The 113,457-nt window shown below is 62.8% G+C and carries 105 protein-coding genes, 4 tRNA genes and 3 pseudogenes (2 of these 112 running past the window's edge); 57 read left to right on the top strand and 55 right to left on the bottom strand.

Annotation, left to right across the window (positions count from 1 at the left end; translation table 11 throughout):
- From guaD to EUB48_RS17090, 9 genes and pseudogenes are all read left to right on the top strand, one after another.
- Positions 1-1,028 carry the 3' portion of a guanine deaminase gene (guaD, locus tag EUB48_RS17130; RefSeq protein ID WP_142820246.1) on the top strand. The gene continues 280 nt to the left of window position 1, outside the view, so only the last 1,028 of its 1,308 coding nucleotides appear in the window; its start codon lies beyond the left edge, outside the window; the stop codon is at positions 1,026-1,028.
- A 218-nt stretch (positions 1,029-1,246) separates the two neighbouring features.
- Entirely contained in the window at positions 1,247-1,813 is a 567-nt protein-coding gene (gene dcd, locus EUB48_RS17125; protein ID WP_142820245.1) for a dCTP deaminase, read from the top strand.
- 35 nt (positions 1,814-1,848) lie between these two features.
- On the top strand, positions 1,849-2,952 hold the full coding sequence (locus EUB48_RS17120) for an isoaspartyl peptidase/L-asparaginase family protein (protein WP_142820244.1): 1,104 nt from the start codon (positions 1,849-1,851) through the stop codon (positions 2,950-2,952).
- Positions 2,949-4,829 carry a dipeptide ABC transporter ATP-binding protein gene (locus tag EUB48_RS17115; RefSeq protein WP_142820243.1) on the top strand — a complete coding sequence of 627 codons (1,881 nt, stop codon included), beginning with the start codon at positions 2,949-2,951 and terminating at the stop codon, positions 4,827-4,829. Before EUB48_RS17120 ends, EUB48_RS17115 begins: the two co-directional genes overlap by 4 nt.
- A 58-nt stretch (positions 4,830-4,887) precedes the next feature.
- The gene (gene gsiB / locus EUB48_RS17110; protein WP_142820242.1) at positions 4,888-6,453 is read left to right on the top strand and encodes a glutathione ABC transporter substrate-binding protein GsiB; all 1,566 of its coding nucleotides are present in this window, start codon (positions 4,888-4,890) and stop codon (positions 6,451-6,453) included.
- A 169-nt stretch (positions 6,454-6,622) separates the two neighbouring features.
- On the top strand, positions 6,623-7,546 hold the full coding sequence (gsiC, locus tag EUB48_RS17105) for a glutathione ABC transporter permease GsiC (protein WP_142820241.1): 924 nt from the start codon (positions 6,623-6,625) through the stop codon (positions 7,544-7,546).
- Positions 7,509-8,456, top strand: a complete 948-nt coding sequence (gene gsiD, locus EUB48_RS17100; protein ID WP_142820240.1) for a glutathione ABC transporter permease GsiD — start codon at positions 7,509-7,511, stop codon at positions 8,454-8,456. The genes gsiC and gsiD overlap by 38 nt, the downstream gene beginning before the upstream one ends.
- A 7-nt stretch (positions 8,457-8,463) precedes the next feature.
- A pseudogene (locus tag EUB48_RS17095) lies at positions 8,464-9,290 on the top strand (M55 family metallopeptidase).
- A gap of 93 nt (positions 9,291-9,383) precedes the next feature.
- Complete coding sequence (locus EUB48_RS17090; protein ID WP_142820239.1) at positions 9,384-9,686, top strand: hypothetical protein; 303 nt, start codon at positions 9,384-9,386, stop codon at positions 9,684-9,686.
- Here the strand turns inward: EUB48_RS17090 and EUB48_RS17085 are convergent.
- Positions 9,683-10,615 carry a delta(1)-pyrroline-2-carboxylate reductase family protein gene (locus tag EUB48_RS17085; RefSeq protein WP_142820238.1) on the bottom strand — a complete coding sequence of 311 codons (933 nt, stop codon included), beginning with the start codon at positions 10,613-10,615 and terminating at the stop codon, positions 9,683-9,685. The two genes, EUB48_RS17090 and EUB48_RS17085, sit on opposite strands and share 4 nt — an antisense overlap.
- Positions 10,615-11,274, bottom strand: a complete 660-nt coding sequence (pcp, locus tag EUB48_RS17080; protein WP_142820237.1) for a pyroglutamyl-peptidase I — start codon at positions 11,272-11,274, stop codon at positions 10,615-10,617. Before pcp ends, EUB48_RS17085 begins: the two co-directional genes overlap by 1 nt.
- Positions 11,275-11,325: 51 nt before the next feature.
- On the opposite strand from pcp, the gene ypfJ reads away from it, so the two are divergent.
- From ypfJ to EUB48_RS17065, 3 genes are all read left to right on the top strand, one after another.
- Complete coding sequence (gene ypfJ, locus EUB48_RS17075) at positions 11,326-12,201, top strand: KPN_02809 family neutral zinc metallopeptidase (protein ID WP_142820236.1); 876 nt, start codon at positions 11,326-11,328, stop codon at positions 12,199-12,201.
- Positions 12,202-12,261: 60 nt separating this feature from the next.
- The gene (locus EUB48_RS17070) at positions 12,262-13,698 is read left to right on the top strand and encodes a DEAD/DEAH box helicase (protein ID WP_142820235.1); all 1,437 of its coding nucleotides are present in this window, start codon (positions 12,262-12,264) and stop codon (positions 13,696-13,698) included.
- 243 nt (positions 13,699-13,941) lie between these two features.
- Complete coding sequence (locus EUB48_RS17065; protein WP_142820234.1) at positions 13,942-14,229, top strand: GIY-YIG nuclease family protein; 288 nt, start codon at positions 13,942-13,944, stop codon at positions 14,227-14,229.
- Positions 14,230-14,438: 209 nt separating this feature from the next.
- Here EUB48_RS17065 and EUB48_RS17060 read toward each other — a convergent pair whose 3' ends face one another.
- Positions 14,439-15,296 carry a symmetrical bis(5'-nucleosyl)-tetraphosphatase gene (locus EUB48_RS17060; protein ID WP_142820233.1) on the bottom strand — a complete coding sequence of 286 codons (858 nt, stop codon included), beginning with the start codon at positions 15,294-15,296 and terminating at the stop codon, positions 14,439-14,441.
- Positions 15,297-15,320: 24 nt separating this feature from the next.
- On the opposite strand from EUB48_RS17060, the gene EUB48_RS17055 reads away from it, so the two are divergent.
- From EUB48_RS17055 to EUB48_RS17045, 3 genes are all read left to right on the top strand, one after another.
- Positions 15,321-16,619: a hemolysin family protein gene (locus EUB48_RS17055; RefSeq protein ID WP_142820232.1), complete on the top strand. Its 1,299-nt coding sequence runs from the start codon at positions 15,321-15,323 to the stop codon at positions 16,617-16,619.
- 236 nt (positions 16,620-16,855) lie between these two features.
- The gene (locus EUB48_RS17050) at positions 16,856-17,146 is read left to right on the top strand and encodes an H-NS histone family protein (RefSeq protein ID WP_142820231.1); all 291 of its coding nucleotides are present in this window, start codon (positions 16,856-16,858) and stop codon (positions 17,144-17,146) included.
- A gap of 219 nt (positions 17,147-17,365) precedes the next feature.
- Complete coding sequence (locus tag EUB48_RS17045) at positions 17,366-18,172, top strand: YdcF family protein (RefSeq protein WP_142820230.1); 807 nt, start codon at positions 17,366-17,368, stop codon at positions 18,170-18,172.
- Between the two features lie 44 nt (positions 18,173-18,216).
- Here EUB48_RS17045 and EUB48_RS17040 read toward each other — a convergent pair whose 3' ends face one another.
- Positions 18,217-19,446: a multidrug effflux MFS transporter gene (locus EUB48_RS17040; RefSeq protein WP_142820229.1), complete on the bottom strand. Its 1,230-nt coding sequence runs from the start codon at positions 19,444-19,446 to the stop codon at positions 18,217-18,219.
- A 278-nt stretch (positions 19,447-19,724) separates the two neighbouring features.
- Here EUB48_RS17040 and EUB48_RS17035 point away from each other — a divergent pair, with 278 nt between their 5' ends.
- On the top strand, positions 19,725-20,921 hold the full coding sequence (locus tag EUB48_RS17035; protein WP_142820228.1) for a tyrosine-type recombinase/integrase: 1,197 nt from the start codon (positions 19,725-19,727) through the stop codon (positions 20,919-20,921).
- A gap of 139 nt (positions 20,922-21,060) precedes the next feature.
- Here EUB48_RS17035 and EUB48_RS17030 read toward each other — a convergent pair whose 3' ends face one another.
- The 9 genes from EUB48_RS17030 to EUB48_RS16990 all read right to left on the bottom strand — a co-directional run bounded on the left by EUB48_RS17030 (position 21,061) and on the right by EUB48_RS16990 (position 29,022).
- On the bottom strand, positions 21,061-21,759 hold the full coding sequence (locus EUB48_RS17030; protein WP_142820227.1) for a class I SAM-dependent methyltransferase: 699 nt from the start codon (positions 21,757-21,759) through the stop codon (positions 21,061-21,063).
- Complete coding sequence (locus EUB48_RS17025) at positions 21,756-22,562, bottom strand: HpcH/HpaI aldolase/citrate lyase family protein (protein ID WP_338052402.1); 807 nt, start codon at positions 22,560-22,562, stop codon at positions 21,756-21,758. The genes EUB48_RS17030 and EUB48_RS17025 overlap by 4 nt, the downstream gene beginning before the upstream one ends.
- Complete coding sequence (locus EUB48_RS17020) at positions 22,562-23,785, bottom strand: MFS transporter (protein WP_142821386.1); 1,224 nt, start codon at positions 23,783-23,785, stop codon at positions 22,562-22,564. Before EUB48_RS17020 ends, EUB48_RS17025 begins: the two co-directional genes overlap by 1 nt.
- On the bottom strand, positions 23,778-24,044 hold the full coding sequence (locus EUB48_RS17015; RefSeq protein ID WP_142820225.1) for a UTRA domain-containing protein: 267 nt from the start codon (positions 24,042-24,044) through the stop codon (positions 23,778-23,780). The genes EUB48_RS17020 and EUB48_RS17015 overlap by 8 nt, the downstream gene beginning before the upstream one ends.
- Positions 24,041-24,541 carry a GntR family transcriptional regulator gene (locus tag EUB48_RS17010; RefSeq protein ID WP_168226780.1) on the bottom strand — a complete coding sequence of 167 codons (501 nt, stop codon included), beginning with the start codon at positions 24,539-24,541 and terminating at the stop codon, positions 24,041-24,043. The genes EUB48_RS17015 and EUB48_RS17010 overlap by 4 nt, the downstream gene beginning before the upstream one ends.
- A 2-nt stretch (positions 24,542-24,543) precedes the next feature.
- Positions 24,544-25,734: a CaiB/BaiF CoA transferase family protein gene (locus tag EUB48_RS17005; protein WP_142820223.1), complete on the bottom strand. Its 1,191-nt coding sequence runs from the start codon at positions 25,732-25,734 to the stop codon at positions 24,544-24,546.
- Complete coding sequence (locus EUB48_RS17000) at positions 25,731-26,885, bottom strand: acyl-CoA dehydrogenase family protein (protein WP_244618252.1); 1,155 nt, start codon at positions 26,883-26,885, stop codon at positions 25,731-25,733. Before EUB48_RS17000 ends, EUB48_RS17005 begins: the two co-directional genes overlap by 4 nt.
- Positions 26,886-26,923: 38 nt before the next feature.
- The gene (locus tag EUB48_RS16995; protein WP_244618251.1) at positions 26,924-28,363 is read right to left on the bottom strand and encodes an MmgE/PrpD family protein; all 1,440 of its coding nucleotides are present in this window, start codon (positions 28,361-28,363) and stop codon (positions 26,924-26,926) included.
- A 155-nt stretch (positions 28,364-28,518) separates the two neighbouring features.
- Positions 28,519-29,022 (bottom strand): MaoC family dehydratase, encoded by a 504-nt coding sequence (locus EUB48_RS16990; protein WP_142820221.1) that lies wholly within the window; start codon positions 29,020-29,022, stop codon positions 28,519-28,521.
- A gap of 1,441 nt (positions 29,023-30,463) precedes the next feature.
- On the opposite strand from EUB48_RS16990, the gene EUB48_RS16985 reads away from it, so the two are divergent.
- From EUB48_RS16985 to EUB48_RS16940, 10 genes and pseudogenes are all read left to right on the top strand, one after another.
- Positions 30,464-31,804: an amino acid ABC transporter substrate-binding protein gene (locus EUB48_RS16985; protein WP_142820220.1), complete on the top strand. Its 1,341-nt coding sequence runs from the start codon at positions 30,464-30,466 to the stop codon at positions 31,802-31,804.
- Between the two features lie 52 nt (positions 31,805-31,856).
- Entirely contained in the window at positions 31,857-32,738 is an 882-nt protein-coding gene (locus EUB48_RS16980; protein WP_142820219.1) for a branched-chain amino acid ABC transporter permease, read from the top strand.
- Positions 32,735-33,820 (top strand): branched-chain amino acid ABC transporter permease, encoded by a 1,086-nt coding sequence (locus tag EUB48_RS16975; RefSeq protein WP_142820218.1) that lies wholly within the window; start codon positions 32,735-32,737, stop codon positions 33,818-33,820. Before EUB48_RS16980 ends, EUB48_RS16975 begins: the two co-directional genes overlap by 4 nt.
- Positions 33,813-34,598 carry an ABC transporter ATP-binding protein gene (locus EUB48_RS16970; protein ID WP_142821382.1) on the top strand — a complete coding sequence of 262 codons (786 nt, stop codon included), beginning with the start codon at positions 33,813-33,815 and terminating at the stop codon, positions 34,596-34,598. Before EUB48_RS16975 ends, EUB48_RS16970 begins: the two co-directional genes overlap by 8 nt.
- Positions 34,579-35,349, top strand: coding sequence for an ABC transporter ATP-binding protein (locus EUB48_RS16965; RefSeq protein WP_210411652.1), 771 nt, complete (start codon positions 34,579-34,581; stop codon positions 35,347-35,349). The genes EUB48_RS16970 and EUB48_RS16965 overlap by 20 nt, the downstream gene beginning before the upstream one ends.
- A 252-nt stretch (positions 35,350-35,601) precedes the next feature.
- On the top strand, positions 35,602-35,832 hold the full coding sequence (locus EUB48_RS16960; protein WP_142820217.1) for a hypothetical protein: 231 nt from the start codon (positions 35,602-35,604) through the stop codon (positions 35,830-35,832).
- On the top strand, positions 35,822-37,249 hold the full coding sequence (locus EUB48_RS16955) for an amidase (protein WP_142820216.1): 1,428 nt from the start codon (positions 35,822-35,824) through the stop codon (positions 37,247-37,249). The genes EUB48_RS16960 and EUB48_RS16955 overlap by 11 nt, the downstream gene beginning before the upstream one ends.
- A 66-nt stretch (positions 37,250-37,315) precedes the next feature.
- Positions 37,316-37,627, top strand: a pseudogene (locus tag EUB48_RS16950) (UvrD-helicase domain-containing protein); the annotation flags it as partial.
- Positions 37,628-37,678: 51 nt separating this feature from the next.
- Positions 37,679-38,005, top strand: a pseudogene (locus EUB48_RS16945) (tyrosine-type recombinase/integrase); the annotation flags it as partial.
- 112 nt (positions 38,006-38,117) lie between these two features.
- Entirely contained in the window at positions 38,118-38,810 is a 693-nt protein-coding gene (locus EUB48_RS16940; RefSeq protein ID WP_142820215.1) for an AbiV family abortive infection protein, read from the top strand.
- Between the two features lie 153 nt (positions 38,811-38,963).
- Here EUB48_RS16940 and EUB48_RS16935 read toward each other — a convergent pair.
- The 5 genes from EUB48_RS16935 to EUB48_RS16915 all read right to left on the bottom strand — a co-directional run bounded on the left by EUB48_RS16935 (position 38,964) and on the right by EUB48_RS16915 (position 44,934).
- A tRNA-Thr gene (locus EUB48_RS16935) sits at positions 38,964-39,039 on the bottom strand.
- Positions 39,040-39,056: 17 nt separating this feature from the next.
- Positions 39,057-40,064, bottom strand: coding sequence for a class 1 fructose-bisphosphatase (locus tag EUB48_RS16930; protein WP_142820214.1), 1,008 nt, complete (start codon positions 40,062-40,064; stop codon positions 39,057-39,059).
- 23 nt (positions 40,065-40,087) lie between these two features.
- Positions 40,088-42,793 (bottom strand): aminopeptidase N, encoded by a 2,706-nt coding sequence (pepN, locus tag EUB48_RS16925; RefSeq protein WP_142820213.1) that lies wholly within the window; start codon positions 42,791-42,793, stop codon positions 40,088-40,090.
- 57 nt (positions 42,794-42,850) lie between these two features.
- Positions 42,851-43,955, bottom strand: a protein-coding gene (gene prfB, locus EUB48_RS16920; RefSeq protein WP_142820212.1) for a peptide chain release factor 2 whose coding sequence is annotated in 2 segments (ribosomal slippage) — positions 42,851-43,873 and positions 43,875-43,955 — 1,104 coding nt in all. Because the reading frame shifts where the segments join, the coding sequence is not laid out codon by codon here.
- Positions 43,956-43,992: 37 nt separating this feature from the next.
- Positions 43,993-44,934, bottom strand: coding sequence for an alpha/beta fold hydrolase (locus tag EUB48_RS16915; protein ID WP_142820211.1), 942 nt, complete (start codon positions 44,932-44,934; stop codon positions 43,993-43,995).
- Between the two features lie 115 nt (positions 44,935-45,049).
- Here EUB48_RS16915 and EUB48_RS16910 point away from each other — a divergent pair, with 115 nt between their 5' ends.
- Positions 45,050-46,858, top strand: a complete 1,809-nt coding sequence (locus tag EUB48_RS16910; RefSeq protein WP_142821377.1) for an acetate--CoA ligase — start codon at positions 45,050-45,052, stop codon at positions 46,856-46,858.
- Between the two features lie 39 nt (positions 46,859-46,897).
- Here the strand turns inward: EUB48_RS16910 and EUB48_RS16905 are convergent, their stop codons facing one another.
- Entirely contained in the window at positions 46,898-47,563 is a 666-nt protein-coding gene (locus EUB48_RS16905) for a YiaD family glycine zipper/OmpA-like lipoprotein (RefSeq protein ID WP_142820210.1), read from the bottom strand.
- 265 nt (positions 47,564-47,828) lie between these two features.
- Between EUB48_RS16905 and EUB48_RS16900 the strand changes: the two genes are divergently transcribed.
- On the top strand, positions 47,829-48,320 hold the full coding sequence (locus EUB48_RS16900; RefSeq protein ID WP_142820209.1) for an aminoacyl-tRNA deacylase: 492 nt from the start codon (positions 47,829-47,831) through the stop codon (positions 48,318-48,320).
- A gap of 30 nt (positions 48,321-48,350) precedes the next feature.
- Positions 48,351-48,971: a glycerol-3-phosphate 1-O-acyltransferase PlsY gene (plsY, locus tag EUB48_RS16895; protein WP_142821375.1), complete on the top strand. Its 621-nt coding sequence runs from the start codon at positions 48,351-48,353 to the stop codon at positions 48,969-48,971.
- 1 nt (position 48,972) lies between these two features.
- Here the strand turns inward: plsY and EUB48_RS16890 are convergent, their stop codons facing one another.
- Together EUB48_RS16890 and EUB48_RS16885 are read right to left on the bottom strand one after the other, a co-directional pair.
- Positions 48,973-49,644, bottom strand: a complete 672-nt coding sequence (locus EUB48_RS16890) for a retropepsin-like aspartic protease family protein (protein WP_168226779.1) — start codon at positions 49,642-49,644, stop codon at positions 48,973-48,975.
- 5 nt (positions 49,645-49,649) lie between these two features.
- The gene (locus tag EUB48_RS16885; protein WP_142820208.1) at positions 49,650-50,135 is read right to left on the bottom strand and encodes a YajQ family cyclic di-GMP-binding protein; all 486 of its coding nucleotides are present in this window, start codon (positions 50,133-50,135) and stop codon (positions 49,650-49,652) included.
- Positions 50,136-50,204: 69 nt separating this feature from the next.
- On the opposite strand from EUB48_RS16885, the gene murB reads away from it, so the two are divergent.
- A complete protein-coding gene (murB, locus tag EUB48_RS16880; protein ID WP_142820207.1) occupies positions 50,205-51,272 on the top strand; it encodes a UDP-N-acetylmuramate dehydrogenase in 1,068 nt (355 codons plus the stop codon).
- 699 nt (positions 51,273-51,971) lie between these two features.
- Here the strand turns inward: murB and argG are convergent.
- Positions 51,972-53,309, bottom strand: a complete 1,338-nt coding sequence (argG, locus tag EUB48_RS16875) for an argininosuccinate synthase (protein WP_142820206.1) — start codon at positions 53,307-53,309, stop codon at positions 51,972-51,974.
- Positions 53,310-53,327: 18 nt separating this feature from the next.
- Positions 53,328-53,654, bottom strand: a complete 327-nt coding sequence (ppnP, locus tag EUB48_RS16870) for a pyrimidine/purine nucleoside phosphorylase (RefSeq protein ID WP_142820205.1) — start codon at positions 53,652-53,654, stop codon at positions 53,328-53,330.
- A 193-nt stretch (positions 53,655-53,847) separates the two neighbouring features.
- Here ppnP and EUB48_RS16865 point away from each other — a divergent pair, with 193 nt between their 5' ends.
- Positions 53,848-54,405 (top strand): sigma-70 family RNA polymerase sigma factor, encoded by a 558-nt coding sequence (locus EUB48_RS16865; protein WP_420821458.1) that lies wholly within the window; start codon positions 53,848-53,850, stop codon positions 54,403-54,405.
- A 9-nt stretch (positions 54,406-54,414) separates the two neighbouring features.
- Positions 54,415-55,239 carry an anti-sigma factor gene (locus tag EUB48_RS16860; RefSeq protein WP_142820203.1) on the top strand — a complete coding sequence of 275 codons (825 nt, stop codon included), beginning with the start codon at positions 54,415-54,417 and terminating at the stop codon, positions 55,237-55,239.
- A 59-nt stretch (positions 55,240-55,298) separates the two neighbouring features.
- Here the strand turns inward: EUB48_RS16860 and EUB48_RS16855 are convergent, their stop codons facing one another.
- Positions 55,299-55,979 (bottom strand): glycine zipper 2TM domain-containing protein, encoded by a 681-nt coding sequence (locus tag EUB48_RS16855; RefSeq protein WP_142820202.1) that lies wholly within the window; start codon positions 55,977-55,979, stop codon positions 55,299-55,301.
- A 155-nt stretch (positions 55,980-56,134) separates the two neighbouring features.
- Entirely contained in the window at positions 56,135-56,482 is a 348-nt protein-coding gene (locus EUB48_RS16850; RefSeq protein WP_142820201.1) for an ArsC family reductase, read from the bottom strand.
- 170 nt (positions 56,483-56,652) lie between these two features.
- Between EUB48_RS16850 and folC the strand changes: the two genes are divergently transcribed.
- From folC to EUB48_RS16755, 19 genes are all read left to right on the top strand, one after another.
- Positions 56,653-57,942: a bifunctional tetrahydrofolate synthase/dihydrofolate synthase gene (folC, locus tag EUB48_RS16845; RefSeq protein ID WP_420821419.1), complete on the top strand. Its 1,290-nt coding sequence runs from the start codon at positions 56,653-56,655 to the stop codon at positions 57,940-57,942.
- Between the two features lie 11 nt (positions 57,943-57,953).
- Positions 57,954-58,760 carry an SPOR domain-containing protein gene (locus tag EUB48_RS16840; RefSeq protein ID WP_142820200.1) on the top strand — a complete coding sequence of 269 codons (807 nt, stop codon included), beginning with the start codon at positions 57,954-57,956 and terminating at the stop codon, positions 58,758-58,760.
- Positions 58,761-58,774: 14 nt separating this feature from the next.
- Positions 58,775-59,263, top strand: a complete 489-nt coding sequence (locus EUB48_RS16835) for a CvpA family protein (protein WP_142820199.1) — start codon at positions 58,775-58,777, stop codon at positions 59,261-59,263.
- 10 nt (positions 59,264-59,273) lie between these two features.
- Positions 59,274-60,776, top strand: coding sequence for an amidophosphoribosyltransferase (purF, locus tag EUB48_RS16830; RefSeq protein WP_142820198.1), 1,503 nt, complete (start codon positions 59,274-59,276; stop codon positions 60,774-60,776).
- Between the two features lie 39 nt (positions 60,777-60,815).
- Positions 60,816-62,003 carry an O-succinylhomoserine sulfhydrylase gene (locus tag EUB48_RS16825; RefSeq protein WP_142820197.1) on the top strand — a complete coding sequence of 396 codons (1,188 nt, stop codon included), beginning with the start codon at positions 60,816-60,818 and terminating at the stop codon, positions 62,001-62,003.
- Positions 62,000-63,388 carry a glutamate--tRNA ligase gene (gene gltX, locus EUB48_RS16820; RefSeq protein WP_142820196.1) on the top strand — a complete coding sequence of 463 codons (1,389 nt, stop codon included), beginning with the start codon at positions 62,000-62,002 and terminating at the stop codon, positions 63,386-63,388. Before EUB48_RS16825 ends, gltX begins: the two co-directional genes overlap by 4 nt.
- Positions 63,389-63,464: 76 nt before the next feature.
- Positions 63,465-63,540: transfer RNA gene (locus tag EUB48_RS16815), tRNA-Ala, on the top strand.
- A gap of 87 nt (positions 63,541-63,627) precedes the next feature.
- Positions 63,628-63,703 (top strand) — tRNA-Glu (locus EUB48_RS16810).
- A gap of 91 nt (positions 63,704-63,794) precedes the next feature.
- Positions 63,795-63,871, top strand: a tRNA-Asp gene (locus EUB48_RS16805).
- 267 nt (positions 63,872-64,138) lie between these two features.
- Entirely contained in the window at positions 64,139-64,834 is a 696-nt protein-coding gene (locus tag EUB48_RS16800) for a helix-turn-helix transcriptional regulator (RefSeq protein WP_142820195.1), read from the top strand.
- Between the two features lie 304 nt (positions 64,835-65,138).
- Positions 65,139-66,236 (top strand): hypothetical protein, encoded by a 1,098-nt coding sequence (locus EUB48_RS16795; protein WP_244618250.1) that lies wholly within the window; start codon positions 65,139-65,141, stop codon positions 66,234-66,236.
- The gene (locus EUB48_RS16790; protein WP_142820193.1) at positions 66,236-67,132 is read left to right on the top strand and encodes a nucleotidyl transferase AbiEii/AbiGii toxin family protein; all 897 of its coding nucleotides are present in this window, start codon (positions 66,236-66,238) and stop codon (positions 67,130-67,132) included. Before EUB48_RS16795 ends, EUB48_RS16790 begins: the two co-directional genes overlap by 1 nt.
- Positions 67,132-68,064: a restriction endonuclease gene (locus EUB48_RS16785; RefSeq protein WP_210411651.1), complete on the top strand. Its 933-nt coding sequence runs from the start codon at positions 67,132-67,134 to the stop codon at positions 68,062-68,064. Before EUB48_RS16790 ends, EUB48_RS16785 begins: the two co-directional genes overlap by 1 nt.
- A 23-nt stretch (positions 68,065-68,087) precedes the next feature.
- A complete protein-coding gene (locus EUB48_RS16780) occupies positions 68,088-69,929 on the top strand; it encodes an ATP-dependent nuclease (RefSeq protein ID WP_142820192.1) in 1,842 nt (613 codons plus the stop codon).
- The gene (locus EUB48_RS16775; RefSeq protein ID WP_142820191.1) at positions 69,926-71,689 is read left to right on the top strand and encodes an ATP-dependent helicase; all 1,764 of its coding nucleotides are present in this window, start codon (positions 69,926-69,928) and stop codon (positions 71,687-71,689) included. The genes EUB48_RS16780 and EUB48_RS16775 overlap by 4 nt, the downstream gene beginning before the upstream one ends.
- Before the next feature lie 103 nt (positions 71,690-71,792).
- Positions 71,793-72,701 (top strand): AbiJ-NTD4 domain-containing protein, encoded by a 909-nt coding sequence (locus EUB48_RS16770; protein WP_142820190.1) that lies wholly within the window; start codon positions 71,793-71,795, stop codon positions 72,699-72,701.
- A gap of 2 nt (positions 72,702-72,703) precedes the next feature.
- A complete protein-coding gene (locus EUB48_RS16765) occupies positions 72,704-73,336 on the top strand; it encodes a hypothetical protein (RefSeq protein ID WP_142820189.1) in 633 nt (210 codons plus the stop codon).
- A 10-nt stretch (positions 73,337-73,346) separates the two neighbouring features.
- The gene (locus EUB48_RS16760) at positions 73,347-75,302 is read left to right on the top strand and encodes a coiled-coil domain-containing protein (RefSeq protein WP_142820188.1); all 1,956 of its coding nucleotides are present in this window, start codon (positions 73,347-73,349) and stop codon (positions 75,300-75,302) included.
- On the top strand, positions 75,299-77,338 hold the full coding sequence (locus tag EUB48_RS16755) for a hypothetical protein (protein WP_142820187.1): 2,040 nt from the start codon (positions 75,299-75,301) through the stop codon (positions 77,336-77,338). Before EUB48_RS16760 ends, EUB48_RS16755 begins: the two co-directional genes overlap by 4 nt.
- A 53-nt stretch (positions 77,339-77,391) precedes the next feature.
- Here the strand turns inward: EUB48_RS16755 and EUB48_RS16750 are convergent, their stop codons facing one another.
- The 5 genes from EUB48_RS16750 to EUB48_RS16730 form a co-directional block, all read right to left on the bottom strand.
- The gene (locus tag EUB48_RS16750) at positions 77,392-77,874 is read right to left on the bottom strand and encodes a hypothetical protein (RefSeq protein WP_210411650.1); all 483 of its coding nucleotides are present in this window, start codon (positions 77,872-77,874) and stop codon (positions 77,392-77,394) included.
- A 3-nt stretch (positions 77,875-77,877) separates the two neighbouring features.
- Positions 77,878-78,381, bottom strand: coding sequence for a GIY-YIG nuclease family protein (locus tag EUB48_RS16745; protein ID WP_142820186.1), 504 nt, complete (start codon positions 78,379-78,381; stop codon positions 77,878-77,880).
- A gap of 18 nt (positions 78,382-78,399) precedes the next feature.
- On the bottom strand, positions 78,400-78,681 hold the full coding sequence (locus EUB48_RS16740; protein ID WP_142820185.1) for a hypothetical protein: 282 nt from the start codon (positions 78,679-78,681) through the stop codon (positions 78,400-78,402).
- 51 nt (positions 78,682-78,732) lie between these two features.
- Complete coding sequence (locus EUB48_RS16735) at positions 78,733-79,659, bottom strand: hypothetical protein (protein WP_142820184.1); 927 nt, start codon at positions 79,657-79,659, stop codon at positions 78,733-78,735.
- 244 nt (positions 79,660-79,903) lie between these two features.
- Positions 79,904-80,713: a WYL domain-containing protein gene (locus EUB48_RS16730; protein ID WP_142820183.1), complete on the bottom strand. Its 810-nt coding sequence runs from the start codon at positions 80,711-80,713 to the stop codon at positions 79,904-79,906.
- Between the two features lie 83 nt (positions 80,714-80,796).
- Here EUB48_RS16730 and EUB48_RS16725 point away from each other — a divergent pair, with 83 nt between their 5' ends.
- The 6 genes from EUB48_RS16725 (at position 80,797) to EUB48_RS16700 (ending at position 88,530) form a co-directional block, all read left to right on the top strand.
- A complete protein-coding gene (locus tag EUB48_RS16725) occupies positions 80,797-82,224 on the top strand; it encodes a Wadjet anti-phage system protein JetA family protein (protein WP_142820182.1) in 1,428 nt (475 codons plus the stop codon).
- On the top strand, positions 82,214-82,849 hold the full coding sequence (locus EUB48_RS16720) for a DUF4194 domain-containing protein (protein ID WP_142820181.1): 636 nt from the start codon (positions 82,214-82,216) through the stop codon (positions 82,847-82,849). Before EUB48_RS16725 ends, EUB48_RS16720 begins: the two co-directional genes overlap by 11 nt.
- Positions 82,846-86,253 carry an SbcC/MukB-like Walker B domain-containing protein gene (locus EUB48_RS16715; protein WP_142820180.1) on the top strand — a complete coding sequence of 1,136 codons (3,408 nt, stop codon included), beginning with the start codon at positions 82,846-82,848 and terminating at the stop codon, positions 86,251-86,253. Before EUB48_RS16720 ends, EUB48_RS16715 begins: the two co-directional genes overlap by 4 nt.
- Positions 86,240-87,481, top strand: coding sequence for a Wadjet anti-phage system protein JetD domain-containing protein (locus EUB48_RS16710; protein ID WP_142820179.1), 1,242 nt, complete (start codon positions 86,240-86,242; stop codon positions 87,479-87,481). Before EUB48_RS16715 ends, EUB48_RS16710 begins: the two co-directional genes overlap by 14 nt.
- Positions 87,482-87,755: 274 nt before the next feature.
- Positions 87,756-88,016 carry a hypothetical protein gene (locus tag EUB48_RS16705; protein WP_142820178.1) on the top strand — a complete coding sequence of 87 codons (261 nt, stop codon included), beginning with the start codon at positions 87,756-87,758 and terminating at the stop codon, positions 88,014-88,016.
- 199 nt (positions 88,017-88,215) lie between these two features.
- Positions 88,216-88,530, top strand: coding sequence for a hypothetical protein (locus EUB48_RS16700; protein WP_168226778.1), 315 nt, complete (start codon positions 88,216-88,218; stop codon positions 88,528-88,530).
- On the opposite strand, the gene EUB48_RS16695 is transcribed toward EUB48_RS16700, so the two are convergent.
- The 25 genes from EUB48_RS16695 to mobH all read right to left on the bottom strand — a co-directional run.
- Entirely contained in the window at positions 88,531-91,308 is a 2,778-nt protein-coding gene (locus EUB48_RS16695) for a conjugal transfer protein TraG N-terminal domain-containing protein (protein WP_142820176.1), read from the bottom strand.
- 20 nt (positions 91,309-91,328) lie between these two features.
- Complete coding sequence (locus EUB48_RS16690) at positions 91,329-92,780, bottom strand: conjugal transfer protein TraH (protein WP_244618249.1); 1,452 nt, start codon at positions 92,778-92,780, stop codon at positions 91,329-91,331.
- 9 nt (positions 92,781-92,789) lie between these two features.
- Entirely contained in the window at positions 92,790-93,668 is an 879-nt protein-coding gene (traF, locus tag EUB48_RS16685; RefSeq protein WP_142820175.1) for a conjugal transfer protein TraF, read from the bottom strand.
- Between the two features lie 10 nt (positions 93,669-93,678).
- Positions 93,679-94,080, bottom strand: a complete 402-nt coding sequence (locus tag EUB48_RS16680) for a hypothetical protein (protein WP_142820174.1) — start codon at positions 94,078-94,080, stop codon at positions 93,679-93,681.
- Positions 94,077-96,488 carry a type-F conjugative transfer system mating-pair stabilization protein TraN gene (gene traN / locus EUB48_RS16675; RefSeq protein WP_142820173.1) on the bottom strand — a complete coding sequence of 804 codons (2,412 nt, stop codon included), beginning with the start codon at positions 96,486-96,488 and terminating at the stop codon, positions 94,077-94,079. Before traN ends, EUB48_RS16680 begins: the two co-directional genes overlap by 4 nt.
- A 1-nt stretch (position 96,489) precedes the next feature.
- On the bottom strand, positions 96,490-97,191 hold the full coding sequence (gene trbC / locus EUB48_RS16670; RefSeq protein WP_142820172.1) for a type-F conjugative transfer system pilin assembly protein TrbC: 702 nt from the start codon (positions 97,189-97,191) through the stop codon (positions 96,490-96,492).
- A 70-nt stretch (positions 97,192-97,261) separates the two neighbouring features.
- Complete coding sequence (locus EUB48_RS16665) at positions 97,262-98,296, bottom strand: TraU family protein (RefSeq protein ID WP_142820171.1); 1,035 nt, start codon at positions 98,294-98,296, stop codon at positions 97,262-97,264.
- Entirely contained in the window at positions 98,293-98,934 is a 642-nt protein-coding gene (gene traW, locus EUB48_RS16660; RefSeq protein ID WP_142820170.1) for a type-F conjugative transfer system protein TraW, read from the bottom strand. The genes EUB48_RS16665 and traW overlap by 4 nt, the downstream gene beginning before the upstream one ends.
- Positions 98,931-99,311, bottom strand: coding sequence for a hypothetical protein (locus EUB48_RS16655; protein ID WP_142820169.1), 381 nt, complete (start codon positions 99,309-99,311; stop codon positions 98,931-98,933). Before EUB48_RS16655 ends, traW begins: the two co-directional genes overlap by 4 nt.
- 10 nt (positions 99,312-99,321) lie before the next feature.
- The gene (gene traF / locus EUB48_RS16650) at positions 99,322-99,912 is read right to left on the bottom strand and encodes a conjugative transfer signal peptidase TraF (RefSeq protein ID WP_244618248.1); all 591 of its coding nucleotides are present in this window, start codon (positions 99,910-99,912) and stop codon (positions 99,322-99,324) included.
- Positions 99,909-100,277 (bottom strand): hypothetical protein, encoded by a 369-nt coding sequence (locus EUB48_RS16645; protein WP_142820168.1) that lies wholly within the window; start codon positions 100,275-100,277, stop codon positions 99,909-99,911. Before EUB48_RS16645 ends, traF (EUB48_RS16650) begins: the two co-directional genes overlap by 4 nt.
- Positions 100,274-102,838, bottom strand: coding sequence for a type IV secretion system protein TraC (gene traC / locus EUB48_RS16640; RefSeq protein ID WP_210411649.1), 2,565 nt, complete (start codon positions 102,836-102,838; stop codon positions 100,274-100,276). Before traC ends, EUB48_RS16645 begins: the two co-directional genes overlap by 4 nt.
- An 8-nt stretch (positions 102,839-102,846) precedes the next feature.
- Entirely contained in the window at positions 102,847-103,509 is a 663-nt protein-coding gene (traV, locus tag EUB48_RS16635) for a type IV conjugative transfer system lipoprotein TraV (protein WP_244618247.1), read from the bottom strand.
- The gene (locus EUB48_RS16630; protein ID WP_142820167.1) at positions 103,506-104,312 is read right to left on the bottom strand and encodes a DsbC family protein; all 807 of its coding nucleotides are present in this window, start codon (positions 104,310-104,312) and stop codon (positions 103,506-103,508) included. The genes traV and EUB48_RS16630 overlap by 4 nt, the downstream gene beginning before the upstream one ends.
- Positions 104,299-104,895, bottom strand: a complete 597-nt coding sequence (locus tag EUB48_RS21765; RefSeq protein WP_244618246.1) for a TraB/VirB10 family protein — start codon at positions 104,893-104,895, stop codon at positions 104,299-104,301. The genes EUB48_RS16630 and EUB48_RS21765 overlap by 14 nt, the downstream gene beginning before the upstream one ends.
- An 804-nt stretch (positions 104,896-105,699) precedes the next feature.
- A complete protein-coding gene (locus tag EUB48_RS16620; RefSeq protein WP_142820166.1) occupies positions 105,700-106,590 on the bottom strand; it encodes a type-F conjugative transfer system secretin TraK in 891 nt (296 codons plus the stop codon).
- Entirely contained in the window at positions 106,577-107,143 is a 567-nt protein-coding gene (traE, locus tag EUB48_RS16615) for a type IV conjugative transfer system protein TraE (protein WP_142820165.1), read from the bottom strand. The genes EUB48_RS16620 and traE overlap by 14 nt, the downstream gene beginning before the upstream one ends.
- Positions 107,144-107,160: 17 nt before the next feature.
- Positions 107,161-107,460, bottom strand: a complete 300-nt coding sequence (traL, locus tag EUB48_RS16610) for a type IV conjugative transfer system protein TraL (RefSeq protein WP_142820164.1) — start codon at positions 107,458-107,460, stop codon at positions 107,161-107,163.
- A gap of 25 nt (positions 107,461-107,485) precedes the next feature.
- On the bottom strand, positions 107,486-107,845 hold the full coding sequence (locus tag EUB48_RS16605) for a hypothetical protein (protein ID WP_142820163.1): 360 nt from the start codon (positions 107,843-107,845) through the stop codon (positions 107,486-107,488).
- 148 nt (positions 107,846-107,993) lie between these two features.
- On the bottom strand, positions 107,994-108,722 hold the full coding sequence (locus tag EUB48_RS16600) for an OmpA family protein (RefSeq protein WP_142820162.1): 729 nt from the start codon (positions 108,720-108,722) through the stop codon (positions 107,994-107,996).
- Entirely contained in the window at positions 108,719-109,273 is a 555-nt protein-coding gene (locus EUB48_RS16595) for a lytic transglycosylase domain-containing protein (protein WP_142820161.1), read from the bottom strand. The genes EUB48_RS16600 and EUB48_RS16595 overlap by 4 nt, the downstream gene beginning before the upstream one ends.
- Before the next feature lie 187 nt (positions 109,274-109,460).
- A complete protein-coding gene (locus EUB48_RS16590; RefSeq protein WP_210411648.1) occupies positions 109,461-109,964 on the bottom strand; it encodes a hypothetical protein in 504 nt (167 codons plus the stop codon).
- A gap of 270 nt (positions 109,965-110,234) precedes the next feature.
- A complete protein-coding gene (locus tag EUB48_RS16585; RefSeq protein ID WP_142820160.1) occupies positions 110,235-110,858 on the bottom strand; it encodes an IncC plasmid conjugative DNA transfer DtrJ family protein in 624 nt (207 codons plus the stop codon).
- The gene (gene traD, locus EUB48_RS16580) at positions 110,855-112,741 is read right to left on the bottom strand and encodes a conjugative transfer system coupling protein TraD (protein WP_244618447.1); all 1,887 of its coding nucleotides are present in this window, start codon (positions 112,739-112,741) and stop codon (positions 110,855-110,857) included. Before traD ends, EUB48_RS16585 begins: the two co-directional genes overlap by 4 nt.
- Positions 112,742-112,763: 22 nt before the next feature.
- Positions 112,764-113,457: the final stretch of a MobH family relaxase gene (mobH, locus tag EUB48_RS16575; RefSeq protein WP_142820158.1), read on the bottom strand. The gene runs 971 nt beyond the window's last position; the window shows 694 of its 1,665 coding nt (coding positions 972-1,665); the start codon falls outside the window, past its right edge; its stop codon occupies positions 112,764-112,766.

Raw genomic sequence — 113,457 nt, 5'->3', positions numbered from 1 at the left:
GGCTCGAGAACTACACGTTTCCTGAAGAAAAACGCTTTGCAGCCCTTGACCACAGTTCGCAGGCAGCTACGTTTTTCATAGCGGAGCTGCTGCGCAACGGCGTCACGACGGCGCTGACCTTTGCCACCTCGCACCCGGCGTCGGTAAACGCCTTGTTTGGCGAGGCGCAAAAACACAAGCTGCGCCTGATCACCGGCAAGGTGCTGCAGGACCGCCACTCGCCCGACGGCGTGCGCGATGACACAGAGCAATCCCTGACCGACACCGAGGCGCTGATCCGGCAATGGCACGGCAAGGACCGGCTGGGCTATGCCATCACGCCGCGCTTTGCGCCCAGTTGCTCCGAGGCGCAGCTGCGCGGCGCGGGTGAGCTGGCCGCCCGCTACCCCGACGTCTGGATCCAGTCGCATGTGGCCGAGAACCGGGACGAGGTCGCCTGGGTGCGCCAGCTGTTTCCCGCCGCGCGAAGCTACCTGTCGGTCTACGACGATTTCGGCCTGATGCGCGAACGCGCGGTCTACGCGCACTGCATCCACTTCGACGACGCCGACCGGGCCCTGATGCGCGATACCGGTACGGCAGCGGCCGTCAGCCCGACCAGCAACCTGTTCCTGGGCAGCGGCTTCTTCGACTACGCCGGCGCCGACCGTGCGGGCTTCCGCTACGGCCTGGCCAGCGACGTGGGCGGCGGCACCAGCTTCAGCCCGTTTCACACCATGCTGGCCGCCTACTACGTGGGCCGCGCCTCGGTGGAGCAGGGCGGGCAGCTCCGGCCCGGTTTGAGCCTGAATCCCCAGCATCTGTGGTGGCAGCACACCGCCGGCGCGGCGCAGGCGCTCGGGTTGGCGGGCGTGGTGGGGAACCTGCAGCCGGGCTGCGAAGCCGACTTCATCGTTCTCAATCCGCAGGCCACGCCCTTGCTGGCCCGCAGAACGGCGCGCGCCAACAGTCTGGACGAGCTGCTGTTCGCCATGATCGTTCTGGGTGACGACCGGCTGGTCGAAAAAACCGTGATTGCCGCTTCCTGATTGCGATTTCTGTCCCTTGACAGTCATTCCCGCCTTTTGATGTCATTCCCGCGCAGGCGGGAATCCAGACGACGTCGGTGCGCTACCGTGGATTCCCGCCTGCGCGGGAATGACGAAGGGTTTGCGGGAATGACGAAGCGGGCGGATGAGTGGCGAAACCGGCCGATGAATAAAGCGCCCGGGCGTGCCTACAATCATCGCCACAGCAGGAACTCCCTATGAGCATCAAAAGCGACAAATGGATCCGCCGCATGGCCGAGCAGACCGGCATGATCGAGCCGTTCGAGCCCGGCCAGATCCGCGAGCACGACGGCCACAAGATCATCAGCTACGGCACCAGCAGCTACGGCTACGACATCCGCTGCGCGCCCGAGTTCAAGGTCTTCACCAACATCCACAGCACCGTGGTGGACCCGAAGAACTTCGATGAAAAAAGCTTTGTCGATTTTCATGACGACGTCTGCATCATCCCGCCCAACAGCTTCGCGCTGGCCCGCACGCTGGAGTACTTCCGCATCCCGCGCAACGTGCTGACCATCTGCCTGGGCAAAAGCACCTATGCGCGCTGCGGCATCATCGTCAACGTCACGCCGTTCGAGCCCGAGTGGGAAGGCTATGTGACGCTGGAGTTCTCCAATACCACGCCGCTTCCCGCCAAGATCTACGCGGGCGAGGGCTGCGCCCAGGTGCTGTTCTTCGAGAGCGACGAGGTCTGCGAGACCAGCTACAAGGACCGCGGCGGCAAATACCAGGGCCAGCGCGGCGTGACCTTGCCGCGGGCCTGAACCGGCCGGCTCCGGATGGCGGGCATGAAGACATCATGAGCATCACCCCTGTCATTGCGATCCACGGCGGTGCCGGCACCATCCTGCGCGCCAGCATGAACCCAAAGCTCGAGGCCGACTACCGCCGTGCCCTGCAGGACGTGCTGCGCGCGGGTGTGGCGCTGCTGGCCGGCGGCGCCAGTGCGCTCGATGCCGTGACCGAGGCCGTGCGCCGGCTCGAGGAATGCCCGCTGTTCAATGCCGGCAAGGGCGCCGTCTACACCGACGCCGGCACCCACGAGATGGACGCCTGCGTGATGGACGGCGCGACGCTGGCCGCCGGCGCGGTCGCGGGCGTCACGCGCGTGCGCAATCCGGTGCTGGCGGCGCGCGCCGTGATGGCGCACAGCGGCCATGTGCTGATGATCGGGCCGGCCGCGCAGGAATTTGCGGCCCGCCATGGCGTGGAACTGGTTGCGCCCGACTGGTTCGCCACCCCCGAGCGCTACGCCCAGTGGCTGCGCGCGCGCCAGCAGGCGGGCGCCGGCAGCGGCGCGGTGCTGCTCGACCACGACGCCGCCAGCCTGGCAGCGCAGGAGGGCAGCGAAGGGCCGCCCCGCGCAAGCTCGGCCCCCTCGGGGGGCAGTGCAGCACACGCAGTGGCAAAACTGGGGGCCGGTGCGGCCGCGCCCCTGGACCCGGACAGCAAGTTCGGCACCGTCGGCGCGGTGGCGCTGGATGCGCACGGCCACCTCGCCGCGGCCACCTCCACGGGCGGCGTGACCAACAAGCGCGTGGGCCGGGTCGGCGATTCACCCATCGTGGGCGCGGGCTGCTATGCCAACCACCTCGCGGCGGTGTCCACGACTGGCACGGGCGAGATGTTCATGCGCGCCGTGACGGCCCATGACGTCGCCGCGCTCATGGAATACGCCGGCCTGTCGCTGCAGGCGGCAACACAGCGCGTGATCATGGACAAGCTGCCGCGCATCGACGGCCGCGGCGGCCTGATCGCGGTGGACGCGCAGGGCCAGGTCGCGCTGCCGTTCAATACCGAAGGCATGTACCGCGGCTACGCCCGCGTCGGCGGCGAGCCGGTCTGCGCGATTTACGGGGCCGACGACAGCGGGCCGACTGCCGCGCCGCAGGAGCCGTCGTGAGCGACCCCACAAAAGTCGCTGCTGCCGGTGCGTCGCACGTGCTGGACGTGCGGGACTTGAGCGTGCGCTTCGAGACGCGCGAGCGCAGCGTGGATGCGGTGCGCGGTTTGTCGTTCCATGTCGATGCCGGCGAGACCCTGGCCATCGTGGGCGAATCGGGCTCGGGCAAGTCGGTCTCTTCGCTGGCGATCATGCGGCTGGTGGAGCACGGCGGTGGGCGCATCGTCGCCGGCCGGCTGAACTTCGCGCGCCGCGGCGGCGCCACGCTTGATCTGGCGCAGGCCAGCCAGGCAAGCATGCGGCAGGTGCGCGGGGCCGAGATTGCGATGATTTTCCAGGAGCCGATGACCTCGCTGAACCCGGTATTCCCGGTCGGCGAGCAGATCGCCGAGTCGATCCGCCTGCACCAGCGCGCCAGCCGTTCTGCCGCACGCGCCGAGGCCCTGCGCATGCTGGACCTGGTGCGCATCCCGGAGGCGCGCAACGTGCTGGACCGCTATCCGCACCAGCTCTCGGGCGGCATGCGCCAGCGCGTGATGATCGCCATGGCGCTGTCGTGCAAGCCCTCGCTCTTGATTGCGGACGAGCCGACCACGGCGCTGGACGTCACCATCCAGGCGCAGATCCTGAGCCTGATCGGCGCCCTGCAGGACGAGATGCATATGGGCGTGATCTTCATCACGCACGACATGGGCGTGGTCGCCGAGGTGGCCGATCGCGTGCTGGTGATGTACCAGGGCGAAAAAGTGGAGGAGGGCGACTGCCAGCCGCTGTTCACCGCGCCGCAGCATCCCTACACCCGCGCCCTGCTGGCGGCCGTGCCGCGCCTCGGTGCCATGCAGGGCACCGACCGACCGGCCCGCTTTCCCTTGCTGGCCGTGGCGGGCGGCGGCAGCGCCCCGTCGCCGCCGGTGTCCGAACCGGACTCGGTGCGCATGGATCAGGCCCCGGTGCTGCGCGTGCACAAGCTGGTCACGCGCTTTTCCCTGCGCAGCGGCGTGCTGGGCCGCGTCACGCGGCGCGTGCATGCGGTCGAGCAGGTCAGTTTCGATCTGTATGCGGGCGAGACGCTGGCGCTGGTGGGCGAGTCGGGCTGCGGCAAGTCGACCACCGGGCGCTCGCTCTCGCGGCTGGTGGACATCAGCAGGGGCTCGGTCGAGGTGGCCGGGCGCGACATTGCGCCTTTGCGGGGCAGCGCCCTGCAAAGCCTGCGGCGCGATATCCAGTTCGTGTTCCAGGACCCGTTCGCCTCGCTCGATCCGCGCCTGACGGTCGGCTTCTCGATCATGGAGCCGCTGCTGATCCATGGCGTGGCGTGCGGCAAACAGGCCGAAGAACGAGTCAACGGGCTGCTGGGGCGCGTGGGCCTGCCGGCCGACGTCGCTCAGCGCTACCCGCACGAGTTCTCGGGTGGCCAGCGCCAGCGCATCGCGATTGCGCGCGCGCTGGCGCTCAACCCCAAGATCGTCATTGCCGACGAGTCGGTGTCGGCGCTCGATGTCTCGATCCGCGCGCAAATCGTCAACCTGCTGCTGGACCTGCAGCGCGAGTTCGGCATCGCCTTCCTGTTCATCTCGCACGACATGGCGGTGGTCGAGCGCGTCAGCCACCGCGTCGCGGTGATGTACTTGGGGCAGATCGTCGAGATCGGCCCGCGCCGCGCCATTTTCGAGAACCCGCAGCACGCCTACACGCGGCGCCTGATGGCGGCCGTGCCGGTGGCCGATCCGGCGCGCCGGCGTGGCCGCAGCGCGCTGCTGTCCGAAGAAATACCGAGCCCGATCCGCGCGCTGGACGATGAGCCCGTGGTCGCCCCGCTGGTGCAGGTCGGCTCGGGCCACTTCGTCGCGCGGCATGCCGTTGGCGGCCTTTACTGAAACCGTGAAACCCTTGTTGCAACCCCATCGCGTCTGCGATTATTTTGGAGAACGACCCATGAAACCAAGACTCAATCCTCCCCGCAAGACCCACCCATTGCTGGCCTGGGGCGCGGTGGCGCTGGCGGTGCAGTTTGCGGCGCCGGCCTACGCCGCCAAGGACGTGGTGATCGCGGTGCAGTCCAACTTCACCACCACCGATCCCTACGACGCCAACGACACGCTGTCGCAGGCCGTCGCCAAATCGTTCTACCAGGGCCTGTTCGGTTTCGACAAGGACATGAAGCTGGTCAATGTGCTGGCCGAGAGCTACCAGGCCGCCAAGGACGGCCTGAGCTACACCATCAAGCTGCGCAAAGGCGTCAAGTTCCAGGATGGCACCGACTTCAATGCCGAGGCGGTGAAGGTCAATTTCGACCGTGTCACCAATCCCGAGAACAAGCTCAAGCGCTACAGCCTGTACAAGAACATCGCCAGGACCGAGGTGCTCGATCCGTACACGGTGCGCATCACGCTGGCCGAGCCGTTTTCCGCCTTCATCAACACGCTGGCCCATCCCTCGGCCGTGATGATCTCGCCCGCCGCGCTGCAAAAATACGGCAGCAAGGGCATCGCGCTGGCGCCCGTGGGCACCGGCCCGTTCAAGTTCGTCGAGTGGAAGCAGACCGACTACATGAAGGTCGAAAAGTTCGACGGCTACTGGAAGAAGGGCTATCCCAAGGTCGACACCATCACCTGGAAGCCGGTGGTCGACAACAACACCCGCAGCGCCATGATGCAGACCGGCGAGGCGGCCTTTGCCTTTCCGCTGCCATATGAGCAGGCGGACCTGCTCAAGGGCAAGTCCACGGTCGAGGTGGTTGCCGCGCCCTCGATCATCCAGCGCTACATCTCGATGAACACGCAGCAAAAGCCGTTCAACGACGCCCGGGTGCGCCGGGCCATCAACTACGCGATCAACAAGCAGGCGCTGGTCAAGGTGGCCTTCTCCGGGTACGCCATTCCGGCCGAGGGCGTGGTGCCCAAGGGCGTGGAGTACGCGGTCAAGCTGGGCCCCTGGCCCTACGACCCCGCCAAGGCGCGCGAACTGCTCAAGGAAGCGGGCTATCCCAACGGCTTTGAGACCACCCTGTGGTCGGCCTACAACTACACCACGGCGCAGAAGGTGATCCAGTTCGTGCAGCAGCAGCTGGCGCAGGTCGGCATCAAGGCTCAGGTGCTGGCGCTGGAAGCAGGTCAGCGCGTCGAGCGCGTGGAAAGCGCGCAGGACCCGGCCACGGCGCCGGTGCGCATGTACTACGTTGGCTGGTCGTCCTCGACGGGCGAGGCCGACTGGGCCCTGCGCCCGCTGCTGGCGTCCGAGTCCTTCCCGCCCAGGATGTTCAACACGGCCTACTACAAGAACCCCACGGTCGATGCCGACCTCGCCAAAGCGCTGGCCATCACCGATGTGACCGAGAAAGCCAGGCTCTACAAGGACGCGCAGCAACACATCTGGAACGACGCGCCCTGGGCCTTTCTGGCGACCGAGCAACTGCTGTCGGCCCACAACAAGAACCTGACCGGTGTCTACGTGATGCCCGACGGCTCGTTCAACTTTGATGAGATCGACCTGAAGAAGTAATTTCATCTTCATGTCAAAAATAAGAGCTTGTCATTCCCGCGAAGGCGGGAATCCAGAACGTCAGCCCGGGGTGGGGACAACAGTGGATTCCCGCCTTCGCGGGAATGACGTCACCGGTCAGGGAATGACATCACGGGTCAGGGAATGACACCGCGGATCAACGGCTCCAATGCTCAACTACATCGTTAAACGCCTGCTGGGGTTGATCCCGACGCTGTTGATCGTCGCGGTGCTGGTGTTCCTGTTCGTGCACCTGCTGCCCGGCGACCCCGCGCGGCTGGCCGCCGGCCCCGAGGCAGACCAGCAGACCGTTGAGCTGGTGCGCGCCGACCTGGGGCTGGACAAACCGCTGTACCAGCAGTTCGTCCGGTTCTTCGTGAATGCGGCGCAGGCCGACTTCGGGCGCTCGCTGCGCAGCAAGCGCCCGGTCTCGACCGAGATTGCCGAGCGCTTTATGCCCACGCTGTGGCTCACCCTGGCGGCGATGGTCTGGTCGGTGCTGTTCGGCATGGTGATCGGCATCGTCTCTGCGGTCTGGCGCAACGAATGGCCGGACCGGCTGGGCATGACCCTGGCGGTGTCCGGCATCTCGTTTCCCGCGTTTGCGCTGGGCATGGTGCTGATGGAAATCTTCTCGGTGCAGCTCGGCTGGCTGCCGACCGTGGGCGCCGACGGCTGGCGCCACTATATCCTGCCCTCGATCACGCTCGGTGCTGGTGTGGCCGCGGTGATGGCGCGCTTCACGCGCTCCTCGTTCATCGACATCCTCAAGGAAGACTACGTGCGCACGGCGCGCGCCAAGGGTCTGCGCGAGACCGTGGTCGTCGTCAAGCACTGCCTGCGCAACGCGCTGATTCCGGTCGTCACCATGATGGGCCTGCAGTTTGGCTTTCTGCTGGGCGGCTCGATCGTGGTGGAGGTGGTCTTCAACTGGCCCGGCATGGGGCGCCTGCTGATCGATGCGGTGGAAATGCGCGACTACCCGGTGATCCAGGCCGAGGTGCTGCTGTTCTCGCTCGAATTCATCCTGATCAACCTGGTGGTGGACGTGCTGTATGCCGTCATCAACCCCACCATCCGGTACAACAAGTGAGGCCGCCGTGAACACGTCCGTCGCTTCACCTGCTCAGGCAACTCCTCTGCCCGGCCAGGGCATCCGCACGCCCTGGAGCGAGTTCTGGCGCAAGTTCAAGGACCAGCATGTGGCGCTGGCCGCCGGCGTTTTTGTGCTGCTGCTGGTGCTGCTGGCGATTGCTGCGCCCTTTATCGTGCCCTACGACGCGGAAAATTACTTTGATTACGATGCGCTGAACGCTGCACCCTCGTGGGCGCACTGGTTCGGTGTGGACTCGCTGGGGCGCGACATCTTCAGCCGCATCCTGATGGGCACGCGCATCTCGCTGGCGGCCGGCTTCATTTCGGTCGCGGTCGGCGCGCTCATCGGCACCACCCTGGGCCTGCTCGCCGGTTACTACGAGGGCTGGTGGGACCGCATCGTGATGCGCATCTCCGACGTGCTGTTTGCGTTCCCGGGCATCCTGCTGGCGATCGGCATTGTCGCGATCCTGGGCAGCGGCATGGTCAACGTGATCCTTGCCGTGGCGGTGTTCAGCATTCCCGCGTTCGCGCGCCTGGTGCGCGGCAACACGCTGTCGCTCAAGCACCAGACCTATATCGAGGCCGTGCGCTCGCTCGGCGCCTCCGACTGGACGTTGATCACGCGCCACATTTTCCCGGGCACGATCTCGTCGGTGGTGGTGTACTTCACCATGCGCATCGGCACTTCCATCATCACGGCCGCCAGCCTGTCCTTTCTCGGGCTGGGCGCGCAGCCGCCATCGCCCGAATGGGGCGCCATGCTGAACGCGGCGCGGGCCGACATGATGACTTCGCCGCATATCGCGATCTTTCCGAGCATGGCCATCTTCCTGACCGTGCTGGCCTTCAACCTGCTGGGCGACGGTCTGCGCGATGCGCTCGACCCCAAGATCGACCCGAGATGATGCTGTCATGAAAATCCTGATCTCCGTCGATATCGAAGGCGTGGCCGGCGTGTTCCACCCCGAGCAGACCCGCGCCGGCAACCCCGAATACGAGCGCGCGCGCCGGCTTATGACGGCCGAGGCGAATGCCGCGATCCGCGGTGCCTTCGTCGGTGGCGCGTCCGAGGTGCTGGTCAACGACTCGCACGGCGGCTTTCGCAACCTGCTGCCCGACGAGCTGGACCCGCGCGCCCGGGCGGTGCTGGGCAAGCCGCGCGTGCTCGGCATGATGGCCGGCGTGGAGCAGGGCTGCCAGGGCGTGTTCATGATCGGCTACCACGCGCGCTCGCAAAGCCGCGGCATCCTGGCGCACACCGTCAACAGCTTTGCCTTTGCGCGCATCTGGTTCGGCGGGGCGGAACTGGGCGAGGCCGGCATTTATGGCGCGCTGGCGGGCGAGTTCGGCGTGCCGGTGCTGCTGGCCAGCGGCGACGACGTGTTCGCCGCCGAGACGCGCCCAACGCTGCCGCAGGCCCGCTTTGTCGTCACCAAAACGGCGCAGGGCCATGCCAGCGGCATCTCGCTGTCCCCGTACAACGCCTGCGGCGCCATCGAGGCGGCGGCGCGCGAAGTCATGCGGGCGTGCGGCGCTGCGAGCCCCGCAGCACCAGTGCCGATGGCGCTGCCCGTTCAGTGCCGCTGCAGGCCCAGACCAGCGCGCTGGCCGACCTGTTCGCCATCCTGCCCGGCGTTGAGCGTATCGATGCGGTGACGATCAGCTTCACGAGCGCCACGGTGCAGGACACGGTGCGCACCCTGAACAGCCTGTCGGCCATGTCGGCGCTGCTGCGCTAGCGGGGGCCGACTATTTGGCAACGCGGTTTTGTCTTACACGCGGTTACGGCGTGCGCCGTCACGGCGCGCAGGGGACTGCTCTAACATCAGCGCATGAGCACATATAAAGAGACCAAGCCCATGCGGCCCTGGCCGGCTGTCTTCGGCCCCGTTCGACCGCGCCAGCTGCTGTTTCTCGGTGTCGCGATCGTGGTCATCGCCTTACAGTTGCTGGCCATGGATTGGGTGGTTTCGGCCCAGGTTGACCACGCCCAGGCACGCGAGGCGGAACTCGCTGCGCAGGCCGCCGCCGGATCGCAGCGTACGGGGTCGGTGGCGACCGCCGCCAGCGCCTCGTCCGAGGGAGTGCAAAGCCCGCAGGGTGTCAGCACCGTGTCGTACTCGCCCAAACCCTAGCGCAAGGCCAACCGCGCGGCGGCCAGATCCCAACCGGCCCAGCCACAACTTTTGAACAGCACCGGAGTGCGTGCACCATCCAGCCTGTCCGGCGCACGCCGCAGCACGTCGCGCAGCGTGGCGAAGGCCGCCACGTCCAGCCCGGCCTGCAACAAGTCACCCGCTTCATGCGCGGCGTCTGCCGTGTCCACCACGATGGTGCCTTGTGCCGCAAAGCGGCGGCACAGCGCAGCATCCAGCTCCACCATCGTCGGCGTGAAGGCGCCCACCGCGGCCACAAAAGCATCGTCGCGCGGCGGCGCCTGCAACACGGCGCCGCTGGCTGGCGTGCAGGTTACCGCCAGCGGGCAGTCGGCCAGTGCGGCGTTCGGGTCTGGCGTGATGCCGGCTTTCAGCCCGAGCGACTTTGCATGGTCTGCCAGTGCGCGGGCGCTCGCGGTGCTGCGCGAGGCGATCACGAATTCGGTGACGCCCAGCCCCGCGGCAAACGCCTCCAGGTGCGCGCGGCCCTGCACGCCCGCCCCCACGATCAGCAGCGGGCCGCGCGGGTTGGGCGCCAGCCGCCGCGCGGCCAGCAGCGACACCGCCGCGGTGCGCCGCGCCGTCACGGTCGGGCCATCGAGCAGCAGGCGGCGCTCGCCCGTGGCCACATCGAACACCACCACATCGCCCTGGATCGTGGCGCGGGGCGTGCCTGCGTTCGCCGGCGTGAAAGTGATCAGCTTGGTGATGGCCACCCGGCTGTCCAGCGCTGGCATCACGAACAGGGTGCCGCCGCCGGGCAGCGCCTGCACCAGACGCGCCGGCACCTGCACGGTGTCGTCCAGCAGCAGGCGGTGCAGCTCCCGGGCCAGCTCGGGGTAGGGCAGCAGCGCCGCGGTGTGCGCGGCGTCCAGAACAGGTGGGCCGGTGGGCTCAGGGTAGTTCATCAGCTCACCGCACCCGCGCCCTGCACGATATCGCGTTGCGTCGTCAGCGCGCAGCGCAGCGCCAGCCGCAGGCCGTGCACCATGTCGTCCAGCGTCATGGCGGGCGCGCCCTGCTCGGGCAAATAGGGCACATGAATGAAGCCACCGCGCGTGCGCTTGCAGCCGCGCTGCGTGGCCAGCAGGTGCATCAGGCCGTAGAACACATGGTTGCAGACAAAGGTGCCCGCGGTTTGCGACACTTCCACCGCCACGCCGGCCTGCCGCAGTGCCGCCAGCATGGCCTTGATCGGCAGGGTGGTGAAATACGCGGCCGGCCCGTCCGCAATGACCGGCGTATCCACCGGTTGCGCCGCGGCATTGTCGGCAATGCGCGCATCGTTGACGTTGATGGCCACGCGCTCCAGCGACAGGGCGCTGCGCCCGCCGGCCTGGCCCACGCAGATCACGAGCGCGGGCCGGTACTGTTTGAGCAGACCGCGCAGCACGTGCAGCGACTCGTCAAACACGGTCGGCAACCGGGCCGCGATGACGCGGTGCCCGGTCACCTGGTGCCCGTGCAGCGCCTGCACGGCCAGCCAGCTCGGGTTGAGGCGCTCGCCGCCAAAGGCGTCGAACCCTGTCAGCAGCACGGTGGGTGGCGGGCGTTGGGCGGTTACCATGCTGGCACTGTAGCGCAGGATACGCTGCGCATCACATCACAGGAGCCAGGCATGAAGTGGGAAGGCAACCGCGAATCGGACAACGTGGAAGACCGCCGGGATGACGGTGGCGGCGGTGGCGGCGGCCTGGGCGGTCGGCACATCGGCATTGGCTCCATCGTGATCGCGCTGGTCGCGTCGTACTTCTTCGGCATCAGCCCGATGACGGTGCTGAGCCTGCTCAGTGGTGGCGGCGCTCCCGTGACGCAAACCCAGCAGGCGCCCGCCCACGCGCCACCGGCCGACGACCGCATGGCGAAGTTCGTCTCCACCGTGCTGGCCGATACCGAAGACGTCTGGACCGACATTTTTGCCAAGGCCGGCGGCACCTACACCGACCCCAAACTCGTGCTGTTTCGTGGCGCGACGCCCACCGCCTGCGGCCAGGGCGAATCGGCCATGGGCCCGTTTTACTGCCCCGTGGATCGCAAGGTGTATATCGACCTGGACTTCTACCAGACCTTGAAAAACCAGCTCGGCGCGCCCGGCGAATTCGCGCAGGCGTATGTGATCGCGCACGAGGTCGGCCACCACGTGCAGAACCTGCTGGGCATCAGCGCCAAGGTGGACGAGCTGCGCAGCCACGCGAGCCAGGCCCGGTCGAATGCGCTAAGCGTACGGCTGGAGCTGCAGGCCGACTGCTTTGCCGGCGTCTGGGCCAACCACGCGCAGACCTCGCGGCAGATCCTGGAAAACGGCGACATCGAATCCGCCATGAACGCCGCGGCCAGGATCGGCGACGATGCCCTGCAAAAAGCAGCCACCGGCCATGTGGTGCCCGAGAGCTTCACCCACGGCACCAGCGCGCAGCGCACGCACTGGTTCAATGCCGGGCTGCAAGGCGGCAGCGTGAAAGACTGCGATACGTTCAGCGCGCGCAGCCTGTAACGGGCGGCGTCGGCGGGGAATCGGCTCTTTTTATCGCCAAATGCGATAATGAAGAGCTAAATGACTCATTCCTTTTCAAATCTATCGCTGGCTGAACCGCTGGCACGCGCCGTAGCCGAACTGGGCTACGAGTCCATGACCCCCATCCAGGAACAGGCCATTCCGGTCGTCCTGCAAGGCAAAGACGTGATGGGTGCGGCCCAGACCGGCACCGGCAAGACGGCCGCTTTCGCCTTGCCGCTGCTGCAGCGCATGCTCAAGCACGAAAACAGCTCGACCTCGCCGGCGCGCCACCCTGTGCGTGCGCTGGTGCTGCTGCCCACGCGCGAGCTGGCCGACCAGGTGGCGCAGGCCATCAAGGCCTATGCCAAGTACACCAACCTGCGCGCCGCCGTGGTGTTCGGCGGCATGGACATGAAGCCGCAGACGCTGGAACTCAAAAAGGGCGTCGAGGTGCTGGTGGCCACGCCGGGGCGCCTGCTGGACCATATTGAAGCCAAGAACGCGGTGCTGAACCAGGTCGAATACGTGGTGCTCGACGAGGCCGACCGCATGCTCGACATCGGCTTCCTGCCCGACCTGCAGCGCATCCTCTCGTACCTGCCCAAGCAGCGCATCACGCTGCTGTTCTCGGCCACGTTCTCGCCCGAAATCAAGCGCCTGGCCAACAGTTACCTGCAAGACCCGGTGACGATCGAGGTGGCGCGCTCCAATGCCACTGCCTCCACCGTCGAGCAGCATTTCTACAGCGTGAACCCCGACGACAAGCGCCGCGCCCTGCACCAGGTGCTGCGCCAGCGCGGCATCAAGCAGGCCTTTGTGTTCGTGAACAGCAAGCTCGGCTGTGCCCGGCTGGCGCGCTCGCTGGAGCGCGAGGGCCTCAAGACCACGGCCCTGCACGGCGACAAGAGCCAGGACGAGCGCCTGAAGGCGCTGGAGTCGTTCAAGAGCGGCGAGGTCGATCTGCTGGTGTGCACCGACGTCGCCGCGCGCGGCCTGGACATCAAGGACGTGCCGGCGGTGTTCAATTTCGACGTGCCGTTCAACGCCGAAGACTACGTGCACCGCATCGGCCGTACCGGCCGCGCGGGCGCCTCCGGCCTGGCCGTGAGCTTTGCCGGCGGCGGCAACGACGTGCGCCTGGTGGCCGACATCGAAAAGCTGATCAAGACCAAGATCGAGCTCGAACCCCTCGAGTTCGAGGAAGACACCCCCAAAATCCGGGACCAGGGCCGCATCAACGATGGCCGGCGCGCCTGGCGCGACGCCGGGGAGACCGGCGACCCGCGCGACGTGCTCGATGCGCCGCCGGCCCGCGCGCCGCGCCCGCAGCGTACCAGCCATGCCCCGCGCGACCCGTTCTTCGACCAGCCCTACCAGGCCCCCGCCAACGACGCGGCCCCCGCCTGGGAAGCCGCCGCCCGCTCACCCGGCTCGCGCAGCATCTCGGCCAACATCAAGCCCAAACGCAAGGTCGCGGCGCTGTTCAAGTCGTAATAAGAGTGCGGGCTACGTGGCCCGCACCGTTTGTTATTCCTGCCGGCCGGTCCCGCCTGTGCGTCATTCCCGCACCCCATTTGTGTCCTTCCCGGATCCTATTTGTGCCCTTCCCGGACCCTATTTGTGTCATTCCCGCGCAGGCGGGAATCCACCGCCGCAGAGCACTACGGTGGATTCCCGGTCAAGCCGGGAATGACAGGGACGGAGTCGGGAATCCATGGCAGTTGTCTACAACACCTGATGTCGTACTACACCTACCTGCTGGCCAGCCAACCCCACGGCACGCTGTACGTCGGCGTGACCAACGACCTGATTCGCCGCGTGCATGAGCACAAGAACGACCTGGCCGAAGGGTTCACCAAGCGCTACGGCGTTCACACCCTGGTCTGGTGGGAGTCGTCCGAATCCATCGAATCGGCGATTCGGCGGGAAAAGCAGATCAAAAAATGGAAGCGAGCCTGGAAAATCTCGCTGATTGAAAAAGACAACCCGCGCTGGGCTGACCTTTATCCGGGTTTGCTGGGTTAAGTGGCCGTGGATTCCCGCCTGCGCGGGAATGACATCGAAGGGGTGTTTCTAGGGTGTTTCAATAACCATTTTTGTCATTCCCGCGCCCCATTTGTCATTCCCGCGCAGGCGGGAATCCACCCTCGCGGATCACCACGGTGGATTCCCGGTCGAGCCGGGAATGACAAAGAAAGGGCCGGGAGGACAAGCGGAGACCACCCCCGCGACTCTCACCCCGGCGCCTGCGCCTGTGCGCACTTGATCTGAATCAGCTCGCCCCTGACGCGCTGACCTGGCGCGGTGCCCGTATCCAACCGCAGCGCACTCAGGCACCCACCCCACACGCAGCCCGTGTCCAGCGACAGCACATCGCGCCGCGCCAGCACGCCCAGCGTGGACCAGTGGCCGAAGGCGACCGTCACATCGGCCGTCTGCCGGCCCGGCACATCGAACCAGGGTAGGTAACCCGCGGGCGCGGCCCCGGCGCCTTCCTTGGTGGCGAACTCCATGGCGCCCTCGGGCGTGCAAAAGCGCAGGCGCGTAAGCACATTGACGATCACGCGCAGCCGAGCCGCGCCGGCGAGGGCATCGCTCCACTGCGCGGGCTCGTTGCCATACATCTGCGGCAAAAACTCGCCCAGCCCATCCCCGCGCAACACCGCTTCCACCTCCGCCGCCAACGCTATTGTTTCAGTAGCATTCCATGCAGGAAGGACGCCGGCGTGGACCATTAAAAGGGGTTGACCGGCTACCGTTTCCAGCATCGCCAGGCGCTGCTGGCGCAGCCAGTCGAGCAGGGCAGCGCGATCGGGCGCATCCAGCACGCCGCCCAGCGTGTCATTGCGGTGCGGCTTGTGCACACCATGGGCCACGGCCAGCAGGTGCAGGTCATGGTTGCCCAGCAGGCAGCGCGCCGCGTCGCCGAAGCGCACCATGCGACGCAGCACGCCCAGCGAGTCGGGGCCGCGATTCACCAGGTCGCCCAGCTGGTACAGGGTGTCGCGGCTCGGCGAGAAATCAATTTTGTCCAACAGCCGCTGCAGCGCACGGTCGCAGCCCTGCACATCGCCAATCAAGTAAAGTGCCATGGTGTCGATTCTCTCCCCTGATTCATGGATTTCCTGCTGATCGCGCTGTTGACCCTGCTCAACGGCGTGTTTGCCATGTCCGAGCTGGCGCTGGCGTCCAGCCGCAAGGCACGGCTCGGTGTCATGGCCGAGGGCGGCGACAAGGGCGCCCAGGCCGCGCTGGCCCTGCTGGACAACCCGACGCAGTTTTTGTCGTCGGTGCAGGTCGGCATCACCTCGATCGGCATGCTCAACGGCATTATTGGCGAGGCGGCGTTCAGCGCGGGCGTCTCGGTCTGGATCCAGACCTTTGGCGTCTCCGTGCGCGTGGCCGACATCAGCGCCACAGCCCTGGTGGTCGCCATCATCACCTATGTCACCATCGTGTTCGGCGAGCTCGTGCCCAAGCGTATCGGCCAGCTCTATCCCGAAGCGGTGGCGCGCTGGGTCTCGCGCCCCATGACCTGGGTGGCCTCGGCGGGCAAGCCGTTTGTGCGGCTGCTGTCCGTCAGCACGCAAACCGTGCTCAAGCTGCTGCGCGTGGACAACGCCGCAGCCCGGTCCGTGACCGAGGAAGAAATCGCGGCCAGCCTGGAGGAAGGCCTGGACGCCGGCGTGATCGAGGAGCACGAGCACCAGATGGTGCAAAACGTGTTCCGCCTGGACGATCGCCCCCTGACCTCGCTGATGGTGCCGCGCACTGATGTGGAGTGGCTTGATGCTACAAATACCGTAGTACAAAGCCTAAGACTGGTGGGGTCTGGAGGCGAAAAAGGCTCGCATTCCTGGTATCCCGTGTGCCGCGGTTCGCTGGACCATGTGGTGGGCATCATCAGCGTGGGGCGGCTGCTCGAACTCGGCCCCGACGCGCCGGGCACCATTGAATCGCACGCCCAGCCGGCTGCCTTTCTGCCCGAAACCCTGAGCGGCATGGAGCTGCTGGAGCAGTTTCGCGCCAAGTCGGGCCGCATGATCTTCGTGGTCGACGAATACGGCGTGGTGCAGGGGCTGATGACCCCGCGCGACCTGCTCGAGGCCATCACCGGCGAGCTGCAGCCCGGTGCCCAGGCCGACGCCTGGGCCACACTGCGCGAAGACGGCTCCTGGCTGCTCGATGGCCTGATGCCGGTGGGCGAGCTGAAAATCCGGCTCGACATCCGCGAACTGCCCGAAGAAGACCGCGGCCGCTACAACACCGTCGCCGGGCTGCTGATGTCGGTCTCGGGCCGTCTGCCCGAGACCGGCGAGCGCATCGAATGCGCCGGCTGGGTGTTTGAAGTGGTGGATCTGGATGGCAAGCGGATTGATAAAGTGCTGGCCACGGAAATACCTGCCGAGCATTGATTTTCTTCTGTCATTCCCGCGTTCGATTTGTCATTCCCGCGCAGGCAGGAATCCACCGCCGCAGACCCACTATGGTGGATTCCCGGTCAAGCCGGGAATGACGACTTGGGGGCCGGGAATGGCAAATCAAGATAATCCCCATTCTCCGAAAACCCCAAAACCCACTTCATTTTCAGATAATATCGAACGCCGATTTAATCAAACCGAAACTTCACTTTTATTGGAAAAGATAATCCATGTCCACCTACAAAGAACTCCTGAAACAGCGCGAAGTCCTGGAACAGCAAATCAAGGATGCCCGCCAGCGTGAAATTGCCCAGGCCGTGGCGCAGGTCCGTGGCCTGGTTGCCGAATTCGGCTTGACCGCACAAGATGTTTTCCCTTCGGGCAAGACGCGCACCAGTTCTGTGCATGTCAAAGTGGCCGCCAAGTACCGCAACCCCACCACCGGCGACACCTGGACCGGGCGCGGCAAGCCGCCCAAGTGGATTCAGGGCCAGGATCGGGCGAAGTTTGTGATTGGGTGATTCTGCATTGATTCCATGAAGGTGGAGTTAGCTTTGGATCGAGTTCCAATTGGCTTCACCGAATCGGCGCTACAGGCGGGCCCCATAATTCTTGAATGCTGAATCAAGCCCGGTTTGATCTCGTGATTTTGTGAATCAAGGCCGAGAATTGCCGGTTAAGCCAGAAATGGTGAATCAACCGCTGGGGATTCGAAGCAGAATCTGCAATAACGGCTTTTCATGTCCGTGCTGAATCCCTCGATGTTCTACATCTCCAAATTCCTGTCTTTCGCCACGCAGCCGCTGGCTTGGGTTGCAGCGCTATTTGCTGTAGCCCTTTTGTGCATTCCGCGCAAACGTGTCCTGGGCTTGGCGCTGGGTTGGACGTCGCTCGCTCTGCTGGTATTGCTTGGCTGGCGGCCGTTGCCCGATGCCTTGCTGCGCGGCCTGGAGGCGCAGTGCCCGCCGCCGGCTTGGACTGCTGTGCCATCAGCGCCTGAATGGCAACACTACGCCGGCATCGTGGTGCTGGGCGGTGCGCTGGAGCCGGCCTGGGTACGCGCAGGCAACGGCCAGGTGGCGCTGAACGATGCTGCCGAACGCATGACCGCGTCGGTGGTGCTGATGCGCCAGCACCCGCAATTGCGCCTGCTGTTCACGGGCGGGGAGGGCGAATTCCACACCACCGGCGAGCCCGAGGCGGTGCAGGCCCGTGAGTTTTTTGAAAACCTGGGCGTGCCCACGCAACGCATGCAGTTCGAGGCCGCCTCGCGCACCACCTATGAAAATGCCGTGCTGAGCGCAGTCCTGCCGGACGTCGACAAGACCCGGCCTTGGCTGCTGGTCACCTCCGCCTGGCACATGCCGCGCGCGCTGGCCACGTTCCATGCCGCCGGCTGGAACGTGACACCCTACCCCGTGGACTATCGCACCGGGACCCGCACGCCGTGGACCGAATATTCAATGGCCAAGAGTCTGTGGCGCTGGCAGTTGGCGCTGCATGAGTGGGCTGGATGGTTGGCTTATCGGGCAGCGGGGCACGCCTGAAGAAATGGCTGCCACTTGCGGGAGGGTGACAAACGGGCAGATCATCAATTTGCCGCGGTCCTGCCAATCTCGGGCCAGCGGTGGTGCAGATAGATCCACGCCACCAGCCCGACGCACATCATCAAGAGTGACGCGGCCGCCAGCGCCACGGTGGAGTGCATCACGAGCGGCGCGATCACGCCGGCCACGATGCCGTTGGCGGTGGAGCCGACAAAGGCCTGCAGCGACGACGCCATGCCGCGCCGTTCGGGGTACAGGTCGAGCACCAGCAGGGTCACCACCGGCACCATCAGGGCCCAGCCGAACGCAAACACGGCAATCGGAAAAATGGCCCAGGACGCGTTGGCCTTGAACAGCATGTTGGCCGCGAGGTTGACCACGGCGATCACCAGCATGATCACGAAGCCGTGACGGATTTGCTGCTTGGGCGCGATCTTGCCGGCCAGGCGCCCGCTGAGCCAGGCCCCCAGCATGATGCCGCCGATGTTGAGCACAAAGAACCAGAAGAACTCGGTCGGCGCCAGCGCCAGATGCGTGCCCAGGAAGACCGGCGCCGCCAGCACGTACAAAAACATGCCGTTGAACGGCACGCCGCTGGCCAGCGCCAACAGCAAAAAGCTCGGGCTGCTGCCGAGCTGCCAGTAGCCGCGCATCAGGTGCCGGACGTTGAACGGTTGGCGCTGGGTGACGTGCAGTGTCTCGGGCAGCAGCTTGAAATTGGCGATCCACAGCATGACGCCCACCGCGACGAGGAACCAGAAGATGCTGTGCCAGCCGGTGTGCACGAACAGCCAGCCGCCCACGATGGGGGCAATTGCCGGCGCCACGCCGAAGTAGATGGTGACCTGGCTCATGACCTGCTGGGCCTGCGCGGGCGGGAACATGTCGCGAATCACCGCGCGCGAGACCACGATGCCGGCCCCGGTGGACAGGCCCTGCACGGCCCGGAAAAAAACCAGATGGCCGATGCTTTGCGACAGCGCGCAACCGACCGAGGCGAGCGTGAACGCGGCCAGGCCCCACAGCACCACGGGGCGGCGGCCAAAGCTGTCGGCCAGCGCCCCGTGAAACAGGTTCATGAAGGCATAGCCGAACAGATAGGCCGACAGCGTCTGCTGCATCTCGACCGGCGTCGCGCCTAGTGATTGTGCGATGCCGGAGAACGCAGGGATGTAGGTGTCGATGGAGAACGGTCCCAGCATGCCCAGCACGGCCAGCAAAATCGCCAAAGCCCAGCGCGGTGCGCGCCAGAGTTGCTGGGCATCAGGATTCATGAGGGATGATTTTCATGCGATTTGACAAGGCAGGCAGAAAAGACAAAGGGTTAGCAGGTTTGATTCTGCTAACCCTTGTCAATGTCTGGTGCCGGAGAGATGAATCGAACACCCGACCTTCTCATTACGAATTAGGATTGTCATTCTTCAACAAGGGGTCGCTGCGTTTTAATAAGGTTTTCTTTTCGTTTATTTTAGTAGAAAATAGCGGCTAGAAGTTAGAAGGGGACCCTACCTGATCCTAAGTAGGACCCTTTCTATTATCTTATTAGGATGCGATGGCTAAAACCAGCATACCAGTGAAGCTGACCAAGACTGCCGTGGACAACGCGCAGCCACTAGTCATCGACGGCGTGCCACGCCAGCGCCTGTACCTGGACACTGAACTCAAGGGCTTTGGCTTGTGTGTCGGCGCAAGGACTAAGACCTTCTTCACACAGCGCGACATGAACGGCAAGACCGTCCGTGTGACGATTGGCCGGTATGGTGTGTATATAGTCGCGCAGGCGCGGGAGGAGGCCCGGGAGCTTCTGATCCGAATGACCAAGGGCATCAACCCCAACCGCGAGAAAGAACAGCGTCGAACCGCGTCCATGACTTTTGGCGAGGCGTTGACGATGCATCTCGACTCTAACAAGCGCAGGTCTGAGCGCACGATTCATGACTATCGCTACTTGGCTGAGCAGTACTTGTCCGACTGGCTGGGGCGCCCACTGATCGAATTCACCCGCAAGGATTGTCGCGATCGGCACCAGAAAATCGGCATCGATCATGGCCCGTATGCCGCCAACACCGCCTTTCGGGTTTTCCGGGCGGCCTACAACTCCGCTTTGAAGGTGCATGAAGAGCTTGGGGTCAACCCGACCATCGCGGTTGATTGGTTCCCGGAGGAGCGCCGTAAGGCCGCGATCCCGAGTGTTGATCTTGCCGCATGGTTCCGTGAGGTTCTGGCGCTGCCAAACCCTGTCCGGCGTGACTACCTGCTGTTTGTGATGCTCACGGGCCTGCGCCGCCAAAACGCCGCCAGCGTGCGATGGAGCGATGTGGACTGGGCCAACCGGGCGTTGCTTGTACCGTCCCCCAAAAGCGGCCGGCCCTTCCAGTTGCCTCTGTCAGACTTGCTACTGGATCTGCTCAAAGGGCGGCAAGGTTGCGAGCAGACGAAAACCGTGTTTGCTGACTCGCCCTGGATATTTCCCGCCGACGGCAAGACGGGGCACATATCGGAGCCACGAGAGGACTTTGGGGTTTCGTTCACCATTCATGGCCTGCGCAACACGTTCATCACAGTGGCGGAGTCCTTGGACATCTCGCCCTATGCCATCAAAATGCTGGTGAATCACAGCACGCCTGACAAGCAGGATGTGACTGCCGGCTACATCACCCCGGAGCTGGAGCGCTTGCGCAAGCCCATGCAGCAGATTACGGACCGGCTGAGGGCGCTGTGCCAGGGCAGCTTGGTAACTCGTGTGTAGTCGTTGCCTGACCGATTGTCCTCGTCAGAAAATTGAAACTACCCTCATTCAAGCGTAACGCAGGGGGGCTAATTTTGTGTACGGTGTCTGTTTTGTCTCACCGGCTCAGATTCGCGGAGCTATTCCTTATTGCCTTTGATCACTTCCGCAACAAATTTACGCGCATCTCTCGCACGAAACGAGCGCCTTCCGGCGTTAAGAAGCGATCAAAGCGGCGGCGGACCTCGACAAGTGTTGCACCCTCGAGGGTGAGAGTGGAGTGCGTCGGGTGAACAATCCTGTCAACAAAATCGTCGAAGTCACGGAATGCTAGCGGCGTATTGAACACCGTTTCCTCAACATGGGTGAGCAATCCTGCGGCGGCGGCGCGTCGCAGCGCGTCGTAGGCTGCCGCACGGACGCTGCCTTCATCGTGGAAAAGGCGCACGATCTCGTTGAAATCCCCTGCGTATACGGGCTCGGAGACGTACAGATAACCGCCAGGAACCAGCACGCGTCGAATTTCCCCAAACGCCGCGTCCAGCCTTGATATGGGCACGTGGTGTAGCGACTTCAGCATGATCACGACATCGCAGGAAGCGTCTGGCAAAGGAATATCTTCGGCCCCGCCCACCATGAAGTGAAGGCCACCTAGATGCGGATCAGTCAAGTTTCGCGAGTGCTGTACCTCGTCGACTTCAAACGCCATCACCGAGGTGACAAGCTGTTGCTCCAGCAGACGCCGCGCGAGGGCCGCGTTGCCACATCCGAGCTCCACCACGCGGGCACCGGCAAGTGGCACTAGCCGTCGCAGCAGCTCAATCTCATCGACGATGACTTCCTTCGGCAGAGTGGTCATGATCGCGGCCCCTCGGCATCGGCGAGGATTGCACGCGCCCGATCTATGATCGGCCGGTCGATAAGCTTGCCGTCCAGGCGAACCGCGTTATCGGCCGCTGCATCTGCCGCCTCGAGAACGCGACGCGCCCACGCGACGTCCGCGTCGGGGGCACGAAAGCCTGCGTTCACGGCCGCCACCTGCTTCGGGTGAATGCAGAGCTTGCCCCCGAAACCAAGGCGTCGCGCGCGCTCCACATCCTCGCGCAGTTCGGCCTCGTCGTCTAGGGCGACGGTCACGCCATCTACCGGTGCGAGGCGACCCGCCACCCGCGAGACGAGCACGAGCTGGGAGCGGGCAAAGAGAAGTTCCTCCCGCTCACCGGCAATTCCGGTGTCCAGCTGGAAGTCGAAGGACCCAAAGGCGAGGCGCTCGACGCCTTCTGCGCAAACGATAGCTTCAGCCCGCCACAGGCCTAGCGCCGACTCGATGAGTGGAATGATGCGCGCGCCCGCGCCCAGGCGCCCTCGGATTTCAGCGATGGCCGCCGTGTCCTCAGCCTTTGGAAGCATCACGCCCTTCACACCAGCGAGAGCCAAAATGTCGAGGTCGCTGGTGAACCATTCGCTTTCGGGGCCGTTAATGCGCAGCCACACCGGCTTTTCCGCCGTGAGCCAGGCTCGCGCCGCGGCCCGCGCGGTGGCCTTGTCGGCCGGGCCAACCGCATCCTCCAAGTCCACTATCACCGCGTGCGCTCCGGCACCATACGCCTTGTCGAATCGCTCCGGCCGGTTGCCCGGCACGAACAAGTAAGACCGCTCCATCATCTATTCTCCAGTTTGCCGGGCGCACCGCGCTCGGGCTCGTTTTGATTCCCGTCTCGCCAAAACAGCCACAGCCCGCAGGCAACCGCCGGCACGGCGAGCACCACGAACGCCGACGCAAAGCTTATGCCCCCTCCGATGAGAAACGTGAATGCCGGCGGCCCGAACAGGACGCCTGCGTAAGTAAATACCAGGGCTCCGCCGGTGGCGTCACCAGCCTTGCCAGGAGGGGCGAGCCGTGCCACCTGCGCAAGGTAGACGCCGTTCCAGCCGATTGCGGTGGCACCGAAGGCCGCGCACACCAAGGCAACTGAAACGGCCGGCCACTGCGGCGTGAAACGCCCCGTCGCAACGGCAGCCGCTCCCATGGCAATGGCAAGGAGACCGAGTAGACGCACGGGCCGGCCCCAGTGATCTGCGATCATGCCCCACCCGATGCGCCCGACCGCGCCGCCGGCTTGCGCGGAAGCGAGCATGAGTCCTGCAGCAACCAGCGAGATGCCGACGTTCAGCGTGAGGTACGTCACGAGGAAGGTGATGAGGCACAGTTGCAGCGCCGCGAAGAAGAACGAACAGAAGGCCAAGCGTCGCAGCACCGGGTCGCGCAATGTGTAGCGCAGTGGCCCCGCGAGGCTGGCAATCACTAACGGCCGATCAGGGTCGCGGTCGGTGTCGAGCGCCTCTCGCAGGGGCTGGGCGGAGATGGAGGTGGCCAGACAAGCCCCGGCCACCGCGAGCGCGGCTGCGCGCCAGCCGCCCCACAACACCAGCGCCGGCACCAGCGCACCGGCCAGCGCACCACCAATCGGCACGCCGGTCTGCTTGAGCGAAAAAATAAACGACATTCTCTCCCGCGGCGTACTCTTGGCGAGGATATGCGAACTAGCCGGGGTGACCGGGCCATAGCCCATGCCAAGAAAGATGGCGCCAACAACGAACAGGGTGGGCACCGCCGTCGCCACACAGGCCAGCCCGACCGCGCAGACCACTAGGCAGGCCTGGCTCAGGCGGATGGCTCCGAAACGCTGTACGAGCGGGCCGGACACGAGGCTCGCAACCATGCTGGCGCCGTACACCATTGCAATGAAGATACCAACGTGGCTGGCTGAAGCGCCGGTCTCAGCTGCCACGGCCGGTGCAAGCACGGGCACCGTCACTACCGCCATCGACACAAGAACCTGCACCGCGAGCGTCACGGCCAGCGGAAACAGCGAACTACGCATCGGCATCGGCCGGCATCTGGAGGCGCATCGACATCGAGTAAGAAAAACGGTCGGCCGGGTGCAGGTTTACGGCCACCTCAATGGTGCGGTCATTGTCACTAAGGTACCGACGCGTGACAACGAGGCCTGCCGAGTCAGGCTTGACGCTCAGGCGTATGGCATCGGCGTGGCCAATGATGGTGGCGCTGATCTCCTGCTGCACCTCAACGATGGTCAAGCTGTACTGCCTCTCGATCAGCGTGTAGACAGGCACCTTCATCGTGCCGATGAGTTTACGGATCCCCCGTAGGCCGCGTTGATGTAGATATCGGTGAGCGCCATTGGAAGTTTGCCCTTGTTGACATGGCGAAAACCCGTCACCTTCATCCAGCGCTGCCCGGGCGGGCACTTCAACAGCTCAGCGAGCACCTCATCCGCGATCACCTCCTCGGCCTGCGTGGTGACAAGTAGTGTGTCTTCGACGTAGCGCGGCAGGTCCGCGATCTTCGCGGTGGTCTGAACATAGCGGGTCTCCACCCGGTTTGCTTTCACGGTCGTGCCGATCCCGCGCTGACGAGTGACCAATCCCCGATCCAGCAGTCGGCGGATCGCCTCACGTACCGTATGGCGGCTCACACCGAACTGCGTGCATAAATCAAACTCGGTGGGCAGGAGGCTCCCTACAGGATAGCGGCCACTGGTGACATCTTCGATGAGGCGTTGCGCAACCAAGACATACTGAGGTTGATGCGCGAGCAGGGGAGAGCGGGATTGCACGTTCAGAGGGCTCCGGATTCGGCTAGATGATTGATTCGATCTTCATCGTAACCTAGCCCGCGCAGAAGCTCCCTCGTGTGTTCTCCGAGCGTCGGCGCTATGCCGATCTTCGCCGTCTCGCCGGGGCAGTGGATCGGCGCGGCGAGTGTCCGTATCATCCCGCGCGCGGGGTGCGGGGCTTCCATGATGCAGCCCTGCTCGCGTACAAACGGACTGTCAAGGGCCTGGGCCACGTCGTAGACTGGGGCCACCGGCACAATGCCAGACAGCCGCTCTAGCCATTGGACGGTGGTTGCCGTGCCCAGAACCGCGTCAAGCTCGCGCGTGAGCTGTTCGCGGTTGGTTAAGCGCGCCTTGTAGTTCGCATAGTCGGGGTGCGTCGCCCACTCGGGTTTGCCAATCGCCTTTGTGAGCAGGGGCCAGAACTTCTCTTTGTTACACATTACGAAAAGCCAGCCGTCCTGCGTTCGGTAAAGTTGACTGGGTGTAAGGGAAGGGTGCGCCGAGCGCGGCTCGCGCTTGACCTGCACACCGTCGTTGAGGTACCAGGCCGCCACGTAGTTCAGGTTGGTGAGCGCAACGTCAAATAGGCTCACGTCAATGTCGCGCCCTTTGCCATTGGCCCGCGCGTCGATGATGCCAGCTAGCAGCCCCGTCACCGCCGTGACGCCGGTCATCAAGTCGACGATGGACAGCCCGAAACGTGCGGGCGGGCCGTCGGGTTCACCAGTGACGGAAAGGTAACCAGCCTCGGCCTGCATGAGGTAGTCGTAACCAGGCCATGCGGCGCGCGGGCCGGTTCGCCCGTAGGCCGAGAGATGCCCACAGACGATGCGCGGATTGTGCACGCCAAGATCTGCGTAGGTCAGGCCTAGCTTGCCCGCGAGGTCGCCGCGCAGATTATCAAAGGTGGCGTCGGCGCTTTTCACTAGGTCGATGAACACGGCCCGGCTCTCGGGGTGCTTGAGATTGAGCGTCAGGCTCTTCTTGTTGCGATTAAAGGCCTCGAAGAAGTGACTATCGCCTGGACCAAAGTAGTGCGGACCGACCAGTCGACCCACGTCCCCACCCTCGGCCGGATTCTCGATCTTGATGATTTCAGCGCCCATGTCCGCGAGGTGTTGCGTGCCGAATGGGCCCGCACCGTACTGCTCGACAGCAATGATGCGAACGCCGGTAAGTGGCAGGCTCATGATGGATTCCGTTCGATCAGTTGCTTGGCGATGATGATCCGCTGCATCTCATTGGTGCCTTCGCCGATGAGTAACAGGGGCGCGTCGCGGAAGTAACGCTCGACGTTGTATTCTTTCGAGTAGCCATAGCCGCCGTGGATGCGCATGCACTCAAGCGCGTTTTCCATCGCCGATTCGGTGGCGAAATACTTGGCCATGCCAGCCTCCATGTCGCAACGATCGCCACGGTCATAAGCGCTAGCGGCCGACTCCACCAGTAGTCGCGAGGCTTCCACCCGGGTAGCCATTTCGCCGAGCTTGAGCTGGATGGCCTGATGCTCGCAAATGGGCTTTCCGAAAGTCTTCCTCGTCTGTGAATATGCGACAGCGTCCTGCAGCGCCGCACGTGCCACGCCCACGCCACGCGCTGCTACGTTGATGCGTCCAAGTTCGAGGCCGCTGAGCACCTGCTGCAAGCCTTTGCCCTCGACGCCGCCGATCAGTCGGTCAGCGGGGATTCGATAGTCCTCGAACACAAGCTCGCAGGTGTCGATGCCTCGGTAGCCCAGCTTCTCCAGCTTCCTCGCAACCTTGAAACCCGGCCCCTTTTCGGCAATGAACAGGCTCATACCCTTGTGGCGCGGTTGCGCGTGCGGGTCAGTTTTCACTAGCAGCGCGATGGTGTTGCCATACATGCTGTTGGTGATCCACGTCTTCGCGCCGTTTACAACATAGTGGTCTCCATCGCGCACGGCCACGGTGCGGATTGCCTGAAGATCGGTGCCCGCGTCAGGCTCGGTCAGGCCCACGCCGCCGCGCAACTCGCCGGTGGCGAATTTTGGCAGGTAGTGCCGTTTTTGTGCATCCGTCCCGTGTCGTTGCACAGCTGTTGCCATGATAAGGTGCGAGTTCAGGATGCCTGAGACGCTCATCCACACCGCTGCCATGCGCTCTATGATCTTCGCGTAAGTCGTGGTGCTCAGGCCGAAACCGCCGTACTCGGGGTCGATAATGCAGCCGAACAGGCCCAACTCCTTCATCCTGTCCACAATTTCTTGCGGGTACTGGTCTGCGGCCTCAAGCCGGTGCGCATGCGGGCGAACCTCGGCCTCAAGAAATCTGTCGACCGAGTCGAGGATCATCTGTTCGTTTTCTAGTTGTTCCGGCGTCATGGGCATTTCCTCTATTGCGTTATATGGGGCGGAGGGGTTCAGCGGCGGGCAGCCAGGCCCTCGGCGAGGTCACGGGCATGCAGGCACTGGTCCATGTTGAGGACGAGGTCGCGCACCTGCTCGGCGCGGCTCCTAGAGCCGGCGAGCAGCATGTTGTCCATAAACTTCTTCTCGATGTCAGGGCCGGACAGCGGGCGGTCGGCGGCACCGCGGTTGATCTCCTCGCGATGACGCAGTTCGCGCCCGTCGTGCGTGGTGACGATGACCTCACCGGAGTAGTACTTAGGGAACGGGGAGTCTGGGTCGACCTCGGACTCTACTCGCTGCGCGAGGGCCAGCACTTCGGCATCGCCGAGCGCCGCGCTCTCGAGGTGGGCGAGGCCAAAGCTACCGCGGGCGAGCGCCGTAGCGACGATGTAGGGAATGCTGAACTGCGCGTCGTAGCTGTTCTGGGGGCGTTTCTTGGTGGCCACGGGCTCGCACACAGTCTTCACGACTTCCTTTGGCACAAGCGCGCGCACTGAGCGAATGTCCGCGGCAGTCAGGCCATACTTGTCGCGCAGGATGACGGCTGCGTCGGCGCAGGCGTGCGTGAAATGGCACGCGGGGATTGGCTTCACCGCGACCTTGGCGGTCTCCCAGACCTCGCCTAACCCTGCGGTCGCGAGCGAAAGGTCAATGTCTTTGGCGTACTGGCCCAGATGGCTCGCGAAGAGCCCGAAGCGGCCCTCGTAGACTTGCGTAGGGCCGACAAAACCGTGGCGCGCCAGGGTTGCGGCGGTGAAGCCGACACCCGCAGCCCAACCAGGGTGCATGCGCTTGGTCCATGCGCCATCGTTGAGGAACTCAAGGCTGCCCGCGCCGGTGCTTAGAGCGATCCCCTGCGCCATGGACAGTTGCTGGGCGTTGAGGCCGAACAGACGACCTGCGACGAGCGTGGCCGAGAAGGCGCCCACGAGGCCCGTAGGATGGAATCCGATCTGGTGGAAGCCGCCCTTGGCTACTGAGGCAAGGCGCGTTCCCGCCTCCATGCCCACCACGTAGGCTGTGAGAAGGTCTCTCCCACTGAGCTGGGCATGTGCCGCCACTCCTAGCGCGGTGGGGAAGCAGGCGGCGGTCGAGTGTATGACCCCTTGAACGTGCGTGTCGTCGTAGTCGAGGCCGTGCACAAGGATGCCGTTTATAAGCATTGCGTCGCGCAACTGCAGTCGGGCGGACAGTCCAATCACCGGCGTGTCGCCGGCGCCGGCGGACAGCTCGGTGACCGCAGAGAGTGAGCGGTGCGCGAACTCGTAGCGGGTGGACGCATGCGCGATGCCGACGGCGTCGAGAATAAGGTACTTCGCGCGGTCGACCACGGAAGTGGGAATCGTCTCGGGGCGCAGGCCCTCGGCAAAGGCTGCGAGCGTGGCGGCGATGGTCGCGCTTTGCGCCGCCGCTTCCGATGCTGTATCGGCGTGGATTGACATTTGGGTCATAGCGAGTCCTTTCCGGTTCCTATAGGGGCATGAGTGAGATGACGGGGATATTGGCGATGAGCGTGAGTGGCGTAGGGGGTACGGTTTGGTTGTCTATGACCGGTGTGGTGCGATCGCAGCCCGGCATCGCCCGTTCGTCCCCGGAGTGGATCGGTTCAGGCTATGTCCTGCACTCCGTGGCCGCGCTTGGGAATAAGAACGGAGCGTACGAAGGACATGAAAACGACGCCATCGGACTTTTTACCAATGGTGCGGACAGTGACAATGCCCTGCGTCGGACGCGACTTCGATTCGCGTTTCTCGAGTACCTCGGATTCCGCGTAAATGGTGTCGCCAGGATGCACGGGAGCGGTGAGCTTAATGTCGGTCCAGCCCAAGTTGGCGATGGCCTTACCACTCACGTCCGCGACGGTCATGCCGAGAACGATCGCAAGCGTGAGTCCGCTGTTCACAAGCGGCTTGCCGAACTCGCTCTTGGCGGCGAAAGCGTGGTCGCAGTGCATCGGGTGGTTGTTCATGGTCAGTAGGGAGAACTGAATGTTGTCCGTGTCGGTAATCGTCCTGCCGGGGAAATGCTCGTAGACATCGTCGACGATGAAGTCTTCAAAGTAGCGTCCGAGGCTTGAACGGTGGCGTGCGGGGGCGGTCGTTGAGTCCATGGTGTTTTCTTGGAATGGGGGTTGATACATTCGAATGTCCGGACATTATCTATTTGTCAAATGGCCCTGTCAAGGCTTCGTTTCGTTCGACGAGGTGTGAGTGTGAATAGTGGCTTTCGGTCGATCGTTTTTCGCATGGTGATCGACATGGAAGAGGCCCATCTGCAAACGGTTGTCCGACTCCAGGCCTTCGGGGCTGGTACGTTGGAGGCGTACTTTGGCGTGCCTGACCTAGGGCCAGCGGGGGGCGATACGTGGCAAACGAGCTCGCGAAGTGGCGCCTTCAACGGTCCGTCGCGCTCACAAGCGTGCTAGAGCATGGTCCACCCTCCAAATCAATGAACCCGCCCATCCATTTAGGACAAAGTAACGCTAGCGAAGTCGGATCTGATACTTGACGCTTCGCCGTCGCACCAATTGCCGCGCACGAGCGCAATGATTTGCTGGAGTCCTTGGCTGGCGGGGTAGGCAGTCGCTCCACCCTTATCGCCAGCCAGTCAGCTGTATCGGCCTAACCTGCGTGGTTGGACGGCATCACTGTCCGTCATCAGTGGGATGCGTACCAACGAAATGTTGGCAAAGGTTTTCCGGGTCAAAAGCAGCGTTGGCTTCCGCCATGAAACAACTAGAGAACCGCGTGGCACTCCAAGCTAGGGGAAATCCCCGACTCTGCCGCGGAGGCGGTAGAAGTATCGTGGTTCATGGTTCGCCACCCGAGGGGATCGGCAAGCGTGCGCCCTCAAGCCCACGGAAGGGAAAACACCAAGCAAGTTAAAAAGCGCAATGTAAGTATTGACATGGCATTTGGGGAACCACATAATGTCCGGACATTCGAATATCTTTACATCAATTGCATGAGAACAACATGGCGGAAACGACCACCCTCGACCGAATCTGCTCGATCTGCGTCTCCTCGCTTGCTAACCTGGCCTTTCACCGGTCCTTCGAACATGTCAAAGCTACGGACCATCCAAAAACATTTCTCGTCCTCAACATGTCTATTCAGTCTCGCCATTGAGATTCTCCTGAGTCATGAAATCACCACAGCGTAGTCGGCAGCCATCGAGCAGCGATGATCGAGAGGCGTTTCTCCGCGCTTTTGGTTTTGGTGCGTGCCGTCGTGGGCAGTTGGCTCACGTAGTCGGAGTAGTCGTTGACCCGCGCATGTTGATTGAGCGACGCTCACAGGCCCACCGCGGGATTCAGGTCCGACGCGTACGAAGGCAGAAATGCGATCCGGGCACGGCTCTCGGAGCGTCGCTGCCACAGTCATCGAGCAATACCTTCCATGTGACCGCGATTTGCCGTGCCACACCCACCGACAGAACAGCCGCGGCGCAGCCGTTACCCCTTACAGGATCCGGGCAGCACGCGGTCGCTCCGCACGACGGGTCTTGCACCAAGGCCGAATTCTCCAGCAAGGTTCCTGGAGACGTAAGGCATGACCGCCGGATGGGTTGTCGTGCTTTTAGGAAAGATCAATAGTTTCAATGCGTCTCCTTCAGTTTCCCTCAGTCTTCCTCGGAAAGGCCACATCATGATTCGACTTTTGAGTATCGCTACCACTGCCGTCCTTGCCGGCTCGCTTCTTGTTGGCGGCTATGGAAAGGCCGCGAACGCCGCCGAAAGCGGCCCCATCAAAATTGGGGCTGCCGTATCGGACACTGGTAAGTTCGCAATCGAGGGCCTATCAACCAAACGCGGCTATGAGATGTGGGTCGACGAGGTCAATGCGCGGGGTGGCATCAACGTGGCAGGCACCAAGCGCAAGGTGCAAGTTATATATTATGACGACCAGTCAGAGCCCGAGACCGCGATCAAACTCATTCAGCGTTTGATCAGTGAGGACAAGGTCGATTTTCTCTTTGGTCCGTATTCTTCCGGCCTCACAATCGCAACGTCCGCCATCGCTGCGAAGTACAAAAAAATCATGTTTGCCGGGGCGGCAGCAGCCAATAGCGTGTTCGATCACAAGAATCAGTACGTTTTCAGTCCCCTAAGTTTGACGAGCAGTTACACCACGAGCGGCCTCGAAGCACTCAAGGCGAAGGGTGTGAAGACCATAGCCGTGATGCATTCAGATGATGCTCCCATGACCGACATCAAGAAAGCCACGGTCCAGCAAGCTGAGGCCATGGGTCTAAAAGTCGTGTCTATCCAGACTGTGCCCGCGGATGCAACCGATATTACTGGCGCGATGCGGCAGATGCAGGCGCAACATCCGGACGTATTCGTCGAAGCAGGGACGACCCTCATGGGCTTGCTTGCGACGCGGACTATGCGCGACATCGGCTGGGCACCGACATATGTTCTGATGATTCAGGCTCCCACAGAAGTCACCTTCGTTAAGCAACTAGGCGCGGCCACCGCGCAGGGGATAATGGCCCCGACTCAGTGGGTCCCCACCGCGAATCTCAAGGACGAGTACTTTGGAACTGCCAAGGACTACTTCAATGCCTACGTCAAGAAGTACGGTTCGAACCCCTCCTATCTTCCAGCGGGTGCCTCTGCGGCAGGGCTGTCACTTCAGATGGCAATTGAGAAGGCTGGTAGCGTCGATACGGAGAAAGTGCGTCAGGCACTGATCGATATGAAGGTGAACACGTTCTACGGGCCGATCGCCTACACAGGCCTAGGGGACCCAAGTGGCCTTGCCGGTGCAAACGTCCACCGAAAGATGCTGACAATCCAACTTGATGAGAACGGCAACCAGGTCGTGGTCGCGCCTCTGGACATCGCAGAGGCCCCAATCCGACCGCTAAAGGCGTGGAACGCCCGCTGAGGCAATTTGATCACTAAATTGCGACAAACCGCAGCGCGGCCGGAGACAAGCTTTGCATATATTCATCCAAGTTGTTATTGACGGTGTCATCCTCGGGGGGTTCTACGCCTTGATGGCCCAGGGACTGTCGATGATCTTCGGGATCATGCGCGTCATCAATCTTGCGCATGGAGAATTCCTCGTTATAGGTGCATATCTAGCATGGATGGCCCAACGATATCTAGGTATTGATGTTCTCATGGCGTTGCCCATCCTGATCGTCGTGGGATTCGCAGTCGGCTGGGTTGTGTCGCGCTTGCTCATCATCCCCGTGCTCGAAAGGCCGGAGCTGATGCCGCTGTTGATCACATTTGGACTGGCCGCCTTGATCCAAGGCGTCTTGACACTGGTGTTCACTACTACTCCCCGGATCACTACTGCCTCCTATTCGGACTCGGTGCTCGCGCTTTTCGGTTACCGAGTCTCTGTGGCCAAGGTTGTCATGCTGATCGCCGCCATTGTCCTGCTCGGTCTGCTTGCACTATTCCTCAATCGCACCAAGGCTGGCAAGGCAATGCGAGCGACCGCGGAAAATCGCGAGGCTGCGCGCATTGTTGGAATTGACGTCACACGAATCTATTGTGCCGCGTTTGGTGTGGGCACTGCTACTGCAGTCGCTGCTGGAGCCCTGTTTAGCGTTACCCAGGGTTTTTACCCGTTCTCGGGCCCCTTGTTTACCCTGAAGGCCTTTGTGATCGTGATCCTTGGTGGCCGCGGCCGGATCGCTGGAACCCTGGCTGCCGCAATGTTTGTCGGTCTCATCGAGTCGGCACTCAGTGGTTATGTGCCTAATGTCGGAACTGGCCTTGGGACGGCTGCTGCTTTCATTCTTGTCGTCGTCGTTTTGGCTGCCCGTCCGAAAGGTATTTTCCAGTTGCGTGGGGTGACCGCATGATCGATCCAGTCACCACTTTGAGCTCGACCGATATCGAACGCGTAGAGCGCAGTGCTAGGGGCTTCAGCCGCTATCGGTTGTTGGCTCTAGCGCTTGCGGGCGTTGTGGGACTGAGTGTGGTTCCGTTCCTTGGTGTCAATGACAGCGTGCTCCTTACAATGAGCACCATCTTCATGTGGATCATCCTGTCGTCTAGCTGGAACTTCATTTCGGGTTTCACGGGCTATGTCGACTTCGGACACGGAGTATTCTTTGGAGTAGGCGGTTACGTAACGGGAATTCTTGTAGCAAAACTCGGACTTCCATTTGCACCGACCGTACCGATTGCAGCCGTCTTCTCGGCAGCTTTGGCGCTTCTCGTAGGCTACCCTTTGTTGCGACTACGTGGTGTGTATTTCTCAATCGCTATGCTTGGCCTGTTCTTGGCCGCTCGAGAACTAGTCCTGATTGCCAAGCCCCTGACCGCCGGAGCTCAAGGACTTATCCTGCCATCGGAAGTAGATCGGGTGTTCTTCTATTACCTCTTCTTTGTCGGGGCAGTCCTGGTAGTGTCGTTCGCATGGTGGCTTCGACGCTCCCAATTCGGCCTCTCTCTATTGGCGATCAAGGATGACGAATACGGCGCAGAAGCGAGAGGTGTCAACACCACGGTACTCAAATTGACTGTCTTTTGCCTCTCGGCTGCCATTACAGGGTCAGTCGGAGCTTGCTGGGCGTACGAGGTGACATTCATTGATCCCGGGATCATGTTTCGGGACAGTTTTCTCATAAATGTCGCGATCATGGCTACGCTTGGCGGCTTGGGAACGGTCTGGGGGCCGGTCATAGGTTCCGTTGTATTCCTCCTCGTGCGAGACACACTTTGGGCTAACCAGGGTAGTTCTTTTCTGGTGGTGTTCGGCGTGTTCTTGATCGTGCTTGTGCTGTTCATGCCCGAGGGCATTGTCGGCACCATCCAGCGTGGGGACCGGACGGTATTGGGGCGGCTAATCAGGCGTCTGCGCCACAGGGGCTCGTCGCATGTCGACATATCTCATCCGGCCGGCGCCTCTGCCTCCGTCAGGATCGTAACCAATGATTAACCGGGCCTTATCTAGCGAGGCGGCGCCTAAAGGCAACCAACCGTCCTTGCTCTCCGCACAGGGCATCACAAAGAGCTTCGGCGGGATCCGCGCCGTTCAAGGCGTGAACTTTGACGTTGCCGTCGGCGAGATCGTTGGCCTAGTCGGCCCCAATGGCTCAGGTAAGTCCACCCTTCTTGGCTGTCTATCTCGAGACATCTTATTGGACGCGGGGAGAATCGTCTTCGATGGAACCGATGTGACGCGGCTGCGGGCCATGCAAGTCGCACGAAACGGCATAGGACGGACCTTTCAGAACGTCAGGATATTCCCGGAACTCTCCGTATGGGAAAACGCCTTGATGGGGCGGCAGTGGAAGGGGGTCGGTCTGCGCGACATGCTGCGCCCTGCAGATATTGCTACTCGTCAGCGCGCGGCGGACCTCATCGAACTTATGGGCTTCCCTCAGCTGATCCATGAGTATGCCGGCAACCTCTCTGGGGGGCAGATGCGGCTTCTCGAGCTCGTAATGGCCATGATGTCCAGGCCGCGTCTTGTCATGCTGGACGAGGCCACCTCCGGGGTGAACCCCACCCTGATCGAGTCCTTAAAACATTACGTCAAGGTCCTGAACCAGGAAGAACGAGTTGCTTTCATCGTTGTTGAACACAATATCGGCTTCATCTTCTCGATCGCGGATCGAATCGTGGTGCTCAACGATGGACGACTCCTAGCCGACGGGTCGCCAGAACAGATCCAACACAATGAGGAGGTCATCGTTGCTTACCTCGGCGCTTGAAGTGAATCCTTCCGACACCTCCACAATGCTTGCGGGCGAAGTCATGCTAGCCCTCAAGGGCGTCGTCGCTGGCTACGGAGGTTTCGACATCTTGCACGGAGTCGACCTGGAGGTCCGCCGCGGCGAGATTGTCGCTATCGTGGGGCCAAACGGCTCTGGCAAGTCGACGGTATTTAAGGCGATTTACGGCTTGATCAAGGTTCGCCTCGGCGAAGTGTCGTTTGAGCACCAGAACGTCACATCGATGCAGCCGCAAGACTTGTTGCGAGCCGGAATCGCGATGGTTCCCCAGCTTTCGACGATTTTCCCATCAATGAGTGTTTACGAGAACCTTGAACTCGGAATGTATCTCGTTCGGGACAAAGCACGAGTGAAGAGACGGATCAACGAGATATTGGACCTGTTCCCGCGGCTGGCGGAACGGCGGGGTCAGTACGCGGGGACCCTTTCCGGCGGTGAACGACGAGCGCTTGAGGTCGGTCGCTCGCTCATGCTCAATCCACGCATGATTCTTATGGATGAGCCTTCCGTCGGCTTGTCCCCGATCTTGACGAAGAATATGTTCGAGAAGTTGCGCGAGCTCCGAACGGTAGCCGGCATCACCTTCCTGCTAATCGAGCAGAATGCCCGTTCGGCATTGGAACTAGCCGACCGGGGCTACGTGATCCAGCGAGGGGTGGTTAGCCACACCGGTACGGGGTTGGCACTTCTGGGAGATGACGAGGTGCGCCGTTCTTTCCTGGGAGGATGATATCTAGGGTACGCGGTCTAGCAGCCGTTCCTGCCCGCAAAGCGCCCGAGTGAATCGCGTTGGCTGTCGTGGATGCCCGGTAACGACAGCGATGATGGCCGGGTAAAGGTCGACGCCGGGCGAATCTGATAGGCGAGGCTCTCGTTGACTATTGGGCCTAAATCGAACGTCGACGCCATGGGTGGCGCGTTGTTTGCCAAGGGAAAGGCACGGTGACGATGACATGGGGATGCTTTCTAACAGGAGAATCTGATGGATGCAGTGAATCAACATGGCGACAGCTCTGACTTGGTGGATGCCGCACAGCGTTGGGTGGCGAGTTTCGGCGCTGCGCCGCTGGCGCCGGATGATGCCTCCGACCTCGTTGCAGGTGCTTTGAAAGTCACCCAGGCCGTATCGCAAGCGGCACGCGAGCTTACGTGGCAAGCGCCGGACGCCTTCCTAAGTGCAATGCGCCGCATGGAGCAAGCCGATGGGCGCTGACATCACAGCATCGCTGCCGAGTGCGGTATCGCTCTGCGAGGCGGCGGAGATGCTCAGCCGGAATGTATCGGCGCACGCGCTTGCGAGCGCCTGTTTGGCCCAGGTCGAAGGGGCTGTGACCGGCTTCAGTGGGTTCGTTCGCACGAGGCGTGAGCAGGCCTTAGGACAGGCGGCCAAACTCGATAAGGAAAGACATGAGGGCGCTCAGTGTGGCCCTCTGCATGGCGTGCCGCTGGCCCACAAGGACATGTTCTTCCAGGAGGGCGAGCTAGCGGAATGTGGCAGCCGGATCCTCAGCGGATTTCGGCCGGACCATACAGCCACAGTCATTCAACGACTGGCGAACGCAGGGGCTGTGGACCTCGGCGCTTTGCACATGGCAGAGTTCGCCATGAGTCCAACTGGATTCAATGCGCACCTGGGTCATGGACGAAATCCGTGGTCTCAGGAGCATGTGACTGGCGGTTCTTCCAGCGGTAGCGGTGCTGCGGTGGCCGCGCGTCTTGTGTTTGGCGCGTTGGGATCGGATACCGGCGGTTCGGTGCGACTTCCAGCAGCGGCGTGCGGTGTCACGGGCATCAAGCCCACTCAATATGCAGTATCGACGTACGGCGTGATGCCGTTGTCCCCAAGTCTGGATTGCGTTGGCTTTCTTGCACAGACTGCACGTGACTGCGCCCGCCTGCTGAGTGTAGTGTCTGGCCCAGATGCGCAAGACGCGGCTTGCGTGGCGACTCGGTGGCACGATTACGAAGTAGGACTGGATCGACCTCTAACTCGAGCCGACGTGGTTGTGGTGCCGCAGTTTCCGGCCGATGCGCCGCTGACCGATGAGGTGCGCGCTTTGGTGGAGCAAGTGGCGAACGACCTCGCCAGCGCTGGTGTGACCCTGCGGCGTGTTGCCCTACCCAATATTGCCGAAGCTGCGGCTCTTGCATCGCTCGTGCTCGGAGTCGAAGTGGCATCGATCCATGGCAAATGGCTGACCGGCTGTCCCGAAGCTTACGGCACCCAAGTTCGACGCCGCATCCAGCGCGGCTTGTTGTACCCGGCGACCCGTTATGTGGATGCCTTACGCCTGCGCGCTCAGTATCAGGCGCGCTTTTTAGCCGAGCATCTGGCGGGCGCGGACGCCCTTCTATTGCCGACGTTGCCGTGTGCTGTGCCCACCATCGAAGAAACGACTACCGGCAGCGAAAGAGACATCGAAGCGCGTTTCGGTAATTTCTCCTACTGGACACGCGGCATCAACTATCTCGGATTGCCCGCACTGGCATTGCCCGCCGGATTCACCGCGAACGGGCTACCAAATGGCATTCAGCTCGTCGGTCGGCCGTTCGGAGAGAGCACACTGCTGCGCCTCGGGCACCAGTTTCAACAGCAGACTCACTGGCATCACCAACATCCTGCCCTGTGACCACCGCGAACTGCTGAGTAAAAGGGCGTCGGCTGGCGGTAGGATCGGGCTTCCGTCCCAAGTTTAGTGCGTGAACGCCCAAGTGCGCTTCGGCTACAGGAAGAAGCAACAGGCAAGTTCCGATTCGGGCATGAGATCTTCTTGTCGCTGTTTGTCGCCATCCGGCAAGCCTGGGAGCAAAAGCTGACCGCAGAGGGCGTCATTGACTTCGAGGACATGCTGAATTTGGCGACGGACCACTTGGAGGCGGGTCGCTGGAGCAGCCCCTTTGAGTTGGTGATGGTCGATGAATTTCAGGACGCAAGCCGCGCCCGCGCCAGGATGGCCCGTGCCCTTGTGAACAGACCTGGACGATACCTTTTTGCGGTGGGCGACGATTGGCAAAGCATCACCAGCGCGTGGACGCGCGTCGAGGTCGAATGGCGTGCCCACCCAACCCATGTTTTTACCTACGAGGGCAAGCCTGTGGTGCAGGTCAATACCAAGGCGTGGCGCAACGCGCTGCAACGTGCCGGCATATTCGATTTCCGCTGGCATGACTTGCGGCATACCTTTGCAACCTGGCATAGGGAGGCAGGCACGCCGACGCATGAACTACAGCGCCGCTTGGGCGGCTGGAAGACGCAATCCATGGTAGAGCGGTATGCTCATGTTGCGCCGGAAGGGCTGCAATTTGCGGCGAGTCGGCTCGATACCCTGATGCAGGGCTGCGGAGTTGTTCAGGCAATTTATCAAGCTGGGCGGGATGCGAAATGATCATAAAATCGTTACGTGACAATGCGCTGGCGCGAAGGATCGACGCCACGTTATTCACCAAGTCCCGAGTTATGGAGCAGTATTTGCTCTATACATCGCGTTAGACCTCTCCATGTTTTCAAAGAAGCTGAACGCGTATCGAGGGCCGCTATCCGCCGCTGCGATCGCCGCCGGAATGAACGTCGCCAACGCAAACGCCTTCCGTCTGGTGGAAGACGCTCAGGCTCTACTTGCCGCTGGCCGTTGTCCGACTGCAGCTTCCCTTGCAGCTCTATCAATTGAAGAGTCTGGCAAGGTGTCTATCCTGCGTCAACTCGCGACTGCCACCTGCAAGGAAGAAGTCGCTGACGCCTGGAAGAGCTATCGATCCCACACTCGCAAGAACGCTCAGTGGCAACTCCCTGCTCTTGCAATGAATGGTGCCCGGAAGCTCGAGGATCTGCGCCCTCTCTTTGAAGACGATGCCGAGCATCCCTTTGTTCTTGACCAAGTCAAACAGCTCGGGTTCTACACGGATTGTCTTGGAAATGGTCATTGGTCAGTTCCCATCGATGTGGTCGACGAAAAACTTGCTCGCGGTCTTGTCCAGATCGCCAAGCTTCTCGTTGGCAAGCGCGAGACTACAGTCGAAGAAATCGAGCTTTGGATACGGCATGTCGGCGCTGCGCCCAAGGACGACCTGGCTGCAATGAAGAGGGCTTTGGCAAGCTGGTACTCCGCAATGCAAGGCGTTGGCCTTCGTCCAGGCGGAATCAACGAAATGGAGCGCTTCATCAATGAAGGCGTGCCATTCCCAGAGGTCTAACCCTTCCTTCAAGCGGACCTGCCTTCGGCAGGCCGCTTAAGTCGAACGTTAATTGCTTGAGTAAGTAGGACGCTCCGGATACGATTACAGCTAGGGGTACGCGTTGGTTACATGAAAAAGCCCCTGACCATGACAGCCAGGGGCTTTTAAGAGTGGTGCCGGAGAGATGAATCGAACACCCGACCTTCTCATTACGAATGAGCTGCTCTACCAACTGAGCTACACCGGCGTTTTTTTAACCCACGATTATAGCGTGGCGTGGTAGCTGGTCACGCGCTGCACTTCGTTTCTGGAGCCCAGCATCACGCTGACGCGCTCGTGCAGCTTGGTGGGCGTGATGTCCAGGATGCGCTGGCGGCCGTTGGTGGCGGCGCCGCCGGCCTGCTCGACCAGCCAGCTCATGGGGTTGGCCTCGTACATCAGGCGCAGCTTGCCGGGCTTGTTCGGTTCGCGCTGGTCCCATGGGTACATGAAAATGCCGCCGCGCGTGAGGATGCGGTGCACGTCGGCCACCATGCTGGCAATCCAGCGCATGTTGAAGTCCTTGCCGCGCGGGCCCGTGACGCCTTGCAGGCACTCGTCGATGTAGCGCTTCACGGGCGCGTCCCAGTGCCGCATGTTGCTCATGTTGATGGCGAACTCCTGCGTGTCCTGGGGAATGCGCACGTTCTCCTGCGTGAGCACGAACGAGCCCTGCTCGCGGTCCAGCGTGAACATGGCCACGCCGTCGCCCACGGTCAGCACCAGCGTGGTTTGCGGGCCGTAGACGCAGTAGCCGGCCGCAACCTGCCGGGCACCGGGCTGCAGAAAGTCGGCTTCCGTCACGCCCGCCAGGCCTTCGGGTTTTTTGAGCACGCTGAAAATCGTGCCGATGCTAACGTTCACGTCGATGTTGCTGGAGCCGTCGAGCGGGTCGAACAGCAGCAGGTATTCGCCCTGCGGATAACGGTTGGGCACCACGTAGATGGTGTCCATTTCTTCCGAGGCCATGGCCGCCAGGTGGCCGCCCCATTCATTGGCCTCGATCAGCACCTCGTTGGCGATGATGTCGAGCTTTTTCTGCACCTCGCCCTGCACGTTCTCGGTGCCCGCCGTGCCGAGCACGCCGCCGAGCGCGCCCTTGTTGACGGCCTGGCTGATGCCCTTGCAGGCGCGCGCCACGACCTCGAGCAGCAGGCGCAGCTGCGAGGGGATGAGTCCGTCGACCCGTTGCTGTTCAACGAGGTAGCGGGTCAGGGAGATTTTGGTGGACATGTGAACTCCTTGGGCTGCCAATATCAATCGGCCAGCGCACGCGAAACGACTTCGCGCACATCGTTACTCAGATCGGGCTTGGCGGCAACCCGCACAATCGCCTCCCGGGCCGCGCTGCGGTAGGGTTCGGCCAGCTTGGTCCAGCGGTCCAGCGCGCGCGCCAGCCGTGCGGCCACCTGCGGGTTGAAGCCGTCGAGCTCCATCACGCGCTCGCTCCAGAACACGTAGCCAGCCGCGTCCGCGCGGTGAAAGCCGCCCGGGTTGGCGCTGCAGTAGCTGAAGATCAGGCTGCGCGCGCGGTTCGGGTTGCGCAGGGTGAAGTCGGGGTGCTTCATGAGCTGGCGCACGGCCGGCAGCACGTTGCCGTCGCGGTCTGGCGCGCCGGCCTGCAGCGCAAACCATTTGTCGAGCACCAGCGCGTCGTCCTTGAACAGGGCGTGGAAGCGCGGCAGGGCCTGCGCGGCCAGCGCATGGCCGCTGGAGACCAGGGCGCTGAGCGCATTGAGGCGGTCGGTCATGTTGCCGGCATCCTTGAAGCGCTGGTAGGCCTTGCCGGGCCAGACCGAAGCCTGTCCTGAGCTTGCCGAAGGGCCGCTGCCTTGCGCCACCAGGCACAGATTCGCCAGCGCCATGCCGGCCAGGGCACGCCGGCCGGACGACACCGGATCGGGCCGGTAGGCGCCGCTGTCGCGATGCGTCTCGTAGGCCCACTGCCAGTCGTCGGCCAGCGCGTGTGCCAGCTGCGCGCGCATGGCCTCGCGCACCGCGTGAATGCGCTGCGGATCCACCACGTCGAGCTGCTCGGCGATGTAGGTCTCGGAGGGCAGGGTCAGCACCAGTTCCTTGAACGCGGCGTCAAGCAGGGGATGGCGCAGCACGCTGCGCATGGCTTCAATATAAGCATCATCCAGTGCCGTAGCCCCCGCCGGATAAGCGGTAGCAGCTATTGACTTGATAGCGCGGCGCAGCGCCAGCCGCTGGCCCGCCTCCCAGCGGTTGAACGGATCACTGTCGTGCGCCAACAGTGTGAGCAGCTGCGCGTCGCTGTAGTCAAACTCCAGCACCACCGGTGCCGTGAAGCCGCGCAGGATGGACGGCACGGGCTCGGCATCGACGCCCACAAACGTCAGCGTCTCGGTGGCCTGCGTGATGACCAGCGTGCGCTGGCCGGGCACCGGGGCGGCTTCGCCGGCCAGTTGCAGCGGCAGTTCCTGGCCGTCCTGGCCCAGCAGGCCGACACCCATGGGAATCACGAAGGGTTCCTTGGGCGGCTGGCCCGGTGTCGGCGGGCAGCTTTGCGAGACGGCCAGCGTGTAGGTGCGGGCCTGCGCGTCGTACGTGCCGCTGGCGTGCAGGCGCGGCGTGCCGGCCTGGCTGTACCAGCGCTTGAACTGGGGCAGCAGCGTGGCCAGTGCCGAGCCGGGATTCGCGTCGGCAATGGCCTGCGCGAAGTCGTCGCAGGTCACGGCGTGGCCGTCGTGGCGCTCGAAGTACAGCGTCAGGCCCCTGGCAAAGCCCGCGCGGCCCACCAGGGTCTGCATCATGCGTACGACCTCGGCGCCCTTTTCGTAGACCGTGACGGTGTAGAAGTTGTTGATCTCGATGTAGCTGTCGGGCCGCACTGGGTGCGCCATCGGGCCCGCGTCCTCGGGGAACTGCGCGGTGCGCAGCAGGCGCACGTCCTCGATGCGCTTGACGGCGCGCGCGGAAGCCTCGCCAGCCAGGTCCTGGCTGAACTCCTGGTCGCGGAACACCGTGAGGCCTTCCTTCAGGCTGAGCTGGAACCAGTCGCGGCAGGTCACGCGGTCGCCGGTCCAGTTGTGGAAGTACTCATGGCCGACCACCGATTCGATGTTCGAATAATCGGTGTCGGTCGCGGTGGCCTGGTTCGCCAGCACGTACTTGGTGTTGAAGATGTTCAGGCCCTTGTTCTCCATCGCGCCCATGTTGAAGTCGCTGGTGGCGACGATCATGAAGCGCTCCAGGTCCAGCGCCAAGCCAAAGCGCGCCTCGTCCCAGGCCACGGCGTGCATCAGCGAATTCATCGCGTGCTCGGTCTTGTCGAGGTCGCCGGCCCGCACGTAGACCTGCAGCAGATGCTCCTTGCCGGCGCGGGACAGGATGCGCTGCTCGCGTGCCACCAGCTGGCCCGCGACCAGCGCGAACAGGTAGCAGGGCTTGCGGTGCGGATCGACCCACTTCGCGAAATGCCGGCCGTCTTCGAGCGGGCCGTGCGCGACCAGGTTGCCGTTGGACAGCAGCACCGGATACTTTGCCTTGTCGGCGCGCAAGGTCACGCTGTAGCTGGCCATCACGTCAGGGCGGTCCAGAAAGTAGGTGATGCGGCGAAAGCCCTCGGCCTCGCACTGCGTGAAGAACGAGTCGTTGCTGACGTACAGGCCCATCAGCTTGGTGTTCTTCGCCGGGCAGCAGGTGGTGAAAATTTCCAGCTCGAAAGCATCGGGCAGGTTGTCCAGCACCAGTTGCGTGCCCTCGATCTTGAACGACGTGCCTTGTCCGTTCACCAGCACGCGCGCCAGGTTGAGCTCGTCGCCGTCGAGTTTGAGCGGCTGCGCCGGCACCTCGGGGTTGCGGCGCAAGAACATCCTGTTTAGCACACGCGTCTTGGCCGGGTCCAGGTCAAAACACAGATCGACGGTGTCGATCCAGTAGGCGGGTGCGCTGTAGTCGGCACGCTGGATGGCGGTGGCCTGTCCTTCACGATACATGGAGAGTTCCTAAAAAGTTCGGGTCAAATCGTTCGGTACCGGTGCACACGGTCGTCATTACACGCCCTGTTTCAGGGAGGCCTCGATGAACACGTCCAGATCGCCGTCCAGCACCTTCTGCGTGGCCGAGACTTCGACGTTGGTGCGCAGGTCCTTGATGCGGCTGTTGTCCAGCACGTAGGAGCGGATCTGGTGGCCCCAGCCGACGTCGGTCTTGGTGTCTTCCAGCTTTTGCTGCGCTTCCTGCTGCTTGCGCAGCTCGAAGTCGTACAGGCGCGAGCGCAGCCGCTTCCAGGCCACGTCGCGGTTGCTGTGCTGGCTGCGACCGTCCTGGCACTGCACCACGATGCCGGTCGGGATGTGCGTCAGGCGCACGGCCGAGTCAGTCTTGTTGATGTGCTGGCCGCCGGCGCCGCTGGCGCGGAAGGTGTCCACCCGTACGTCGGACGGGTTGATGTCGATCTCGATCGAGTCGTCCACCTCCGGGTAGACGAACACGCTGGCAAAGCTAGTATGGCGCCCGCCCGAGGAGTCGAACGGCGACTTGCGCACCAGGCGGTGCACGCCGGTCTCGGTGCGCAACAGGCCAAACGCGTACTCGCCTTCGATCTTGATCGTGGCGCCCTTGATGCCGGCCGTGTCGCCGGGCGTCTCGTCCTCGATCTGAGTCTTGAAACCCTTGCGTTCGGCGTACTTCAGGTATTGGCGCAGCAGCATGCTGGCCCAGTCGCAGGCCTCGGTGCCGCCGGCGCCGGCCTGGATGTCCAGGAAGGCGTTCAGCGGATCCGCCGGGTTATTGAACATGCGGCGGAATTCAAGCTGCTCGATGTCTGTCGCCAGCTTGGAGGTCTCTGTTGCGATGGTCTGCAGGCCGGCTTCGTCGCCTTCTTCCTTGCTCATCTCGAACAGCTCGGCGTTGTCGGCCAGTTCGCGCGTGAGGTTGGTGATGGTCAGCACCACCGAGTCGAGCGCCTTCTTTTCGCGGCCCAGCTCCTGGGCGCGCTTGGGGTCGTTCCAGACGGTGGGGTCTTCGAGCGAGGCGTTGACGGTTCTCAGGCGTTCGGATTTGGCATCGAAGTCAAAGATACCTCCGTAAATCCTCGGTCCGGGCGGACAGGTCGGTGAGTTGGGCGTCGATTTGATTGATGCGTTCTGCTTCCATGGGGTGTGTCCTGGTCGATGGCTAACTGGCTATTTTCTCACGCGACGAAATCCTCGATCAATCGGGCCAGTTGCTCGGGCTGGTCGTGGTGCAGCATGTGGCCGGCATCCTGGATCACGCCGGTCGTCAGGTGCGGCACGGCCTTCAGCCGTTCGTGGAATTCGGCCAGCGTGAACTTGCCGCCCCACCACCCGCTCAGGGAGTCGTCAGAGGCTTCGATGGCCAGGGTCGGTGCCGTGATGCGCGCGTACAGCGCCAGCACTTCGTCCACCCGATTGAGCTGGGCGTTGGGGATCTTGTGGGCCGCATCGCCGAGGATCTCCCACTGCCCCTGCGCGTTGGGGACGGCCCAGTGCTGCGCCAGCCAGTCGGCCTTGTCCTGGCCCAGGCGCGGGTTGGTTTTCATGAGGCGGCGTGCCACGCCGCCGGCCTCGGGATAGGCCTTGAGCGCCATCTCGCCCCGGTGCAGGCGTTTGAGCTCGTCCATCCACTTGGCGTAACGCCCGGGCGCTTGCGAGGGCCGGGTGGCGGGCACGCCGAAGCCTTCGAGGTTGATCAGGCGGCGAATGCGCTCGGGCCGCACGCCCGCGTAGTGCATCACCACGTTGCCGCCCAGGCTGTGGCCGAGCAGGTCGACGGCTTGACCGGGCGCGTAGTGGTCCAGCAAAAAATCGAGGTCGGCCAGGTAGTCGGCAAACCAGTAGTTGTCGGGCGCGCCGGCGCCGCTTTGCCCGTCCGGCGATTGCCAGCGCGTCAGGCCGAAACCGCGCCAGTCGGGCGCGATGATGCAGCGGCCCTGCGCAAACGCTTCGGAAAACGCATCCACCACGAACTGGTAGGACGCCGCCACGTCCATCCAGCCGTGCACCAGCACCAGCGGCGCCACGCCGGGCGTGGGCTCGCCCCACAGGCGCACGTGGTAGCTCAGGTTGCGGATCGGGACAAACTCGCTGCGCGAGATTCTTTTGACTTGGTACATTCGGGCAATCATAAGGAGACACACCGTGAGCGTCAGTCAACACAGGGACAAACGGTCCCGCCAACCACTGCACAAGCCCGGCTCCGGCCCGGTGGGCGCGGACCACTACGAGGCCATGCACAGCCAGTTCCGCTGGCAGGTACCGCAGCACTTCAATATCGCCGAGGCCTGTTGCGCGCGCTGGGCGGCGCTTGATCAGGGCAAGCCAGGCGCTACAAGAAGAGTAGCTATCCGTGCAGAGGGGACGGGGGCTGCGGCCACTTTTCATACCTATTTTGAGCTGCAGCAGGCGGCCAACCGCCTGTCCAACGTGCTGGCAGCACTGGGCGTGGCGCGTGGCGACCGCGTCGCCATCGTGATGCCGCAGCGCTTCGAGACCGCGGTGGCCTATATGGCCGTGTTGCAGCTCGGCGCGGTGGCGATGCCGCTGTCCATGCTGTTCGGTCCCGAGGCGCTCGAATACCGCCTGCACGACAGCGAGGCCGTGGCCGCGATTTGCGACGCCGGCGCCAGCGCCGCGCTCGCCTCGGTGCGCGCGAGCTGCCTGCTGCTGCGCACGATCATCGGTGTCGGGGAGGGCGCCGTGGCGGCCGACGTGGACTATGCCAGCGCGCTGGCGCAGCAGTGCGCCGAATATGTGCCGGTGGCCACACTGGCCGACGACCCCGCCGTGCTGATCTACACCAGCGGCACCACCGGCCAGCCCAAGGGCGCGCTGATCGCGCATCGCGGGCTGATCGGCAACCTCAGCGGCTTTGTCTGCAGCCAGAACTGGTTTGGTTTCGACCCGCAGGCCGCAGCAAAATCTCCCTCCCCCGTGCGGGGGAGGACTGGGGTGGGGGCGAGCACAAAAGGGGCAAAGCCCAGTCTGCCGGAGCCAAAAACGCAAAGCGTTTTTTGGTCTCCGGCAGACTGGGCGTGGACCGGCGGCCTGATGGATGCGCTGCTGCCCACGCTGTACTTCGGCCGCGAGATCGTCGCCTACAACGGCCGCTTCAGTCCCGAGACGGCCTTCACGCTGATGCAGAAATACGGCGTGACGCACACCTTTTTGTTCCCGACCGCGCTGAAAGCCATGATGAAGGCCTACCCGCGGCCGCAGGCACAGTTCAAGCTCAAGCTACAGGCCATCATGAGCGCCGGCGAGGCCGTGGGCGATGCGGTGTTCGACTACTGCCGCCGCCAGCTCGGCGTGACGGTGAACGAAATGTTCGGCCAGACCGAGATCAACTACATCGTCGGCAACTGTGCCATGAACGGCTATCCGTCGAACGGAGTCGGTTGGCCGGCCAAGCCTGGCAGCATGGGCAAGGGCTATCCGGGCCACCGCGTGGCGGTGATCGACGAGGAAGGCAACGAATGCCCGGTCGGCGTGCCGGGCGACGTGGCCTTGAACCGCTTCGACGTGCATGGCGACCCGGACCCGATTTTCTTTTTGGGTTACTGGAAGAACCCGCAGGCCACGCGCGCCAAGTTCAGCGGCGACTGGTGCCGCACTGGCGACCTTGCGACCCGCGACGCGGATGGCTACCTCTGGTACGAGGGCAGGGCCGACGACGTGTTCAAGGCCGCGGGCTACCGTATCGGGCCCGGCGAGATCGAGAACTGCCTGGTCAAGCACCCGGCCGTGGCAAATGCCGCCGCCGTTCCCAAGCCGGACCGCGATCGCGGCGCGCTGGTCAAGGCCTATGTTGTGCTCGCTCCCGATTTTGTAGCTGCACGAGCACGTTTCGTCGGGGCTGCGGGCGACTTTGATGCCAAACTCGTGGCCGAACTGCAGGCCCACGTCAAAGGCAAGCTGGCGCCCTACGAATACCCCAAGGAGATCGAGTTCATCGACGCGCTGCCGATGACCACCACCGGCAAGGTGCAGCGCCGCGTGCTGCGCCTGCAGGAAGAAGAGCGCTTCAAGGCGGCGAGCTGACCGCCAGGCGGCGGCCAGACTCTCGCGGTTCGCGGATGACTACTTGGAGGCCTGTGCCGGCTCCGCAACAAAGATTTCCACACGCCGGTTCGCGGCGCGGCCGGCCGCGGTGCTGTTGTCGGCGACCGGGTCGCGCGAGCCGCGGCCATCGGTGATGAAGCGGGTGCGCGCCACGCCGCGGCCGACCAGGTAGTCGCGCGTGCTGTCGGCGCGGTCGACCGACAGCGGGTTGTTGATGGCGTCCGAGCCGGTGCTGTCGGTGTAGCCGACGATGGTGATGGTCGTCACCGGGTTCTGGTTCAGACTGGTGGCGAACTGGTTCAGCACCGTTGCAAAGTTGCTCTTGATGGCCGAGCGGCCCACGTCGAACGAGACATCGCTGGGAATGGCCAGCTTGAGCCGGTTGTCGGCCGTCTGGCTGACCGCGATGCCGGTGCCGGCCGTGGCTTTTTCCATGGCCTGCTTTTGATCCTGCATTTTCTTGGACCACAGATAGCCGCCGCCGGCGCCCGCCGCGCCGCCAATCGCCGCGCCGGCGATCGCCCCTCTTTCTCCATTGACGGCAGCGCCCAGCACTGCGCCGGCCAGCGCGCCGATGCCGGCGCCCTGCGCCGTGCCTTTCTGGGTGGCGCTCATGTCGGCGCAGCCGGAGAGTCCGCCCAGCACCAGGGCAGCGCAGGCGAGAGATGTGAGGACTGATTTCATGGGGAATCTCCTTGAAAAAGAAAAAGGGAAGAGTTATTCAAACCAAAATAAGCATAGCGTATGGAGCTGTGTCGATGTGTAAGACGGCGCCGCGAATTTCGCTGCCGCTGCGTCGGGCGCGGGCGCAGGGAGCAGCCTTTAGACTGGCGAGGGCATGCCGCCATGCGATCGCCGGCCCCTGGGTCCGGCGGACTTCTACCGAGCTTTTCATGAACAAGATTCAACCGGGATCGAGCGAGCCGCCGGGAAACCCCGGATTCGCCCAATGAGCCGCAGGGGACACGTCAGCGAGACCCCTGCGACTGCCCTACTGCGCGCCAGCAAGGTGGCGTTCACCGAGCATCCGTACGAGTACCTAGAGCACGGCGGTGCGCTGCACAGCGCCGAGGTGCTGGGCCTGGACCCCTATAGCGTGGTCAAGACGCTGATCATGCAGGACCAGGACGCCAGGCCGCTGGTGGTGCTGATGCACGGCAACCGCAAGGTCTCGACCAAGAACCTGGCGCGCCAGATCGGTGCCAAGTCGGTCGAGCCGTGCAAGCCCGAGGTAGCGAACCGGCACAGCGGCTACCTGGTCGGCGGCACCTCGCCGTTCGGCACGCGCCGGCAGATGCCGGTGTACATCGAAGAGAGCATCCTGGCGCTGCCGGTGATCGCGATCAACGGCGGGCGCCGCGGCTACCTGGTGCAACTGGCGCCGCAGGTCTGCGTGCAGTTGCTGGGCGCGCAGCCCGTGCATTGCGCACTGGCAGAATAGCGGGCTGTCTGGAGGAGACTTCTCTTGGAAATGATTTACCCCCTGCTCGCCGCCGTGGCCGCCTACCTGATCGGCTCGCTCAGCTTTGCCGTGATCGTCAGCCGCGTCATGGGTTTGAAAGACCCGCGCAGCTACGGTAGCAAGAACCCGGGTGCTACCAATGTGCTGCGCTCCGGCAGCAAGGCGGCCGCCGTGGCCACGCTGGTGCTCGACGCCGTCAAGGGCTGGCTGCCGGTGATGCTGGTGCGCTGGTTCGGCCAGCCTTATGGGTTGGGGGACGGCACAGTCGCGCTGGTGGGGCTGGCCGCCTTCGCGGGGCATCTGTGGCCGGTGTTCTTTAAGTTCGAGGGCGGCAAGGGCGTGGCCACGGCGCTGGGCGTGCTGCTCGGCATCAACTGGATTCTGGGTCTGGCCACGGTCGCCACCTGGCTGATCATTGCGTTTTTCTTTCGCTACTCGTCGCTGGCCTCACTGATCGCGGCGGCGTTTGCGCCGGTGTATTACCTGCTGGCCAACGGGGTGGCCTGGTACACCGACCCGGCTATTTCGATGGCCATTTTTGTCATGGCCATGCTGCTGGCGTGGCGGCACCGCGAAAACATCGCTCGGCTGATCCAGGGCAAGGAATCGCGGCTCGGCGCCAAGAAATAGCTCAGTAACGGCGCTGCAGTGTCATCATGTCGTTGTCGCGCTGCATCTGAAAGCGCGTCAAAAAGCTATTGCCCAGCAGCACGTAAGTCATGGGCTGGGGCATGACGACGGCGTCCACGCCGGAGACTTCCACATCGCCCACGCGCACGGAATCGAGCCGCACGCGCCAGCCTTGCGTGACCCCGTTGGCGGTGCCCATGCGCACCGGCTGGCCAGCCTTGTAGTTCAGGCCGACCCGCTCGGCCTCCGACACGCTCATGCCGATCACGCTGGCACCGGTGTCCACCAGGAACTGCACGGCTCGGCCGTTGATGCTGCCCGGCGCCGTGAAATGACCGTCGCTGCCGGCCGCAATCGTGATCTTGCCGCCACTGGCCGGGCTGCCGCCATCGCCGGCGAAGCGGGCCGGCGCGTCGCCGACGCGCAGGGTACGGCGCTGGCCGTCAATCTCGACCACGGCCTGATCGCCCGCCGTCGAGATCACCTTGACCCCCTGGTAGGTGTCGCCCGGCGCCACGCTGTGCGGTGCGCTGTTGCCCACCATCAGCAAAGCCTTGTGGCCGAGCATGCCCGACAGCGCCACCGATTGAGCCTGGGCCGCACCCGCGAGGAGCGACAGCGCGAGCCCTAGAGCGAGCTGCAGGGTCGCCGCAAGAGCCACCCGCGGCCTCATCTTTTTCAGTCCCGGAAATTGTTGAAGGTCATGGGCACGTCGGTCACGTCCTTCTTGATCAGCGCCATCGCGGCCTGCAGGTCGTCGCGCTTGGCACCGCTGACGCGCACGGCGTCGCCCTGGATCGCGGCCTGCACCTTGAGCTTGCTGTCCTTGATCAGGCGCGTGATCTTCTTGGCCTGCTCGGTCTCGATGCCGCTGCGCACCTTGATGACCTGCTTGACCTTGTCGCCGCCGATTTTCTGCACATCGCCCTTGTCCAGGTAGCGCACATCCACATTGCGCTTGGTCAGCTTGTTGCGCAGGATGTCTTCCACCTGCTGCAGCTGGAACTCGGCGTCGCCCAGCAGGGTGATGTCCTTGTCCTTGAGCTCGATGGCGGCCGAGGTGCCCTTGAAGTCGAAGCGCGTGACGATTTCCTTGGCGGTGTTCTCCACCGCATTCTTGACCTCGACCAGGTTGGGTTCGCAAACAGTGTCAAAAGAAGGCATGGGTTGATTCCTGAGTGGTGTGGGCCTGGCGCCCCGGATCAGGGCAAAGGCCGATGCGACAATCTCTTGATGTTAGTCGAGAAAAATGTCGCGCTCCAGCCCTACAACACCTTTGGCATTGTGGCCAGGGCGCATACCCTGGTGCGCGTGGGGCGGGAGGCCGACGTGCAGGCGGTGCTGGCCGACCCCGCGCTCGGCCACCAGCCGAAGTTTGTGCTCGGCGGCGGCAGCAATATCGTGTTGACGGGCGACGTCAAACCGGTAGTTCTGAAGGTCGAAATCATGGGCAAGCGCCTCGCTGGCGAGACCGCGAAGGCCTGGATCATCGAGGCCGGCGCGGGCGAGAACTGGCACGACCTGGTCACCTGGACCTTGCAGCAGGGCTACCCCGGCCTGGAAAACCTGGCGCTGATTCCCGGCAGCGTGGGCGCCTCGCCGGTACAGAACATCGGTGCCTATGGTGTCGAGCTGCAGGACCGTTTCGACTCGCTCGATGCCATCGACCTCACGACCGGAAAGGCTTTCACGCTCAATGCGGCGCAATGCGCCTTCGGCTACCGCGATTCGGTCTTCAAGCACGCCAGCAAGCCGGGCGAAGCCGCGGGCGCACAGGCCCTGGGCCTGGCGGACAAGGCGCTGATCACCCGGGTGCGCTTTGCGCTGCCGAAAGCCTGGAAACCCGTGCTGGGCTACGCCGATATTGACAAAAAGATGCTCCAGTCCAATATCCACGGGCCTGATGCGCTACAAATTTATGAGTGGATCTGTGAGATCCGGCGCGCCAAGCTGCCCGACCCGCAAGTCATCGGCAACGCCGGCAGCTTCTTCAAGAACCCGACCGTTTCCTTTGAACAGTGCGCGGACATCATCCAGCGCGAACCCAAAATCGTTCACTATCGCCTGGCCGATGGTTCCGTGAAGCTGGCGGCGGGCTGGCTGATCGACGCCTGCGGCTGGAAGGGCAAATCGGTCGGCAACGCTGGTGTTTACGAGAAACAGGCACTCGTGCTGGTGAACCGGGGCGGCAGCGCCAACCCGGTGACCGGCGGTGAAGTCATGACGCTGGCCAGGGCGATACAGACCAGCGTTTATGAGCGCTTTGGTTTGCGGCTGGAGCCTGAGCCTGTGGTGGTTTGAAGGGTGGGGTCGCTGCGACGGGTGGGAGTCGGGATGTGCGCCCGACGGCGCAGTAACTTTTCTTTGAGTGCCCAAAGAAAAGTCACCAAAAGAAAGGGCAGCCGCAGACACGGCCCCTGCGGGGTGCCTTGCGCTGCTCGGTGCAGATGGAGTCTGGCTAAACTCGCCCTGCGGGCTCAGACAACGCCAGCCCTGATCCATCTGCCCCTGCGCTGCTCAGCCGTGCCAGGACGGCGGGAGACCGAAGACCAATACCAAGACAAATTCAATACCAAACGTAGGTCCCCACAAGGACGCGCCATGGCGCGTCCTTGTCGTATTGGTATTGGCTGTTTTGGCCGTCCTCACGCCGTCATGAGGAGGCGAGTAGCGCAGACTTGAGCCGATCAGGGGCGCGCGTGTTTGAGGCGAAGCCGAGTTTGCGCGCACCCGGCTCAAGTCGAGCAACGCAGCGTGCCCGCAGGGCCGACGAATCCGGCTCGCCTTTCTTTTGCTTACTTTGCTTTGGCGAAGCAAAGAAAAGTGAGGCGCCCGCCGGGGCGCCACCCGGCCAGCAGCCCCTGCAAAGGTCAACGCTTCACTACTGTGGATTCCCGGTCAAGCCGGGAATGACAGCAACCGAGCCGGGAATGACAAATGATTTACTATGAATTCAGTAGCTAACGGTGCACACCCGGAAAGGGCTACAGGCCTAAATCATCACTTACTCTTGTCCCCCGACAACTTCAGCAAATCCCCACCCGTACCGAGCGACAGCACGCCGGTCTTGGCATAAATGCCCAGCTTGGCGCGGGTGTCGGTGATGTCCAGGTTGCGCATGGTGAGCTGGCCGATGCGGTCCAGCGGGGTGAACGCGCCTTCGACTTTTTCCATGCTCAGGCGCTCGGGCTGGTAGGTCAGATTGGGCGAGTCGGTGTTGAGGATGGAGTAGTCGTTGCCGCGGCGCAGCTCGATCGTCACCTCGCCGGTGATGGCGCTGGCGACCCAGCGCTGGGCGGTTTCGCGCAGCATGATGGCCTGCGAGTCGAACCAGCGGCCCTGGTACAAGAGGCGGCCGAGGCGGCGGCCGCTGTCGCGGTACTGCTCGATGGTGTCTTCGTTGTGGATGCCGGTGACCAGGCGCTCGTAGGCGATGAAGAGCAGCGCCAGGCCCGGGGCTTCGTAGATGCCGCGGCTTTTCGCCTCGATGATGCGGTTCTCGATCTGGTCGCTCATGCCCAGGCCGTGGCGGCCGCCGATGCGGTTGGCTTCCAGGATCAGCGCGACCAGGTCGGGGTACTCGACGCCGTTCAGGGCAACGGGACGGCCTTCCTTGAAGCGGACCGTGACTTCCTCGCGCCTGACTTCGACTTCGTCTTTCCAGAAGGCCACGCCCATGATGGGGTTGACGATCTTCATGCCGCTGGAAAGCAGTTCCAGGTCTTTCGCTTCGTGCGTTGCGCCCAGCATGTTGGAGTCGGTCGAGTAGGCCTTCTCGGCCGACATCTTGTAGCCGAAGCCGGCCTGGGTCATGAAGGCCGACATCTCGGCGCGCCCGCCCAGCTCGTCGATGAACAGCTGGTCGAGCCAGGGCTTGTAGATCTTCAAAGAGGGGTTGGTCAACAGGCCGTAGCGGTAGAAGCGCTCGATGTCGTTGCCCTTGTAGGTGCTGCCGTCGCCCCAGATGTTGACGTCGTCTTCCTTCATGGCGGCGACCAGCATGGTGCCGGTCACGGCGCGGCCCAGCGGCGTGGTGTTGAAGTAGGTCACGCCCGCGGTGGTGATGTGGAAGGCGCCGGCCTGCAGCGCCGCGATGCCCTCATGGGCGAGCTGCAGGCGGCAGTCGATCAGGCGTGCCTTTTCGGCGCCGTACTGCATCGCCTTGCGCGGGATCTCGTCGTAGTCGGGCTCGTCGGGCTGGCCCAGGTTGGCGGTGTAGGCGTAGGGAATCGCGCCCTTGAGCTTCATCCAGTGCAGCGCGGCGCTGGTGTCCAAGCCGCCGGAGAAGGCGATGCCGACTTTCTGGCCGGCGGGCAGGTTTTGAAGAATGGTGGCCATGGTGCAGGCTCCTTCGGCTCAACCGAAATGGCAGATGTAGTGGTAAGCCTCGGCACCCGCGGCCACGCGGATGTCGAACTTCGCGTTGCCGGGCACGCTGAATGTCTCGCCGGGGCCGGATTTGACCCAGACGTCGCTGCTGGCCAGCCTGTACTCGCAGGCGCCGGCCACGCATTCCATGGTCTCGGGCGCGCCGGTGCTGAAGGTCAGCGTGGCGGGCAGAATCACGCCCACCGATTTCTTCGTGCCATCGGGGAAGGTGATGCCGTGGCTGACGCACTTGCCGTCGAAATAGACGCTGGCCTGGGTCGTGACGGACACGCCGTCGATTTTTTCGGTAGTCATGATGGATGTGGCTGCTTTCCTGGCTGCGCCCGGACGCTCGATCTGGCGCGGCGCTGTAGGGATAAACCGTCAATTTTAGGGTACCCGGGCGCTTCGGGCGGCGCACCAAGCCTGAATCCAGTGCGCGGGGGCTTGCGTAAGGTAGGACAGGCCCGACAATCCAGCCATGGCCCAAGACACCCAAGACCTCCAGATGATCGCCCTGATCGACCGCCTTCCCGCCCATGGTGCCGATGCCCAGGCCGCCCTGCGCGAGCTGTATGACCTGACCTCCGCCAAGCTGTACGGCGTGGCCCTGCGCGTGGTGGGCAACCGCAGCTGGGCCGAAGATGTGCTGCAGGAGGCCTACCTGAACATCTGGCGCATCGCGGGCGACTACCGCGCCTCCCTGAGCCCGCCGATGGCCTGGATGGGCGTGGTGGTGCGCAGCCGCGCGCTCGATTTTCTGCGCCGGCGCGCCAGCCAGCGGGCCGACCAGGGCCAGGCGCTGGACGAATCTGTGAGCGACACCGTGGCGGGTGACGGCGCCAATCCGATGGACACCACGCAGGCGAGCGAGCAGGCCTGGGCCCTGCACGAGTGCCTGCGCAAACTGGAAGCGCGGCAGCGCGAAGTGGTCAGCCTGGCGTATCTGCGCGACCTGAGCCACAGCGAGCTGGCCGCACAGCTCAAGCTGCCGCTGGGCACGGTCAAGACCTGGATCCGGCGCGGGCTGGACCAGCTGCGCGGCTGCATGGCCCGTTTTGCCTGATGCGCCGACATGAACATTCTTGACAACCCCCAATTGGTAGACCAACTCGCGGCCAGCTACGCGCTCGGCACGCTGCGCGGCGGCGCGCGCCGGCGTTTCGAGACGCTGGCGCGCAGCAGCCCTACCGTGCGCGCCAGCGCCCTGATCTGGCAGGAGCGCTTTGCCTCCATAACCGAGCTGCAGGCCGTCGATGCCCCCAGCCCCAATGTTTGGAAGCGCATCGAGAACCTGGTGGCTGCGCAGCCGCAGGCGCGTGCGGCACCGGTCGCGCCGCAGGAGAACCCCCTCTTCGACAAGCTTCGCCGGGCCCTGGGTCTGTGGCGCGGCGCCGCCTTTGCGGGCGTGCTGGCCAGCGTGGCCGCCGTGCTGGTGGGCGTGAACCTGAACCGTCAGGTGGACCGCCAGAGCGTCCAGCTCGCGCAGGTGACCCGGGAGGGCACCGAGGTGGCGCAGCAAAACGCCAAACTCGCGGCCCAGCTCAAGGCCACGCCCCAGATCCAGTACGTGGCCGTGCTGGCCGACGACAAGGCGGCGCCCTCGATGCTGGCGACGTTCGATCCGAAAAACCAGACGCTCACGCTCAAGCGCGTGGGTGCCTACCAGGAGGCGTCCGACAAGTCGCTGCAGCTATGGGCCTTGCCGCCCGGCGGCGCGCCGAAATCGCTCGGGGTGCTGGGCGAGGGCAGGGTGATCCGGCTGGCGGCCAGCGAAGGCGAGGTGCAGGGCGTGCCGGCGCTGGCGATCAGCCTGGAGCCCAAGGGCGGCGTGCCCAGCGCGGGCGGCCCGACCGGACCGGTGCTGTTCAAGGGGGCGCTGCTGCAGACAACGCTATAAATTCAGTAGCTGGCTGCCAACGCACATCAAGGGCGACAGGCCTTTTTTTCCTCAAAGGTTCAACGCCAGCGGCGGCCGCCAAAGTGGCCACCGTAGTGGCCGCCAAAACCGAAGTTGAGCGCAACGCCCACCGGCGCATAGTAGGGGTAGGGCGGGTAGTAATACCCGGGGTAGTACCCGGGGTATGCCACAGGCGCCGCCACATAAGTGGGCGCCGTCACGACCTGTGATCCATCCATTGGCGGCGCGCCGTAGTTGTTCGCCACGGGAGGCGTCGCGCCGACGGGCGAGATCTGCAGCGGCACGTTCGGCCCCGGGTCACTGGCCATTTGCACCGAATACTGTTTGCCCGCGTACTCGTACACCACGTTGTAGCCGACGGGCTGAGTCTCGTACGAGAACTGTGTGCCGCATTGCTGCACGTTCTGCACCTGCGTCTGGCCCGCGGCCTCGACGCTGTTGCCGACCACCGCGCCGCCAATGGCGCCAATCGCGGTGGCCGCCGCCCGCCCTGCGCCGGCGCCGATCGCATTGCCCACGACGCCGCCGGCAATCGCGCCCACGAGGGCGCCGGCGCCAGTGGTGGGCGCCTGGCTGACCACCTGGCCGGTGCCGCACACCTGGTGCGGCACCGCGACTTGCTGCATCATGGGAGTGCTGGAAATCACGCGGCCCATTTCTTGCGCCGAGCACAAACCCGCTGCGGCCAGCAAGGCGGGCAACACAAGCAGCTTTTTCATGATCATCTCCTGTAGCAAAACCGTCCCGAAACTGGACGCCCTGGCGCCGCGGCAGGCGGGAACAACACCCGCTGGCCCAAGTCAAGTCTAGGCTTGTCAGAGCCGCTATTCGAGGCGCAGTTCGGTAAACCTTGGGTAAAAGTTGATGCTGCGGATCAAGGCAGCAGCGTGGCCCAGACGCCAGCGTCGAAACCCACGGTGGTCTGTGCGCCCCATTCGACGACCGGCCGCTTGATCACGCTGACATTCGCGTGCATCAGCGCGCTGGCGCTGGCCGCGTCCCGCACGGCGGATTGCGTGGCCGCATCGAGTTTGCGCCACGTCGTGCCCTGGCGATTCACCAGCTTTTCCCAGCCCACGGCCCGGATCCACGCTTGCACCCGGGGCGCGGGCACGCCCTGTTTCTTGAAGTCGTGAAACTGGTAGTCGACGTTTTGAGCGCTGAGCCAGCTGCGGGCTTTTTTGACGGTGTCGCAGTTGGGAATGCCGTACAGGGTGATCATGGGTGGCTGAGAATGGTGGGTGGCAAATTGTGATTCCGGCGTATTTTCGCGCCATCTCTCCTGACGATGGTTTTCACTCAATGAAGCGGCTTTGACGAACGCGGCGTTTGCGGGGTTTTTGCGGCGGCCCGAGCCGCCCCGGCGGTTTCGCGCGGACAATACCCTCCCGTATGAACACACTACAAGACTGGCTGGCGCATTGCGAGCGCCTGCACCCCAAAAGCATCGACCTCGGTCTGGAGCGCGTGCGGCAGGTGGCCGAGCGCATGGCCATCCACTTCGACTGCCCGGTGATCACCGTGGCCGGCACCAATGGCAAGGGCTCGACCTGCGCCATGTTGGAAGCCATCGCGCTGCAGGCGGGCTACCGCACCGGCGTCTATACCTCGCCGCATCTGGTGCACTTCGAGGAGCGGCTGCGGCTTCATGGCGAGATCTCGAAAGCTACTGATTTGATAGCGGGATTCGAACGTGTGGAGCAGGCCAGGGGTGATATTTCCTTGACGTATTTCGAATTTTCAACGCTCGCGATCCTCGATGTGATGGCGCGCTCGAATCCCGACGTGGCGATCCTGGAGGTGGGCCTGGGCGGGCGCCTCGACGCGGTCAACATCATCGACCCCGACTGTGCGGTGATCACCAGCATCGCCCTCGACCACATGGAGCTCCTAGGGCCGGACCGCGAGAGCATCGGCTTGGAGAAGGCCGGCATCATGCGCGCCGGGCGTCCCGTCATCGTGAGCGACCCGGTGCCGCCGCAAAGCGTGCTCGATCGCGCGCAGGCGCTGGGCGCCGACCTGTGGCGCTTCGGCACCGACTTCAATTATTCGGGCGACAAGCTGCAATGGGGCTGGGCCGGGCGCGGGCGGCGCTACAGCGGTCTGGCGTATCCGGCGCTGCGCGGGGCCAACCAGCTGATGAATGCCTCGGGTGTGCTGGCTGCGCTCACGGCGCTGCGCGAACGGCTGCCGGTCACGGCCCAGGCCGTGCGCAATGGCCTGGCCATGGTCGAGTTGCCCGGGCGCTTCCAGATCGTTCCAGGTCAGCCCACACTGGTGTTCGACGTGGCGCACAACCCGCACGCGGTGGCGGCACTGGCTGCGAATCTCGATGCCATGGGCTTCTTCCACGCCACGCATGCCGTTTTCGGCGTCATGGCCGACAAGGACCTGATGCCCATGCTGGCGCGCATGGGACCCCTTGTGGATCGCTGGTATTTCACGGATCTGCCCACGCCGCGGGCACAGACGGCGGCCGGGTTGATGGCCGCGTGGGAATCGCGTGAAACCGGCAAAAACGTGCTCGCCAGCACCTGGCCGGACCCGACCAGGGCCATGCAGGCGGCGCTCGCCGCGGCAGGGCCCGCTGATAGAATTGTGGTCTTTGGATCGTTCTACACCGTGGGTGGCGTCCTGAGAGACGGGATTCCCCGTCTTCACGCCAAACACCTGAACGCCTGAGTCTTCACTTCATGGCTTTTTTCAAGTTTCCGCTGCCCGGCCGCAAGCGGGGCGACGACAAGGCACCCGCCGCTGTCAAGTCCGAAAGCATCGAGGCGATGCGCCAGCGCGCCAAGCACCGCCTGATTGGCGCGGCGGTGCTGGTGGCGATCGGTGTGGTGGGTTTCCCGCTGGTGTTCGATACCCAACCGCGGCCGATCCCGGTCGATATCCCGATCGAGATTCCCGACAAGAACCAGGTCAAACCACTGGTGATTCCGGCGCCTCCACCGGCGGCTGCGCCCACGGCCGGCGCGGCTGCCGTGAATCCGCCCACCCCGGCGACGGCAAGTGGGCCGGCAGCGCAAGTGCCGGCACCCGCCAGTCTGGGGGCCAAGGAAGAGGTCGTGACCGATACGCCCGCGCCCCGGCCTGAACCCAAGGTCGACAAGGCAGCTGCCGCACCGGTGGCGAAAGCCCAGATCAAGACAGAGCCCAAACCGGCCCCCAAGCCCGAAGCCAAGGCCGCCGCGCGGGCCGGTGATGGCGCCAAGGCCGAAGCCCTGCTGGACGGCAAGACCGCGGCGGCGACCCCTGCCGCCAGCGAAGCGGGCCGCTTCGTGGTGCAGGTTGGTGCCTTTGCCGACGCGGGCAAGGCCCATGAGGCGCGCCAGAAGGTTGAAAAAACCGGATTGAAGACCTATACGCAGGTGGTGGAGACCAAGGACGGCAAGCGCATCCGTGTGCGCGTGGGCCCGTTTGGCAGCCGGGCCGAGGCGGACAAGGCGGCCGGAAAAATCAAGGGGCTGGAATTGCCCGCTGCCATCCTCACCTTGTAGGGTGAGGGTGCCCGATGGCCACGCTGGACTGGATTTTGCTGGCGGTGCTGCTGGCGTCGCTGCTGCTCGGCGCCTTGCGCGGGCTGGTCTACGAGGCGATGTCGCTGCTGGCCTGGGTGGCCGCCTTCTGGCTGGCGCAGTGGTATGCGCCAGCCGCGGCGCAGATGATGCCGCTGGACAACGTTTCGGAGCCGATGCGCCATGTGGCAGGGTTTGTGGTGGTGTTTGTGGCGGCCGTGTTTGCGGGCGGTTTGCTGGCCTGGCTGACCAAGAAGCTGGTCGAGGCGCTGGGTCTGCGTCCGGTGGACCGCACGCTGGGCGCCGCGTTTGGCCTGCTGCGCGGCGCGATCTTGCTGCTGGCGATGGCAGTCGTGGTGAATTTGACGGCGCTCAAGACCGGCCAGTGGTGGCAGGCATCGCAGGGTGCCACCGTGCTGACGTCGGCACTCAGGGAGTTGAAACCGGTGTTGCCGGAAAAGTTTGGAAGGTATCTTCCTTCATGAGGATCACGTAATGTGCGGAATCGTCGGCGTTGTCAGCAACGCCCCAGTGAACCAGTTGATCTACGACGCCTTGCTGCTGCTGCAGCACCGGGGCCAGGACGCGGCCGGCATCGCGACGCAGCAGGAACGCAAGTTCTTCATGCACAAGGCCAAGGGCATGGTGCGCGACGTGTTTCGCACGCGCAACATGCGCGCGCTGCCCGGCAACTGCGGCCTGGGCCAGGTGCGCTACCCGACCGCCGGCAATGCCTACAGCGAAGAGGAAGCGCAGCCGTTTTATGTCAACGCGCCGTTCGGCATCGTGCTGGTGCACAACGGCAACCTGACCAACGCGCAGGCCTTGAAGGCGGAGGTCTTCCTGACCGACCACCGCCACATCAACACCGAGAGCGACTCCGAGGTGCTGCTCAACGTGCTCGCGCACGAGCTGGACAAGGCAACGCGCGGGCTGCCGCTCAAGCCCGAAGATGTGTTTGCCGCGGTGCGCCAGGTGCACCGGCGCGTGCGCGGCTCCTATGCCGTGATCGCCATGATCGCGGGGCATGGCCTGCTGGCGTTTCGCGATCCGTTCGGCATTCGCCCGCTATGCATGGGAACCAGCCCCGGCACGGTGATGCTGGCCAGCGAGTCGGTCGCGCTGGAAGGCACGGCGCACAAGCTCGAGCGCAACGTGGAGCCGGGCGAGGCGATTTTTGTCGATTTGCAGGGCACGGTACACGCACAGCAATGCGCGGACTCATCCAAAAAATTCCCCTGCATTTTTGAGTTCGTGTACCTGGCCCGGCCCGACTCCGTGCTGGACGGCATTTCGGTTTACCAGGCCAGGCTGAATCTGGGCGAGTCGCTGGCCAAGCGCGTGGTCTCCACGGTGCCGCCCAATGAGATCGACGTGGTCATTCCGATCCCCGAATCGAGCCGGCCCAGCGCCACCCGGCTGGCGCATCTGCTGGGCATTCCGTACCGCGAAGGCTTTGTCAAAAACCGCTATGTGGGGCGCACCTTCATCATGCCGGGGCAGGCGGCGCGCGAGAAGTCGGTGCGCCAGAAGCTCAACGCCATCGGTAGCGAGTTCAAGGGCCGCAACGTGTTGCTGGTTGACGACTCCATCGTGCGCGGCACGACCAGTCGCGAGATCGTGCAGATGGCGCGCGATGCGGGGGCCAACAAGGTCTATCTGGCCAGTGCGGCGCCGCCGGTGCGCTATCCCAATGTGTACGGTATCGACATGCCGACCAAGGACGAGCTGGTGGCGCACGACCGCAGCGTGGAACAGATCCGCGAGATCATCGGCTGCGACGCCCTGATCTACCAGGATGTGGATGCGATGAAAAAGGCCATCGGCTCGCTCAATCCCCAACTCGCGGGTTTTGACGCCTCGTGCTTCGACGGCGTGTATGTGACCGGCGACATCACCTCCGACGACATCGCTCGAATGAATCAACAACGCGTTGGCGCGCAGGAGGGCGAGGAAGACACCTCGCGCCTGGCGCTGCCGAACGCCCAGGAAGTTTAAAAAGGTTTGAATCGTGACTGAAAGAGCGCTACCCCCAATTTGCACCGCGACACGCTGGCCGTGCGTGTGGCCGTGGACAAGAGCCAATACGGCGAAAACTCCGAGGCGCTGTACCTCACCAGCAGCTTCATCCAGTCCGATGCCGAGACCGCGGTGCGCCGTTTTGCCGGCGAGGAAGAAGGATTTACCTACTCGCGTTTCACCAACCCGACGGTGACCAGCATGGAGCAGCGGCTGGCGGCACTCGAGGGCACCGAGGCCTGCGTCGGCACAGCCAGCGGCATGGCGGCGATTTTGCTGCTGTGCATGGGTTTGCTCAAGGCGGGCGATCATGTGATCTGCTCGCAGTCGGTGTTCGGCTCGACCATCAAGCTGATCGGCGGCGAGTTCGGCAAGTTCGGCGTGCAGACCACCTTCGTGTCGCAGACCGATGTGGCGCAATGGCGGGCCGCGGTCCAGCCCAACACGCGGCTGCTGTTTGCCGAGACGCCGACCAACCCGCTGACCGACGTGTGCGACATCCAGGCGCTGGCCGATGTGGCGCACGCGGCCGGAGCGCTGCTCGCCGTGGACAACTGCTTTTGCTCGCCGGCCCTGCAGCAGCCGGTGAAGTTTGGCGCCGACCTGATCATTCACTCGGGCACCAAGTACCTCGACGGCCAGGGGCGCGTGATGGCCGGCGCGGTTTGCGGATCGAAGCAGCTGATCGAAGAAAAGCTCGTGCTCGTGCTGCGCAGTGCCGGCATGACGCTGTCGGCCTTCAACGCCTGGATCGTGCTCAAGGGCATGGAAACGCTCTCCATCCGCATGCAGGCGCAAAGCGCCAGCGCGCTGGCGCTGGCCACGTGGCTCGAAGCGCAACCCGCCATCGCGCGCGTGCACTATTCGGGCCTGAAGTCGCATCCGCAGCATGCGCTGGCGATGCGCCAGCAGTCGGGGCTGGGCGGCGCCGTGGTGTCGTTCGACGTCAAGGGCGCGAGCCCCGAGGCGGCGCGCCAAAACGCCTTCCACCTGATCGACAGCACCCGCGTGTGCAGCATCACCGCCAATCTGGGCGACACCAAGACCACCATCACGCACCCGGCCAGCACCTCGCACGGTCGCCTCACTGAGGAGCAGCGCCAGGCCGCCGGCATCGGCCAGGGCCTGATCCGCGTGGCCGTGGGGCTGGAGCATATCGACGACCTGAAGGCCGACCTCGCGCGCGGGCTGGATACCTTGTCATGATGCAGAAAACCCGCACGCGCTTTGCGCCGTCGCCGACCGGCTTCATCCACCTGGGCAACATCCGCTCGGCGCTGTACCCGTGGGCGTTCGCGCGTGCCACGGGCGGCGACTTCATCCTGCGCATCGAGGACACGGACCTGGAGCGCTCGACCCAGGCCGCGGTCGACGTCATCATCGAAGGCATGCGCTGGCTCGGACTCGACTATGACGAAGGCCCGTTCTACCAGATGCAGCGCATGGACCGCTACAAGGCCGTGCTGGCCGATCTGCACGCCGCGGGGCACGTATACCCCTGCTACATGAGCGTGGCCGAACTCGATGCACTGCGTGAGCGCCAGATGGCCGCGAAAGAAAAGCCGCGCTACGACGGCACCTGGCGCCCCGCGCCGGGCAAGACGCTGCCACCCGTGCCGGCGGGCGTGCAGCCCGTGCTGCGCTTCAAGAATCCGCAGGGCGGCTCGGTGGTCTGGGATGACAAGGTCAAGGGGCGCATCGAAATCAGCAACGACGAGCTCGACGACCTTGTGATTGCACGACCCGATGGCACGCCGACCTACAACTTCTGTGTGGTGGTGGACGACATGGATATGGCCATCACGCATGTGATCCGCGGCGACGACCACGTGAACAACACGCCGCGCCAGATCAACATCTTCCGTGCCCTGGGCAAGGAGCCGCCGGTGTACGCGCATCTGCCCACCGTGCTCAACGAGCAGGGCGAAAAGATGAGCAAGCGCAATGGCGCCAAGCCCGTCACCCAGTACGCCGAGGAGGGCTACCTGCCTGATGCGATGGTGAACTACCTGGCGCGGCTGGGCTGGTCGCATGGTGACGATGAAATCTTCAGCCGCGCGCAGTTCCTGCAATGGTTCAACCTGGATCACCTGGGCAAGAGCGCGGCGCAGTTCGACGAGGCCAAGCTGCGCTGGGTCAATGCCCAGCATCTGAAGGCGATGGCCGACGATGCGCTGGCACCTTTGGTGGCCGCTGTGCTGCGCAAGCGCGGGATCACGGCCGACGACCGCCTGCCGCTGATTTGCGCGCTGTTCAAGGATCGCTGCGACACCACTGTGGCACTGGCCGATTGGGCTGCCGCTTTTTATGCCAATATCACGCCCAAACCCGAAGAAAAGGCGCAGCACGTCACCGAGGCCATCAAGCCGGCCCTGGCCTTGCTTGCTGAAAAGCTCGGAGCATGCGCGTGGGACAAGGTCTCCATCGCCGCGGCCATCAAGGAAGTGCTGGCCGCACAGGGCTTGAGAATGCCGCAACTGGCGATGCCGGTGCGGGTGCTGGTCATGGGCACGGCCCAGACGCCGTCGCTGGATGCGGTGCTGGCGTTGTGTACGCGTGAAGTTGTGATCTCCCGCCTGAACGCAATTTGATGTTGGCGCCAAATTTCAAGCTATAATTCAAGGCTCAGAAATTGACGGCGCAGGTATTGCCAGTGCCGGAAGTTCGGGGGGTATAGCTCAGCTGGGAGAGCGCTTGCATGGCATGCAAGAGGTCATCGGTTCGATCCCGTTTACCTCCACCACCAATTTTTGAGTTATGGAAATCGCGAGATTTTCGAGTTAGAGAGCGAAGTTGTTAATTCAGGTTTGCAGCGAAGTTCCCAGGTTTTGACCCTATCGTCTAGAGGCCTAGGACACTACCCTTTCACGGTAGGTACCGGGGTTCGAATCCCCGTAGGGTCGCCAAATTCATCGATTGATGAGCAAGGCACAAGTCGGTAACGGTTTGCCCGCAAGGGCAGGCGACTTGACTCGCAAGAGTGAACGTTATCTACCAGGAGTGGTAGTTCAGTTGGTTAGAATACCGGCCTGTCACGCCGGGGGTCGCGGGTTCGAGTCCCGTCCACTCCGCCAAAAAGCAAGCAAACACGGGCCCTAGCGGCCCGTGTTTCGTTTCAACCCCCGTCTGGATACCCGGCTGTGACAAGGATATCGTGAGCCGTTGTGGGCTCCTCTGGGACAACATTCCTTGCGCAGATTTTGTACGTTGGGCGGGAAAGCCGACTCGGTCAGTCGTCCGCCATGTGGGATGTCGGATCATTGTCGTGTTGCTGTCGTGTTGCCATTTCGGGTGCCTGTCGATACTAGCGGCATCGAAACGCCATCTATGGAGGAGCGCCTATGACGACCGAAGAGAAAACACAGCAATCCCGGGTTCTGACACCCGCTGAGCTGGCAGTTTTGACGCGAGTGTTCCGCGAAATGCGGCACTGGTCGCAGGAGCAGTTGGCCGACCTGTCGGGTCTGAATGTGCGAACGATCCAGCGCGTCGAGCAGGCAATGCCTGCCAGCCTGGACACGCGACGCGCCATCGCCCGGGCCTTCGAGTTTGAGGACATCGACGTATTCAGCAAGCCGTTCTCGATTCCTTCGGACGAGACCATCAAGGCGGCAAAGGAAAAATTCGATAGGGAGAACGCCACCTTGGCGGCGCAGCCACTGACGAGCGGCCGCCAGTTGGCCAAGCTGGCGGAGGCGAGCACCATGGACCTTTCAGAGCCGGCGTTCGAGATGGGGCGGGAGGCTGAGCAGGCTTTTGCGGAGCTGGTGGACTACTTCCGGGAATACCGAGATTGCGCGGACATGTACAGCGAGTCCGGCAAATTCGAGATCTACGATGCCCTGCAGGCGCACATCGATGATCTGCTCCGGCTTCAGGTGTCGTTGTGCCATGCAGAGCGCAAAGTGCAGCTCAAGTTCGACGGTGATGCGGAGGCCAAGCCGATGCCAGCCACGATTCTGTATGTGGTCGCGTTTCCGCTCGGTCAGGAACCATCTGAGTTCGCGACGCCGCGCACAGGCGGGCTCAAGCTCTGATGCAGCGGGCGGCTGATGCGTCGTAACACGCGCAGGGCGGCGGGCAAACCCGGTTAGGCGCTGGGGCTGGACCTGATCAAGCGCAGCGGCTTCCTGGGGTGCACAGCCCGGCCCAGCGGCGTAGGTGTCAGTGATCCGATCCGGATAGCCTGGACACCCGGGCCTACTGAGGTCAACGCTTTGACGCCACAGTGGCAACCATCTAAACGTTACGCCTTATTCGCTGTGCAGTAAATATTGCAAAAATCAAGAATATTCGCTAACATAGCATTATTTACTGTGCAGTAAACAACCCTTATCACCCATGATGCTTGAGTCTTCCCTGACCGAACGGCAGTTGATCGCGCGGTTCCTTGATGCTCTCCGGGAGCTGCCGAAGGTGCATGCCGACCTAGATCACTGGGAGCCTGTGGGCTCGACCGGCGATCGCGGGCATGACGCCCAGATCGACCTTCAGGTAGCGGGTAAGTCCTTCATCCTGCTGGTTGAGGCCAAGAAGGCCGTTTATCCGCGAGACGTTCGCCAGGTGATCTGGCAGTTCCGGGAGGCCAGCCACGGCCGGCCCAGGGGGCAGGGCAAAGAGCCGCTGTCACTACTGGTCGCCGAGTCCATTTCCCCGGGTGCCAAGGAACTGCTCAGAGATGAGCACGTCGGGTACTACGACAGCGGCGGCAGCATGTATTTGCCTGCGCCGGGAGCGTACTTTTACATCGACAAACCTCCGCCCAAGACCCTCGCAAAATCGGTTCGATCCCTGTTTTCCGGGCGACGCGCGCAAGTGCTTCATGCCGTGCTGGTCCAACATCAGGACTGGTTCGGCGTGAAGGAGCTGGCCCAACGGGCGATGGTGTCCCCGGCCACCGCCTCCCAGGTGCTGACGGAGCTTGAGCGTTTCGACTGGCTGGTGTCGCGCGGGCAAGGGCCGAGCAAGGAACGCCACCTTCGCGAGCCCGCAGCTTTGCTGGATGCATGGGTGAAGCAACTCGCATCGATCCGCCCCCCGAACCTTCGCCGCTACTACGTGCCGGCCACGAAAGCGGACACATTGCTGGAGCGGGTCGGCGAAGTCTTCGACGCTCATGATGCCGGATACGCGATCAGTCACGAAGCCGCAGCACAGCGCTATTCCCCATTCCTCTCCAGCGTTTCCCAGGTGCGCGCCCGGCTGCTGATCGGCTCCAACGCCGACGCTGCCATCGGTGATCTCGGCGCACGTGTGGTCAACGAAGGCGCCAACCTGGCAATTGTCGAAGCGAAGTCGCCCGGCGACTTGCTCTTTCGCGAACGAGTCGGCGGCATCTGGCTGGCCAGCCCGGTGCAGGTTTATCTCGACCTGCTTCGCGGTGAAGGCCGCTCCAAGGAAATGGCCGAGCACCTGCGTAAAGAAAGGATCGGCTTCTGATGACCAAGCCTGCGACGCTCGATGGCTACAGCGACCAGTACACGCTCGACTGCGAACGCGTCCTCGTGACGCTGCTACGCGGGCTGGGGCCATGGAAGGATTCTGTATATCTGGTCGGTGGCCTCACCCCGAGGTACCTAGTCGCCGCCCGGCCGCCGGTGGTGCCGGCGCACGCGGGCACGCTGGACGTGGACATCGTGATCGACCTGCAGATTCTGGCCGACACCGAGGCGTATCACACGCTGGAGGACAACCTCAAGAAGATGGGCTTCGAGCGTGCCGAGAACGAAAAGAAGCAAAAGCTCTCCTGGCGTTGGCAGACCCGCACCGAACACGGTGCGCTGATGGTGCTGGAACTGTTGGCCGACGCGCCGCACATCGCCGGCGGCAAGGTACAGCCGTTGCCGACCGAGGGCGCGATCTCGGCGCTGAACATTCCGCACTCGTCCATCGTCTTCGACCTCCATCAGGTCACCGAGATTCAGGCCGAATTGTTGGGCGGCAACGGCGTGGCGGCCGAGAAGGTCAAGCACGCCAACCTGGTCAGCTTCACCTGCCTGAAGGCGTTCGCATTCGACCAGCGTTTCGAACGCAAGGACGCGCACGACCTGATCTATTGCATCGAACATGCGCCCGACGGCATAGACGCCGTCGCCGAAACGTTCCGCAAGGAACGCGATGGCAAGCACGGCGCCGTGATTCAGGCGTCGTTGGCGATCCTGCATAGTCGTTTCGTGCAAGACGACAAGACGGAGGGCTATCGCAAAGATGGCCCGGTGTCCGTGGCCAAGTTCGAACTTGGCGAGAGCGACGAGCCTGAGCAGCGCGAGGCGAGGGCGTTGCGCCAGCGCCAAGTGAGCGATGTGATCGATCAGCTTCTCGGTCGGATCAGCTGATGAAAGGGAACGACATGGTTTTTCCTGCCGACATCAAGGGCTGCATGAAAGACTGCATCCTGGCTTTGTTCTGGCCACGCAAAGACATCGTTGGCTTCTTTGAAAAACACGGATGCACGAAGGCTGAAGTGGATGGCCTAAAGATCGATGGCGAGAATGGCCTCAAGCGACACGAGATCATCGACGTGCTCTTCGAGACGCTGAACGCGCGTCCTGACAACGGGCTTGGACCGTTTCGCGCCATGCTGCAGTCGCTGCTGGCCTGGTCGCACTTCGACCCATACTACTTTGACAAGCTGCGCAAGCTGGATCGTGCGGCAGCGACCAGAAATCTCGAGCACCTGAAGCAATTACAGGAAATCCGTGATGCCAGGATCAAGTCGGATCGAGAGCGGAGAGCGACCCACGAGGCGGCGCGCCAGCAGTCGACGGTCACCTTGGAAGTTCTGCGTGCTGAGTACTTGGACCTGCTGGCCAATAAGACATCGAGGCAGCAACGCGGCTACGCACTGGAGCGTATCTTGGCGGAACTTGCTAGGCTTTCAAGTCTGGAGACGACGGAAGCATTTCGCGTCCACGGCGAGCAGATCGATGGTGCGGTGAAGTTCGACGGAGAGCACTACCTGATAGAGGCCAAATGGCAGGAGAAATCGGCAAGTAATGAGCCGGTCTACCAGTTCGCTGGCAAGGTGGCCGGCAAGCTCTACGGACGCGGCTTGTTCATCTCGGTCAATGGATTCAGCGCCGAAGTGGTCCGGAGCCTGGTCATGGGCAAGGAGATTCAGACGCTTTTCGTTGACGGTGAAGATTTGATTCTCGTGCTTGAAGGGCACTTGAACTTTCGCGACATGATCGACCGCAAGGTGAAGGCGGCGCAAACCAAGGGACTCATCTACGTGCACCCGATCTCCGGTGCCGAGAAGAAAACCTAGAGCCAAAAGAACGGGAAATGCCCATGCGACTGAGCCGGATCGTTATCAAGAATTTCCGCAACTTCAAGTTGCTGGACGTTCGTCTGGGCGAACATGCCGTCGTCCTCGGAGAAAACAAAGTTGGCAAGACCAACCTGCTGTTTGCGCTGCGACTGATCCTCGATCCCTCACTTCCCGACTCGTTGCGCAAGCTGCGCCTTGATGATTTCTGGGATGGGCTGGCGCGGCCGGTGAAGGCGGAGGACGTGATTGAGGTGTCGGTCGAGTTTCGAAATTTCGAAGACGATGAAAATCTGCTGGCGGTATTGGCGGATCACCTCGTACGGCCGGACCCGATGGTGGCGCGAATCACGTATCGCTACCAACCCGTGCCTGGTATTGAAGGTGCGCCGCGCAGCGAGGCAGACTATGAGTTCATTCTGTTCGGCGGAGACCGTCCCGACAACACGGTCGGCTACGACCTGAGGCGTTGGATGCCGCTGGATCTATTTCCGGCGCTGCGCGATGCAGAATCGGACCTGGCGCGCTGGGCGCGCTCTCCGCTGCGCCCCCTACTGGACCGTGCTGCGAAGACGGTAGATACGAAAGCACTCAGCACGATCGCCGGTGAGCTTCACAAAACCACCTCAAAAATTGCTGCGTTACCTGAACTCGCAGGGGTTGTGGATCAGGTCAACAATCAGCTTACCGTCATGGTGGGAGACAAGCATGCCGTCGAAACGGCACTAGGTTTCGCGCCTACGGAGCCGGACCGCTTGCTACGCGCGCTGCAAATGATGATCGATGGCGGCAAGCGCGGCGTGGCAGAGGCTAGTCTCGGTTCCGCCAATGTGCTTTACCTCGCACTGAAGCATCTGGAACATCAATACCTGGTGGACGAGGGGGAGCGTCAACACACGTTTCTGGCGATAGAGGAACCCGAGGCCCACCTGCATCCTCATCTACAGCGGCTCATCTATCGGAACTACCTGCGAACGCGTGATGACGAGCAAGCCGGACCCGGGCCGCGCAGCATTCTGCTCACAACGCATTCGCCGAACGTGGCCAGCGTGGCGCCGCTCGCCAATGTGGTTGTCCTGCGCCAGATTGCTAGCGAAGGGCATACCGTTGGGCGCTCTCTCAAAGGCATCAAACTTGATACTAGCGACCGTGAGGACCTGGAACGCTATATCGACGTCACGCGCGGCGAACTGTTTTTCTCGAAGGGCGTCATTCTGGTGGAAGGCGATGCGGAGAAGTTTCTGCTGCCGACGCTGGCCATGCTGTATGACGAGAGTCTAGATTTTGATGCAATGGGCATCACAGTCTGCTCCATCGCCGGCACCAACTTCGCACCTTACGTCCAATTGCTGGGGCCAAAGGGGCTCGATATCCCGTTTGTGGTGCTGACGGATTACGACCCGAAGAACGAAGTGCCGAGCCAGGAAGACGCCGACCCTGATGGGGCAGGCGTTACGGACAGCTATGGCGAGAACCGGGTGGTCAATCAGATCATGCAGCATATTCTGGATGACGACGTTTGGAAGGGATGCGACTTTGCGCAGGTGATGGAGCTTGCGCCCAAACATGGTGTGTTCTTGAACGAATTCACGTTTGAGATCGATGTTTTCCGAACGGGGGCAGAGGACCAATTCCTGACAGCCATCAAGGACCTCACCACCAACAGGAAGATGCACGCGCGCTTTGCAAGTCTTGCGGCGGACCCTGATTCGCTGGAACCCTCGCAATTCCTTAAGGACATCGACTCCATCGGCAAGGGTCGAGTGGCGCAAAGGCTGGCGTCCGTACTGATAAAGGAGGACGTCGATGTATGCCCCGAGTACATCGAATCTGCGTTGGACTATCTGAAGGCCAAGCTGGGATGACGTCCACCGCTTCCCCGTACCTCAAAGCCGCGGAAGATTTTCGGGGGAACGAGGATCAATGGCGTGCGTACCAATCGACAGGGAATTGCGTCATCTTGGCCGGACCCGGCAGCGGGAAGACCAAGACTATTACCGTCAAGATCGCCCGCGTGCTTGCTGAGGATGTACACCGTCCTCGTCGACTGGCCTGCATCACCTATAGCAATGCCTGTGTCGGCGAACTGCGATCAAGGCTGAACAAGTTAGGTGTAAACGAAGGTGATCATCTCCTGCTCTCGACAGTGCACTCCTTCTGCCTGACAGAGTTGGTTCTGCCTTATGCGGCATTGGCAGGTCTCAACGTACCGGATCCCCTCCTTGTGGCTTCGCCGGCCCAGGCGCGGAAGCTCTTTGCCGATGCCAATCGCGAGCAGTTGAGGGGCAATGCGCCAAATTGGTTTCGCGTGGCTTGCGACAAGCTGCGGCGCACCGTCCCGGACAAGGGTAGTGACGAGTGGCGTGCATGGTCCGCCCGTGAGACAGCGGTGGTGGAGGCCTACGAAACATTGCTTCTGCAAAATGGCCTGATCGACTTCGATGGCCTGGTCCTTGCCGGACTGCAACTTGTTGAGAAGCACGAGTGGGTTAGACGTGCCATTCAGGCCAAGTATCCGGTGATCGTGATCGACGAATATCAGGATCTTGGCCTTCCACTGCATCGCATCGTGTTGGCATTGCTTCGGGCGGGTACCCGGGTAGTTGCAGTGGGAGACCCGGATCAATCCATCTATGGATTCACCGGCGCCAAGCCGAGCTTGTTGCGAGCGTTGGCCCGTCTCCCGAAAATGGAATCCATCAGACTCAAGCTGAACTATCGTTGCGCGGACCGCATCATCGCTGCTTCCATGGCGCTTTTGCCGGAACCCGCTGAGTTTCGTTCTCATGATGGGCGGGCGGGCGAAATCCTTATTCACCGTTTGGAGTGCAATATCCGCGAACAGGCGGACTACGCGCTTGGGACGCTGGTGCCGGCGCTCCTCGCGGCAAATCCGTCTTGGACTCACGGGGACATAGCGCTGCTGTACCGCACGCTCAACGAGGGGACACCGATTGCGCAGGCGGCGGATGCCCTCGGCTTGCGGTACTTCCGGCTTGACAATGGATCGCCGATAAAGCGTACCCGCCTGACCGAGTGGCTCACAGATGCTGCGCGGTGGTGTGCTGACGGCTGGCAGACAGGGTCGGTGCCTCTTTCGCAACTGCTCAAAGCCTGGCGACGGTTGCGTCGCTCTGTCACGCGTGAATCCGAACTGCTGGCCGCACGCAAGCAGTTGATCTCGGCCTTGTTCTCACTACGGGACGGTGCGCAGCCCCTGCATCGATGGCTCTCGGTATTGCGTCGCGAAGCGTTGGATGAACTGCTCCGAGAGGAGCCTGGTCTCGCCGATGAGGAAGACAACCTGGACGACCTGATGGAGGCGGCGGCCGCGGGCGGGCCCTTGCGGGCATTCACGGTAGAGATTTTCGGGAATCAGGGCAAGAGTCCGGACCAGATCAATCTGATGACATTACACAGCTCGAAGGGGCTGGAGTTCCAGGCCGTCATCATGGTCGGGCTGGAGAACGGTGTGTTCCCCAGCGGCTACGACAAGACCGACGAGCAGTTGGAAGAAGCAGCTCGACTTTTCTACGTTGGCGTGACGCGCGCCAAAACTCAGGTTCATCTGACTTACGACGAGGACGAATCACCTCTGATTACGTCCGTTCGGGAGGCGAGCTAATGAGCGGGTTGTCGGAAACCGTCCATGCGCTGCCAACCGATCGCGAATGGTTCTTCAACGACCCGGAAATAGCCGTGTCAATCGATCACAAGGCGGTGCGCTGATGACGGACTACTTTAGCGACCGGGAGAACGGCCCAAAGGCGCGAACCGACCAATCGATCTCACCTGCGGTTTGGGCCGGCTTGGCCGCCTCGGTGCAGGGGTTGATCAACAGCGGTGCCTTCGGACTTCGGTTCCCCGAACGATGCCCAGATGGGCAAGCTATTTGCGGGTGCGATTCCGACTCACTGGCTGCGGCTGTGGTCGCGGAGATGCCAGGCCTGGCATGGCCGCTTGAAACCACTCGTGAAGTAGCGGAGGGGCTTTTCTCTCAACGAGAGCCCTTTGCGCCGGACACGTTGTTGGTTCTTGACTTCATTGAGTTCGTGTATGCCGCCTTGGCGAAGCCAATTCCCGGCAAGTACCACGACTTCTTCAGTCACCATCACCTGAGTTTCGACCAGCAAGCCGGACAAGACGAGTTTCGGGCGACCATCAATCGCATTTTCGCGCGCAACGGCCTAGCCTTTGAGATGCTTGGGACAGGACGCATTGTTCGAGTTCTGCCGCTGGTTCTGGGTGACGAACTGAGACGAACAGCGTTCGACACCGGAGATCGTACTCTCGACAACATGCTGGACGAGTGCCGCGTGAAATTTTCTGATCGCAGTCCTCTCGTTCGACGCGAGGCGCTGGAGCGTTTGTGGGACGCGTGGGAAAGGCTCAAATCTCTTGCTGACCCTGGTGACAAGAAGCGGTCGGTCAAGATCATTCTGGACGCTGCGGCATCGGAATCGACTTTGAGGGCCAGGTTGGAAGCGGAAGCACTGGAGCTGACCTCCATCGGTAACAGCTATCTGATTCGCCATTCCGAGGTTTCCCAAGTGCCTGTCATCGATGTGGACCAGATCGATTACCTGTTTTATCGTCTGTTCGCGATGATCCAGTTGATGCTGAGGAAGAAGGAGTGAGCATGAGTGGCCGTAGCCCACACCGTGATGCGATGCGCATACTCTTCATTTTGACCGCGGGCGGCGTGCCGCTGAGCGATCCAGACGACGCGACAGTCGCCAAAATCTTTAGAGGCGAAGCGCGATTGCATGCCTTCGATTTTTGGATGCGCAACCCAGACTACCTAGCAAGTGAGCTGTTGGACTCTTTTGAAACGACCGGCAATGCTGGCCACCGCCTCGCCGCCGAGGCGATATTCGAAAGCGACGAGCCGGATCTGCGGCGCATCCCGATGATTCGCTACCTGTTTGGGGCGTATGAACGACTCGATGATGCGCTGTCATTGCTACGATCGCGCGACCTCGTGCGGATCACGGGGACCAAGGGAAAAATAAAGGTTCACGAAACCGACTTCGTCCTTACGGTCCAGGGAGTTGGAGTGTGTTCGACGGCCGTTAGTCAGGAGCCTGTTCTCGGGTGGTATGCAGATCGGGCAGCATTGGTCGCAGACATTGCGGGCACTCGTGGTGGTGGTGCCCTGAAAGAAAAGCAATACGAGCAAGCGACTTACGCCGAGACTCAGCTTGGCGGAATCATTCCACCAATCGGACCGCAGGTGCAGAAGAGACTTGCTCAACTCAAGCAAACTGCCTAAAGGAGGGGACATGGCAAAAGAGAGCATGGAATGGCTGGAGGCCATCGCAAGCAAGGCGAACGTCGACGTGGCTCGTGTTGAGCAGGTTTTGACAGCGCGACATATAGTTCCAACGCCAGTACTACCGGCTCCGCGAAGGCTGAAACTCTTGAGCATTTCCTTCGGTGGCGTGAAACGCGAGGTAGTGGACGAAGGCTCTTATACGTTCGAATGGAAGGAGCTCAGCGAAGGGTTGTGGGGGATGATGACTGATCGCAATCTGCGCGGTAAGTCGTCAATCATCGAGGTTGTACGCTGGCTGATGAGGGGAAGGCCATCGCCGAATCTGCAGGATGACGTGAGAGCCTGGATACATAACGCCTGCCTGCGCCTCGATCTGGATGGCCTTGAGTATCAGGTTCAGGTGGATTGTCGGGATGGGGCCAAAGGAGCGCTGAGCCGGCGAACATCGGCAACAGCCAACGCCACGGTAATCGCCACGTTCAGCAGCGAGAAGCAGTTTGAGATGGTGATGTCCGACTTCTTTTTGCGAGCGTTCTCTATGGAGAGCATCGCAACCTGGCGAGAAAGTGATTCGGAAGACAAGAGCGGCCAAACCGTCGTGCATGGCTGGCCAGCTCTGTCCGGCGCGATGTTCATTGGCACCAACTATGACGTCGTGCTGGGCGATCTGCCCTTCACCACGGGAACGCAGGCACGGCTCATGCAGATGTATCTCGGTGTGCCTTGGGTCTCCACCCATGCGTCGGCTCTGGCGGCACAGAAATTGGTCGATTCTGGCAACAACCTAGAGGCCCGTCGGCGAGGTCAATCTGCGCGTGCGAAACAGACGCGTGTCGGTGAAATTGAGGCACAGCTCTCCGAGAAGCGAGCAAGCCTGGCTGCGCTTCCTTCGGACGAGGCTATTCAAGTCGAACTCTCGCTGCTCAGTGGCAAGTATGCAGAAGCAAAGCGTCGTGAGAAGGCGATGCAAGAGCGGGCATCTCGGGAAGCGGCTGCTGAGCAGCAAGCAAGTGCAGCCTATCTGCAGGATCGCAGGGAGCTTCAGGCGCACAAGGACTCCACAGCTGCTGGGTCAATCTTCCGCATGCTTGACCCGACATGCTGCCCGCGTTGCGATCATGAAATCGACAAGGAGAGAAAGAAGAAGGAGACACTGAGCCATTCGTGTTCAGTGTGTGGCGAGAGCATCGCGAGCAGCGAAGACGCCGACCTCCTGAAAGCGGGGCTTGAGTCAAGCGTTAAGGCATCGAAGGCGGCCTTCGACAAAGCCGAGAAGAATCGAAAGCAGGCCGAAGAGAGCCTTTTGACATTGCAGACGGACTTGGAAGGCATCCAATCCAAGACTCAAGAATTGACGGAGCAGCTGGGGGCGTTCGATGCCCGAAAGCTGCTGCTGAACGAAGTTGCAATGCTTGAAGGGCGTCTGGAAGAAGCCAGGTTCGACCCTGGCTTCAGTGAAGCGGCGGATGATGAGCCAACAGTACTGAAGGCAATCGTTAGTGAGACCGAGTCGCGATCCAAAGCAGTTCGCGACGAATTCCTCGAGGAGGTGTCAACCAGCCTCCTGCACTATGCCCAGAGCTTTGGAATGCACAGCCTGTCGAAGGCGCAGCTTCGTGGAAATGCGAACCTCTTGCTCGTAAAGGGAGGCGCCGACACTTCTTTTAGCAAGGTGACGAAGGGTGAGCGCCTGCGTCTCAAGGTCGCTACGGTGCTTGCCATGATTCAGGTGGGTGAGCGCCGCGGCATTGGAAGACATCCCGGTCTGATCATGATTGATTCACCCGCTGCCCAGGAAGTTGCTCCAGAAGATCTCCGCGGTCTACTTTCAGGCCTGAAGGTGGTGAGAGAAGAACTTCCACACCTTCAGATATTCGTTGCAGGCATCACTTCCACGGCAATGAGCGAATTCATCCCTCCCAACTGTCGCAAGGAAGCCTCCGATGGAGGTTATCTGTGGTGAGCGATCTTGCAGATGCCCAGTTACACCCGCTGGAGAAAGCTCTGCAGGCGTTGTTGGTCCAAGGCAAAACACCGCGTGTAGATGATCTTGGTGGGCTTGATGCAATTGCCAAGGCCGCCTCGTCGCTGGCGACGTCGCCGCTGGCGGGCGAGATTCTGTTGGCGCTGCTCCGCACGCCGAGCGAAGCTCTTGGGGATGATGCGCATCTGTGGAAGGAAACCATTGGGTGTCTGGTGCGCGGGGCGACTAACGACATCGTACTGATCGAGATGGTCGATGCCACTGTTGCCTGTGGGGAGTTGCGGGAGACTGCTGTTGAAGATGTTTTCATGGCCTTTCTACACAAGGCGACCGACTTGTCAGGGCGCATCTCAGGGTACGCTCGTGCGATCGCTCTCGACGGTGCCTTCCGCTTGGCTGCGTCCACTCGCCGGATGCAGTTTCGCCTCCTTGACGTCCTGCTTGGTATCAAGGCGTCCGACGAACCGATTTTTCTCCGCTACGCAGCGAAGATTATGGGTGTCGCGCATTCGCACTGGCGGGAGGGAGAACTGCTTGGCATCCTGCAAGGCCTTGCAGAATGTGAGGAGGCCGCATATGACGCAAGCTTTGAAATGGGGATGGCGGGGTTGACCTCCGCGCTGGATGAGTCTCGTCGAGACGTAGCGGACTCCCTATTCAGAGACGCGTTACTCTGGTTCAAGAAGGCCGAGGCAACGCGAGAGACTGCGCCAGAGGCCGTGCTCTATGGTGAATGCCTTGATCTGCTGACGGACTTCGAGGCGCACAAGAGCAAGCTCGAACTGAATCGACGCAGCGCTTTAATTCACAAGGCCGCCTTTGAATTGCTCGCTTGGCATACGGATGCCAGTGCGCCAGCTTGGCTTGGTGCACGCCACCTGCAAGCTGCTTGCTGGAACGATCTCGCGAACACCTTGGCATCCCTTGCCGAAAGTCTAGACGAAGTTAGCTGGTGGGAACCCAAGGTCGTCATCGAGAGTCAAGTTTTAGCCGCGTACAGTGCGGGACGAACGATCCTCAAGCGAAATCGCGACGGGCACCTCGAGACTTTGGTCCGGCCAAGAATAGAGTCCTCTATCAGCGGACGCGAAGGGCAGGCCTATCTTTTGAAGCGCTGGCTCGTGCAGAACCGCGAGCACGAATTGGTTCCGGAGGCCAATGCCATCCTAGAGGGCATCGAACGCGCTATACCGAATCGCGCCGAAATCTCGCGGAACCCCATTGAGGCAGCCGCCGTTTGGGCGCCGGTTGCTGCCGTACTCTCACAAGCCCGCTGCAGTGAAGATACTGAACGGAGAGTAAGGGAGGTCATCGCCAACGCATTCGCTTCGAGTATGGAGAATCTGAGCGGGGCAGAGATTGATATCTTTGACCATTGCCGATCGGCAGTTGAGAGCCATCCAGATCACCGTGACAACATTCGTGGCGCCAAGTTGTTCGACACCGTACTGCTATGGACGGTAAGGTTTCTGAAGAACCGACTTGAAGTGACCAGAAAGGATGATCCTTCAGTGGCCTATCTCTTTGAAACCACGGATGGCACGGTGCCGCCGGAAAGCGCCCTGCAGGAGGACTACTTTCGTTGGTTGTCCACCCAAGCTGCTGCCGGAGAGATCGAGGCAACGAATCTTGGCGGCGGTCGCGCGGACGTGGCGCTCAAAACGACTGGTGAGCGGATCGTAGTTGAGGTCAAGCGCGAAACGCAGGACGCATCGTTCGACTTCTTGGCGAAAAGCTACGCGGGGCAAACCACCGATTATCAGAACGTCAGTATCCGACTGGGGTTCCTGCTGGTACTTGACCTAACCGAGGCGAAGCGCCAAGGCACCCCGCATATTCGATCCCTTGTGGAGTGTCGCTCCGTGCTCAGGAAAGACGAGGCGGAACCGCGGCATGTCGTCGTCGTGAAGGTGCCGGGGCGGAGATACCTGCCCAGTGCGATCAGTGCGAGTGCAAAGGGCGCGACGGACTCTGCCGCGCCAGCACGAAAGATTGCAAGGAAACAAAAAAAATAGGCCGGTGGATTTTCGCCACTAGTCGAGCTGGCCATGGCGGTCCAGCATTCGCATCAAGACGCTGTTCGCGTGCGTGAAATTGTCCCGCTGGCCGCGAAGCTCGTAGGCCCATTTCGCGCCGTGGAGAGATTGTTGCGCAGGCGCCAGACGATCATCAGCAGACCCAGCACCCGGTCGCGTGGGTCGCCATTCGTGCCCTTGATGACAGCTTGGACGAGATCAGGGTGGTCTGAGGGGCGAAGATTGAGGAAAGAGAAGTGATGGGTCAATGCCCCATCGGCGAAGTAACGGTTCCGAAAGTAGGCAAGCTCCGCGTCGTAGAGATCTGCCTCAAGCGTACCGTCTGCCGCCCAGCGATCGACCTGTTCCCGGATGCGGTCGGCACGAGCGAAATTGCCCATGATCTGCGCTTCGAAAAGACTCCAGAGAAAGGCGAAGTCAAAGATGACGCGGCGGTCTGGATCAGGAAGATCCCGAAAGCCAGGCGCGCGCCCTTCCAGCCATAGCTCGCTTGCACTCTGTCCGTTGTCATTCATGGCTCAGTCCTCCGGTTCTTCGTTACGCGGATCGAGCTCCGAAAAGTCGCTCAGCGTGTCACAGTTGAGGCAGTGGTACATCTGCGATGCCTCCTGAAAATGCATGCCGCAAAAGCACCCGCAGAAGGGACAGCATTCGTCGATTTCAAGGTCTCCCCATTCCCATACGCCGAGATACTCGGGGACTGCGTCACGGTCATAGCCGACGATCTGGAAGGCGTCAGCATTCTTGGCGACAAACCCATCGCGGCCGGCGCGCATGAGAATGAGCAGGATGTCCGCCGGCTCAATGGCGAACCACTCTCCCCGTACACGGGTCGCCTCAAAGTGATGGTGGAGGTGCCGCTCAAGCTGGAACGAGTCGACAGTGTCGATCCAACCGAGCAAACGCAGTTCCAGAGGATTACCGGTCTGAAGGTTGCGCTTGCGCACCTCTATATTCTTCGCGACCCCAATCTTGATCGGGGAGCATCCATTTTCATCTTCGCCAATGAAATAGACTGGCACGTCGCGCTCCTTGCGGTTTTAACGGAGCCGGTCGAGCAGGATCTCGACCATCTCCTGGTTTGAGGACGCGATGATGTTAAGTGGGCGGTTCTCTTGCCGCATGAGTGCGGTCAGGAGGCAGGCCGTGACAAGCCAAAAGGATGAACCTCCCGGGACACTGTAGTCGCCAATCATGGCCGTTATCCGCTCAGCGATCGGCGGATATTGCCGGTTCCCCCGGTGCGCGTGTGTCGGGGTCATCGCATGGATGATCAGTGCGGCGATCGGCGCGATCAAGCGCTGCTCAATGCCCACTACCATGGTCGACCCTCTTGACGTACGGCGGACAAGTGGGTGGGGACGGCCGGATTGTCATGGTGCCTCCACCGCGGTCGCCTCGGCGAGGATGTCGTTGGCCTCCCATTCGTCGCCGCGCCGGTTCGTCACGAACTCGCGATCCCAGACTCCCCAATTCGGCGACAGCGGAGTCTGTGCCAGGGGATTGTGGACATAGGTGATGGGACGGACCTGGCGCGACAGGTTGCCGATACCAATCCGCGACCAGATCACGCCCGATATGTGCGCAAAGCGCTCATTAAGAAATGCGGTGCGCGGGATCGGATTGCGCTCACGCTGGATTAATGGCGCGGCGTGAAAGCTTTCTTCAAGAACGCCGCCAGTCTCTCGGTCGATGGTGACGTAGGCATCCCCGATCGGAAACAGCGTCGTCATGATGAGCGGTAATGGCTGCTCGGCGACGTAGACGCCGAATCGGCTAGCGCTGATCGCGATGATGCGCGGGTCCTCCGGCGCGATCACGCCTTGTTCGATGTAGCGTCCAATCTTCTGTGCCTTGGTCCAGAAAGCGCTGGAGGTTCGAAGCTGCGCTTGCCTGATTGGTGCGGCGACAAGACTCCCGCCTTCGTTGATCGGAACGGGCCGCACGATCTGGTCTGGCCCTGGAGCACCTTCGTCCGGGGTGATGGCCTCGATCCAGATCCGACGGCCGTCTTCGAGGACGCACAGATCGGGTTGCCCGCCATCGCGTTCGCGTTCGACAACGGGAAGCAAGGTGCATCCGGCTTCGAGCAGCGTGCAACCCAAGTACATCTCCCAGAAGCGGCCATCGACGTCGCGCGCAAAGCCATGCCGGAAATCGGAATCGGCATAAGGCTCGTAGCGCGACCACATCTCCTGCAGCATGGCGCGAAGCTGCTGCTCGATAGGAGACTCAGCGGCCTTCAGGTTCTCGAACCCGAGATCAAGATTGGCGCCATCAACGTCGAATAGGTTGCTCATCGTCCGTTCGTCTCACGCCCCACGTGGAATCTGTTCCCCGTCTGTCGGTAGCGGAGGCTTGATGCTCACGGCCACAGGCTTCCAATGCTCATCGCCGTGCTGCTTTGCGACATACAGGCAGCCGTTGGTGAGGGGCGGAATGCCGTCATGAGGCATGGTGTCGTTGACGATTGATAGCGAGCGAAATGCATTTGAATGGCACAGGACTGGCGTCCAGCATACCGGCAGACGGGCGCTCGTCTGGTCATGTCAAATTTCCCTTCTGGCCGAACAATGGAGGGAGCTTCGCCGCATTGCTGACCAGTAATTGGTAGTCCGGCGGCCCCTGCCTGGATGCGTCCAATGCGAGACGCAAGTCCTGGATGGCATACGAGGCCAGACATTCGCGCACCCGCAGGCGCATGGCCCGGGCGCCAGGAAAGTACTCATGGGCGATCATCTCTTGCTGTGAGATGGACAGGGCAGGGTGGGCAACGATCACGAGCTCCAGCATGCGCAACCACTCCGCGTCGCCCTCTCGCGGATTCGAGTTCGGGGTATCCAGAAGTTCGGCTGACGCCATGCGACCCAGTGTGAAGTCGCGATAGCCCAGGCGCTTTGCGCACCAAGCGCGCACATGCCAGCGCCGGGGTGCGCGCACGAATGCGTGGGGAAAGATGATCCGTTCCGAGCCCGCCGGCGAGGACATGGACCGGTAGACGATTTGGACGCCGGCCTGCTGCTTGACGGCGCGAAACAGAGTCGAAAACAATTGTGGGGCTACCGCAGAGAGATCGACGCGGGCATCCTCTACGAATCCTCCGATCAGGCGGTCCTGGTGCGTGCTCACGATCCGCAAGTATTCGTCGGGCGAGCGTCTCGCGGAATGCGGATCTGCGAATTCGAGTGGGGCATGAGCCGATGCGCGTCGGGCGCGGCGTCCCATCCGCTTGACCAGTTCGCCCAAAAGGCGGCTTGCCCACACGGCTTTGACGTCCAACAACTGTCGAATGCGCTCGTTGTCGATCGCGCCTTCCCAGGTCAGTACGGTTTCGAGATTGGTCAGGTGGGACACGGAACCGATGGATCGAATTGCGATGGCCGAAGCATACTACAAAATTAGCTTGCAAGCTAATTTAGCTTAGAGTATAAATTGTCATGAACTTATTCGATCGCCTGCCCAATGCGCTCTTTGGCCCGCTAACCGGCCGCTACAACCGCCGGGCCTGGGAGCTGCTGATACGGTTGTCGGAGCGCTTTTTCGGTGCGGACTGTGTGCCGCCGTATGCCGAAGGCTATCTGCACGAGCAGGTGACGAAGGAGATCGAACGCTTCTTGCTTGACGAGCAATGGGAGGAGGAGAACGCGGAGGCTGCGGCGACACCGATCAACGTGCAGGCCAACCAATGGCTGGCGCGGCTGGTTGAAACCGGTTGGCTGATCGAGGACCGGGTTGGGCTGCGGGTCTTTGTCAGCATGCGCCCAGTGGTGGCCCGATTCTTCGATGCCCTGGAGCAGTTTGCGCTCGACGGCCCGCAATTGGTCGGCGGCAGCATCCAGATGATCTACAACCAGCTCAAGGCAGCGCAGTCCAATCCAAAGGAACAGGCAGCCGGCTTTCAGACAGCTGCCCAGTCTTGCTCGCGACTGATCAACAGCCTGAACGCAACTACCTTGAGGGTGAGGGACCTCATTCGCGATCTGACGCAGGAGCAGGCCACGCCTGTCTTCGTGAGGCGCTTCTTCAGTGAGCACATCGAAGAACTCTATGTTCGTGACTTCCGCCAGATGCGCACGGAGAACCATCCACTGATGCTGCGCTTTGAAATCATCGAGCTGGTCGATGCGATCGCGACCACGGAGCCGGCCCGCGAGCAGCTGTTGACTGGCTACCGCGCGCTGCCCGGTGCTCGCCATGAGGCGGTTGAGGACATGCTGGCTCGTGACGTTTCGAGGTTCCAGCGTCTACTGGACGTTGAGAAGTTCCTGGAGCGAATGGACCGCGTCATCGACTCTGCGACACAGCGGGCGCTGGCCTATCTCGGCTATCGCCTCAAGGCCTCGGAGCGGCTCGAAGATGTCTTGGCGGACGCTGTCGCCAGCGCGTGCCGCCTGGCTGACCAGGGTCAGCCCATCACTGGCAGGCTGCTCTCTCCACCGCCTGTAGTGGCGGACTACCGTCTGCGGATGCCCAACCTGCCGGCGGCCAAGCCAGACCGCCGCGCGATGGTCAGGCGCGAGATGACGCCGCGAGAGCGCGCCGAACTGATGCTTCGTCGGGCCATGATTCGTCACCGGGATACAACGCCCGCGGCGATCAGGCGCTATGTGCAGGCACATGTGCCCTTAGGCTCGGAGATCGAGGGCGCCCACCTCCCCGTGTACGGGGTGGATGACGCGGTGGCGGTCCTGGTGTTGATGCGACTTGCCGCCATCGGGCGTGTCAACCCGAGGGCCCTGCGCGCCAATCCGCTGCTGCGGAACCTCGACTTCGAAGCAGTCATGGATGAAGGCGGGCGGGTAAGCACAGAGCTGTTCGAACTACCGGGATTCAAAGTGAGAAGGAGGTCCACCAATGCCGCGTGACTGGAATGCCCTTGCGGCAAACTCCGATGGACTGTATGAGGCGAGCGATTTCAAGCACGCCATGTACCAACTGGTCGTCCAGCAGTGCATCTATCTGCGACAGCGCGATCAGGCCGTCGCATACCGCCTGATCTCGGCGCACCGGGATGCCTTTGGCGAGGCCGTCGTACTGATGGGATTGCGCCTGGGCTTCGTCGATCGGCACGAGCTCTGTTATGTCACACAGGATGGTGGGACGCAGAGCCCGATGGATCTGCAGGAGACGCTCTTCCTGCTGACGTTGCGCCACGTCTACCACGCCCGCGCAAGCGCTGGCGACCTCACACCGGACGGCGACGCACTGATTGACATCGCGGAGTTCGAGGAAAGCTATAAGAGTTTGTGTCACCGGGATTTCGATGGGCGAGTGGACACCCTGCGCACCCTCTTGAAGATGTCGGCGCGGCATGGCGTTGCGAGGGCCGTGGATGCCCCCGAAGGGGATCCACAACCTTTCGCCATCGTGATCTGGCCAGGCGTCGTCGAAGTACTGAGTGAGCATGCGCTGAACCGGTTCGGCGCCGATCTGAAGGCGCGCGTGGTCACAACGGAGGCGCCGGCGGTGGCGCAGGAGCCTACTTCATGAAAACCCTGGTCGCCGTGCACGTCGTGCAGTTCTCATTGTGGGACTACGAGACATTCCAGATCAGTCCCGGGGGCACCGGTGTCATCGGCCCCAATGGCGCTGGCAAGACGAGCTTGGTCGATGCCGTCCAGATCGCAATGGTCGGCGGGCACGGCCAGCACCTGCACTTCAATGCGCAATCGGTGCACAAGGACTCTCGGTCGATCCGGGCCTATGCGCTCGGCACGATGCGCTCCGGAGAAGGCGAGCAAGGTGTCGTGTCGCGCAAGCGGGACGTGGCGCTGTCGTACATTTCGCTGGTTTTCCGCGGCCAGGAGCCGGGCGATGTGCTCAGTGCAGGCATATGCATCCATGCGACGACTGCAGACCATCGGGTCATGGGTCTATACGTCCTGCCCGGCGTGGAGTTGAAACTGGAGCACCACCTGGAGGACCTGGGGGATCGAGGCAAGGCCCCGATTGATTGGGAACTCTTCGCCGAATTCGGACGCTCGCATGTCCGTGCCGCGGGGCGCACGCCCACCATCACGACGCGGCCCGAGACCTACATGCAGGAGTTGCTGCATAACGTGCAGCAGGGGGTCGATGTGCGCAAGTTCCTGCGCGCCTTCGGTCACAGCATCAATCTCAAGGCCGTCAGCAGCGTCGGGGACTTCCTGCGCGGCTACCTTGTCGAAGCCACACCGATCGACAAGCGGGGGACCCTTCAACACATCAAGACACTTCGCAGCCTGGGTCGGCAGATCGAAGATGTGACGGCGCAAGTGGCACGGCTCGAAGTGATCGAGAAGCGCTACGCGAAAGTTGCTGGCCTGCACCGCCAGACAGCCGTCGCTCGAGCGGTCGGCCAGCAGGTTCGACTGGAGGCAGCCGACGAGAGCGTCGCCAGTCTGGACGCGGAAATCAACGAGCTCGAAAGGCAGCTGGCGAAGGCTCGCCAGGACCTGCCGCACCTGGCGCAAAGACACCAGACACTGCACGCGGCGTATGAGAGCCTGCTCGCTCGGCTGGGCGCCGATCCCGAGGCCCAGCAACCCGCACAACTGGAACAGTTGCGCAAGGCACATGGCGCGACCGTCCAACAGGCGCGCAAGGAAGTGGAGCGCTTGGCGCTGCAGCTACGTGAAGCGATGCTGGAGACAGCGGTGGCTCTGGTGGCGCGGCACGCGCAGAAGGCGAGCGCGGTGGAAGAGGAGATGAAGCGCTGGGACGGCTGGGCTAAGGCAGGACACATCGCGACCCCGGAGGAGTTGAAGACGGCGTTGGACATCTTGGCGGCGTGCGAGACGCAGTTGGGCGGCGAACGCACTCTCGCCCGTCAGGAGGAGCATGAAGCCAAGGCCACAGCGCTGTCCGCCAAGGCCAAGCTGCGGGCCGTGAACCAAGGCAAGCGGATCACCGATGGCGATGTCGCGACGGCTGCGGCCCTCTTTGAGCAGGCCGGGATCGCCTATGAGCCCGTGGCCAGCCTGGTGCAGGTCACTGATCCGCGCTGGCGGGGTCCCATCGAGACATTTTTGGGCCCCCATCGCCTGGCGCTCGTCGTCGAAGCCGGAAGGGAGGATGAGGCGGTTGACCTGATCCGGCGGCAGCGGGTCAACAACGTCACCGTCGTGCAGCCGGAGCACCTGCGCGATGACATTGGCCGCGCGCCAGCGCCGGACAGCGTCGCGGCGCTGCTGGACAGCACCAATGCAGTCGCTTTGGCCTATCTGCGCAGAATTCTGGGCCGCATGAAGCGAGTGCACTCCACCGAGCAACTACGACATGAGCCGCGCGCCATGACGGTCGATTACATGCTCAGCGCCAATGGTGGGAGCAAGCGAATTCGTCCCCTCGATGAGCAATCCTGGATGCTCGGTGTGAAACTGACCAACGAGGACCGGGTCGCCGCCGTCAATGAGAGCCGCAACGCAGCCAACGCTGAGCGCGGCGCCAGTCTGTACCTCGCCCAAGTCGAAGGGGCGTTCGCCAAGGTCCAGGCCGCCTTGCAGCAGGTCACTCAGGTGTCGTATGCGTCCGCCGTGGCGCAACATGCGTCCGCAGCGCGGGATCTGCAAGCGACAACCGACCCAGCGGCAGTGCCGGTGTCCGAGCGGCTCAAGACTCTGCGCACCGATGTCGAGGAGGCGCGGGGGCAATCGGTCGAAGCCGGAAATACGCTGCATGACTACAAGCTTGCCATCAACGGCAAGGAGACGAGGCTCTCCATCTTGTCTCCACAGCTCACCCGGGCGCGAGAAGACCTCGCGAAACTTGAGAGGGTGCATGCAGAAGCCATCCGCGATCCGGACTGCGACCACGACACCCTGCCCCAGGAGTACGACCGGCTTCAGGCGGCAATTCTGTCGGCCGGATTCGAGCAGGCCCTGATGGAATTGGAGCAGCGCGCGCGCCAGTTGGATTCGAACATCCAGACGGCACTCGCTGTGGCCCGTGACAGCTTTGTCGACTTCATCAATGAATACTCGATCGGGCTGGTGGATGAGCGCAGCGACTGGCGCAAAGCCCATGGCTGGATCGGACGGCACATCAGGAAGCTGAATGATTCGACGCTGAAGGAGTACCGCAAGCAGGCTGATGACGCGCGAGAGGCCGCTGAACAATCATTCCGGTCGGACGTCAAATTCAGGATGCGCGAGGCCATCCAGCGGGTTAAGCAAGAGATCCGCGACCTGAACGCGATCCTGCAAACCTGCCCGGCCTTCACCAATGGCGAGAAGTACCAGTTCTTGGCAAAGCCCTCGCCGGCGCACCGCGACCTGTACGAACTCATCGTCGCCTCACCTGAGGCGGGCGGTGAGGATCTCTTCGGGCAGCAGGGCGTTCAAAACAACCTGATGGCCTTGCTGGAGGACAGCGAAAGCGGCAAGGACCGGGGCAACAACCCGTTGGAGGACTACCGCTTGCTGTTCAACTTTGACCTGCAGATCATCCAGGACGGCAAGGTCGTTGACCTGTTGAGCAAACGAATGGGCGTGGCGTCCAACGGTGAGCACCGCGTGCCCTTCTACGTTATTGCCGGCGCCGCGCTGGCCACGGCCTACCGCATCCGGCCGGGTGTCGCCCAAGTCGGTGCGGGCCTCATGATTCTCGACGAAGCCTTCTACGGGATGGATGCACAGAATACCTATGTGACCGCGACCTTTCTGAAGAGCCTTGGGCTGCAGCTGATGATGGCGGGCCCCGATAGCGACGTCGGCAAGCTCGCCCCCCTGATGGACAACTACTACGATTTGGCCCGGTATGGCTCGGACGTGTTTGCCGAACATGTGGTCGTCAAGGAAGCGGCGCGTGCGTTGTTCTCGAGCGATATCCCGATGCTGCACCCCGAGTTGATCGATGCGGCGGAATCCCAGCTGCTTGCCGCAGCCAGGGTAGGGTGGTCGCATGGCGGACGATGACGACAAGTCGGCCGGGCGCGGTGCGGCGCTGGCGCGCAAGGCGCTGGAGCGGCTGCTGGCTCGAGCGGAGAACGCCGCCGCGAAGGGGCCGGCGCAGACGGACCGCGCCGGCAGGTCCGTGACGCTGCCCCTGTCCGAGAAATCCTTCCCCGAGTACCTTCGCCTGCAACGGCATGCGGACAAGGCCGTGTGCAACGCCAGCCTGCAGCTGGCCGAGCTGGATGGCGCGATAAGCGTCGAATGGGATCACCGGGCGGGCGAACGCGCGCATGTCCAGCGCATCTTGCTGCGCGACGGCGCTGGGCTAGCCCGGCACCTGGGGATCGAGCCGCGCTGGGACGTGGTGGCGCTGGCCAAGCGCCAGTTCGAACCTCACGTCGCCGCGCACCCGGTGCTCGCGCACGTGCTCGAAGCCTGGCGCAAGGGCAATCTGCTGCGCGGCACACGGCCGGGCGAGGTGGCATCGTGGCTCGATTCCATCCAAGTGATGCAGTACTGCGCGTCCAGGCGCGGCGATGATATCGCCATCCGCCGGTTGAGCGCCAGTCTGTTCCGCGACAGCAAGCGCATCGAGGCGATCTGGCCCGCGCTCGATGCCCTGGTGCAGGGCGACGCGACCATGGTGCAGAGCGAAATGGAGGAGCTGTTTTCCGAACTGGGACTGGTCAAGTTTCCGCCGACCCTTCTTGTCGCCGGTAACGTTGCGGTTTCGTACGGCGATGAAACGGTCAGGGCATCGCGGCCATATGTCGGCTTCGCCCCTTCAGTCATCCGCTCGGCCCACGTCGATCCTGGTTCTGGCCAGCGCCTGTTGACCGTCGAGAATCTGACCACGTTCCACGAAATGGCCGTACAGCGGCCGGACGATGCGATCGTCATCTACACGGGCGGCATGCCGAGTCCATCGTGGAAGCGAGCCTACGTAGTGTTTTTGAAGGCGCTTGCGCCGACCGCTGCGCTCCACCACTGGGGCGACATCGATTTAGGCGGATTCCGCATCGCGTCGCACATCGCCAAGTGCTGCGAGCAAGAAGGGCGTTCGCTCCGCTTGCATGGCATGCGCGCTAACGCCGTGCTACCCGGCACCGTTACCCGGCGTGAATTGGTACCCTCGGCACGGCGCGAGATTCTCCGGATCTGTGAACGCTGGGGGTGGGGTGATGAAGCTGGAGCACTTGGGGCGCTCGCGGTCGAGCAGGAAGCGATGGATCCCTGCTGGCCCGAGTGATCGCGGCTGCGTCGCAAGAGTCTGCCGATTTGCTGAACTAGTCTGCGGAGGCTTGCGGCCGGCGCGCCTAGACACGGGCAAAATGGAGCTTTGAATGGTGGCGATAGTTGACGATTCATGCGGTGGAGTAGCCGCTCGTCAAACCGAGTCCAACTCCCGCGCCAGTAAAAGCGCTCGTCTTTTGACGGCAGAAGTGACGGTAAAGCACCATGCCTGGATCCCACAAAGCAAGCATCCATGCGGGCTTCCAGCCCTCGGAAACCGTTGAGTGGGGATGCGCAAGGAAGCGGGCCATCTGTGCAGCCTTCGTCTGGCCCGTCAGCGCGCCAAGCAGGTCATCGAAGGGTCGGACGGCGACATCGACCGCAGTATCTGGTCGGTGCGCGAGAACGGTGGCCAGGCGTCGAGCAAGCTGCTCAAAGAGTTTTCTGCGTTGCCTGATGAGGATCTCGCCGCTGAGGTCGTTGTGGCGGTCCGGGCGGCGTTTGTGAAGCTCTTAGCGGCGCAACAGCGCAAAACCTTAAGCGGAACGTAGCCCCATTCGTTGCTTCTCCGTCATGTCGGACAAATCGCAGTGAGCAGCGGATTGGATGAGTTTGATTCGAATTACCGTCGTGCAAGCGGCAGGATTTCGGGGGGATTTTCAGTGGTAATTCCTGCTGCGCTGAGTCGGCAAGAATCACGCAGTTGAAATACGATAAATGACGAGTACCCTGAATTTTCAGGAGACTCGTATGCGTAAAACCATGTTTGTTCTTTTCATCCTGCTTGGCTCGGCGGTGGGTGTATTTGCCGCGCTCAATGAGAGTGTCGGCCTCAAGATCATCCTGGGCAGTATCGGTACCGCAGCAGGTGCAGCAGTCGGCGGTGCCCTCGCAGAAATTGGCCGTCGCCGCGGTCGGCCCCACACTCAATTCAGCGAGGCAGATGGACTTGCTGCAGTACAGGACGAGCAAGCCCGCAACTACTGGCTGGATAGGGGAAGGCTGACAGCATCGCCAGGCCTGCCGCACCCCGACGACAACGACCCCCGCAGTCACGAACCATGATTACTTGTCACGCTTGAGCAAGTTTTTCACCGCATCCTTGGCGGCGTCAAGCGTCACGTCAGCATCGCCAATCACCTGCTTGCCGGTTTGCGCGAACAGTGACTTCGTCGATTTGAGCGTGCCATCGGGCGTTTTGACGATCTCTGCCTTCGCATCGAAGTTGCCGACGGCACCCGTTGTCTGGCCCTGAATGTGTCCATGAGCCCGCTGAATCTCTGCCCTGACCGGCGATGGCCCTGCTTTGGGAGTCTTGCCCGGCGCGGCGCCGGTCTTCTGTCCCGCCACGCGCCCGTCATTGCCCTGTCGAGTGGTATCCAAGGTGGGTGCAAAGACGCTTTCAGAGCGTCTCTGCTCGTAAGCCTCACGGACGCTCCCAAACGAAGAGGGCAAAGCTGTCCCATCCGAGAATACTCGCGTGGGACGCAACCCTTGTCGCGCCAACTCGGATCCCATCATCGTATGCGCCGCAGCACTGGTGCCGCCATACTGTTCGGCATAGCGCATGAACATATCCAGATTGTGCGGGTCCTGGGCGATGTCGATGGACAAGGTCTCCCCACGCTCGTGCGCCGCACTCATGCGTTCGGCCAGACCCTGACGCTGGGCGAAAACTGCTTCAGCGCGTTCCGCCTGGGAAGTTGCCGTGGCCAGTCGGGACGACATGTCGCGTCCCTCCCTGCTGTCGGACGCGATCACATTCATCACGCTGCTGTCCCGCGAGACCCGGTCGCCGAACTGCTTGAACGCGGCCAACTGCTCGGTGGTCATGGTATTGAGCACCTTCTGTTCATCGCTCAGGATGCCCGACTGGTAGTTCTTCCCGGCGCTGCCCTGGATTTTCGCGCCGGCGGCGGGGGTGGACAGGCCCAGAGAGCCGCTGGCCCCGAAGGCAATGTGGGCGACCTGCGATTGCGACAGCCCGGTGCGTTGTGACACGCTCTGTGCGATCTGGTCCAGGTTGTTGAGACTTTCCCCCAGTTGTTCGAAGCTACTGGACGCGGTGCCCGTGCTGTTACGCGTTGAGCGCAGCTTGCTCACCCCACGAGTGAACGCTTCCGTGAGCGTGGCCGAGCGCTGCTGCCCAGCGGAAACCGCGTCGCTGCGCGCCGCTTCCGCCTGGTGACTGGCCTCGGTCAGGTCCTGTTCAGACACCCGCATCGATACCACGCGCGAAGCAAACCCCTGGTTGCGCAACAGGCTGGCCGCGGTACGCCCCGTCAGGGCGTTGGAGGACAAGGTGTTCCCGCTCAAGTCGTTCTGCAAGCTCCCCATGAACGCCGAGGTGCGGTTCGGTGCCAGTTGCATCTGGTCCATCCCCACATTGCCCATGCTGACATTGCCGGCCGCCGCACTGCTGGTGGCGCCGGACAGCGTGCCCTGCAGACCCGACAACCCACCCACGAGAGCTGTGCCCATGTTCTCCATGCGCTTGAGCGCCGCCCAGGCGATGAAGGGAACGCTGATGGCCAGGTAACCCACCACAGCTTCCCCAGATATCGCCCGCGAGTAGATGGTTGAGGCCGTCTGAAGGGCGAGCGCCTTGGTTCCGGTGCCGAGATCGGCCGCCGCGGCCAGGTCATAGGCCGCGTAGATTGATGCCATGTAGTTCAGGATGGCGTACAGCGGTGGCCAGAGCTGAATCCAGATCAGGATGGCGGCATAGCCCTTGAACGCCATCATGGTTTCGCGACCGCTGGTGAGCAGGAGCAGCAGGACGAACAAGGGGAACAGGGCGTAGGTGATGGCCTCGACCACATTGCGGAACACCGGCAACGCCTGTTCAGCCACCTTGCCATAGTTGAGCCAGGATGCATTCTGCTGGGCCACGGCCTGCGCCCGGCCCACTGCCAGCGCCATGGCTGCCGGATCGTTCACCTTCTGGCCGACGATCTTCCCCGTGTCTTCAATGGCGTTGAGCACCGCGTTCTGCCGGATGATGTCGGCCGCCGTGGCGGCAGCGTTGGCGATGCTGTTCTTGAGATAGGCCTGCTGGACCTGGCCCGCGATAGCGGCCGCGGCCGCGGCCCCCGGCAGTGTCGGATTAAGCTGGAAGGCGAGGCGTCCCTGAATCCGGGTGATCTGGGCGGGCAGGCGACCATTGAGACCCAGATAGACATTCGGGCAGGTATCGATGCTGATGCCTGCAGCACCCGTCACCGTGCTGAAACGCGCCGGGTTGGGTGAAGCCATCAGCGGCCAGACATCGCCAGAACTGGAGAACGTTGCCGGATCAAGGGTTCCGTCCACCAGATCATAGGTCGTGCAGTTATGGATGAAGTTGATCAGGTCCGTGCGGAATCCCGGGTCCTGAAAAACCACATTGCCGGTTTCGCGGATCAAGCGGTTACCGAACATCAGGCCGTTCTGCTGGTAGCTCAACTCCGCTGGGAGAGCCCCCGGCCCCGGGATCACCTGGAAGGCGGTTTCGAACAGACCGGTCAAGGTGTGGCCGATGGTGCTGGTAAGGCTCCCCAGCACGGCCACACCGAAAGGCACATTGTCAACGATCTTGACGGCCGATCCCCCGGTCTTGTCCACGATGCCTACCGTCACCTTGGGCACGATCAGCACGGAGAACACCAGCACCACCGAGCCCAGCCATTTCCAGCCCTGGAGCTTTTCGGGTGCGAAGGCGTAGGCGATCAAGGCTGAAACAAAGCCGCAGAACGCCACAGCGGCCAAGGCGGACCGGTAGTCGTTCGAAGCATGAATGGCCGCTGCGGCGTTGAACACGCCGAACAGGCTGTCCGAATTCTGGTAGGCGTAGATTTCCCACATGATGGTTCATCTGACGTCCGTTACCGGGCGAGGTAGGCCGCCTGCTGGCCGAGCATGTCGATCACATGCTGGGGCATGCTGGAGCGCAATTGCCGCTCCAACTGTTCCAGATGGCTGGACACGGCCCGAAACGAGCCCACCTTCTGGTACAGCAGGCTCTTCTCCTGCGACAGCTGCAGCAGCATGGCCTGGGCGCGCTGGCGGATATGGTTGACCTGTTCACGCTGCGTCTGCTGCAGGGTGTAGTCCTTGTCCAGCGCGGCCATGCCGAGCCGCAGATTGCGCTCCAGAAACACATAGGCGTAATCGGCGGCGATCACGTCCCGGTACTGGCCGATCAGGCTGTCCGAAAGACCGGAACCGGGAATCGTGGCGCCGATGGACAGCATCTTGTAGACAGGCTCGGTGGTCTGGTTGACGAAACCAACCTCAGGCGAGTTGTTGGGAATGGCGGTGCGCGCGGCGATCTTGTCGGCAATCGACCGCATCATGGTTTCCACCTTCACCGTGAACGGGGTGTGCGTGTAGCCGGTGTTCAGGGTCACCGCATCGCAGTTGGTGTAATCGTTGCAGCGCAGCAGGTGCTGCACGACGTCCGTGCCGGTGCCGGCGGCTTGTCCATAGAGCAGTTGACTGATGGAAGTGAGGGTGGGCGCAATCGGCTCTGGGTCGCGGTTGGCATCTTCCGGGTAGAAGATCACCGTACCCACCAGGCTCATGATCAGTTCGCGCTCCTGATCGTCCAGGTAGGCACCGGTGTATTGCAGGGCCTTCCAGGTCAGGTTACCGACGAAGGGTGCCTTGTTGCGGATATTGGCGTCGCCGGACGACCGGGCCGAGGCCAGGATGCTGCTGCGGTCCGTTGCGCAGCGGCGGCGTGCCGCGTCCCGGTCACTTTCCAGACCCATCTCGATGGCCAGGTCGGCACAGGTTTCCTGCGAACTGTAGCCGCTCGCTTCGGCCGCTGTACTGACAATGGCCTTGGCGGTCTCGCAGGAGTTGATGCGGGCGTTGTTGATCCAGGTCTCCAGGCCCTTGGCCCACTTGGTCAACCCGCCCAGCAGGGGCGACACCGCTTCCAGCGCCAACTGGAAGGCGATGCCCGGCAGGGCCGCCGTGATGTTTCTGAGCATGTTCTTGAACTCGGTGGCGGAAATGTGGCTGAAGCTGCCACCAAACACGTCGATCCCGCCGCAACCGGTCTTGGCGCTGGGAAACTGCACGGCGGCCAACTGGTAGACCTTGTTGGGGGAACGCATCATCAGGCTGCCGCCGGTGTAGGTGTTGAAGGTCTGACCCCGAAACGCTCCCGGCGCCGTGTAGTTGCCGATGGCCCCGAGGTTGTTGAACATGGTGTTCACCTCGGCGTTGAGGTCACCCGCAAGCAGCGGATGCGGGGCGATGGCCATCACGGCCATCAGGGTGAACGTAATGGCAGAGGCACCAGTTCTTTGAATCAAGGTACGGGTCATGGCGGACTCCTACGGGAAGACAGACTGAAGGCCAATCAGGCGCGAGGCACCGGGTACCATCGCATCAGCCTGCGGTGTAGCGACCAGCGCGATGCGCTCCAGCAACTGCGCCTCGGACAGCACACCAAAGCCAATCGGCGTGATCTTTCCGGTGAAAGGCTGGGCCAGGAACACGGCGGGGACCTGGGTCACCTTCAGCGTCGTGGCGATGCCGTTGTCGGCGCGCGCATCGGGGAAGCCCGGTATCGGCCCGCCATCCACCCCAATGGCCACGACCTTGATGCCATGACGCGCCTGGAAGGCCTCCAGCGTGGGCGCGAACGCATGGCAGTAGGGGCAGTCGGAGCGGTAGAAGAAGAACAGCACATGGTCCCGGCCCAGATCGGCGATGGAACGGGAACGTTCCGTGAGCTGCTGCTTCTCGAACACCTCCAGGGCCTTCGCCCCTACGGGTCGGCCTTGCAGGGTCGGGTCAAGCTCCGGCGTCGCCCAGGCCACGCGCTGCGCCACATCCGCAAAATACGATGCGCGTTCGACCACTTGGGATTCGAGTTCCATGTAGCGGCGCACATTGGCCTCGGTGGGCTGCATGATGGCGATGTTCCGGGTCTCCTCCAGCGTTTTCTGCAGTCGCTCGAACGCCGCCAGCTCCGGGGCCTTGGGTGGCTGAACAGGTACCACGGGCGACGCGGGTTTGGGCGGTACTGCTGGCTTGTCAGCGTCATCAGGTTCCGGCTCTTCGTAAAAGTGCCAGCCCCGCCAGGTGTCCGACCAGTAACGTCGCGGGGCGTCTTGGGCGCTGGCGGTCAAGGCACCGACCGTCAACGAGACCGCGCAAAGAACCAGGGCCAGCCGGGTGATGGCGAAGAAGGATGTCGGGTTGTTCATGGCGACTCCTTTACTGCAGCGACTTCGGTGGCAAGCCGTCGAGGCAGTAGTTGATACCGAACTCCATGGTCTGCTTGCGCGGTGCTGGGGCACCGGGCAGCAGCACACCGTCCTGCGAGAACAGCACCTTGAGGCGGCTGCAGCCCGGCTGCTGGTAGCGCCGTTCGGTTGTGACGTCGATGAAGATCGGTGAGGAGGCACCAAAACGCTGGCTGATCGCATTGGCGACGTCACCTGTCAGCACGCCGTGCGCTTCACCGTTGGTGGCCTGAATCGCGGCCAGCATCACCGGTCGCGCATCCGGGACGGGCGTGCGTGGGTACATTTGCGCGGAATCGTCCGCAAACGCGGGTATTGCGAATGCTGACATGGCGATGGCCGCCATGACGAGCAGGAACGTGGAAGGCTTCATTGGCATTTTCCCTGACCGTAGTAGCAGTTGGAGGCCCGGTTGGCGTTGCCGCTCTGGAGGGCATTGACGTTGGGCAGCTTGGGCACGATGGACGCGTAGAACTCGGTCAGATCCATCCGCGAGAAATCCATGCTCTGCAGTTGGGCAATCGAGAAGCCCGAGCAATCAGGGCTCTCGGCGCTGCCCCAGCCCTTGCCGAACTGCTGGCGTCCCTGTTCATTGATGATCCGGGCCAGCTTGCTGTTGAAACAGCATTTGCCGGTGGTGTTCTCAATGCACGAAACGCAATCGCCGAAGATGCGGATGCAGGAGGAGCAGTAGCTGCCAATGGTGTGGCACAGGCCAGCACCTTCCTTCATCGCGAGCTTTCCTTCGTTTTCGTTGCAGGACATCATCGACATGACGACGTAGATCACGACGGCAATGGCCAACGACCAGGGATCGAAGGCGATCACCATGCTCTCCCCCGAATACATGACTGCCGCACCTGCGGGCAGCGCGGTGCCGTTGACGGCGACCGTGACGCCATAGCTGGTGAACGAGCCGCTGAACCCGCCGCTGGTGAGCAGCGCAGAAAGCCCCTGGTAAAGAAACGCGCGGTTCTCCGAATTCATCAGGACGTCGTATACCAGCCGGGAGCCGGTGCCGAACAGGCTCTGGTTGCTCATGCCCGCGCCGGACGCGTCTGCCGCGCAGCAGTTCGTGAACAGCCGGTCCCGGCAACTGTTGGCCTCGCCCTTGAATACCTGCAGGTTGTTGGTGTCCAGGTACACGCCCGCCTCGCGTGCCGCTTCCATGAAAGACATGGAGCGGGCGAAGTCGCTGTCGTTCGTATGGCTCGTGTTAAAGCAGCTCCCCGCGAGGCAGAACACATTGGCGGGGCAGTTGGCTGCCGTCACGTTGGTGCCCGGTGCCACCGGGCAGGTATAGCTGTTCTCGGTAACCTCACAGACGCCCGTGGTCGCGTTCATCTGGCGGCAGGCCGTGCTGGCCCGCGTGCATCCTGCGGCAATCAGGGGGGCGCACTCGTTGGAGCTGGCGCCTTGCGGACAGGACAACGGTGTCTCGTAGCGCCAGCAGGCGCGCGTGACCGGAACGCCGTCTATGCTCTTGGTGGCCGGTCCGTCGACACAGCGCGCCGCACCGGCCATCTCGCAGCGGGGACTGGTGCCGCTTCCTTGGCTCAGGGTTGGGCATTGGTCATCCCATTGATCTGTTTCAGCCACAGCAGTCCGGGGTCGGTCGTAACCCAGGGTCATCTGCGGAATGGGGCCATAGGCGGGATTGACGCGCCAGCCGATGATGGGGCGCTGGGAAGAGACCGTCCAGTAAGTGCTCTGCAAGGTGCCCGTCACGTCGTAGCCAAAGTAGGGCGAATACGTCGCTGACGGTGCGTAGCAGGTGGGCTCATCCAGGTGGCTCGACGAGTAGTCCTCGCCGCTGCCGGCCCAGGTCAGGATGTTGTTGCCGCTTTGCGTCCCAGTCTGGCAGGCACCGTAGACCTCCAGGAAGGGGCGGACTTGCGTGCAACTGTAGTCACCCCCGTCGCCGCCACTGCCGGTGCAGACCGTTCGGTACGTGTTGGCGACCATGGCCGTCAGGTGGCAAGCGTCGCCGATGCACTGGTTGTCGGCAACCCAGACGCCGTTCGGACCATCGGCCCAGCCGTACGGCGTGTTCGGCAGCGCGGCCACCTTTTGCGGAAACACCAGGGGCGTCGTCATATCGACGTCGAAGAAAGCTTGCGGAGCACCGTTGCTGGTGATGCGGAAATGCTGCTGCACCACCGGCCGGCCCGACACACACTGCAGGTCCAGCCCGGTGCTGCCCGATCCGGCATGTGCGAACCAATCTCCCGGTGTACAGCTTTCGCTGCGCGCCACGGAAACGCTCAGGGTGCGCGCGCAGGACTGCTGGGTGCTGCCGCTGTACTGTCGGCAGACGCGGGTTTCGGTTGTGGGTGTGTTGACCGTACTGACCTGGCAGCCGCTGTAGTAGCTCGCGATGTCTTCCAGCGTGGTGGCCGGGTTGCCGGCGATGCGGCGTGCGGCCAGCACCGCCGGGTCGTTGGGGGAGACGGCATCGCGCGGCGTATTGGCCGAGGACAGCGCGCCGCGCTGTGCCTGGCACACCGGGTCGTTGGGGGTCAAGGTGCAGGCGGCGAGCCGGGCGTTGATTTGGCCCGACAGGTTGGGCTGGCCGTAATAGGCGCCTTCAGGCGGCATTGTCGTGTAACCGGGCACGACCTCCGTGGCTCGGGGGGCGGTGATCTGGCTTCGTGTTACGGTGTTGGCAGCCTGGCCTGCAGCCGTGCCTTCATCGTGCGCTTGGGCCACTGCCGCGGTTTGTGTCGTGACGAAGCACAACAGGGTGAACCAGGTGACAACAAGTCGAATGGGGCGGCGCATGTCAGTTCCCCTGTCCCTTGATGCGCCGCAGGAATCCGGCAGCGTCCTTGGCGAACTGCGGCGACCTGCGTTGCATGTATTCCAGCGCATAGTCGAGGCTCACGTCGCCCGTGGTGCGCAGGAAACCCTCGGGTGGCGCACAGGTGCCGCTGGCACAGGAAACCGGGCGCGTGCCGTCACGCACCAGCACGAAGCTGGGCACGCGCTCGATGGCGAAGCGGTCGAAGGCCTGCGGGTCGATCTGAATGGCCACCTGGCGTTGGCCAATCAGGCCTTGCACCTGCGCCACGGTAGTGCGCAGCGAGCCGCCCGCAAGACCCCGAATGAACACCGAGGCGCCGGCGCGCGCCGCCTGGTCGACCAGGCGCTGGAGTGTGACCTGCGGCATGGACAAGCTGATGAATACAAAAAGGCCCGGCCCTGTCGCGAGCCCTTGAGCCTGCGCCATGGCGTCTGACTGCGCGCTGTAGCCCTTCGCCAGGGCTTCCAGGTCGATGGGTGCTTGCGCCTTCGGTTGGGGCAGGGCGTCGATGTTCGGCTGGACTGGTACGGGCGCTGCATTCAGTTCGGCATCGCTCGGCGCGCGGTACTTCTGCCGGGCTCGCTCCATGTCCTGGTCCGTGATGTTGGGCTGCTCGCGGCGGGCCCGCTCGATGTCTACCTCCGTGACGACGTGGGGCAATTGCGCTTGTACGCTGGACATGCCGACCACACTTCTCAGAAGCAGGGCCGTGAGGGCCAGGGAAGCGCGGGTGAAGGGGCGGATGAAAGGGTCAGTAGCCGACACAGCAGTTCCTTTTTCTGAACAACATGAAGGCGAAGTCCTCGCCCATAACCGGGTATTCCTTGCCAGCACCCCAGGTGACGGTGGTCCGGCCAAAGGGCTGGCAGCAGCGACCGCCTTCCTTCTCGGTGGCGGGGATGGGGTAGGTGAGCTGGGTCTTGTAGGCCGTCTTGTCCATCACCGGCAGGAAATAGGGCCCGCACAGGCCGGCGCGCCCATGCCAGCCCCAAGCCACCAGTTCGCGGTGCAGCTTGGCGGTCAGCCGCTGGGCTATCAACTCGGCGGTACGAACGCCGCCCAGGTGGTAGGGCACGTGGCCGTCGAGTGGATACAAGCCACCCTGGCAGCCCGCGCACCAGAACATCTCGCGGATGCCAAAGCCCAGGGACGCGGCCACGCAGTCGGCGGCGCAGGCGGCAATGGCGACGGGATTGGCGAACAGCACCGCATCGGGGTTCAGGATCAGCGTCAGCTCATCGTCATTCCAGAGCGGATCGACCTCGGTGAGGTAGGCCAGATCGAACGATCCTTTCTCCAGACACGGGAAATCCGTCACTACTTCCAGCCAGTACATGACAGGATTCGTGTAGTAATGAGCCTGGTAGAAACTCCCGCCGTCGCCATCCCCTTCGGGTCGCGTGAACCGCGCCGCTTCGGGCGCCGGAATCCCCGGATCGAGGTTGATGCCGCCCAGCGAGGTCAGGCAGAAAGGCTTGCGCACCGCTTCGACGTGCCGCGCAGGTTCCCAGAAGCCGATGGACAGACCGATCACCGGATTGACCCCGCAGCTGCACACCGGGCTGCCGGGGTTGTCGATGTCCTCCTGGTCGCCGAAGTTGGCAATGCGCGCGCTGCCGACGCTGATGGGCAGGATGCAGGACCAGCAGATGTCGGTGATCGGGTTCGGGAACTTGCCGGTGCAGGTGGCGGCGCCGGCGGCCAACGCAGGGATTGGTAGCCCGCCCAAGATCAGGAGGAGAACGGATGCGAGAGCAGCCGCAATCCGGTGACGCAGCCGATTCATTTCGTGATCTCCAGTTCGTCGATGCGCAGCCGCTGACCTTCCTGGGAGACCAGGGCCGGCACTTGGTGGATGCCGAAGCGTCTTGTCAGCAGACCCTGCTGGTCGTAATAGACCGGGATGCGCCAGGATTTCATGAGGTCCAGGTAGGAGCCGCCGGTCAGGATGGGCTTGACCCGCCCCTGGTAGGTTGCCATCAGTTCGCGTGCCCGGTCGACCTGGCGACGATCCCGCGCATCAAAAAACAGCAGATGCCTGGACAGGGACACGATCTCCAGCGGGTTCTTGCGCGTGCCCGCGGGAAACAGTAACCGGCCCTGGGCGTCGAGGATGTTGCGGTCCAGCGTGAAACTCGGGTCCATATAGAAGGTCCGCGCGGTCTGCGTGGTCCGGATGTCGGCGATGGGCGGCGGGTTGGTGACCGTCTCGATGCCGCGTGCCTTGGCCTCCTCCTCCAGGTGCTTGAGTTCACCGGTGCGCTCTTTCTCGCGCAGGCGCTGTTCGATCATCCTGAGCAGATGCGGTTCGCTGATCTCATAGGTCGGGCCAATGACGCCGAGGTCGGTGGCATTTACCCACGACGTGGTGATCAGCGCCACCAGGCCCGTGAGCAGCAGGCGGTGCCGGTGAGAGAGCTTCATCGCGCCTCCTTGCCTGGGCAGCGCAGCCGCTGGACCCACTGGTCGCGTGCTGCGGCGTCGCGCAGGTGGCTGGCGCGAATCAGTCCCATCAGGACCGGATCTCCGTCACCCTGGGTCATGGATCGCCGCAGTTCGGCCGTGCTCAGGGCGTGGCCGCAGCGCTGCTGGAAGGCGGTCAGGTACGCTTTGGCCCCCTCTTCGGCCGCGGGGGCGATTTGACCCAGCAGGCCCAGGTAGTCGGGCAACGGCATGTCGTCGCTGCTCTGCAGCGCCCCGCGTGCCGGACTGGTTTGCGCCAGGGCTGGCGAACCGGCCAAGGTGGACATTGCAGCGAGGAGCGTGAGCGTGAACGGCAGTTTCTGGATGGTGAACTTCATGTGATCCCTCTCAGAACAGTGGAACCACGATGGCGATCACCTGGTCCGCGCGCACCAGGCCACTGCTGCGGTAGCGCGAGTCGAAGGAATCGGGACCCGTGCCCTGCACGAAATAATGCCCGGGCGGGATCACGGTGGCCGCGATCGGCTCCAGGGGCTGACGATCAAAAGCGTGTGTCTTGGCGAGGCCGACGACCTCGCCATTGACCGAGACTGTGCGTCCTTCCACCGTCACGACGTCGCCGGGCAGCCCCCGTACTTGTTTGAAGAAGGGCTGTCCATGCAGGCCGGGGTAGCTTGCCTGCGCTTCTCCTGCGAAGGAAAACACGATGTAGTCGCCGCGCTCGATGGCGTGTGGGGTGTGGCGGACGAGGGCGACGCGGTAGGGCAGACTGGCCGTCCAGTTGAAAAGAACAGGCAGTCGCGGTGTCGGATCGATGTAGAGCCGGGTATAGGCCAGGCCCCAGATCACGGCCACGGGCAGGTACAGGTACCAGCGCCGGCAGACATGACGCAGGAATTCCGCTGTGTGGCGTCGCGTACCTGACCACCTGCCCGTGTCAGGGCCAGCCGGGACGCTTGGCATGGGTGTGATCGTCATGGCGTATCCACCTTCTTGCGCAACAGGGGCGTCAGGTCCACGGTGTGCGGCGTTGGTCCCGCGAGGGCGCTCTTGAGGATCACCAGGCAGCCGCAGTCACGCGGCAATTCCTCCAGGGCGACGGGCAGGCGCTGCGCAAAGGCGCGCGCCATCAGCAGCGCTTTCTGGCGGTCCTCTTCCAAGGCAGTCTTCGTGAGCATCTGGGTGAACTCCGCTTCCTTGGCCCGGTACACCTCGGCGACGTCGACCATGCCAATGACCAGGGCGGGGCGCACCACGATACGGTCATACAGCGCCAATCCGGCAGCGAGGATGAGTAGCGACAACAGTGCGTTCAAAAGGAACTGGGCGGTGGAGGTTTTCATACGGCATGCCCCCTGCGGCGCAGCAACTCGGTGATCGCCTCGTCGACGCTCAGGCCCTGAGCTCGCAACTCATCAATGGGTGCGTTGTCCTCCAGCTTGTTGCTGAACAGCAGGTGCGTGGCCGGATCGAGAATGTTGCGCGCCACCCCTTCGCCAACCGGCGAAGAGATGTACAGCTCTGAGAACACACCGGCCTCGGTGCGCAGCGAATTCAGCAGGCGCTTCTTGGGCTCGTCCATGGTGAGCCGGCCCTTGCGATCCAGCATTTCAATGGACTCCGGCTTCTGGCGCAGCAGGAACACCCAATCGGAGCAGTTGAAGGCCGCTTCCATTTGCGCCGAGCCATAGAAATCATCGGCACTCTGGGTCGCGGTGCCGAGCGCGCCACCGTATTTGCGGGCGCGCCGGGCCGCTTCCTCGATCACGGCGGCCTTGACCGGATCGTCGGCGCCAATGTCACCGAGCTGTTGTTTGAGTTCGTCAATGAACAGCACCTTGCGCCGGTTGCGCGTCAGGTACATCTCGCCGGTGATCTGGTGCAGCAGCAGGATGTTGACCACGGCATGCAAGTCGGGTCGGCGTTTCAGTTCCTCGTTCTCGATGACGATGAAATCGTTCGAGAAGTCGACGTTGTTGGGCCCTTCGAAGAAGCGCTCGTACTGGCCGCCCCGTGCGTAGGGGTTGAGCATGATGGCCAGGTCCTTGAGACGCTGGTCGTTGACGACACCCAGTTCATCGAGGGTGCCGGTCTTGAAGGCGTCGCGCAGGGCGGTGATCCGCAGGTCCCGGCCGTACTCCCGGAACAGCTTGAGCACCATTGCCGAGATCGCCTTGTACTGAACTTCCTCCAGCGTGTGCTGCATCGAAGCCATCTTGGCGATGCCGGGCACCAGCATGTCGATGTCTTCGTTCATGTCCGCGATATGCGTAAACGGGTTCAGGCAAATGTCGACGTCGGGTCGAAACTCGATGTAGGTGCCCTTGGCCTTGCGGCACAGCTTCTCGAAGGAACGCCCCAGGTCCAGCATCCAGACCTTGGCGCCGATGGCGCGGTAGGACCAGGCCATCTCGTTCATCAGCACCGACTTGCCCGATCCCGGGGCGCCGATGATGGCGAAGTTGTAGTTGCCCAGGTCGTTGTCGAAGATGTCCAGCGTCATCAGTTGGCCGCGCCGCCCGCCAAACACCAAGGCCGGCGTGCGTGTGCCGCGCCACTCCGCGATCAGCGGGGCCATGTGGATGGCATTGGCCGTGGTCTTGCGCGTGACGCGGCGCATCTTGGCCAGATCCTTGTGGAACTTCTCGGTCAAAGTCATCGGCAGGCTGGCCAACAATGCCTGGCGGTGCATATAGGCATCCGCATTGAGCTGGAAGCCACGGCCGCGCCAAATGGCATTCGCCGTTTCATGGGCAGACACGGCTTTCTCGGGCGGTGAGAAGATCGCGAGCTGGTGGTACAGGCTCACCAGGCTGCCGCCGGTGTCGATGGCGTTGGCTGCGGCCGTCCAGTCCTGCAGCTTCTTGTTGACGTCCGGCATGACATCGGCCATCTTGCTTTTGGCGTTCTGGGTAGCGCGGACGTGATTCGCCATGACGACTGACTTGGTGACGTTGGGGTCGAGCACGTGCACGCCCATGGTCAGCAGGAAAGGCGCGGAGTACTGCAGCGCAGGCTGCATCAGGTCGCCAATCAGCGAGCCCATCTGCCACAGCGCGAAGCGCTCCGGAAAACTCTTGATCGAGTAAAAACGAGCCTCCAGTACATCCGGGCTGTTCTCCTTCCACAGTGTCAGGCCGTTCGGGTGCGGGTCCTGGATGGTGTCGAAGTCGACAATCTGGTCGCGGATCTCGCGACCATCGTCGTAGCGCAGGTCGGGTCCATCGGTCTGGGAGATGCGGTCGGGGTTGGTGAACAGCGCGCACCAGTTGATCAGGTCGGCGGCGTCGCACACCCGGTTCGGCAGGGAGGCGGAGCGCAGCGTCGAGGCCATCGAGTCGCGCAAGGCCAGCAGTTCGTCCCGCTTGCTCAGGTCCTCGGCATCCCCCGCAAACGCCACGCTCAGCATCAGCCGGAAATCCCGGATCGTGTAATGGAAGCCTGCGGTCAGCGACTGCCGGGCTCCCTGCAGCAGGTGGCCGACCCGCTGGCGCGCCAGCTTGCGAAACAGGTTGTCGTTGCGCGCGGGCCGACCCCACTGTTGGGCCTTCTCGGCCTGATCCTCGTCCTCGACACGCAGGTTGGCGTACTGGCGCAGCTGGGCGCGGACATGGGGCGAGGCGAACAGGTGGAACTGGATGCCGGTGCCGGGTGGGCAATTCGCGTACAGCGAGACCAGCACCTCGGCCATGCGGTCGTCGGCACCGGACTGCGGCATCACCTCCAGCATGAAACCCAGGCTGTCGCGGTTCACGAAAAGTTTCTCGGTGGCCAGGTAGGCGGAGTAGGGCAGCCAGCTCGCAAACTGCTCGGCCGGGGTATCGACGGGCTGGCCGAGGTTGAGCAGGTTGGCGTGAGCGCGGGATGCTCGGGCGGCGGTGGATGCAGAGGAGCATTGGGTCATGACGGGCCTCACTGCGCGCGGTTGAAGGAGGTCCCCGAGGGCATGCCGACAGAGGGTCTACCGAAGGGTTGGGAAGAGGTCTGTGCAGGTGTCGTGCGGAAGGTCTCCAGCGGCTCCGTTGCGCTGCCTGTGCCCTGACTGCCAGGCGCCTCCGCTGCCTTGGACGGAGGGCGCAGCGGGGCATAGGCGTCGCGAATCTGGTGCTGTACGTGCTCGATCAGCCATTGGCCGGCGCTGACCTGCACGTAGACGTAACCCTGGTCATAAAGATCGCCATCGGCGTCTTCCCAGGGCTTGGTCCATAGGCGCAGCACACGGGCCTGCGAGCGCAGTGGATTGACCCCTTGAGCGGGAATCAGCGTGCCGGTGGTCGCGACGGCCGGTGCGGCCGCCAAGGGGACGCGACGCGGCACAGTCGATGGCGACGGCTCTGATGGCGTTGGTATTTCAACGGGCTGCCGCTGGCGCTGGCTGGGCAAGTTGTTGTGGAGGGCGTTGGCATAGGTGCCGGACACCGAATCACAGGCCACGCCTTCGGGCGCCTTGCAGGCGTATTTGGATCCGCCATCCAGGCCGGACAGGTTGCTGCAGCCGCTCAATCCGACCATTCCAGCCAGCGCCACAGCCATCAGGTCAGTATCTCGTGTGAGGAGTTGAAACCGCTTGCTCATGGTCGGGCCTCCTTCGTGGTTTGCACCAGACGCGCTTCCAGTACGCTGCGGTCGACGTAGCCTTCGGTGCGACTGCCATCGGCCCAGATCAGGGTGGGCGTGCCCTGCACGGCCAGTTGATGGGCCAGCGCCAGGTTGCGGGCGATGGGGTGGGCGCAGGCGGAAGCCGTGTTCAACAGGGCGCTGTCGCCGCGTAGCATGAGGCGCTGCCAGGCCTGTTCCCGGTCGGTGGCGCACCAGACCGCGATAGGTTTGGCCTCACCCTGGAACGGCACGAGGAAGGTGTACACCGTCACGTTGTCGATGCCTGCGAGCTCGGGCTCCAATTGTTTGCAGAAGGAGCAGTTCGGGTCGCTGAACACGGCAACTTTGCGTTGGCCGTTGCCGCGCACGGTCTTGATGGCGTCGGCCAGCGGCAACTGGTCGAACGAGACCGTCGCGGTGGATGTTGATGTGCGAACTACGTCGTTTGAAGGGCTGGACGCCTGCGCCAGCTTCGGCCCGGTGATGTCCCGCATCGTTTGCGTGTCAAAGACCCGCCCGAAGATGAAATAGCGAGGATTCCTGGCGGCCACATAGGCCACGTTGCCATTCATCCAGACTTCATAGATGCCTTCGACCGGGGAGCGCGAGACTTCGGTGAAGCGGGTGCCGGGGTGGGCTTTCTTCAAGGCGGCCAGCAAGCGCACCTCTTCTGTGGTCGAGGCGCGGGCCGGGGAGACCACGCAAAAGAGCGCGGTGACCAGGGCCGTCATCAGTGCAGGGGCGAGCATGCGCGCGCGCCGGGAATCAATAGTTGCCATCGTCAGGTACCTCCAGATAGCGGGTTTCGGGGGATGGGGATGTGCGCGACGGCGGCATCGCGCTGGCGGTCATGGGCACGTCGATGCGCACGCCCTTGGTAATGACCACGTCGATCTCGCGGCCGGCATCGACTTCGATGACGGGAAAGGTGTTCTCGGCCAGCTTGATGTAGTACTGGGCCAGGCGGTCCAGTGCGCGACCGACCCCCGTGCCGACGCCGGCGCGGTAGGCATCGACCCCCTGCGCGCTGGCGACCGTGCCGAGTGCCGAGGTGCTGTACTCGGTGGAGGAGGTGACCACGCCCTGGCCGATGCCGCTGACCACGCCGGCGAGCAGCGCATTGGCCAGCATCTGGCCCTGCTTGGTGACCAGACGGCCCCGCATGCCGACCTTGCCGTCCTCACCGTAGACGCTGCCCTGGATCTTGACCTCCAGCGTGGCGCCATCGGCGCGCACGCAGGACAGACTCTCGGTGCGCAGGTAGGCCCGTTCCGAGCTGATGTCGCCGTAACCGGCGGCCACCACAAAGCAGTCGCGGTATTCGCCACGGAAGCGGTTGGGCAGGATGCTGTTGTCCGACAAGGCGGATCAGCACCGGGTGCGGGTTGGATTGCGACTGCCCACCTGTGGGCGCATCGAGCCCGCCGAGCAGTGTGCCACGCGTGAAGCTCACTGGCAGGAAGGTCGAAACGGTCCGCGCGTCCTTGGGTGAGTTGGCATCTGGCCCAGCTCCTGTCGTAGCGCTTGCTGTGCTGGCGGGCTTGGTCCGCTCTGCCAGCGTGATGCGGGTGATACCGGGAGCGGCAGGTGCCGCATCAAACGGCATGGGCATCGGGTTGCCCGGCACGCCGCCTGGCAGCGCCGCTACTGGAGAGGCCTTGGCGGGCGGTGGTAACGGGGGCAGGCTCGCGGCCGGTGGCATGGCGGACGGGTTGGATGACGCCGGCGGGGGAAGTGTTGCCGGTGTTTGTGGCTGGGTTGGTGGCGTAAGGGCCGCCTGCTGGGTCGAGGTCAGCCTCTGTTCCAGGTCGGCGAAGCGCTGCAGGGTCTTGGACTCGAATGCCTGCCGGTCCTTGTTCAACCGGCCCTGTTCTTCACGCTCGTTCTCGTACTGGGCGAGCTTGCGTCCGGCGGTACCGACCCATTGGTCCACCGGATTGACCTGGCCGCCCGGCGGCATGATGCCGATGTTGGTGACCGCGCTGGGCAGTCCGGTCGATGTCCGGGCCCCTTCATTCTTTGGGTGTGAATCCGTGAACGAAAAAACCAGCCACAGCAGGCCGACACCGCCGACCAGGAGGGTGGCGAGCATGGCGTGCTGGCGCTGACTCGGGGACAGGCGCGCCAGTAGATCGCGCAGGAGGTGGGACAGGTGGCGTGACGGATTCATTGCACACCCCCGCGCCGGATCACGTAGACGCTGGTGGTCTCACCCGGACGCAGGTTGTGCTGCTCGATGGCGATACCGGCCACATTGCCACTTTCGCGGTCGAACTCCTGCTCGGCCAGCACCATGACGTTTTGACTGACGTTCTGCAGCAGGTATTTTTCACCCAGAAGGCCACGCCCCTCGTACTGGCGCACCTGAGAGAACCGGGCTTCGGCCCAAAGCTGAATGGAGCGATTGGTCTCTTCGACCCGGATGTCAGCGGGGACCCGGTCCGAAGCCATGGCGACCAGCAGGGCCTTCATGGCGCGGATGTGGTTAGGCGACGGACCAGCTGGGCTCTGCGTGGCTTCGGTGGGCTTCAGCGACTTCGGCGTCTTGTCGCGGATCACGATGGTGTCCGCAGGTGTATCCGAGCGGCGCAGCAGCAGGGTGTAAGTGGCCGTCGCGGAAGAGATGAACAGGTTGATGGGTTTGGACGAATCGCCCACCGGACGGAGGTAGACCTCCCCCTTGTCGCGGTCGCATTCCAGGACCACATCACCGGCCGGGTTGGTCACTGGGGTGATAGGGCCGCTTGGGCTTGTTCCGGCAGGCATGCCGGGCAATGCCGACAGTGTCTGGGTGGTACCACAATGGCTTGAATGGATGTTGCCAAACACGTCCGTAATGGATGAGCCTTCGATGCGGATGCGGGTGGGTTCCTTGATCGACAGGATGGCCTCGACCGACACGCCATCGCTGGCTTCGATGAGCTGCAGTGCATGGGCGGACGAGGTAGTCAGCGCTGTCGCAACAACAACGACTGCGATTGCCGCGATGGCTGCCAGGCGGGCGGGCAGCGCGATGTGCGCCTGAGGCAACCGCAGCCTGTATCTATTTGCTCGCATTGGGAATCTCCTTGAACGTCTTGAGGTGCATGCGCGCGCCCGAGTAGCTGAACTCGACCAGATAGGCCTTGGCCTCGTTGGTCGTCTCGAAGCCATTGACGAGGGTGCGCAGGCGGCCCCGCACGACGACGTTTTGCGCGTCCTCGCTGGGTACCAGTTGCTGGGGCGCAAAGACCGTGGTGGCATTGATGCGTTTGAGGCGTTCGGCTTCCACCTCCTGCCGGGTCTTGAGCGCACCGTACTGGTCGGATTCGACGTAGCCTAGCAGCATGTCTTTCTTCCAGTCGATGCTTGATGGGGTCACGTCAAGGACCAGCCAGGCCACGAAGCTGGCCATCTGTTCCAGGTACTCACTGCTGGCCTTGTCGCGGGTCACCCAGAAGCTTTTGTTGATGGAGGGCGGCACGATCACCGTGCGCACCGTGCCCAGCAGGTTCAGGATGACCAGCAGGGCGATGATCTGGCCAGCCGCCAGTGCACCCACGGTCAGGCCCAGGCTGCGGTTGCGTCGGCGCATCTCCTTGATGTCGCTGTTGAGGCGTTCGAAATCCATGAGAGGTCTCCTTGCGCTCAGCCGACCATGCGACGGATGTGGGATGGCGGCGTGGCGCGCATCGCCGTCACGGGGTTGGCTGGCAGATGCCAATACAGCCAGTGGACGGCGAAGGCCGGGTGCCGGTCGGCTTTGAGGCGCGCAATCCAGCGCGACAGAAAGATGCCGGACGCCATGCAGGCGGCAAAGGACAACTTACTGCCGGACAGGTAGCCGACGAAGAAGAAAAACAGGACAGGGGCGGCGACGTCGACGTTCCAGAATCCGATCTTCCAGGCGTCATCCAGACGGCGCGGGATGTAGGTGTCGGCTTGCATGCGGGCCTCCGTGATGCCCGGTGATTCAGATGACCGCGCCCATGATGGCGCCGGCGATCACCAGGCCCACCGCCGCGAAGATCGCCAGCCCCACATAGAACAAGACGGGCCCGAAATTGCGCAAGGCCGAGAGCGAGATCAGGGCGACCACGAAGCCGACGAAGCCGACCAGGGCCTTGATGCCGGGGCCCAGTGCTGAGATCTGGGTCAGGGCCGAGGTGAGTGGTCCGGTGATGCCGGTGAAGCCGACCAGGTCCAGGGCATAGCCCGGGATGGCCATGCCGAGTCCAAGGACGGTCAAGACAAATGCGAGCAGCATCGGCTTGCGGGCCGACGATGGACGCGAAAGGGATGGAGCAGAAGCGGCGAGAGTGGCAGTACCCATGAGAACCTCCAGAAATGTGTGGACTGAAAACGTTTGGTTTAAGAAAAGACGGGTGGCAAGGCGGGTGGGAGCGCCAGCGCTCTGCGGGTCGTTTGCAGGTGAATGCGAGGAACGACGGTGGGTCATTCCGTCGGGCGAGGGTTGTGGATCAGTGCGGTTGCTCCCCATCGCTGCTGAAGAGGACGTCGACGCGGCGGTTGAGGCCGCGGCCCCTTTCCGTGTCGTTCGAGGCCACGTAGCAGCAGGTTCCCTGGGCATCGAGTTTCAAAACAGAAGCCAGATGGGGATGTTCTGTCCGCAGGTAGTCGTTGACAGTGCGGGCACGGGCTGTGGCAAGTAGTGCGTTGGCGTTGGCAGGTCCGATGCTGTAGGTGCGGCCCGAGATGACGATGTGCCTGGCATCGGGTGCCACTGCCACGGCACTGTCCAATGCGAGCTTGTCTGCGGGGCTCAGTGATGCATCGCCAAATCTGAAATGCACGGTCACTGTCTTGCTGATGGACTCCGGGGCACGACTGGAAGGAGAAGGCGATCTTGTCGTTGTGCCAGAAGACGGAGGCATGATTTCTTCTCCAGCGTCCAAGGTTGATGACCCGACGAGCGGTCGGAGAGTGGGCAGCGTTGCATGCGGAAGTGGCGGCGCGAGCGTCTTGGGCGTGACAGCAGGGCAAACCGGCGGCGTACACAGGCCGAACTCAGCCTGGCGTCCGAAGTTCATCTGGGCCAGGTGTGGCGCGGGCTCGGCGATGTGTGGGAGCGAAGGTGCTTCCGTCTGGCTGCGCCGCAAAAGACTGCAGGACGAGATGAGCAGGGCGGCACAGAGCGGCAGAACCCAGCGGACAGGGCTGGCGACCGAGCGAGAGGGGGATTTCGTCATGGCGACACCCGGACAGCAAGTTGCATGGGAACGGTGGTTGGTGCCTGCGCCGGCCGGCGGTGCGGCGCTGCTGCGCCCGCTGTGGTGCTTGCTTGCTGTGATGGCAGTCGCTGATAGACCCGCCATGCGTACTTGGCTCGGGCTTGATTGCAGGCCTCACCTTTGAGCTGTGAACACGCCGCGTTGTAGGCGCCGACCGCATCCCACGAAACGCCCCGACGAGAAAAACTGTCCGTCAGCAGCCAGGCGCCCACATGAAGGTTGGTGCAGGGGTCGTACAGGTCGGATTCGCGGATGCCGTAACGTGCGAGCGTGCGCAGGTGCCCGCTGTTGATTTGCATCAGGCCGATGTCGTAAGAACCGGTTTTCTGAAAGTGTGAGCGATTGACTGCCTTGGGGTTCAGGTTGGATTCGACGCGGGCGATGGCATACAGCAGTTCGACCGGTACGCTATAGCGTTGCGCGGCTTCACCCCAGCAGGCCAGTGCCCAGGAGGGCATGGCAGCCAGCACAGCTGAGGCAATCAATACGGCGAAAACCGACAAATGCATGACGCACCCTTTGAAGAGGATTGACGCAAGCCGCTGGAAAGCGGGCCATAGGGGTCTGGGCCGCCTGTCGTGCTCAGGCGGTCTGGGTCGGGTTCGGGTCAGGCCGGGCGTGGTGCCAGGCTGGGTGCGGTAGAAGCTGGTCGAAAGCGCGTAGTGGCGGCTGGTGATCGGTTCGGTCGGAAGCGATTCAGATTTCAGTGAGTTGGACTTGCTTTCCGCGTCGCGCGCGCTCAGCCATGTTGTGGCGCGCCTGTTGGAGGATGCTGGTGCCGGACTCGTCTTGCTCACGGCACAGGGCCACGCAGGCGGTTGTCAACTGATCGAGCTGGAACTTGGGGTTCGGATGGCGGTTGGCGGGCGAGCGCTGCACTTCAAGCAAGAGCTCATACTGCTGGCGCCACATGGATTCGCGGCGGCGCAGGGTCTGTGGCGCGCGCAGCACCAGTTGGGTGCCCAAGTAGCGAAAAATGCGCGATGGCGCGTCGTTGTGCGTGAAGACCAGTGACACGCAGGCGGCAATCAGATCCGGGAAACGGAAGGTCGGCGAGACGTTTTGTTCGCTGCGCAGCAGCTTATAAAGCCAAACGTGTTCATCGAGCCACAGGCGGGTTTCGATGGTGTCCTGATAGCCGTCCTCCGATGGGCTTCGTTTTGGGAGGTGCTGTTTGGTCGCTGTCGGGATGGAAAGCATGTGCGCTTATCTCGGTTCGGGTGTGGCGGGTTGCTCTTGTGAGCGCATGACCGAAGGGTAGGGCGCTCTGGTGCCTTTGTCGCAGGGGAATGGAGGCTTTGTGTGGGGGATTTTGGGCTCGGGATGGGCCGAAGGAACTGAGGGCGACGACCAACCGGAGTGGCCATTACGAGACGGCCCCAGTTATGAGCAGTTCTGGGGTGACGAGCGGCCGGATTGCCTCGTATCTGGTGATCAGCACTGGATTTAGTGGCCGAATATTTGGCCAGGTCATCCCCGCCGATGAAAGCACCCCAATGCTCGCCCAATCAGCACGCTGACCACCAGAGGAACACAAGGCAGCACCAGCGGATGCAGCGTGATGGGCACCACAAACCCAACCACCGCCGCACACATCGTGATGATCGCCAGACAGGCATAGACGGCGAACATTTCCGGATCATGCTGAACGAACTCCTTGGCCTTGATCAATCGCACAAACCAGCCGTCAACCAAGGTTGAAAGTGCGAATGCGGTCAGCCAAGGCAGCCATTCGAGAAGGGTGGCGAGCCGATAGCTGCCAAGCAGCAGCAAGGCGTCGATCGAGCGGAAGTAGGGATTATTGAAGAGCCGCTGGTTCACCGATGCCATTTCCTGAGCCACGGCGTTGTTCACCCCAGTGGTCGAAGGTGCATCGGACGCCTTGGGTATGGGCGTGACTTCGGCAGTGGCGTCCTGCATACGCACCGCGCGGGCCAGGATCCGGGTCGCCGGCTCGGCTCCCCAGAACGCCGCCGTGGCTTCGTGCTCAATGCGAATCTGCGCCACAAAGTGTTGCGGCGGGTGGGCCGACGGAATGTACAGCACCAGAATCAGCAGGATGACGAGGGACAGCACGGCGGTGGCGCGGATCATGGCGTGGCTTTCGATGCGACCATCTCGTGCCCGGCATCCGGATCGAGGATGGGGAATCGCCCCTTGATGATCCGTCCCCCAGATACGGAGGCAAAGTACTGCAGGTTGGGCAGTTTGCCCAGCACGTCGGCCGGTACCATTTCCTCGAAGCTCTCGGCAAGCTGAGTCGAGTAGTTTGACGAGAAGTCCCCGAGATGGGCGTCAGAACCATGGCTCAGGCCGACGCGCACCGTGTGGATGGCGGTCTTGCCAAAGGTCTCGACCACGAAATCCTGTGTGGGCCGGTCTTTCGTGCGCATGGCGATCAGGTTATTGAGGTTGCCCAGCGCCATGCGCGCGGCGTCCTCGCTGCCCAGCCGTTTGGCCAGGTCAGCCAGTGTTTGCATCGCGCAGGTCGTAAAAATGCCCCCCTCTGCACCCTTGTTCAGGATTTCGATCAGCGGCTGGTTGATGACGTTCGAGACCTCGTCTACAAACAGCGAAATGCGCCGATAGCCGCCGAGGTTGTAGCGCATGCCGGCACGCGCTGCCAGATCGGCCAGCGCCAACGCACCAATGGCCGAGGCCACTGAGGGGTCGGGCAGCGAATCCAGGCACATGTAGAGCACGTGGCCAGCCCGCTCGATTTTCTCGAAATTCATGATGGGGCGCGTGTCGTCTGCATCGAAGGGATCGGGCGAGAGACTCGGGCCCAGGTCGCCCGAGGTCAACATTGACAGGACGGGCAACAGATTGGCCGTGATCTTCTGGTAGTGCTCACGGTTGTGGCGGAAGGTGCGTACCTGGGCGTCAATCACTTTGCTGCGCCGGCTTTGCGTGATGTGGTGTTCGTAGTAGGCGACGAAGGCCATCAGGTCGGCACTGGCCGCTTCCGACGGCTTTCTAACATTGCCGCGCTGCGCGTCGTGCAGTAACTTTTTCATCTCGGGCAGGTCACGCCAATTTCCACCCAAGGTTTCGTCATAGAAGCGCCGAAGTGATCCTTCCAGGACCGGCTCGATTCCGCCTTCGATGTACTTGGTGAGCTTGGCCAGGTTGGGGCGCTCCTCCAGCTCGACAAGACCTTGCACGACCACGTTCACTGCATCCCAACCAAAAGCCGAGAACGCGCCCCCTGTGTCGGGCGGCATGACGGACTGGATGCGCGAGGCGAGTTCGGTCGCTTTCTGCCAGTTGAAGGTGAAGTCAATCCGGATGCCGGTCTCTGGAAACGCCGGGTGAAACTCAAGGAAGGTGTCAGCATCGCGGTAGTCTTCGCAGGCGCGCTGGGCAATGCGTTTGAGCCTGCGGCTGTTTTTCGGGTCGATGACGATCACCACGTCACCGCGCCGGATGGCCTGCGTGATCAGGTTGCCCAGGGCCACTCCTTTGCCAGACTGGGTGGTGCCGACCAACAAGGTACCCCCTTCGAAGTTTTGCAGTGGGCGGTACAGGGGCACTTCACGTGGTTCCACGCCGTGGATGTAGGGTAATCCGATCTCGGCATCGGACTGCGGTTTCACGTCATAGCCCAGCCACGTCAGCAATCGAGGTGAAACAGAAAATTCCCGATAGTCGATCTTGGCGAGCTCGTACAGGCGCTGCGAGTGCACGGGCCGCCATTCAAAGCCAAAGCCCAAGAACACCTCGTCTGGCTTCTTGCAAAGCGTGGCGAGCGCCTGGGTCGTGAGGCGTTGGATACTGCGTCCGGACAGCGATGCCCTCAGGACCAGGGTGCGCAGCGCCTGCGCGAGGCGTGCCAAGGCCATGAGAAGGCATACCAGAGACACTGGCAAAGCCAAGGTTCTGGGTAGGTGCCGGGTGACACCCACGATGACAAACCAAGCAAGGGCGAATAGCCAGGCGATGCTGGCATGGGCCTCGTAGGCCCGTCGCCAGGGCATCTCATAGCGCCGAAGCAGCATGTCAGTGGTTCTCCGAGTCCTGCAATGCGAATCCGTCGAGATCGAATCCAGCTATGAAGCGCGGATCAACCACAATGCCTACCGACCGCGCGCCGTTGAAGTCACGGGCAAAGGTAGGCGGCCCACCTGGTGACGTTGGAACGAGCATGCCCACGTCGGCCAAGGCATGCAAGGCCATGAATGGCTGCAGGCCGCGCCGTTCGAATTCGTTCAGCGGCACGAAGAATCCTTGAGCCGTCGTGCAGCCTTGCGCTGGGCCAGCGCCCTCGTTCAGCGTGTGGACGACAGTTGCCAGCGCATCCCGTACGACCGGGTTCAGGCGCAATGGGGCTTGCAACGTGAACGAGTCGCGGGGAGCTGCAGGAGAGGACTTCACGGAGGGCGTGGGGTGTGAGAGCTCTGGGAGCCGTTCGTCGGCAGACTTTTCTGCGGAAGGCGACACAACGGACGGCATCAAGGACAGTTGCTCCCCGGGTCGCGCGGGCCGTTGTGGGGTTGCCGGGGGAGGGGACGCATCGGGTGCCCCCGGGCGACGCACGAGCTTCATGTCCAGCGCTTTGGGCAACGGGTCAATGCCAGCGAACAGGATGGACGCCGACGTCAGCTTGACTGCCTCCAGCACCGTCTTGGCACTGGGCGGATAAATGGTCCATATCGAATGCGCTGCGTCCTGGGCTTCGAATACCTCTGCAGCC

The sequence above is a fragment of the Rhodoferax sediminis genome (assembly GCF_006970865.1).
GTDB classification, from domain to species: Bacteria; Pseudomonadota; Gammaproteobacteria; order Burkholderiales; family Burkholderiaceae_C; genus Rhodoferax_A; species Rhodoferax_A sediminis.
This window is presented reverse-complemented; position numbering and strand designations above follow the sequence as displayed.

Coding starts and splice junctions, on each gene's coding strand:
- dcd (WP_142820245.1), top strand. CDS start 1,247: ATGAGCATCAAAAGCGACAAATGGATCCGCCGCATGGCCGAGCAGACC.
- EUB48_RS17120 (WP_142820244.1), top strand. CDS start 1,849: ATGAGCATCACCCCTGTCATTGCGATCCACGGCGGTGCCGGCACCATC.
- gsiB (WP_142820242.1), top strand. CDS start 4,888: ATGAAACCAAGACTCAATCCTCCCCGCAAGACCCACCCATTGCTGGCC.
- gsiC (WP_142820241.1), top strand. CDS start 6,623: ATGCTCAACTACATCGTTAAACGCCTGCTGGGGTTGATCCCGACGCTG.
- gsiD (WP_142820240.1), top strand. CDS start 7,509: ATGCCGTCATCAACCCCACCATCCGGTACAACAAGTGAGGCCGCCGTG.
- EUB48_RS17090 (WP_142820239.1), top strand. CDS start 9,384: ATGAGCACATATAAAGAGACCAAGCCCATGCGGCCCTGGCCGGCTGTC.
- EUB48_RS17085 (WP_142820238.1), bottom strand. CDS start 10,615: ATGAACTACCCTGAGCCCACCGGCCCACCTGTTCTGGACGCCGCGCAC.
- pcp (WP_142820237.1), bottom strand. CDS start 11,274: ATGGTAACCGCCCAACGCCCGCCACCCACCGTGCTGCTGACAGGGTTC.
- ypfJ (WP_142820236.1), top strand. CDS start 11,326: ATGAAGTGGGAAGGCAACCGCGAATCGGACAACGTGGAAGACCGCCGG.
- EUB48_RS17070 (WP_142820235.1), top strand. CDS start 12,262: ATGACTCATTCCTTTTCAAATCTATCGCTGGCTGAACCGCTGGCACGC.
- EUB48_RS17065 (WP_142820234.1), top strand. CDS start 13,942: ATGTCGTACTACACCTACCTGCTGGCCAGCCAACCCCACGGCACGCTG.
- EUB48_RS17060 (WP_142820233.1), bottom strand. CDS start 15,296: ATGGCACTTTACTTGATTGGCGATGTGCAGGGCTGCGACCGTGCGCTG.
- EUB48_RS17055 (WP_142820232.1), top strand. CDS start 15,321: ATGGATTTCCTGCTGATCGCGCTGTTGACCCTGCTCAACGGCGTGTTT.
- EUB48_RS17050 (WP_142820231.1), top strand. CDS start 16,856: ATGTCCACCTACAAAGAACTCCTGAAACAGCGCGAAGTCCTGGAACAG.
- EUB48_RS17045 (WP_142820230.1), top strand. CDS start 17,366: ATGTCCGTGCTGAATCCCTCGATGTTCTACATCTCCAAATTCCTGTCT.
- EUB48_RS17040 (WP_142820229.1), bottom strand. CDS start 19,446: ATGAATCCTGATGCCCAGCAACTCTGGCGCGCACCGCGCTGGGCTTTG.
- EUB48_RS17035 (WP_142820228.1), top strand. CDS start 19,725: ATGGCTAAAACCAGCATACCAGTGAAGCTGACCAAGACTGCCGTGGAC.
- EUB48_RS17030 (WP_142820227.1), bottom strand. CDS start 21,759: ATGACCACTCTGCCGAAGGAAGTCATCGTCGATGAGATTGAGCTGCTG.
- EUB48_RS17025 (WP_338052402.1), bottom strand. CDS start 22,562: ATGGAGCGGTCTTACTTGTTCGTGCCGGGCAACCGGCCGGAGCGATTC.
- EUB48_RS17020 (WP_142821386.1), bottom strand. CDS start 23,785: ATGCGTAGTTCGCTGTTTCCGCTGGCCGTGACGCTCGCGGTGCAGGTT.
- EUB48_RS17015 (WP_142820225.1), bottom strand. CDS start 24,044: ATGAAGGTGCCTGTCTACACGCTGATCGAGAGGCAGTACAGCTTGACC.
- EUB48_RS17005 (WP_142820223.1), bottom strand. CDS start 25,734: ATGAGCCTGCCACTTACCGGCGTTCGCATCATTGCTGTCGAGCAGTAC.
- EUB48_RS17000 (WP_244618252.1), bottom strand. CDS start 26,885: ATGACGCCGGAACAACTAGAAAACGAACAGATGATCCTCGACTCGGTC.
- EUB48_RS16995 (WP_244618251.1), bottom strand. CDS start 28,363: ATGACCCAAATGTCAATCCACGCCGATACAGCATCGGAAGCGGCGGCG.
- EUB48_RS16990 (WP_142820221.1), bottom strand. CDS start 29,022: ATGGACTCAACGACCGCCCCCGCACGCCACCGTTCAAGCCTCGGACGC.
- EUB48_RS16985 (WP_142820220.1), top strand. CDS start 30,464: ATGACCGCCGGATGGGTTGTCGTGCTTTTAGGAAAGATCAATAGTTTC.
- EUB48_RS16975 (WP_142820218.1), top strand. CDS start 32,735: ATGATCGATCCAGTCACCACTTTGAGCTCGACCGATATCGAACGCGTA.
- EUB48_RS16970 (WP_142821382.1), top strand. CDS start 33,813: ATGATTAACCGGGCCTTATCTAGCGAGGCGGCGCCTAAAGGCAACCAA.
- EUB48_RS16960 (WP_142820217.1), top strand. CDS start 35,602: ATGGATGCAGTGAATCAACATGGCGACAGCTCTGACTTGGTGGATGCC.
- EUB48_RS16955 (WP_142820216.1), top strand. CDS start 35,822: ATGGGCGCTGACATCACAGCATCGCTGCCGAGTGCGGTATCGCTCTGC.
- EUB48_RS16940 (WP_142820215.1), top strand. CDS start 38,118: ATGTTTTCAAAGAAGCTGAACGCGTATCGAGGGCCGCTATCCGCCGCT.
- EUB48_RS16930 (WP_142820214.1), bottom strand. CDS start 40,064: ATGTCCACCAAAATCTCCCTGACCCGCTACCTCGTTGAACAGCAACGG.
- pepN (WP_142820213.1), bottom strand. CDS start 42,793: ATGTATCGTGAAGGACAGGCCACCGCCATCCAGCGTGCCGACTACAGC.
- EUB48_RS16915 (WP_142820211.1), bottom strand. CDS start 44,934: ATGTACCAAGTCAAAAGAATCTCGCGCAGCGAGTTTGTCCCGATCCGC.
- EUB48_RS16910 (WP_142821377.1), top strand. CDS start 45,050: ATGCACAGCCAGTTCCGCTGGCAGGTACCGCAGCACTTCAATATCGCC.
- EUB48_RS16905 (WP_142820210.1), bottom strand. CDS start 47,563: ATGAAATCAGTCCTCACATCTCTCGCCTGCGCTGCCCTGGTGCTGGGC.
- EUB48_RS16900 (WP_142820209.1), top strand. CDS start 47,829: ATGAGCCGCAGGGGACACGTCAGCGAGACCCCTGCGACTGCCCTACTG.
- plsY (WP_142821375.1), top strand. CDS start 48,351: ATGATTTACCCCCTGCTCGCCGCCGTGGCCGCCTACCTGATCGGCTCG.
- EUB48_RS16890 (WP_168226779.1), bottom strand. CDS start 49,644: ATGAGGCCGCGGGTGGCTCTTGCGGCGACCCTGCAGCTCGCTCTAGGG.
- EUB48_RS16885 (WP_142820208.1), bottom strand. CDS start 50,135: ATGCCTTCTTTTGACACTGTTTGCGAACCCAACCTGGTCGAGGTCAAG.
- murB (WP_142820207.1), top strand. CDS start 50,205: ATGTTAGTCGAGAAAAATGTCGCGCTCCAGCCCTACAACACCTTTGGC.
- argG (WP_142820206.1), bottom strand. CDS start 53,309: ATGGCCACCATTCTTCAAAACCTGCCCGCCGGCCAGAAAGTCGGCATC.
- ppnP (WP_142820205.1), bottom strand. CDS start 53,654: ATGACTACCGAAAAAATCGACGGCGTGTCCGTCACGACCCAGGCCAGC.
- EUB48_RS16865 (WP_420821458.1), top strand. CDS start 53,848: ATGATCGCCCTGATCGACCGCCTTCCCGCCCATGGTGCCGATGCCCAG.
- EUB48_RS16860 (WP_142820203.1), top strand. CDS start 54,415: ATGAACATTCTTGACAACCCCCAATTGGTAGACCAACTCGCGGCCAGC.
- EUB48_RS16855 (WP_142820202.1), bottom strand. CDS start 55,979: ATGAAAAAGCTGCTTGTGTTGCCCGCCTTGCTGGCCGCAGCGGGTTTG.
- EUB48_RS16850 (WP_142820201.1), bottom strand. CDS start 56,482: ATGATCACCCTGTACGGCATTCCCAACTGCGACACCGTCAAAAAAGCC.
- folC (WP_420821419.1), top strand. CDS start 56,653: ATGAACACACTACAAGACTGGCTGGCGCATTGCGAGCGCCTGCACCCC.
- EUB48_RS16840 (WP_142820200.1), top strand. CDS start 57,954: ATGGCTTTTTTCAAGTTTCCGCTGCCCGGCCGCAAGCGGGGCGACGAC.
- EUB48_RS16835 (WP_142820199.1), top strand. CDS start 58,775: ATGGCCACGCTGGACTGGATTTTGCTGGCGGTGCTGCTGGCGTCGCTG.
- purF (WP_142820198.1), top strand. CDS start 59,274: ATGTGCGGAATCGTCGGCGTTGTCAGCAACGCCCCAGTGAACCAGTTG.
- gltX (WP_142820196.1), top strand. CDS start 62,000: ATGATGCAGAAAACCCGCACGCGCTTTGCGCCGTCGCCGACCGGCTTC.
- EUB48_RS16800 (WP_142820195.1), top strand. CDS start 64,139: ATGACGACCGAAGAGAAAACACAGCAATCCCGGGTTCTGACACCCGCT.
- EUB48_RS16795 (WP_244618250.1), top strand. CDS start 65,139: ATGATGCTTGAGTCTTCCCTGACCGAACGGCAGTTGATCGCGCGGTTC.
- EUB48_RS16790 (WP_142820193.1), top strand. CDS start 66,236: ATGACCAAGCCTGCGACGCTCGATGGCTACAGCGACCAGTACACGCTC.
- EUB48_RS16785 (WP_210411651.1), top strand. CDS start 67,132: ATGAAAGGGAACGACATGGTTTTTCCTGCCGACATCAAGGGCTGCATG.
- EUB48_RS16780 (WP_142820192.1), top strand. CDS start 68,088: ATGCGACTGAGCCGGATCGTTATCAAGAATTTCCGCAACTTCAAGTTG.
- EUB48_RS16775 (WP_142820191.1), top strand. CDS start 69,926: ATGACGTCCACCGCTTCCCCGTACCTCAAAGCCGCGGAAGATTTTCGG.
- EUB48_RS16770 (WP_142820190.1), top strand. CDS start 71,793: ATGACGGACTACTTTAGCGACCGGGAGAACGGCCCAAAGGCGCGAACC.
- EUB48_RS16765 (WP_142820189.1), top strand. CDS start 72,704: ATGAGTGGCCGTAGCCCACACCGTGATGCGATGCGCATACTCTTCATT.
- EUB48_RS16760 (WP_142820188.1), top strand. CDS start 73,347: ATGGCAAAAGAGAGCATGGAATGGCTGGAGGCCATCGCAAGCAAGGCG.
- EUB48_RS16750 (WP_210411650.1), bottom strand. CDS start 77,874: ATGAATGACAACGGACAGAGTGCAAGCGAGCTATGGCTGGAAGGGCGC.
- EUB48_RS16740 (WP_142820185.1), bottom strand. CDS start 78,681: ATGGTAGTGGGCATTGAGCAGCGCTTGATCGCGCCGATCGCCGCACTG.
- EUB48_RS16735 (WP_142820184.1), bottom strand. CDS start 79,659: ATGAGCAACCTATTCGACGTTGATGGCGCCAATCTTGATCTCGGGTTC.
- EUB48_RS16725 (WP_142820182.1), top strand. CDS start 80,797: ATGAACTTATTCGATCGCCTGCCCAATGCGCTCTTTGGCCCGCTAACC.
- EUB48_RS16720 (WP_142820181.1), top strand. CDS start 82,214: ATGCCGCGTGACTGGAATGCCCTTGCGGCAAACTCCGATGGACTGTAT.
- EUB48_RS16715 (WP_142820180.1), top strand. CDS start 82,846: ATGAAAACCCTGGTCGCCGTGCACGTCGTGCAGTTCTCATTGTGGGAC.
- EUB48_RS16710 (WP_142820179.1), top strand. CDS start 86,240: ATGGCGGACGATGACGACAAGTCGGCCGGGCGCGGTGCGGCGCTGGCG.
- EUB48_RS16705 (WP_142820178.1), top strand. CDS start 87,756: ATGCGCAAGGAAGCGGGCCATCTGTGCAGCCTTCGTCTGGCCCGTCAG.
- EUB48_RS16700 (WP_168226778.1), top strand. CDS start 88,216: ATGCGTAAAACCATGTTTGTTCTTTTCATCCTGCTTGGCTCGGCGGTG.
- EUB48_RS16695 (WP_142820176.1), bottom strand. CDS start 91,308: ATGTGGGAAATCTACGCCTACCAGAATTCGGACAGCCTGTTCGGCGTG.
- EUB48_RS16690 (WP_244618249.1), bottom strand. CDS start 92,780: ATGACCCGTACCTTGATTCAAAGAACTGGTGCCTCTGCCATTACGTTC.
- traF (WP_142820175.1), bottom strand. CDS start 93,668: ATGAACAACCCGACATCCTTCTTCGCCATCACCCGGCTGGCCCTGGTT.
- EUB48_RS16680 (WP_142820174.1), bottom strand. CDS start 94,080: ATGAAGCCTTCCACGTTCCTGCTCGTCATGGCGGCCATCGCCATGTCA.
- traN (WP_142820173.1), bottom strand. CDS start 96,488: ATGCGCCGCCCCATTCGACTTGTTGTCACCTGGTTCACCCTGTTGTGC.
- trbC (WP_142820172.1), bottom strand. CDS start 97,191: ATGTCCAGCGTACAAGCGCAATTGCCCCACGTCGTCACGGAGGTAGAC.
- EUB48_RS16665 (WP_142820171.1), bottom strand. CDS start 98,296: ATGAATCGGCTGCGTCACCGGATTGCGGCTGCTCTCGCATCCGTTCTC.
- traW (WP_142820170.1), bottom strand. CDS start 98,934: ATGAAGCTCTCTCACCGGCACCGCCTGCTGCTCACGGGCCTGGTGGCG.
- EUB48_RS16655 (WP_142820169.1), bottom strand. CDS start 99,311: ATGAAGTTCACCATCCAGAAACTGCCGTTCACGCTCACGCTCCTCGCT.
- traF (WP_244618248.1), bottom strand. CDS start 99,912: ATGACGATCACACCCATGCCAAGCGTCCCGGCTGGCCCTGACACGGGC.
- EUB48_RS16645 (WP_142820168.1), bottom strand. CDS start 100,277: ATGAAAACCTCCACCGCCCAGTTCCTTTTGAACGCACTGTTGTCGCTA.
- traC (WP_210411649.1), bottom strand. CDS start 102,838: ATGACCCAATGCTCCTCTGCATCCACCGCCGCCCGAGCATCCCGCGCT.
- traV (WP_244618247.1), bottom strand. CDS start 103,509: ATGAGCAAGCGGTTTCAACTCCTCACACGAGATACTGACCTGATGGCT.
- EUB48_RS16630 (WP_142820167.1), bottom strand. CDS start 104,312: ATGGCAACTATTGATTCCCGGCGCGCGCGCATGCTCGCCCCTGCACTG.
- EUB48_RS16620 (WP_142820166.1), bottom strand. CDS start 106,590: ATGCGAGCAAATAGATACAGGCTGCGGTTGCCTCAGGCGCACATCGCG.
- traE (WP_142820165.1), bottom strand. CDS start 107,143: ATGGATTTCGAACGCCTCAACAGCGACATCAAGGAGATGCGCCGACGC.
- traL (WP_142820164.1), bottom strand. CDS start 107,460: ATGCAAGCCGACACCTACATCCCGCGCCGTCTGGATGACGCCTGGAAG.
- EUB48_RS16605 (WP_142820163.1), bottom strand. CDS start 107,845: ATGGGTACTGCCACTCTCGCCGCTTCTGCTCCATCCCTTTCGCGTCCA.
- EUB48_RS16600 (WP_142820162.1), bottom strand. CDS start 108,722: ATGACGAAATCCCCCTCTCGCTCGGTCGCCAGCCCTGTCCGCTGGGTT.
- EUB48_RS16595 (WP_142820161.1), bottom strand. CDS start 109,273: ATGCATTTGTCGGTTTTCGCCGTATTGATTGCCTCAGCTGTGCTGGCT.
- EUB48_RS16590 (WP_210411648.1), bottom strand. CDS start 109,964: ATGCTTTCCATCCCGACAGCGACCAAACAGCACCTCCCAAAACGAAGC.
- EUB48_RS16585 (WP_142820160.1), bottom strand. CDS start 110,858: ATGATCCGCGCCACCGCCGTGCTGTCCCTCGTCATCCTGCTGATTCTG.
- traD (WP_244618447.1), bottom strand. CDS start 112,741: ATGCCCTGGCGACGGGCCTACGAGGCCCATGCCAGCATCGCCTGGCTA.